General features: G+C 47.0%; 112 protein-coding genes (1 of these 112 only partly in view). 101 read left to right on the plus strand and 11 right to left on the minus strand.

Annotation, left to right across the window (positions count from 1 at the left end):
* The 3 genes from ACDE64_RS08405 to ACDE64_RS08415 all read left to right on the plus strand — a co-directional run.
* On the plus strand, positions 1 to 431 hold the 3' portion of the coding sequence (locus ACDE64_RS08405; protein WP_411349672.1) for an ATP-binding protein. It extends 1,324 nt beyond the left edge of the window; 431 of the gene's 1,755 nt are visible here — the last part of the coding sequence; the start codon falls outside the window, past its left edge; the stop codon is at positions 429 to 431.
* A 243-nt stretch (positions 432 to 674) separates the two neighbouring features.
* Positions 675 to 1,430 (plus strand): class I SAM-dependent methyltransferase, encoded by a 756-nt coding sequence (locus tag ACDE64_RS08410; protein WP_411349673.1) that lies wholly within the window; start codon positions 675 to 677, stop codon positions 1,428 to 1,430.
* A gap of 37 nt (positions 1,431 to 1,467) precedes the next feature.
* On the plus strand, positions 1,468 to 1,911 hold the full coding sequence (locus ACDE64_RS08415) for a GNAT family N-acetyltransferase (protein ID WP_411349674.1): 444 nt from the start codon (positions 1,468 to 1,470) through the stop codon (positions 1,909 to 1,911).
* Between the two features lie 156 nt (positions 1,912 to 2,067).
* On the opposite strand, the gene ACDE64_RS08420 is transcribed toward ACDE64_RS08415, so the two are convergent.
* A complete protein-coding gene (locus ACDE64_RS08420; protein ID WP_411349675.1) occupies positions 2,068 to 3,333 on the minus strand; it encodes an MFS transporter in 1,266 nt (421 codons plus the stop codon).
* A 279-nt stretch (positions 3,334 to 3,612) separates the two neighbouring features.
* On the opposite strand from ACDE64_RS08420, the gene ACDE64_RS08425 reads away from it, so the two are divergent.
* From ACDE64_RS08425 to ACDE64_RS08495, 15 genes are all read left to right on the plus strand, one after another.
* Positions 3,613 to 4,338: a TetR/AcrR family transcriptional regulator gene (locus ACDE64_RS08425; RefSeq protein ID WP_411349676.1), complete on the plus strand. Its 726-nt coding sequence runs from the start codon at positions 3,613 to 3,615 to the stop codon at positions 4,336 to 4,338.
* A 316-nt stretch (positions 4,339 to 4,654) separates the two neighbouring features.
* Positions 4,655 to 6,247, plus strand: coding sequence for a PucR family transcriptional regulator (locus ACDE64_RS08430; RefSeq protein ID WP_411346031.1), 1,593 nt, complete (start codon positions 4,655 to 4,657; stop codon positions 6,245 to 6,247).
* A gap of 365 nt (positions 6,248 to 6,612) precedes the next feature.
* Positions 6,613 to 7,128, plus strand: a complete 516-nt coding sequence (gene uraD, locus ACDE64_RS08435) for a 2-oxo-4-hydroxy-4-carboxy-5-ureidoimidazoline decarboxylase (protein ID WP_411349677.1) — start codon at positions 6,613 to 6,615, stop codon at positions 7,126 to 7,128.
* Entirely contained in the window at positions 7,125 to 7,475 is a 351-nt protein-coding gene (uraH, locus tag ACDE64_RS08440) for a hydroxyisourate hydrolase (protein WP_411349678.1), read from the plus strand. The genes uraD and uraH overlap by 4 nt, the downstream gene beginning before the upstream one ends.
* 78 nt (positions 7,476 to 7,553) lie before the next feature.
* Complete coding sequence (allB, locus tag ACDE64_RS08445; protein ID WP_411349679.1) at positions 7,554 to 8,945, plus strand: allantoinase AllB; 1,392 nt, start codon at positions 7,554 to 7,556, stop codon at positions 8,943 to 8,945.
* Positions 8,938 to 10,188, plus strand: a complete 1,251-nt coding sequence (gene allC / locus ACDE64_RS08450; RefSeq protein WP_411349680.1) for an allantoate deiminase — start codon at positions 8,938 to 8,940, stop codon at positions 10,186 to 10,188. Before allB ends, allC begins: the two co-directional genes overlap by 8 nt.
* A gap of 10 nt (positions 10,189 to 10,198) precedes the next feature.
* On the plus strand, positions 10,199 to 11,437 hold the full coding sequence (locus ACDE64_RS08455) for a pyridoxal-phosphate-dependent aminotransferase family protein (protein ID WP_411346036.1): 1,239 nt from the start codon (positions 10,199 to 10,201) through the stop codon (positions 11,435 to 11,437).
* On the plus strand, positions 11,437 to 13,026 hold the full coding sequence (ggt, locus tag ACDE64_RS08460) for a gamma-glutamyltransferase (RefSeq protein WP_411350255.1): 1,590 nt from the start codon (positions 11,437 to 11,439) through the stop codon (positions 13,024 to 13,026). The genes ACDE64_RS08455 and ggt overlap by 1 nt, the downstream gene beginning before the upstream one ends.
* A gap of 279 nt (positions 13,027 to 13,305) precedes the next feature.
* Positions 13,306 to 14,631 (plus strand): 5'-deoxyadenosine deaminase, encoded by a 1,326-nt coding sequence (locus tag ACDE64_RS08465; RefSeq protein ID WP_411349681.1) that lies wholly within the window; start codon positions 13,306 to 13,308, stop codon positions 14,629 to 14,631.
* Positions 14,632 to 14,669: 38 nt separating this feature from the next.
* A complete protein-coding gene (locus tag ACDE64_RS08470; RefSeq protein WP_411349682.1) occupies positions 14,670 to 15,809 on the plus strand; it encodes an XdhC family protein in 1,140 nt (379 codons plus the stop codon).
* A complete protein-coding gene (locus ACDE64_RS08475; protein ID WP_411349683.1) occupies positions 15,775 to 16,548 on the plus strand; it encodes an NTP transferase domain-containing protein in 774 nt (257 codons plus the stop codon). The genes ACDE64_RS08470 and ACDE64_RS08475 overlap by 35 nt, the downstream gene beginning before the upstream one ends.
* A 358-nt stretch (positions 16,549 to 16,906) precedes the next feature.
* Entirely contained in the window at positions 16,907 to 18,091 is a 1,185-nt protein-coding gene (locus ACDE64_RS08480; RefSeq protein WP_411349684.1) for an FAD binding domain-containing protein, read from the plus strand.
* Positions 18,092 to 18,097: 6 nt separating this feature from the next.
* On the plus strand, positions 18,098 to 20,431 hold the full coding sequence (pucD, locus tag ACDE64_RS08485) for a xanthine dehydrogenase subunit D (RefSeq protein ID WP_411349685.1): 2,334 nt from the start codon (positions 18,098 to 18,100) through the stop codon (positions 20,429 to 20,431).
* Positions 20,428 to 20,961, plus strand: a complete 534-nt coding sequence (locus ACDE64_RS08490; protein WP_411349686.1) for a (2Fe-2S)-binding protein — start codon at positions 20,428 to 20,430, stop codon at positions 20,959 to 20,961. The genes pucD and ACDE64_RS08490 overlap by 4 nt, the downstream gene beginning before the upstream one ends.
* A 754-nt stretch (positions 20,962 to 21,715) precedes the next feature.
* The gene (locus ACDE64_RS08495) at positions 21,716 to 22,777 is read left to right on the plus strand and encodes a phosphotransferase (RefSeq protein ID WP_411349687.1); all 1,062 of its coding nucleotides are present in this window, start codon (positions 21,716 to 21,718) and stop codon (positions 22,775 to 22,777) included.
* Between the two features lie 32 nt (positions 22,778 to 22,809).
* Here ACDE64_RS08495 and ACDE64_RS08500 read toward each other — a convergent pair whose 3' ends face one another.
* On the minus strand, positions 22,810 to 23,481 hold the full coding sequence (locus ACDE64_RS08500; protein ID WP_411349688.1) for a tetratricopeptide repeat protein: 672 nt from the start codon (positions 23,479 to 23,481) through the stop codon (positions 22,810 to 22,812).
* A gap of 297 nt (positions 23,482 to 23,778) precedes the next feature.
* On the opposite strand from ACDE64_RS08500, the gene ACDE64_RS08505 reads away from it, so the two are divergent.
* The 3 genes from ACDE64_RS08505 to ACDE64_RS08515 all read left to right on the plus strand — a co-directional run bounded on the left by ACDE64_RS08505 (position 23,779) and on the right by ACDE64_RS08515 (position 27,996).
* The gene (locus ACDE64_RS08505; RefSeq protein WP_411349689.1) at positions 23,779 to 25,314 is read left to right on the plus strand and encodes a tagaturonate reductase; all 1,536 of its coding nucleotides are present in this window, start codon (positions 23,779 to 23,781) and stop codon (positions 25,312 to 25,314) included.
* On the plus strand, positions 25,311 to 26,819 hold the full coding sequence (locus ACDE64_RS08510) for a UxaA family hydrolase (protein ID WP_411349690.1): 1,509 nt from the start codon (positions 25,311 to 25,313) through the stop codon (positions 26,817 to 26,819). Before ACDE64_RS08505 ends, ACDE64_RS08510 begins: the two co-directional genes overlap by 4 nt.
* A 178-nt stretch (positions 26,820 to 26,997) precedes the next feature.
* Entirely contained in the window at positions 26,998 to 27,996 is a 999-nt protein-coding gene (locus tag ACDE64_RS08515) for an aldo/keto reductase (RefSeq protein ID WP_411349691.1), read from the plus strand.
* A gap of 186 nt (positions 27,997 to 28,182) precedes the next feature.
* On the opposite strand, the gene ACDE64_RS08520 is transcribed toward ACDE64_RS08515, so the two are convergent.
* Positions 28,183 to 30,210 (minus strand): beta-galactosidase, encoded by a 2,028-nt coding sequence (locus ACDE64_RS08520; protein ID WP_411349692.1) that lies wholly within the window; start codon positions 30,208 to 30,210, stop codon positions 28,183 to 28,185.
* Between the two features lie 112 nt (positions 30,211 to 30,322).
* On the opposite strand from ACDE64_RS08520, the gene ACDE64_RS08525 reads away from it, so the two are divergent.
* The 8 genes from ACDE64_RS08525 to ACDE64_RS08560 all read left to right on the plus strand — a co-directional run bounded on the left by ACDE64_RS08525 (position 30,323) and on the right by ACDE64_RS08560 (position 37,158).
* Entirely contained in the window at positions 30,323 to 31,156 is an 834-nt protein-coding gene (locus ACDE64_RS08525; RefSeq protein ID WP_411346049.1) for a helix-turn-helix domain-containing protein, read from the plus strand.
* A 159-nt stretch (positions 31,157 to 31,315) separates the two neighbouring features.
* Entirely contained in the window at positions 31,316 to 32,092 is a 777-nt protein-coding gene (locus tag ACDE64_RS08530) for an alpha/beta hydrolase (RefSeq protein WP_411349693.1), read from the plus strand.
* Between the two features lie 227 nt (positions 32,093 to 32,319).
* A complete protein-coding gene (locus ACDE64_RS08535; RefSeq protein WP_411349694.1) occupies positions 32,320 to 32,979 on the plus strand; it encodes an SGNH/GDSL hydrolase family protein in 660 nt (219 codons plus the stop codon).
* A gap of 87 nt (positions 32,980 to 33,066) precedes the next feature.
* The gene (locus tag ACDE64_RS08540) at positions 33,067 to 33,963 is read left to right on the plus strand and encodes an SMP-30/gluconolactonase/LRE family protein (RefSeq protein ID WP_411349695.1); all 897 of its coding nucleotides are present in this window, start codon (positions 33,067 to 33,069) and stop codon (positions 33,961 to 33,963) included.
* Between the two features lie 293 nt (positions 33,964 to 34,256).
* Positions 34,257 to 34,688, plus strand: a complete 432-nt coding sequence (locus tag ACDE64_RS08545) for an SMI1/KNR4 family protein (protein WP_411349696.1) — start codon at positions 34,257 to 34,259, stop codon at positions 34,686 to 34,688.
* Between the two features lie 22 nt (positions 34,689 to 34,710).
* On the plus strand, positions 34,711 to 35,379 hold the full coding sequence (locus ACDE64_RS08550) for an SGNH/GDSL hydrolase family protein (protein WP_411349697.1): 669 nt from the start codon (positions 34,711 to 34,713) through the stop codon (positions 35,377 to 35,379).
* A 46-nt stretch (positions 35,380 to 35,425) separates the two neighbouring features.
* Complete coding sequence (locus ACDE64_RS08555) at positions 35,426 to 36,622, plus strand: acyl-CoA dehydrogenase family protein (protein WP_411349698.1); 1,197 nt, start codon at positions 35,426 to 35,428, stop codon at positions 36,620 to 36,622.
* A gap of 56 nt (positions 36,623 to 36,678) precedes the next feature.
* Positions 36,679 to 37,158 (plus strand): hypothetical protein, encoded by a 480-nt coding sequence (locus tag ACDE64_RS08560; RefSeq protein WP_411349699.1) that lies wholly within the window; start codon positions 36,679 to 36,681, stop codon positions 37,156 to 37,158.
* Positions 37,159 to 37,376: 218 nt separating this feature from the next.
* On the opposite strand, the gene ACDE64_RS08565 is transcribed toward ACDE64_RS08560, so the two are convergent.
* Positions 37,377 to 37,553 carry a YjfB family protein gene (locus tag ACDE64_RS08565; RefSeq protein ID WP_411346057.1) on the minus strand — a complete coding sequence of 59 codons (177 nt, stop codon included), beginning with the start codon at positions 37,551 to 37,553 and terminating at the stop codon, positions 37,377 to 37,379.
* A gap of 673 nt (positions 37,554 to 38,226) precedes the next feature.
* Here ACDE64_RS08565 and ACDE64_RS08570 point away from each other — a divergent pair.
* Positions 38,227 to 38,655 carry a sporulation protein gene (locus ACDE64_RS08570; protein WP_411346739.1) on the plus strand — a complete coding sequence of 143 codons (429 nt, stop codon included), beginning with the start codon at positions 38,227 to 38,229 and terminating at the stop codon, positions 38,653 to 38,655.
* Positions 38,656 to 38,768: 113 nt separating this feature from the next.
* On the opposite strand, the gene ACDE64_RS08575 is transcribed toward ACDE64_RS08570, so the two are convergent.
* Positions 38,769 to 39,212, minus strand: a complete 444-nt coding sequence (locus tag ACDE64_RS08575; RefSeq protein WP_411346740.1) for a VOC family protein — start codon at positions 39,210 to 39,212, stop codon at positions 38,769 to 38,771.
* A 256-nt stretch (positions 39,213 to 39,468) separates the two neighbouring features.
* Between ACDE64_RS08575 and ACDE64_RS08580 the strand changes: the two genes are divergently transcribed.
* On the plus strand, positions 39,469 to 40,413 hold the full coding sequence (locus tag ACDE64_RS08580; RefSeq protein ID WP_411349700.1) for a helix-turn-helix transcriptional regulator: 945 nt from the start codon (positions 39,469 to 39,471) through the stop codon (positions 40,411 to 40,413).
* Positions 40,414 to 40,743: 330 nt separating this feature from the next.
* On the opposite strand, the gene ACDE64_RS08585 is transcribed toward ACDE64_RS08580, so the two are convergent.
* Together ACDE64_RS08585 and ACDE64_RS08590 are read right to left on the minus strand one after the other, a co-directional pair.
* Complete coding sequence (locus tag ACDE64_RS08585) at positions 40,744 to 41,946, minus strand: MFS transporter (RefSeq protein ID WP_411349701.1); 1,203 nt, start codon at positions 41,944 to 41,946, stop codon at positions 40,744 to 40,746.
* A 145-nt stretch (positions 41,947 to 42,091) separates the two neighbouring features.
* On the minus strand, positions 42,092 to 42,691 hold the full coding sequence (locus tag ACDE64_RS08590; protein ID WP_411349702.1) for a TetR/AcrR family transcriptional regulator: 600 nt from the start codon (positions 42,689 to 42,691) through the stop codon (positions 42,092 to 42,094).
* Positions 42,692 to 42,867: 176 nt separating this feature from the next.
* On the opposite strand from ACDE64_RS08590, the gene rsmD reads away from it, so the two are divergent.
* From rsmD to ACDE64_RS08605, 3 genes are all read left to right on the plus strand, one after another.
* Positions 42,868 to 43,461, plus strand: a complete 594-nt coding sequence (rsmD, locus tag ACDE64_RS08595) for a 16S rRNA (guanine(966)-N(2))-methyltransferase RsmD (RefSeq protein WP_411349703.1) — start codon at positions 42,868 to 42,870, stop codon at positions 43,459 to 43,461.
* Positions 43,451 to 43,960 carry a pantetheine-phosphate adenylyltransferase gene (gene coaD, locus ACDE64_RS08600; RefSeq protein ID WP_411346062.1) on the plus strand — a complete coding sequence of 170 codons (510 nt, stop codon included), beginning with the start codon at positions 43,451 to 43,453 and terminating at the stop codon, positions 43,958 to 43,960. Before rsmD ends, coaD begins: the two co-directional genes overlap by 11 nt.
* A 264-nt stretch (positions 43,961 to 44,224) precedes the next feature.
* Positions 44,225 to 45,256, plus strand: a complete 1,032-nt coding sequence (locus tag ACDE64_RS08605) for a PDZ domain-containing protein (RefSeq protein ID WP_411349704.1) — start codon at positions 44,225 to 44,227, stop codon at positions 45,254 to 45,256.
* A gap of 345 nt (positions 45,257 to 45,601) precedes the next feature.
* On the opposite strand, the gene ACDE64_RS08610 is transcribed toward ACDE64_RS08605, so the two are convergent.
* Positions 45,602 to 46,822 carry a nucleotidyltransferase gene (locus ACDE64_RS08610; RefSeq protein WP_411349705.1) on the minus strand — a complete coding sequence of 407 codons (1,221 nt, stop codon included), beginning with the start codon at positions 46,820 to 46,822 and terminating at the stop codon, positions 45,602 to 45,604.
* A 330-nt stretch (positions 46,823 to 47,152) separates the two neighbouring features.
* On the opposite strand from ACDE64_RS08610, the gene ACDE64_RS08615 reads away from it, so the two are divergent.
* The 30 genes from ACDE64_RS08615 (at position 47,153) to ACDE64_RS08760 (ending at position 74,685) form a co-directional block, all read left to right on the plus strand.
* Positions 47,153 to 47,659, plus strand: coding sequence for a YceD family protein (locus ACDE64_RS08615; protein WP_411346065.1), 507 nt, complete (start codon positions 47,153 to 47,155; stop codon positions 47,657 to 47,659).
* Positions 47,660 to 47,725: 66 nt separating this feature from the next.
* A complete protein-coding gene (gene rpmF / locus ACDE64_RS08620) occupies positions 47,726 to 47,899 on the plus strand; it encodes a 50S ribosomal protein L32 (RefSeq protein WP_367056283.1) in 174 nt (57 codons plus the stop codon).
* A gap of 440 nt (positions 47,900 to 48,339) precedes the next feature.
* Positions 48,340 to 48,936, plus strand: coding sequence for a transcription factor FapR (gene fapR, locus ACDE64_RS08625; protein ID WP_411346741.1), 597 nt, complete (start codon positions 48,340 to 48,342; stop codon positions 48,934 to 48,936).
* Positions 48,920 to 49,903, plus strand: a complete 984-nt coding sequence (gene plsX, locus ACDE64_RS08630) for a phosphate acyltransferase PlsX (RefSeq protein WP_411346066.1) — start codon at positions 48,920 to 48,922, stop codon at positions 49,901 to 49,903. The genes fapR and plsX overlap by 17 nt, the downstream gene beginning before the upstream one ends.
* A gap of 72 nt (positions 49,904 to 49,975) precedes the next feature.
* Complete coding sequence (locus ACDE64_RS08635) at positions 49,976 to 50,962, plus strand: beta-ketoacyl-ACP synthase III (protein WP_411349706.1); 987 nt, start codon at positions 49,976 to 49,978, stop codon at positions 50,960 to 50,962.
* A gap of 33 nt (positions 50,963 to 50,995) precedes the next feature.
* Positions 50,996 to 51,922, plus strand: coding sequence for an ACP S-malonyltransferase (fabD, locus tag ACDE64_RS08640; protein ID WP_411349707.1), 927 nt, complete (start codon positions 50,996 to 50,998; stop codon positions 51,920 to 51,922).
* Positions 51,923 to 51,987: 65 nt separating this feature from the next.
* Positions 51,988 to 52,737 (plus strand): 3-oxoacyl-[acyl-carrier-protein] reductase, encoded by a 750-nt coding sequence (gene fabG / locus ACDE64_RS08645; RefSeq protein WP_411346069.1) that lies wholly within the window; start codon positions 51,988 to 51,990, stop codon positions 52,735 to 52,737.
* A gap of 82 nt (positions 52,738 to 52,819) precedes the next feature.
* Positions 52,820 to 53,053 (plus strand): acyl carrier protein, encoded by a 234-nt coding sequence (acpP, locus tag ACDE64_RS08650; RefSeq protein WP_411346070.1) that lies wholly within the window; start codon positions 52,820 to 52,822, stop codon positions 53,051 to 53,053.
* A gap of 119 nt (positions 53,054 to 53,172) precedes the next feature.
* Complete coding sequence (gene fabF, locus ACDE64_RS08655) at positions 53,173 to 54,411, plus strand: beta-ketoacyl-ACP synthase II (RefSeq protein WP_411346071.1); 1,239 nt, start codon at positions 53,173 to 53,175, stop codon at positions 54,409 to 54,411.
* A gap of 12 nt (positions 54,412 to 54,423) precedes the next feature.
* Positions 54,424 to 55,116: a ribonuclease III gene (gene rnc / locus ACDE64_RS08660; RefSeq protein ID WP_411346072.1), complete on the plus strand. Its 693-nt coding sequence runs from the start codon at positions 54,424 to 54,426 to the stop codon at positions 55,114 to 55,116.
* Positions 55,117 to 55,276: 160 nt separating this feature from the next.
* Positions 55,277 to 58,822: a chromosome segregation protein SMC gene (gene smc, locus ACDE64_RS08665; protein ID WP_411349708.1), complete on the plus strand. Its 3,546-nt coding sequence runs from the start codon at positions 55,277 to 55,279 to the stop codon at positions 58,820 to 58,822.
* Between the two features lie 237 nt (positions 58,823 to 59,059).
* The gene (gene ftsY, locus ACDE64_RS08670) at positions 59,060 to 60,064 is read left to right on the plus strand and encodes a signal recognition particle-docking protein FtsY (protein WP_411346074.1); all 1,005 of its coding nucleotides are present in this window, start codon (positions 59,060 to 59,062) and stop codon (positions 60,062 to 60,064) included.
* Positions 60,065 to 60,398: 334 nt separating this feature from the next.
* A complete protein-coding gene (gene trhA, locus ACDE64_RS08675) occupies positions 60,399 to 61,049 on the plus strand; it encodes a PAQR family membrane homeostasis protein TrhA (RefSeq protein ID WP_411346075.1) in 651 nt (216 codons plus the stop codon).
* A 261-nt stretch (positions 61,050 to 61,310) separates the two neighbouring features.
* Positions 61,311 to 61,676: a YlxM family DNA-binding protein gene (ylxM, locus tag ACDE64_RS08680; protein ID WP_411346076.1), complete on the plus strand. Its 366-nt coding sequence runs from the start codon at positions 61,311 to 61,313 to the stop codon at positions 61,674 to 61,676.
* A gap of 164 nt (positions 61,677 to 61,840) precedes the next feature.
* The gene (gene ffh, locus ACDE64_RS08685) at positions 61,841 to 63,244 is read left to right on the plus strand and encodes a signal recognition particle protein (protein WP_411346077.1); all 1,404 of its coding nucleotides are present in this window, start codon (positions 61,841 to 61,843) and stop codon (positions 63,242 to 63,244) included.
* A gap of 51 nt (positions 63,245 to 63,295) precedes the next feature.
* Positions 63,296 to 63,568 (plus strand): 30S ribosomal protein S16, encoded by a 273-nt coding sequence (gene rpsP / locus ACDE64_RS08690; RefSeq protein ID WP_367056319.1) that lies wholly within the window; start codon positions 63,296 to 63,298, stop codon positions 63,566 to 63,568.
* 193 nt (positions 63,569 to 63,761) lie between these two features.
* Positions 63,762 to 63,992, plus strand: a complete 231-nt coding sequence (locus ACDE64_RS08695) for a KH domain-containing protein (RefSeq protein WP_367056322.1) — start codon at positions 63,762 to 63,764, stop codon at positions 63,990 to 63,992.
* 91 nt (positions 63,993 to 64,083) lie between these two features.
* Positions 64,084 to 64,605 carry a ribosome maturation factor RimM gene (gene rimM, locus ACDE64_RS08700; protein ID WP_411346078.1) on the plus strand — a complete coding sequence of 174 codons (522 nt, stop codon included), beginning with the start codon at positions 64,084 to 64,086 and terminating at the stop codon, positions 64,603 to 64,605.
* Positions 64,605 to 65,387: a tRNA (guanosine(37)-N1)-methyltransferase TrmD gene (gene trmD / locus ACDE64_RS08705; protein WP_411350256.1), complete on the plus strand. Its 783-nt coding sequence runs from the start codon at positions 64,605 to 64,607 to the stop codon at positions 65,385 to 65,387. Before rimM ends, trmD begins: the two co-directional genes overlap by 1 nt.
* Positions 65,388 to 65,421: 34 nt before the next feature.
* Entirely contained in the window at positions 65,422 to 65,799 is a 378-nt protein-coding gene (locus ACDE64_RS08710) for a hypothetical protein (RefSeq protein WP_411349709.1), read from the plus strand.
* A 167-nt stretch (positions 65,800 to 65,966) separates the two neighbouring features.
* Complete coding sequence (rplS, locus tag ACDE64_RS08715; protein WP_322903850.1) at positions 65,967 to 66,311, plus strand: 50S ribosomal protein L19; 345 nt, start codon at positions 65,967 to 65,969, stop codon at positions 66,309 to 66,311.
* Positions 66,312 to 66,781: 470 nt separating this feature from the next.
* The gene (gene lepB, locus ACDE64_RS08720) at positions 66,782 to 67,450 is read left to right on the plus strand and encodes a signal peptidase I (protein WP_411346080.1); all 669 of its coding nucleotides are present in this window, start codon (positions 66,782 to 66,784) and stop codon (positions 67,448 to 67,450) included.
* A 37-nt stretch (positions 67,451 to 67,487) separates the two neighbouring features.
* Complete coding sequence (ylqF, locus tag ACDE64_RS08725; protein WP_411346081.1) at positions 67,488 to 68,348, plus strand: ribosome biogenesis GTPase YlqF; 861 nt, start codon at positions 67,488 to 67,490, stop codon at positions 68,346 to 68,348.
* Positions 68,349 to 68,375: 27 nt separating this feature from the next.
* Complete coding sequence (locus ACDE64_RS08730; RefSeq protein WP_411349711.1) at positions 68,376 to 68,996, plus strand: ribonuclease HII; 621 nt, start codon at positions 68,376 to 68,378, stop codon at positions 68,994 to 68,996.
* Between the two features lie 428 nt (positions 68,997 to 69,424).
* Entirely contained in the window at positions 69,425 to 71,521 is a 2,097-nt protein-coding gene (locus ACDE64_RS08735) for a hypothetical protein (protein WP_411349712.1), read from the plus strand.
* Positions 71,518 to 71,835, plus strand: a complete 318-nt coding sequence (locus tag ACDE64_RS08740; RefSeq protein ID WP_411346084.1) for an EscU/YscU/HrcU family type III secretion system export apparatus switch protein — start codon at positions 71,518 to 71,520, stop codon at positions 71,833 to 71,835. The genes ACDE64_RS08735 and ACDE64_RS08740 overlap by 4 nt, the downstream gene beginning before the upstream one ends.
* The gene (locus ACDE64_RS08745) at positions 71,829 to 72,230 is read left to right on the plus strand and encodes a YraN family protein (RefSeq protein ID WP_411349713.1); all 402 of its coding nucleotides are present in this window, start codon (positions 71,829 to 71,831) and stop codon (positions 72,228 to 72,230) included. Before ACDE64_RS08740 ends, ACDE64_RS08745 begins: the two co-directional genes overlap by 7 nt.
* 206 nt (positions 72,231 to 72,436) lie before the next feature.
* The gene (locus ACDE64_RS08750; protein ID WP_411349714.1) at positions 72,437 to 74,104 is read left to right on the plus strand and encodes a YifB family Mg chelatase-like AAA ATPase; all 1,668 of its coding nucleotides are present in this window, start codon (positions 72,437 to 72,439) and stop codon (positions 74,102 to 74,104) included.
* Between the two features lie 14 nt (positions 74,105 to 74,118).
* Entirely contained in the window at positions 74,119 to 74,304 is a 186-nt protein-coding gene (locus tag ACDE64_RS08755; protein WP_411349715.1) for a hypothetical protein, read from the plus strand.
* Positions 74,305 to 74,364: 60 nt separating this feature from the next.
* Complete coding sequence (locus tag ACDE64_RS08760) at positions 74,365 to 74,685, plus strand: hypothetical protein (protein WP_411349716.1); 321 nt, start codon at positions 74,365 to 74,367, stop codon at positions 74,683 to 74,685.
* A 281-nt stretch (positions 74,686 to 74,966) separates the two neighbouring features.
* On the opposite strand, the gene ACDE64_RS08765 is transcribed toward ACDE64_RS08760, so the two are convergent.
* Positions 74,967 to 76,154 (minus strand): macrolide family glycosyltransferase, encoded by a 1,188-nt coding sequence (locus ACDE64_RS08765; RefSeq protein ID WP_411349717.1) that lies wholly within the window; start codon positions 76,152 to 76,154, stop codon positions 74,967 to 74,969.
* A 654-nt stretch (positions 76,155 to 76,808) separates the two neighbouring features.
* On the opposite strand from ACDE64_RS08765, the gene ACDE64_RS08770 reads away from it, so the two are divergent.
* Positions 76,809 to 77,204 carry a RidA family protein gene (locus tag ACDE64_RS08770; protein ID WP_411350257.1) on the plus strand — a complete coding sequence of 132 codons (396 nt, stop codon included), beginning with the start codon at positions 76,809 to 76,811 and terminating at the stop codon, positions 77,202 to 77,204.
* Between the two features lie 56 nt (positions 77,205 to 77,260).
* Entirely contained in the window at positions 77,261 to 77,935 is a 675-nt protein-coding gene (locus ACDE64_RS08775; protein WP_411346090.1) for a sulfite oxidase-like oxidoreductase, read from the plus strand.
* Between the two features lie 119 nt (positions 77,936 to 78,054).
* On the opposite strand, the gene ACDE64_RS08780 is transcribed toward ACDE64_RS08775, so the two are convergent.
* The gene (locus ACDE64_RS08780; RefSeq protein WP_411349718.1) at positions 78,055 to 78,675 is read right to left on the minus strand and encodes a hypothetical protein; all 621 of its coding nucleotides are present in this window, start codon (positions 78,673 to 78,675) and stop codon (positions 78,055 to 78,057) included.
* Positions 78,676 to 78,934: 259 nt separating this feature from the next.
* Positions 78,935 to 79,363 (minus strand): organic hydroperoxide resistance protein, encoded by a 429-nt coding sequence (locus ACDE64_RS08785; protein ID WP_411346092.1) that lies wholly within the window; start codon positions 79,361 to 79,363, stop codon positions 78,935 to 78,937.
* A 397-nt stretch (positions 79,364 to 79,760) separates the two neighbouring features.
* On the opposite strand from ACDE64_RS08785, the gene ACDE64_RS08790 reads away from it, so the two are divergent.
* From ACDE64_RS08790 to cheB, 35 genes are all read left to right on the plus strand, one after another.
* Positions 79,761 to 80,234: a MarR family winged helix-turn-helix transcriptional regulator gene (locus tag ACDE64_RS08790; protein ID WP_411346093.1), complete on the plus strand. Its 474-nt coding sequence runs from the start codon at positions 79,761 to 79,763 to the stop codon at positions 80,232 to 80,234.
* 380 nt (positions 80,235 to 80,614) lie between these two features.
* Positions 80,615 to 81,772, plus strand: coding sequence for an ADP-forming succinate--CoA ligase subunit beta (gene sucC / locus ACDE64_RS08795; RefSeq protein ID WP_411346094.1), 1,158 nt, complete (start codon positions 80,615 to 80,617; stop codon positions 81,770 to 81,772).
* Positions 81,773 to 81,813: 41 nt separating this feature from the next.
* A complete protein-coding gene (gene sucD / locus ACDE64_RS08800) occupies positions 81,814 to 82,743 on the plus strand; it encodes a succinate--CoA ligase subunit alpha (protein WP_411346095.1) in 930 nt (309 codons plus the stop codon).
* A gap of 315 nt (positions 82,744 to 83,058) precedes the next feature.
* Positions 83,059 to 84,204 carry a DNA-processing protein DprA gene (gene dprA / locus ACDE64_RS08805; protein ID WP_411349719.1) on the plus strand — a complete coding sequence of 382 codons (1,146 nt, stop codon included), beginning with the start codon at positions 83,059 to 83,061 and terminating at the stop codon, positions 84,202 to 84,204.
* Between the two features lie 41 nt (positions 84,205 to 84,245).
* Positions 84,246 to 86,351 carry a type I DNA topoisomerase gene (gene topA / locus ACDE64_RS08810; RefSeq protein WP_411349720.1) on the plus strand — a complete coding sequence of 702 codons (2,106 nt, stop codon included), beginning with the start codon at positions 84,246 to 84,248 and terminating at the stop codon, positions 86,349 to 86,351.
* 237 nt (positions 86,352 to 86,588) lie between these two features.
* Positions 86,589 to 87,950 (plus strand): FADH(2)-oxidizing methylenetetrahydrofolate--tRNA-(uracil(54)-C(5))-methyltransferase TrmFO, encoded by a 1,362-nt coding sequence (gene trmFO / locus ACDE64_RS08815; RefSeq protein ID WP_411349721.1) that lies wholly within the window; start codon positions 86,589 to 86,591, stop codon positions 87,948 to 87,950.
* A gap of 237 nt (positions 87,951 to 88,187) precedes the next feature.
* Positions 88,188 to 88,730 (plus strand): ATP-dependent protease subunit HslV, encoded by a 543-nt coding sequence (gene hslV, locus ACDE64_RS08820; RefSeq protein WP_411346099.1) that lies wholly within the window; start codon positions 88,188 to 88,190, stop codon positions 88,728 to 88,730.
* Between the two features lie 84 nt (positions 88,731 to 88,814).
* Positions 88,815 to 90,233 (plus strand): ATP-dependent protease ATPase subunit HslU, encoded by a 1,419-nt coding sequence (hslU, locus tag ACDE64_RS08825; RefSeq protein ID WP_411349722.1) that lies wholly within the window; start codon positions 88,815 to 88,817, stop codon positions 90,231 to 90,233.
* A gap of 861 nt (positions 90,234 to 91,094) precedes the next feature.
* Entirely contained in the window at positions 91,095 to 91,511 is a 417-nt protein-coding gene (gene flgB / locus ACDE64_RS08830; RefSeq protein WP_411349723.1) for a flagellar basal body rod protein FlgB, read from the plus strand.
* Between the two features lie 3 nt (positions 91,512 to 91,514).
* Positions 91,515 to 91,967: a flagellar basal body rod protein FlgC gene (gene flgC / locus ACDE64_RS08835; protein WP_411346102.1), complete on the plus strand. Its 453-nt coding sequence runs from the start codon at positions 91,515 to 91,517 to the stop codon at positions 91,965 to 91,967.
* Positions 91,968 to 91,997: 30 nt separating this feature from the next.
* Entirely contained in the window at positions 91,998 to 92,315 is a 318-nt protein-coding gene (gene fliE, locus ACDE64_RS08840) for a flagellar hook-basal body complex protein FliE (RefSeq protein WP_411349724.1), read from the plus strand.
* 46 nt (positions 92,316 to 92,361) lie between these two features.
* A complete protein-coding gene (gene fliF / locus ACDE64_RS08845; protein ID WP_411349725.1) occupies positions 92,362 to 93,954 on the plus strand; it encodes a flagellar basal-body MS-ring/collar protein FliF in 1,593 nt (530 codons plus the stop codon).
* Between the two features lie 13 nt (positions 93,955 to 93,967).
* A complete protein-coding gene (gene fliG, locus ACDE64_RS08850) occupies positions 93,968 to 94,978 on the plus strand; it encodes a flagellar motor switch protein FliG (protein WP_411346105.1) in 1,011 nt (336 codons plus the stop codon).
* A complete protein-coding gene (locus ACDE64_RS08855) occupies positions 94,971 to 95,822 on the plus strand; it encodes a FliH/SctL family protein (RefSeq protein ID WP_411349726.1) in 852 nt (283 codons plus the stop codon). Before fliG ends, ACDE64_RS08855 begins: the two co-directional genes overlap by 8 nt.
* Positions 95,809 to 97,128 (plus strand): flagellar protein export ATPase FliI, encoded by a 1,320-nt coding sequence (fliI, locus tag ACDE64_RS08860; RefSeq protein ID WP_367056409.1) that lies wholly within the window; start codon positions 95,809 to 95,811, stop codon positions 97,126 to 97,128. The genes ACDE64_RS08855 and fliI overlap by 14 nt, the downstream gene beginning before the upstream one ends.
* A gap of 6 nt (positions 97,129 to 97,134) precedes the next feature.
* Positions 97,135 to 97,578: a flagellar export protein FliJ gene (fliJ, locus tag ACDE64_RS08865; RefSeq protein ID WP_411346108.1), complete on the plus strand. Its 444-nt coding sequence runs from the start codon at positions 97,135 to 97,137 to the stop codon at positions 97,576 to 97,578.
* A 103-nt stretch (positions 97,579 to 97,681) separates the two neighbouring features.
* A complete protein-coding gene (locus tag ACDE64_RS08870) occupies positions 97,682 to 98,635 on the plus strand; it encodes a MotE family protein (protein ID WP_411349727.1) in 954 nt (317 codons plus the stop codon).
* A gap of 97 nt (positions 98,636 to 98,732) precedes the next feature.
* Positions 98,733 to 100,184 carry a flagellar hook-length control protein FliK gene (locus tag ACDE64_RS08875; protein WP_411349728.1) on the plus strand — a complete coding sequence of 484 codons (1,452 nt, stop codon included), beginning with the start codon at positions 98,733 to 98,735 and terminating at the stop codon, positions 100,182 to 100,184.
* A gap of 22 nt (positions 100,185 to 100,206) precedes the next feature.
* Complete coding sequence (locus ACDE64_RS08880; protein WP_411349729.1) at positions 100,207 to 101,070, plus strand: flagellar hook assembly protein FlgD; 864 nt, start codon at positions 100,207 to 100,209, stop codon at positions 101,068 to 101,070.
* Positions 101,067 to 101,447, plus strand: a complete 381-nt coding sequence (locus tag ACDE64_RS08885) for a TIGR02530 family flagellar biosynthesis protein (RefSeq protein ID WP_411349730.1) — start codon at positions 101,067 to 101,069, stop codon at positions 101,445 to 101,447. The genes ACDE64_RS08880 and ACDE64_RS08885 overlap by 4 nt, the downstream gene beginning before the upstream one ends.
* A 92-nt stretch (positions 101,448 to 101,539) precedes the next feature.
* Complete coding sequence (gene flgG, locus ACDE64_RS08890) at positions 101,540 to 102,358, plus strand: flagellar basal body rod protein FlgG (RefSeq protein ID WP_411349731.1); 819 nt, start codon at positions 101,540 to 101,542, stop codon at positions 102,356 to 102,358.
* Between the two features lie 78 nt (positions 102,359 to 102,436).
* On the plus strand, positions 102,437 to 102,661 hold the full coding sequence (locus tag ACDE64_RS08895) for a flagellar FlbD family protein (RefSeq protein WP_411346114.1): 225 nt from the start codon (positions 102,437 to 102,439) through the stop codon (positions 102,659 to 102,661).
* Complete coding sequence (locus ACDE64_RS08900; RefSeq protein WP_411346115.1) at positions 102,658 to 103,140, plus strand: flagellar basal body-associated FliL family protein; 483 nt, start codon at positions 102,658 to 102,660, stop codon at positions 103,138 to 103,140. Before ACDE64_RS08895 ends, ACDE64_RS08900 begins: the two co-directional genes overlap by 4 nt.
* A gap of 105 nt (positions 103,141 to 103,245) precedes the next feature.
* Positions 103,246 to 104,244, plus strand: coding sequence for a flagellar motor switch protein FliM (fliM, locus tag ACDE64_RS08905; RefSeq protein WP_411346116.1), 999 nt, complete (start codon positions 103,246 to 103,248; stop codon positions 104,242 to 104,244).
* The gene (fliY, locus tag ACDE64_RS08910; protein ID WP_411346117.1) at positions 104,234 to 105,538 is read left to right on the plus strand and encodes a flagellar motor switch phosphatase FliY; all 1,305 of its coding nucleotides are present in this window, start codon (positions 104,234 to 104,236) and stop codon (positions 105,536 to 105,538) included. Before fliM ends, fliY begins: the two co-directional genes overlap by 11 nt.
* Positions 105,539 to 105,565: 27 nt before the next feature.
* Positions 105,566 to 105,931, plus strand: coding sequence for a response regulator (locus ACDE64_RS08915; RefSeq protein ID WP_367056437.1), 366 nt, complete (start codon positions 105,566 to 105,568; stop codon positions 105,929 to 105,931).
* 12 nt (positions 105,932 to 105,943) lie between these two features.
* Entirely contained in the window at positions 105,944 to 106,474 is a 531-nt protein-coding gene (locus ACDE64_RS08920) for a FliO/MopB family protein (protein ID WP_411349732.1), read from the plus strand.
* Positions 106,471 to 107,241, plus strand: a complete 771-nt coding sequence (gene fliP, locus ACDE64_RS08925; protein WP_411349733.1) for a flagellar type III secretion system pore protein FliP — start codon at positions 106,471 to 106,473, stop codon at positions 107,239 to 107,241. Before ACDE64_RS08920 ends, fliP begins: the two co-directional genes overlap by 4 nt.
* A 58-nt stretch (positions 107,242 to 107,299) precedes the next feature.
* Entirely contained in the window at positions 107,300 to 107,569 is a 270-nt protein-coding gene (gene fliQ, locus ACDE64_RS08930; protein ID WP_411346120.1) for a flagellar biosynthesis protein FliQ, read from the plus strand.
* An 11-nt stretch (positions 107,570 to 107,580) separates the two neighbouring features.
* A complete protein-coding gene (fliR, locus tag ACDE64_RS08935) occupies positions 107,581 to 108,384 on the plus strand; it encodes a flagellar biosynthetic protein FliR (protein ID WP_411349734.1) in 804 nt (267 codons plus the stop codon).
* Between the two features lie 28 nt (positions 108,385 to 108,412).
* Positions 108,413 to 109,501, plus strand: coding sequence for a flagellar biosynthesis protein FlhB (flhB, locus tag ACDE64_RS08940; protein WP_411349735.1), 1,089 nt, complete (start codon positions 108,413 to 108,415; stop codon positions 109,499 to 109,501).
* Between the two features lie 22 nt (positions 109,502 to 109,523).
* On the plus strand, positions 109,524 to 111,557 hold the full coding sequence (flhA, locus tag ACDE64_RS08945) for a flagellar biosynthesis protein FlhA (RefSeq protein WP_411346123.1): 2,034 nt from the start codon (positions 109,524 to 109,526) through the stop codon (positions 111,555 to 111,557).
* Positions 111,554 to 112,948, plus strand: a complete 1,395-nt coding sequence (flhF, locus tag ACDE64_RS08950; RefSeq protein WP_411349736.1) for a flagellar biosynthesis protein FlhF — start codon at positions 111,554 to 111,556, stop codon at positions 112,946 to 112,948. The genes flhA and flhF overlap by 4 nt, the downstream gene beginning before the upstream one ends.
* Complete coding sequence (locus tag ACDE64_RS08955) at positions 112,945 to 113,835, plus strand: MinD/ParA family protein (RefSeq protein WP_411346125.1); 891 nt, start codon at positions 112,945 to 112,947, stop codon at positions 113,833 to 113,835. The genes flhF and ACDE64_RS08955 overlap by 4 nt, the downstream gene beginning before the upstream one ends.
* Positions 113,836 to 113,863: 28 nt before the next feature.
* A complete protein-coding gene (cheB, locus tag ACDE64_RS08960; protein ID WP_411349737.1) occupies positions 113,864 to 115,324 on the plus strand; it encodes a chemotaxis-specific protein-glutamate methyltransferase CheB in 1,461 nt (486 codons plus the stop codon).
* Positions 115,325 to 115,343: the final 19 nt, after the last annotated feature.

Raw genomic sequence — 115,343 nt, forward strand, 5'->3', positions numbered from 1 at the left:
TGGATGATATTTTGACCAAACCGGTTAATCTGGAAAGTCTCACCAAAATCATGCATAAATGGCTGCCAGCGACTAGCATAACCGAAATGGTTCTGGATATGAAAGTGATTCAAGAGATTATTGAGCTGAATGACGAGGGTGACCCAGAAGTACTGCGTACACTGGTAGAGATGTTCCAAACGGAAACACCAGCCAAGCTGGAGCGATTGCAAACATTATGCATAGAGCAAAATGCGCAAGTATTGGCCGAAGCTGCACATGAACTCAAATCGGGTAGTCTCAGTATTGGCATCAATCATCTATCTCAGTTATTGTCTGAAATTGAACGCAAAGCGCTTAACGGCGATCTGAATGGTGTATCAGCGATTGTAGAATCACTGTTTCCCGCATATGAACGCGCGCGTCTGGAACTTCAACAATTGGTAACTTGAAACGATACCACAACATAGGATCTATATATCGGATACATGTGAACCTGTATGCATGAACATTGCATACAGGTTTTTTGTTTGCGTAATGGTAAGTAACTTGCTGCACATAGTGAGAAGAACATGATGTCGCCAAGTGCTACTTCTGAAGTCAACGGTAGTTGTGTGCCAGATTGGGTAATGGATATCATACAAATTTGCAAGGTGGCATGATCCAGAGTAGCTGCCGAAAGGATGGAACAGAAGATGTGTGCATCATTTGATACAGCGAGAGAATCCGAAAACCAGTACCATCAACAATTTTATAAAGATAATAAGCTGTTTGAAGATGGTAGCTGGATGTCTCGTCCAACGCCGCTCGTGATGGAATTGCTGGAACGATTGCAGCAGTATACCCCCGCACCTCATGTGCTTGATCTTGCTTGTGGGGTTGGTCGCCATGCGATACCCGTTGCTCAGAAGCTGGAACATGGTGGTAAAGTGACAGGGGTGGATCTTTTGGAAGATGCCATTCAGCAGTTGCAGCAATATGCGGATGAATATCAGGTAGCAGATCGCATCGAAGGCGTTATGAACGATGTGGAACATTACCATATTGAACAGCAGCAGTTTGATTATATGATCGCTACAGGCTGTCTGGAGCATCTGTCATCTGAGCAGGCACTGCGAGATACGCTGGAGAATATGCAGGAAGGTACGCGTACTGGGGGCATTCATTTTATCTCTATGACATCGTCGGTACAGCAACTGGATCAGCAGAGTGGAGCAGCGGAAGAAGGTAATATTGAGCTGAATCTGAGTACGGAGCGCCTGCTGGAAGTGTTGGATACAGTATATGCAGATTGGAATATCCTTGCCCGCAAAGCAGTTGCACAGGCGATTGAAGAGAATAAGGATGAGAAAGAAATTGAGCTACAGGGCAACTGGGTTACCTTTGCTGCGAGCAAAGAACCGCTTCAACAGGAACCAGCATTGTTGCGACAAGTGGCACAAACAGAGTAAACTAGTCTGGTATACCTGATAAACGGGAGGAACTGTTGTGCTTGAATTAGTAAATATTGAAATGGAAGATGAACAGCTGCGTGAATTGTTATCCTATGCTGTTTTTCCAGATGATGAAGTGCTGGATAACGTATTGGAGCAGTATCGCAGCAATCCGCAGCAACGATTGTACCAATATATCGAAGATGGCGAAGCGATTGGTATTATCGGCTGTGCAGATGATCAGGAGATGCCAGATGCGTTGCGAATTCGTCATATGGCGATTGCACCGGAAGAACGCGGATTGGGCTATGGACGAGGAATTATTTTGTTGCTGTTAGAAAAGGAAAAGCCTGCGCTGCTGATGGCGGAAACGGATGCGGAAGGTGTAGAATTTTACCGCAATATCGGATTTTCGGTGATGAGCACAGAGCTGGATGAAGAAACAGCAGATTCATTTCTTTGTGTATTCCATGCGGACGAGGAAGCCGAAGAGGAATAATCTGATTATGCTAAGCAACGTATAGACGGACATACTATATAAATATGCTGACCTAGATTATTTCATTAGAAGCGTGTCATCTGAATGGAGCAACAAGACCGTCATACTTCGATATGGCGGTCTTGTTGCTGTTACATTATGTTCTGTTCAATTGCTCTATACTGTACCGCTATATATCCGTGTCCAACTCCAATATAGTAATGCTGCCAGACTATAACCAAAACCAAGCCAGCATACTCCATTCCATCCATACGCTGCATACACCCATGTTGATGTTAACGACCCCGTAGCACTGCCAATAGAATAAAAGATCATATAGCCACCCGTCAATCGACTCCCCGCTTCAGGGCGTGCAGCCAGAATCATGCTCTGGCTAGTTACATGTACCGCTTGAACTGCCAGATCCAGTATAACGATGCCAGCAATCAGCCACCAGACATGATCATACAATTGCCACATGAACAACCACGATAATACCAGCAGCGCCAGAGCGATACCGCTTGTCCGGTGCATCCAGCCACGATCTGCCCAGCGACCTGCGCGTGAAGCCGCTAGTGCCCCTGCCAATCCAGCAATATCAAGCATCCCAATTGCGCTATGTGACCATATAAAAGGTGCTGCACTAAGTGGAAAAACAAGCGTTGTCCACAACGTACTGAACGCAGCAAAGATCAACATAGCCAATATTGCACGATTTCGCAAAATAGGCAGATCGCGAAACAGCTGCAATGTTGATAGCACGAGTTTGCCATACGACAGCTGAGCAGACGATGTAGCAGCTGATCGTTCTTTTGCCGGGAAATAGTAGTAAATCAAGATAGCGACAACAAGCATCATGATCGCTGAGCATACATACACCGAACGCCAACCACTCCAATCGGTCAACAATCCGGCGATAACGCGCGCTAGCAAAATGCCAATCACAATACCACTTGTCACCACACCAACGGTACGCCCGCGCTGCGCTGGTGAGGATAACGATGCCGCTGCGGCTACGATGGTCTGAGCAACGACTGCCAGCCCACCGATCATGCCGATGCCGATCCAGAAGGTCAACGTTCCTGAAGCCATAGCGGTGCACAACAGACAGATTACCGACAACAGCATTTGTCCGGTTATGAGTAATCGTCGTGGTAACATATCGCCGAGCGGCACGAGCAAAAGCAAACCTAGCGCATAACAAAGCTGAGTGACTGTAATCATCGACCCGGATAAGGCGGCATCCATATGCAGATCAGCTGCAATTATATTAAGCATCGGATGAATATAATAAATATTAGCAACAGACAATCCACAAGCGACTGCAAATAACAGCATTAGCGGTGCCGGAAGACCGGGTGATGTAGGTTGAATAGGCGTAGTGGAATCCTGTGTGTAAGTAGTATGAGCAGAGCGAGTATGTATATCTGTTTGCCGAATCATCGTGTAAACCTTCTTTCTGTACCGATTGGTATTTAATTGAATGTAACTATAATATGTCAAATAATAGATGTCAACAGGAAGGATATCATTCGTATACTTGTGTAGGTGTAGGTGTAGGTGTAGGTGTAGGTGTAGGTGTAGGTGTAGGTGTAGGTGTAGGTGTAAACACAGATATAGGTAATCTACTTACAACCGATCAGCCAACGATGTATTGCATCACGCGTATCAACAGATTAGAATAAAATAAATTACTAATCGGTACAAAAAGAGGTGGAGACTATGGCGAGAAAACGCGAGTTTGACGAACAACAGGTGTTGGAGCAGGTGATGCAGCTGTTCTGGCAACAGGGATATGAAGCGACATCTATGAGCGATCTTACAGCAGCCACCGGTTTGCAAAAACCGAGTCTATACGCCGCATACGGTGACAAAAGATCGTTATTTGAACAAGCATTGCGTCGATACAATGAACAGCATTTAATACAGATACAGCAGCTTTTGCATACTGGCAAAACGGCAAAACAATCCTTTACGCAACTATTTCAGCATGTACTGAATATGACTCTTGAAAATAAATACCAAAATGCAGTTCAAGATCAGTGTAAAGTTCACAGTACGAATGAGAATTACAGCGAACATAATAATGACAATAACGAACATTACAGTAAGAATGAAGAGCATAGTGACAATAAAGATTATGATAACGCTCAACGTATCCCCGACTATGGATGTTACTGTCTCAATACGCTGGTGGAGCTGGCTCCACATGATCAAACCTTTGCAGCCTTGACCCGTGAACATCAGATGAAGCTGGCAGATGTATTTACACAGCGCTTGCAGCAGGCAGTTGAGCAGGGCGAATATGCCCCAACATATGACGTATCCGGCAATGCACATATATTGCTAGTAAACATGATCGGTCTGACTGTATTGCTAAAAGCGAATCCTGATCCCGCATTCGTCCAGCATTCGGCAGCATTGTTACTATCTTCGTTGCTAGGCTGATTGGTTGCTATAACCTGCTATAACAACGCTCATCTATATTGCCAACAATGACCAAACAATATCCATCCATCACCTAATGCAAATAAAAATCCAATGCGTGCAAACTAGCAATATACGGCATACTTTTATCCAATTTGCAAGATAGTGCTTCCAACAAATTCTGTGTTATAATACATGACAACAATTTGAGTTTTGCGGCTGAAAGACTGCTTGTCACTGCGATGTGGTCGATTGGAAACTGCATGCCATACTGTACTGTCATTTCTATACAAACAGAAGCTGTTCACAGAAAGAATTGGGGAGGAAGGGTGCTCGTATGCAATTGACTGTCAAAGAAGCGCTGGCTGTATATCCGTTATCGGAGGCGCGTCTTGTTGCGGGTGCCGGGGGGACTTCCCGGCTCATGAAGTCGGTAAATGTGATGGATGCACCGGATATTGCCGATTGGATCAAAAGTGGAGAAATGCTGTTTACGACCGCTTTTCTGATGAAGGATGATCAGGAGGAAGCGATCAAACTGATGCGGCGGTTAAATGAACGCGGTTGTGCCGGAATGGGTGTGAAGTTGGGGAGATTTTGGGATGTGATTCCGCAGGCAATTATCGAGGAAGCAGACCGTCTGCAATTTCCACTGTTGGAGCTGCCGTTTGAATTTACCTTTTCCGATCAGATGAATGCGTTGTTTCAGGTAGAGCATGAGCGCAGTACGAAGCTGCTGCAATCGGTACTGCACAAGCAAAAGCAGCTGATGCAGTTTGCCCTGAATAAAGACTCGCAAAGCAATGTGTTCTCGGCGCTGGAAGGAATTATAAAGTACCCGGTAGCGATTATTGGCTCGCGTGGTCATGTACTGTACAATAGCGGCGAAGGCAAGGAAGATGGATTGCTGCAAGGCTGGCCGTGGAAAATGGCATTGACCCGGGTAAAATGGAATCAGGGTAGCTGTTATCGGGTGCCAGTGATGCAGCGAGATGAGCATTATGGCTTTTTGCTTGTGTTTACCGATACGGCGATTCAACTGCGCGAGGAAGAGGAATTGTTCCAGCAGGCAGCGGAAGTACTAGCTTTTCATATGGATACCACGTATCGGGAGCATATTAACCCGGGATTGCAGGATAAAATGCGTGCGTTGGTGGCGGAGCATCTGTCTCGCCGTATTTCGATTGTCGATCTGGCGCAGGGTGCGGAGAAGCTTGGTATTAGTCTGTTCAACGGGCCGTATCAATGTGTGCTGACCACACTAGAGCCGCAGGCATTTTCATCGGAAAAACGATTGGCTCAGATTCATCAGGAGCTGCAATACAATCCGCTGATGCAATTGTTTCCATCTCAGCATTTTCGGGTGGAAGAGGGCATATTGTCCATCTATACATGCCCGTCGGAACGCGATTATGGCGAGGAATTGTCTGCGTTTCTGATGAATCGTTTCGAGGATATGGCGGAGCTGGCAAGCGATGGCGGAAGTCCACGCTTCTGGATTAGCAATATCAAGCTCAAGCCGGATTCCTTCCGCGAAGCGTATCAGGAGACAGTGGAGACGCGCAAGCTCGCCCGCCGATTCGGGATGTCGCATATGGCACTACAGTTCCATACGCTGGAATTTGCTTATGTGTTCCAGCATGTGCCAGAGCATATTATGGAGACATATTGTAACAAAGTGCTGGAGCCGCTTATGATCCGTGACAGCGATCCGAATCAGGTGCTGATGTCTACGCTGGAAGCTTTTGTTGAAAATGATGGGCTGATCAACGAAGCTGCCAAGCAGTTATATGTGCATCGCAATACGGTAACGTACCGAATGGACAAGATCGGCAGTTTGCTGCAAATGGATTTTAAAAAGACGAATGATCTGTTGAAGCTGAAAATGGTGTTCACGTTCCGTAAGTTTTTGAAGCATAAGCAGCAGTAACCCATATCCAAGCGATATCCCCATGCAATCGCTCCTGATCAAACTACTACGTTGACAGGAGTTCATAGTGTTAGAGGAAACACAGCTGTCCATATCAGTTATGGCAGCTGTGTTTTTGTATAGATGCACAAAAGCATGTTATCGCATAGACCAGTATATCAAGATACGCGCATTCCCCTCTATAGCAGTATATCCGCATTACACGGCTAGTTTTACATACAAATAAACACAATAAAAGTTAAGGCATAATTCACAAATCATAAGTACAATGTTATTTTATATAACAAAAAAATAGACCTCTGGTTGATATGTACAATAACCTGACGTACAATGACAAAAATAACAATTATAATGAGGCGATCAAAATGGCACAGCATACGCAACCATGGACGTCATGGACAAAAGAGCAATATATCGCACAATTTGGTGGACTATATGAACATTCGCCGTGGGTAGCAGAGCAGACTTGGGCACAGGCTCCGTTCGCGAACTTACAGGATGTGTTAGATAAAATGAAAGCTGTTGTGGATGCAGCTGGAAAAGATAAGCAGTTGGAACTGCTGCGACAGCATCCAGATCTCGGTACACGTATCCAGATGACGGAGCATTCGCAATCCGAGCAGGCAGGTGCAGGACTTAACAATCTGACACCGGAGCAATATGAGAAGCTGTCACGTCTGAATCGCGAGTATACGGCGTCATATCAGTTTCCTTTTATACTGGCGGTCAAAGGGCGTAATGCGCAGCAAATTCTCGATATCATGGAGCAGCGGAACGGTCAACCAGCGGAACAGGAGTTTGCGACAGCATTGGAGCAGGTACACATCATCGTCGGATTGCGGATGCGTGACTGGGCAGCGCAGCAGGGGCTTACAGTATGAGCGGCAAACTGACGACTCATGTGCTGGATCTGGGGCAGGGCTGTCCCGCCGTCGGTGTACGAATCAAACTGTATCGGCATGGTGAAGCTCAGCCGCTACGAAGCGCTGTAACGAACAGCGATGGTCGGGTAGATCAGCCGTTGTTGAGTGGGGCTGAACTGGTAGCAGGTACGTATGAATTGCATTTTTACGCAGGCGACTATCATCGTCAATTAGGCGTACCGGCTGCGGAAGCTTCGATCTGGGATGTGATTCCACTTCGTTTTGTTATTCAGGATATCAATAGTAATTATCATATTCCGCTGCTTGTCTCGCCGGGCGGTTATAGTACATACCGCGGCAGCTAATATTATTGTTCTGAAACATAGATAACTAGTATGGAGAAATGACTTCATCAGATGATTGAATCAGAGGAGGGAACCGCTGTGACGCAGGCGCTCGATTGTATCATTACAGGCGGAACGGTGGTACTGCCGGATCGTACGGAAAAGCTGGATATCGGCATTCGTGATGGAATCATCGTAGAGATTGCTCCTTCGCTGAAGGAACGACCATCGTCCCGTCTTATTCAGGCTGATGGACTGCACATATTGGCTGGTGTTGTGGACATTCATGTGCATTTTAATGAGCCGGGATTGGATGCTTGGGAAGGATTTGCGACTGGATCGGCAGCGCTCGCTGCGGGCGGAATTACAACGTATGTGGATATGCCGCTAAATGGCGTGCCGCCAACGACCAATGCAGAGCGGTTGATGCTGAAACAGCAGGCAGCCGATGGCAATTCGCATGTTGATTATGCGCTATGGGGCGGTCTGGTGGAAGGCAATACGGCAGAGCTGGAAGGTCTTGCACAGGGCGGTGTCCCGGGCTTCAAGGCATTTATGTCTGAACCGGGCGGTGATGGGGAAGAAATCTTCACCCGTGCTGACGACCAGACACTGCTGGACGGTATGAAAGAATTAGCAAGGCTTGGTTATGTGCTGGCGTTACATGCGGAGGATGAGCAGATCGTATCTGAGCTGGCTGCACAGGCGCAAGCGGAAGGACGTACTGGCGAACTGGATTATGCACATTCCCGCCCTATAGCTGCTGAAGTAAAAGCTGTACAACATGCACTCCATCTGGCGCGGAAAACGGGCTGTGCCTTGCATTTTGTGCATATTAGTAGTAGGGAAGCGGTAGATGTTATTACTGCCACCAAAGCAGAAGGCATGAATGTCACAGTAGAAACATGCCCTCATTATCTCGTACTGAATGAGCAGGACTTGGTAGATAAAGGCGTTGTCGCCAAATGTGCTCCGCCACTGCGTAGTGCTGATGAGCAGGCACAATTATGGCAGGCGGTAGAGCTAGGTTTGATCGATATGATCGCTTCTGATCACTCGCCGTGTCCGCCCGACATGAAGCAGCAAGCGAACTTTTTCAACGTATGGGGTGGTATCTCTGGTGCACAGAGCACGTTACTGCTTATGCTGGAAGAAGGATTTCATCGCCGCGGCATTGCGTTGCCCAAGCTGATGAATATGCTATCGGTTGCTCCGGCAGAGCGACTTGGACTCCATTATCGCAAAGGTCGCATCGCCGCAAGGTATGATGCCGATCTAGTGCTGGTGGATCTGAATCGCGGTGCTGTGCTGGAACAGGAGCATTTGCTGGATAAACATCGTCAGAGCCCTTATATCGGATATGACTTTTCATCGACGGTTGTCGAGACGTTAGTACGTGGACAATCTGTCTATCGCGAACAAGACGGATTGATACCGGAAAAGATTGGACAATTCGTGGCGTATCAGCCGGGAGGTGTAACATATGGCTAAACAGACGGCAACGCTGCTGGAGCAATATTGTGAACGACTGAATCCGATGCTGGAATGGCTCGCTCAGCATGGTGCTGATGCACAGGGCGGCGTCACACGCCTGTTGTATACACCGGAATGGGTGGACGCACAACAAGCACTTTCAGCTTATATGAAGGAACATGGACTGGATGCCTTTTATGATCAGGTGGGAAATCTGACCGGGCGGCTGGAAGGAACACAGCCGGAATTACCAACAGTGGCAACCGGATCGCATATTGATACCGTTATTATGGGTGGTAAATATGACGGTGCTTATGGCGTTGTTGCCGGGGTGCTGGCGTTATCGTACTTGCGCGAAGCTTACGGGCAACCGAAGCGTACACTGGAAGTATTGTCGCTCGCGGAAGAAGAAGGCAGTCGGTTTCCATTAACATACTGGGGATCAGGCAATATCGCTGGCAAATATAATGTAAATGAATTACCAAATGTACATGATCGCGATGGTGTATCGTTATCGCAGGCAATTCGTGAAGCCGGATTTGGAGCGGAATCACCGTATGCTCTGGCACAACGTGAGCATGGTTCGTATATCGAATTGCATATTGAGCAGGGCTGTGTATTAGAACGCAGTCAACAGCAGATCGGTGTTGTAACTGGTATTGTCGGTCAACGCCGCATTGAGGTGCGTGTAACAGGTGAGAGCAATCATGCGGGAACGACACCGATGGGCTGGCGTAGCGATTCGCTTGCTTGTGCGGCAGAGATGATCACGATTGTTCGACGTACAGCGCTAGAAGTTGGCGATCCGCTCGTAGCGACGGTTGGTAATATTCAGCCATTTCCGGGCGTGTCCAATGTGATCGCGGGGGAAACGATGTTCACGCTGGATATTCGTCATCTGGATAGCATGGTGCTGGACGAATATACAGAGCAACTGCGCAGTCAGTTGGTGAATATTGCTGCTCGTGATGGAATGACGCTGTTCTGGCAGGAGAATCTTCGTGCCGAACCGGTGCTGATGAATAGCGATATGATTGATGAGTTACAGCACATTTGTGAACAGGACGGCATTACTAGTCGTCAGATGCCGAGTGGAGCGGGACACGATGCCCAGATTTTCGGCAATGTCTGTCCGTCAGCAATGATCTTCGTACCGAGCCGGGATGGCATTAGCCACAACCCGCTGGAATATACAGCACCGGATGATCTGATTCAAGGATTCCGCGTACTGACACAATGGTTATATCAAACTGCTTATTGAGGTGATCGTGATGAAACAATACAAAGAATTGTCCCCGCCGCCGCGCACGATTATGACGCCGGGACCGGTAGAAGTCGATCCGCGTGTACTGCGGGCGTTATCTTATCCTATACTGGGTCAATTTGATCCTGCGTTTACCGGATTGATGAATGAAACGATGGAGATGCTGCGCGGACTGTTCGTAACGGACAACCAGTGGTGTTATCCGGTAGATGGTACGTCTCGCTCTGGTCTAGAAGCCGTTATGGTCAGTCTGGTGGAGCCGGGTGATCGAGTGCTGGTGCCGATCTATGGACGATTTGGTCATTTGCTAACCGAGATTGCTGAGCGTTGCGGTGCCGAAGTGATTACGTTGGAGACGGAATGGGGCACTGTATTTGAACCTGAACAGGTGAAAGCAGCCATTCGTGAGCATCGTCCAGCAATCGTAGCGATGGTACATGGCGAGACATCGACCGGCTGTATGCAGCCGCTGCGCGAGATTGGTCACTTTTGCCGTGAGATGGATGTACTGTTCGTTGTCGATGCAGTAGCGACGATCGGTGGGGTACCGGTATATGCGGATGATTGGAAGATCGATGCCGTCATTGGCGGCACACAGAAATGTCTGTCCGTCCCGTCAGGCATGGCGCCTATTACGTACAATGAGCGCGCCGAGCGCAAGATTCTGGCTCGGAAAAGTATCGAGCGCGGTCTACGTACACCGGGCGATGAGGTGAATACACGTCGCATTCACAGCAATTATTTTGATCTGGCACAGTTGCAGGACTACTGGAGTCCTGCACGACTGAATCATCATACAGAAGCGACATCCATGCTGTACGGATTGCGCGAAGGATTGCGCATTTTGCATGACGAAGGCTTGGAAGCACGCTTTGTTCGTCATCGTCAAAATGGTGCCGCCATTGTTGCTGGTGTAAAAGCGATGGGTCTGCAACTGTTCGGCGGCGATGAGCATCGCTTGCCAGTTGTAACCTGCATCGAGATTCCAGCAGGCATTGATGGCGAAAGTGTACGTTCGATGCTGTTGGACGATTTTGGTATCGAGATTGCCAGTTCGTTTGGTCCGCTAAAAGGTCGAATCTGGCGGATTGGCAGCATGGGATACAGTAGTAGTCGGAAAAATGTACTGCATGTGCTAGGCGCACTGGAAGCGGCGCTCATCCATCATGGATTCAAGTTACCCGCCGGTGAAGGCGTTCAAGCTGCTCTACAAATCTACGCGAATAAGGAGGAAGTGCCGTGCTGATGAACATCATGCCGCAATCGCGCAAAGGGATGGTTGCCGCGCCTCATTATCTGGCAAGCCAGACGGGCGCATTTATATTGCAATCCGGTGGCAATGCTATTGATGCCGCTGTCGCCGTTAGCGCTGTGCTCGGCGTTGTTTATCCGCATATGACCGGAACCGGTGGCGATGCTTTCTTTTTAATTTATGATCAACAAACGGGTACGGTGAACGGCTATAACGGTAGCGGGCGCTCTGCTGCCGCAGCTACAACGTCTCATTATCTGGATAAAGGATTTACGTCCATTCCGCAGCGTGGTCCGCTTGCCGCAGTAACGGTACCCGGCATGGTGGACGCATGGGAAGCAGTATGGAAACGATTTGGTAAGCTATCGTGGGAGCAGGTGATTGCACCAGCTGTCCGGTATGCGGAGGAAGGCTTTCCAGCATCGCCGAGTCTGGCGCGCTGGACTATGCGTGATCTGGAATGGCTGACCGCAGACGATTATTTGCGTGAAACCTTTCTGCGTGATGGCGAACCACTGCAAGAAGGCGAAATGGTGTATCAGCCGCGACTGGCGGAAGTGCTGCGCGGCATTGTAGCGGACGGTCGAGATTATTTTTATACAGGTGCATTGGGACAGCGTCTTGGACAGGCGGCAGAGCGTGATGGCAGTGTGCTGACGGCGGATGACTTTGCCGCTCATTGCGGGGAATGGGTGGAGCCTATCTCTACGTCATATCGCGGACATGAGGTATACCAGATGCCGCCGAATACGCAGGGCTTCTCACTGCTCATGATGCTCAATATGCTGGAGCATACAGATGTATCGAATATCGCTCGCTTCTCGCCGGAATTTTATCATCTAATGGCAGAAACGGTGAAAAAGGCGTTCCGTGATCGCGACCGGTATTTGACCGATCCGAACTTCCGCGATATTCCGCTAGATCGTCTGCTTTCCAAGACGTATGCGTCGGAGCTGTGGCATGAGATGCAGTCACGTCCGCAAGCGGCTGAGCATCTGTCGGCGGCGATGGGTCAGGATACGGCTTATGCGGCAATTGTAGACGAGGATGGTAATGCTGTTTCGTTTATCCAGAGTTTGTACTTTGACTTTGGTTCAGCATATGTGCCGGACGGGAGCGGAGTGATTTTGCAAAATCGTGGATCGTTCTTCTCGCTGGATGATCGGCTGCCGAATGTACTGGAGCCGCGCAAGCGTACATTCCATACATTGATGCCGGGCATGGTACTAAAAAATAGCAAGCCGTATCTGCTACTCGGTACGCAAGGTGGGGAAGGTCAGCCGCAAACGCAGCTGTCCATTTTAACCGGTGTCATCGACTACGGACTCAATGTGCAGCAGGCAATTGCACTGCCGCGCTGGTTGTACGGTCGCACATGGGGCGATGTCAGCGATACGCTCAAAATTGAGAATCGCTCGTACAGCGATATTTCGTCCAGACTGGAAGCTTATGGGCATAGCGTTGAGTCGGTGCGCGATTATGACGCGCTGATGGGCGAGGCACAGGGAATTCATATCGCTGACAATGGTGTATTAAGCGGTGCTGCTGATCCACGTAGCGACGGGATTGCGATTGGCATTTGAGCCGTTTCATGAAGGCAATTAGGTTTGAACATATGGTTTGAAGGTATCCACATCATTGCAATGAGAAGCCGGACAGTGTTCGGGCAAAGAATCAGATGTTAGCGCATCTGCCTATTCTTTCCCGACTGTCCGGCTTTGCTGCAAATGTCGTCATGTTACTTTGCCGTTAGGTATATCGGTTGAGCGATAATATGACCGGGAGCAATGCAGAGTTACATGACAATCATTACAACGATACGTAAGCTCAGCAGCATGTACAGATCAGAGGGGGAAATGAAAGTGGGAAGCATCTTAATCCGTCAGGCACAAATTGTAACGATGAACGAAAGTGAAGAAGTATTGATCGGGGATGTACTCGTTGAACATAACAAAATCGTCAAAATCGCTCCGCATCTGGACGATGTGGCGGATCGCGAGATTGATGCACGTGGCAAGACGTTGTTGCCAGGCTTTATCCAAACGCATATTCATCTGTGTCAGACGATCTTCCGAGGCAGAGCAGATGATATGGAGCTGATGGACTGGCTGCGTAAGCGCATCTGGCCGCTGGAAGCTGCACATGATGAAGAATCGATCTATTATTCCGCATTGCTTGGCATCGGCGAACTGATCTCTAGCGGTACGACGACCATTTGCGATATGGAGACGGTTAACCATACAGACTCCGCTTTTCAGGCAATGGCGCAGAGCGGGCTGCGGGTCATTTCCGGTAAAGTCATGATGGATCATGGTGACGATGTGCCTCTTCCATTACAGGAAAATACCGAAGAATCGCTGCAAAAAAGTGTCGATTTGCTGGAAAAATGGAATGGCTTCGGTGGCGGACGTATTCAGTATGCGTTTTGCCCACGCTTTGTCGTTTCCTGTACGGAAAAGCTGTTAACCGAAGTACGTGACTTGTCCGCGCAATATCATGTAAAAGTCCATACCCACGCTTCCGAAAATCGCGGTGAGATCGCGCTTGTGGAACAGGAACGCGGGATGCGCAATATCGTCTATCTCGATCATATCGGACTCGCGAATCCACGTCTCATTCTTGCCCACTGTGTCTGGCTCAGTGAGGAGGAGAAGCAAATTTTGCACAAGCGTGGTGTCAAAGTAACGCACTGCCCGGGTTCCAATATGAAGCTCTCTTCCGGTATAGCCGAGATTCCTGATCTGATGAATCGTCATATTCATGTCGGTATTGGGGCAGACGGCGCACCATGCAATAACAATCTGGATATGTTTCAGGAGATGCGTATGACTGCCTTGATCCAAAAGGTGCCGCATGGTCCAACCGTGATGGATGCGCGTACCGTACTGCGGATGGCAACGATGGGCGGTGCCGAAGTGCTAGGACTGGCAAAGGAAATCGGCAGCATCGAAGTGGGCAAAAAAGCCGATCTCGTTCTGCTCGATCTGGAAGATTATCATACATTCCCCTCGCATGATGTGGATGTATATTCGCGAGTCGTATATTCCGCTGGGCGCAGCAACGTGGATACCGTGCTAATCGACGGACAGATCGTATTGGACAATCGTCAGGTGCGTACGATTGATCGCAGCATCGTCCTGCGCGAAGCTGATCGTTCGATCAAACGTCTGATCACTCGCATCGGCTAATAAAAGAGACAACGATAACAGGAAAGGGGTTGGAGACGATGGATATGAAAGACCTGTGTACAGCGGCAATGAGTGAGGAGCAACGCCATATCCGAACTGTTCTTGCAACGGTAGTACATGTGGAAGGGCATGCATACCGCAAGGAAGGCGTCTCCATGATCCTGACCGAGGACGGTCGCCATTACGGTACGATCAGTCCGGGCTGTTTGGAAGAAGATCTGTGTGCGCGCGTGGAGCAAGCTTGGAATCATGAAGGTGTCTGCATGGTAGAGTATGATATGCGTCCCAAAGATGATCTATCTTGGGGCGAAAATATCGGCTGCGGCGGACTGCTGCATATTTTACTAGAGCCAGTACGAGGCATATTGAGAGATACGTTGCTATCTATGAATGATCATTTAGGACGCGGCGAAGTCGTGATGCTGACTCGCAGCTTTGACAGGAATGGTGCAGAGGTGAATTATCAGTTGCTGTCAGAGGGACATAGCATAAACAATGGAGAACCTAACCGGAGTGAGCATGAATCGGAAGCAGTGGGATCTTCATTACCGTTATCTCCAACCCCGCTAGTACTGGCGCATGGGTATTCCACACCTGATCCTGATCCAAAGTCTAAAGGACAATCGGCACAGAGTGATCCTTCCACTGGTAACTATGTGTTTGTACGTACGTATCGTCCTAAGCCGCGTTTGGTACTGATCGGCGCAGGTGATGATTCGCGTATGGTTAGCATGCTGGCACAATCGTCTGGATTTGATGTGGTCATTGGCGATTGGCGGGAGACACTGTGTACGCCGGTGCGTTTTCCCGGAGCGCAGTGTGTGATCGGATTCCCGCAACGTTTGTTAGAGCAGATCAAGCCGGGACAGGGTGATTATCTGTTGCTGATGAGTCACAATTTTCCGCGTGAGCGAGAGTGGATCGAACTGCTAGAAGGTTGCCCCTATGCGTATCTCGGTATTATGGGTTCATCGGAACGAACACGCCGGTTATTCGAAGGATTGCCGAACTATCCGCATGTGCATTCGCCAGTCGGTTTGTCTATCGGTGCTGACGGACCAGACGAGATTGCAATCAGCATTGCTGCTGAGCTGATTGCTGTGAAGCGTGGTAAACAGAGTCGCAGCAAGGAGGTTACCGTTCATGAACATCGCCGCACTCGTGCTGGCAGCCGGTAACAGTAGTCGCATGGGCAGGGACAAACTTTCCCTGCCTTTGTCATTGCCCAGTCATTCGCCATCTGCTCTGGTCACACTTGATGAGACAGAATCGTGCGATAGTTCCGATTCGTATTCTGAATCTGCTACCCGTTCTGACTCACATGCCGAACCCATTCCTATGCAAATGTCCACGCATTTCCATCCAGCACACCCAATCACTATCGGTGGTAACGTATTATCAGCAGTTATGGCAGCACAATCGTTGCAATCCGTTGTTGTTGTTCGTTCTCCACATTCGTCAGCAGCATGGGTCGCTGAATGTGATCAATGGCAGCAACAGAGCGACGGACGTTTGCAAACGATCGTTTGCGAACAGGCAGATCAAGGCATGTCATATTCGATTCGTACTGGTATGCGACAGATCGTTGCCTCGGGAGCTTCGCATGTATTGATTGTGCTGGCAGATCAGCCACTAATTGAAACCAAGCATCTGCAACAACTAACGCAGTATGCGCTAGATAATCCGCAACTGGATTATGTAGCGGCTTCATACAAAGAAACCGCAATGCCGCCGATTGTATTTTCACAATCCGTGTGGCAGCAGTTGACGCAATTGCAAGGTGATCAGGGAGCGCGCAAGTTATTGTCCTCAGATCAGTTGCATGGCGCTGTAATACCGATGCCAGCTCATATATTCTACGATGCCGATACACCGGAAGCACTAGCAACCATCCGCCGTCATCTGAGCGAGAACTAGATGCAGACGGAATGCCACTACATGAAGCGTACTGGAAATAAGTATAGTGATAGGGAAGGGAAGCTAATGGATAACATACGTTCGATTGAGTCGAACAATCGGACGTATGTTATTAAATATTACATATATTCTGATAGAAATCGAATTTCTATATCGATACAGAGAATACATACGTATAATTAGCAATAAAAAAGTAACAATCCATATCTTCATAAGCTCCAAAATAGGATATAAGAACAAAAACAATCACTCATATTTATATTTACCACAAAACAAAGTCAATTTAGTTGACATGAAAAACACTCTCCGATACTATAAGTTCAATATTCAAAAATCGGAGCTATATGGAGGTGTCATCATGAGCATACAGCAGAGTGAAGAAACGGTAGAGCAAGGACCTATCGTGTGGGAGCCGGAAGATGCAGAGGAAGCTGTACGTCTGAAGCGGCAGTATGGAGCGGAAGCCGCATTCGTTGCAGGTGGCACTTTGCTACGGACACAATGGGAAAATGGAGTTGCTGCTTTTCCACAACATATGATTCGGCTGGATACTATTCCCGGCATCACTAACATTCAGGAGCACGCAGATAGCTTGCTGATCGGAGCGCTATCATCGCTAAAGCAAGTTGGTATTGATAAACAGGTCGAGCAATATGCGGCTGTATTGTATAGCGCCTGCAAGCATATTGCTGCTCCATCGATCCGCCATCTGGCAACGATCGGCGGCAATATCACTTCCGCGGTCGGCGATGCTCTGCCTGCACTGCTTGTGCATCATGCTCGTCTGGTATGGGCAGATTCAGACCGAACCGACAGTATATATGAACAGCCAGTCGTCGATTGGATGGATCAGCTACGGCAGGGACAGAAGAATATACAGGCTGTCCTGCTCGGTATTCATTTTCCAAAAGAACCTGTAGATGCAGTGGCACATATTGCTATGGATCCGACGTCAGCGTCGCACGATCTGGAAGGACTCGCTACGGCCAACACGCAGTCTGATCAAGTGCAGTCTAATTATGATAAGCAGCACCATGCAGATAACGATACCATTTTGAGATTGAAGCGCGATGATAGACATATTGTAGCCAATGATATGCATACTCTATCCAATGAGAGACATATGCTATCTTCTGGCGGTATGCAGGATAGCGCAAGTGTACAGCTATGGAGCGATCAGCATGGAGAGACGTGGCGGGAGCTAGGATTTTTCCGCAAGCTTGGACGGCGCGAAGCTTTTACACCGTCACTCGTAACGGTAGCATTTCGGGCATGGATAGCGGAGGATGGACGTTTGTTGCATGTGCGTATAGCAGCAGGTGGCGGCTCTGGTCTTGGTATGCGACTGTACAATTGTGAGCAATGGCTGGAAGGGCAAATATACGATCCGTCGATTACGACGCAACTGGCGGAGCTGGTAACCGCAGAGTTTATCAGCTATAGCGATCCATTTGCAACAGATACGTACCGTCAGCGCAGCGCTGGCAATCTGTTGGCAGCAGGATTGTGGGAAAGTATTCAAGCAATGGGGAAAAGGGGGTGACCGTTCATGCTGCTTACTCGTGAGAATAGTGGAGAACGCTGGCGCAAACGCCGGGATGGCAAGGAAAAAGTGACTGGCGAGTTACGTTATCTGACCGACATGACCGCTGAACATATGCTGTACGGACGCGTTCTGCGCAGCGAGCATCCACATGCACGTATTGTATCGCTGGATACATCGGCAGCGGAACAGTATCCGGGTGTAATTGCTGTCATTACGCATCATGACGTGCCGGGCTTAAATCGTTTTGGCATCGCTACACCGGATCAGCCTGCGCTATGTGAAGACCGGGTGCGTTATATCGGCGATGCAATTGCAGCGGTGGCAGCGGAATCACCGGATATTGCCGAACATGCTTTATCCTTGATCGCTGTTGAATACGAAGTGCTAGAGACGCTCACCGATCCGCTACGTGCTTTGGAAGATTCGGCACCGCGTCTACATCCGCAGGGCAATGTACTGCACCGCACCGCTGTCAAATATGGCGATACCGATACTACATTGAAGCGCTGCGCTTATGTGGTCAAACAGGAATACAGCACACCGCGCCAGATGCACGCTTATATGGAAACGGAAGGTGGTCTGTTTATCCCGGAAGCGGATGGCAGATTGACTGTCTACGCGCCAACTCAGCACGGGTATAAAGATCGGATGCAGATTGCTCGCATTCTGGATTGGGAGGAAGAGCGCATTCGTGTCATTTCCAGTCCGATCGGCGGTTCATTTGGCGGCAAGGATGAGCTGAATGTACAACCATACGGTTCATTGCTTGCACTGAAAAGTGGTCGTCCAGTCAAAATGCACAATTCGCGCAAGGAATCGGTACGTGCAGGCTTGAAGCGCCATCCGATGAAGATTGAGATGGAAACAGGCATGGACGAACATGGTCATGTACTGGCACATCGGGTGCGCATCGTTGCTGATACTGGCGCGTATGCCACATTGGGAGCGCCAGTGCTGAATTTTGCAACTGAGCATTGTATGGGACCTTATCGCATTGAGCATATTGATGTGGAAGGTGTATCTGTATATACGAATAATGGCGTTTCTGGTGAATTTCGTGGCTTTGGCGGCAATCAGGCGATCTTTGCAATGGAAGGTCAGATGGATCGATTGGCAGAGCTGATTCAGATGGACCCATGGGAATTTCGATTGTTAAACCGTCGTCACTCTACCGATCCCGGACCCCTGCAACAGCAAATCTGGGAAACGAATGGATTGGAGCAGGTGATGGAGACGTTAGAGCATTCCAAGCTGTGGCAACGACGTAGTCAAATACAATCGCACAATGAACAGCAGCCACCATGGATCAAGCGCGGAATTGGGGCAGCACTGGCGATGCATGGAGCTGGACTAGGGTATGGTATTGATGATCCGGCAGGTGGACGATTATGCTTGAATGCACATGGGCAGATCGAAGTTGCTTTTAGTTACGAAGAATTTGGACAAGGCTTGATTGCGACGATGGAGATGATGCTGATTGATCTGTTCCAGTGTCATCCGTCCGATATTCATATCGTCATCGGTGATACGGACAAAGTGCCGCATAGCGGTTCCAGTACAGCGTCTCGCTCCACTACGATGGCATGGATGGCGTTACAGCGTTTGAAGGTGCCATTTCTGGAAAGTATCTTGCACAAAGCACATCAACTTACCGGCATTCCCCTAGAGCAATTAACGACCGGTCCGCAGGGAATCTGGCAGCAAGCCGCAGGGCATGTGTCTGCGAAGTATAAAGGTGTAGCTTTATCGCCAGATGCACAATTTGTGCTGAATTATCGTGACATTGTAGCGGCAAGCGAAGCAGAAGAATTGATGTTTGATACGGAGTTTTCGTATCCGACTACACCGGATGAAGTAGTAGGCGGGCATTTTCTGTATACGTATGCAGCGGTTGCTGCCGAAGTGGAAGTGAATACGCTGACTGGTAATGTCAAGCTGCTGGATACGTATCATACGGTCGCTGCTGGTCCGGTTATCAATCCGATGGGTTTTATCGGGCAGATCGAAGGCGGTAGCGTGATGGCGCTTGGATTTACCTTAACCGAGGATGCGCTGATGCAAGATGGACATTATATGACGAAAAATATGGATACGTACATCATCCCGACGATTCAGGATATGCACCGTTCACTAGAAGTAGAAGTCATTGAAGATTTGCCGAATAACGATCCATTCGGTCCACGCGGGATCGGCGAGATTGGCTCGGTTGCACTAGCGCCGGCAATGACATCAGCCATTCGGCAGGCGGTGGGCATCTGGGTCAATCATTTGCCAGTACCGCGCGATCAATTGATCCAACCAGTCAGTATGCGGCAGCAGGAAGGAGTTAGCACATGACGAGAACAACGGATAGCAATTGGACAGCAGTCATTAATGGAGAAACACGACAATTGGCGGTGAATCCGTCGCGTCGTCTGCTAGACATTCTGCGTGCCGATCTGAATCTGACCGGTACGAAAGTGTCCTGCGAGATCGGGCGCTGTGGTGCCTGTATGGTACTGATCGACGGCGAGCCGGTTAACTCCTGTCTGACGATGGCATATCAGTGCAGCGGAACAGAGATAACGACCATTGAAGGATTGCATGGACAATCGCCGCAGGAACTGCATCCGGTACAGGAGGCTTTTCTGGAGGAGGGCGGATTTCAATGTGGCTACTGCACACCCGGAATGATTATTTCGACTACAGCATTATTGAATCGCTGTCCGAACCCGGATGAGCAGCAGGTAAAAGAAGGGTTGTGCGGCAATCTGTGTCGCTGTACCGGATACGGCGGCATTCTACGTGCAGTAGAGAGCGCAGCTGACAAATGCAGTCGTCAGGCAGTATCCCCAGCAACGAGTCCACTGCCGTCTGTACACAAATAAGTACAGCTACTGCATATATATCATCTGCCTGCCAGATACATTGTACCTTCTAGATAGATTCGGCGGTATGAAACGCATCTATTCGTGATGTTTGATCATGGAATAGAGGAAACGAATCTACACACTACAATACAAGCACCGGGAAGCACTTCTGACGATGGAACGATCAACTTGTCAATCCATAGTCCGAATAGTGCATCCAGCGGTGCTTTTTTGTTCGTGCTTTATCGTTTGGCAGCTTGTACGTATGAAGACGCACATAGAGAGATTATTATGAACATAGTATCCTATATTCCGTCTGTTTCCTTGATCTTTTCTACTTCACTACGAAAAAGTGTTCACAGCCGCCTGTTCGTGTTATCATATAGCTTTGGTGCCGACTGATTCTTCTGTTTAACGTATCGACAGCCACAATCAGTACGAGGGCGCATGACCGGATTTTGCATGCAAGGCAGGAAGCGGCGGTGCTTTCGGCGAATACGTACCGGAACAGGCTGAATAGCCGCGTGAAGGCAAAGGGGAACGTCCTTTTGATTGGAATATTCATATAGGACGTACAATGAACGATACAGATTGGACATACAATCTGTTACCATACAAGCGGCTGGGGGAGCACGAGCAGGCTGCTGGAACCATGGCATATGATTGAAATCTGACCTGTCACCTCACCGGATGGCGCAGGCAGTACCTCGCTATGCCGGCATTTCCCTTCCCTATACCCGCGCAACATGAAAGGCAACAAGGAGGGGAATCTTTGGAACGCGAAGCAATGAATGATATGGAACAACTGGCAGATCACTATTTCCCGTCCGGGAATTGGCATATGGTAGAAGGCAAAGGCGGCATGAACAACACGACCATGTTTATTGATCATGCCTCACAGCGTTATGTGCTGCGCCGCTATGAAACGCATCGTGAACCAGACAAGGTACGTTATGAGCACGAAGTGTTATTTATGCTACCGAAAGTGTTGACCGATCTGGCGATTCCGAAGCCTGTTCGCGATCAGCATGGTGATACGATCTATGTAACGGAAGCAACACCACAGCGTGGTGAAGAAGGCGGTCGTCTGGCAGCATTATTTCATTATATGGATGGCAGTAACCCGGAACTGGTAACGGATGAGCAGCTGTTCCAATTTGGACGTACCGCAGGACGATTGTCAGCGGCGCTGGCGCAGATTGATATTGATCTGCATCCGGTATATCCGCCGTATTATCGTCTCGGTCAATCGTATCCATTATGTAGCCCGGGGAGATTGGAAGCATTTTGCGCCAATCCGCCGGAGGACTTTGCTGGTATTCGTGAGACGCTGAATCGGATCGGTGAGCGTCTCGGCGAGCAGCTCGTACGGATTGCACGGCTTGCTTCTTTGCCGCATCAGTTGATTCATGGTGATCTTAATGCATCGAATATGCTGCAAGCGGAGGATGGACAGATTACGGCGATTCTTGATTTTGAATTTGTTACCCGTGATCTGCGTGCGATGGAGCCAGCGGTATGTCTATCCGATATGTTAACCAGTATGGAATGGAGCACTGGCGATGAACGTCGCTGCACTGCTTTTCTAAAAGGATACGCTTCGGTCGTTAAGCTGACGGAAGCAGAGGCGGTACGATTGCCGCTACTTATTTTACTGCGGCGGATGGATGTATTTATGCATTTCCTAAGCCGATATTTTGAAGGTATCGATCAGGCGGATGTAGTCATTTCGCAGGCGAAGCGACTGGATGAAGGCTTGAATTGGTACAAACAAAGCGGCCCCCTGCTCAAAGCAGTCAGCCGCCAGATTTTTGGATATGAGGATACAAACTAATATAGCAAGCTTGAACAGCTATCGAACATATACTACACCAGACTGCGTAGCCAGCTGCGGATTGCCCATCCGCGCTCGCTGCGTTTTTTGTATTTTGGCAGCGAACGGTAGACGTTGACCGCTTCACGGAACGATTGCTTGGCTTCCTGCTGATGACCAAGTGCGCGCTCCAGTTGACCGAGCATATAGTAGGCGCGGCACGAGGACGATTGAATCTCGCGGAATCGTTCTAGTACTTGCAGTGCCTTTTGCTGATCGTGACGGGCATAATAACTTGCCAGCCGCAGATAAGGCTCGCCATACTTTACCCGTGGATTCCATTCTAATGCTTTTAAAATATATTGCTCTCCCGTTGCGGGCTCTCCGGTATGCAGCAGTGTTGTGCCGAGATCATCCCAATATTCAGCAGAATCCTCATAAGCATGACCAATCTGCTCTAGCCATTGCCGCGCTTCACCATAACGACGACGCTCCAGCAGCAGACGCGCCAGATCGTACCGAGCCGACATATCGCTCGGACTGTTAGCTGCCTGCCGACGCAAGGCACGAATCCGACTCATACGCTTGAGTGGCTTCACAAAGCTTGGGAAAATACCGACAAATCGGCGATCTAGCACATAGATGATGGCAAGCATCACAAGCAGCGCCAGAAATGGATTGCCCAGCAGCCACCATAATATTGAAAAAATGAAAATTTTACTCATGATACGCCTCCATGTTAACATTCACTTTCGTTTACGTTCTAGTTTGATTGCATTCGTACAAGCGTGCTCCTTCCTGATAAAGCTACAACATAACAAGCCTGATGATGAAACATTCCCATTCTCCAATCTTCCATTTCTAAATTATGTAGTTTTTTTACACCATTTTAGTCTAAATGATGTTACAATATGTGGCAAGAAATGCTTTTGTAATAAAATGTTCACGTTAACATTAAATAAAATCACATTTATCCTTGCGAATATGAGAATGCTTTATTTTGAATTGACGGAGGTTTATCCATGACAACAAGCAAAACACAGCCGCTATTGCGTCCACATCTGACCAGCGAGAATGAGCGGCGTCAGCATGAAGTAATTCGACAGCAACCGCTGAAAATATTGCAGATCGGCGATGGTAATTTTCTGCGCGGGTTTGTCGATTGGATGATTCACGAAATGAATGCCAGCGGCAAATACCATGGTAGCGTCGTACTGACACCTGCAACCCCGCGCGGCGCACATCGACTGGAGAAAATGGCGAATCAGGAAGGGCTGTATACGCTGCTACAGCAAGGATTGCAGCACGGCAAAAAAGTGGAACAGCGCCAGCTGATCTCCGTATTCTGCGATTATGTAAATCCGTATGGAGAATGGGAACGCTTTTTACAGCTGGCAGAACTGGAATCGCTGGATGTAATCGTGTCCAATACGACGGAATCTGGACTTACCTATGTCGAGCTGGACTATGTACCTGGGGAGCCGATTGTGAATTTCCCGGCGCGATTAGCGGTCTTTTTACACCGACGGTTTGAGACGTTTGGTGCTGATCCGAAGCGAGGATTGATGATTCTGCCGTGTGAACTGGTGGAGAACAATGGTGATCTGCTCAAAACTTATGTGCTACGCTATGCCAGAGCATTTGGCTTTGGTGATGACTTCTGTGAGTGGGTAGAGCAGCATCAGCTCTTCTTGAACAATCTGGTGGATCGGATTGTGACCGGGATGCCAGAGCCAGGCGAATACGCGCGTCTAACGAATAGTTGGGGATATGAGGATCAGTTTCTGACGTCGGCGGAGCCGTATTATATCTGGGTCATTCAGGGCGATTCATCATTCGATCGACGTCTACCGTTAGTACGATCCGGTCTACATGTCAAATGGGTGCCTGATCTCGCGCCATATCGTCAACGTAAAGTGCATATTCTGAATGGCGCACATACGCTGATGATGCCAGTTGGTCTGTTATATGGAAAAAGCACCGTGCGTCAATTGATGGAAGACGAGCAGCTAGGCAATTGGGTCAAGCAGAGCATCGCTGACGAAGTGATTCCATCACTTGGATTGCCACCGGAAGAACTACAACGTTATGCGGACGAGACGTTTGAGCGCTTTTACAATCCGTACCTGGAGCATCGGTTGCTGGGTATCGCGATGAATAGCTTGAGCAAATGGCAGGCACGTTTGTTGCCTGTACTGAAAGCGTATACAGCTAAACAGCAGCAGTTGCCGCAGCAGCTAGTTCGCAGTCTATCGGCATTACTATTGCTGTACAAGGTAGAGCCTGTAGAGCAAGGCGAACAGCTATGTTTTCGCAGCTTAACAATGGATGGTCAGCCGTTGGAGATTCGCGATAACACCGAATGGCTGCAACGATTATATTCCCACTGGCAGCAGAGTGGTACGTCAGCAGGGCAGGATGGTCAGGTGGATTACGAGCGGGCAGTTTTACAGATTTTGAGCGATACGACGATTTGGCAGGAGGATTTGACACAGATTCCGGGTTTGGCGGAACAGGTTACATTCAATTTGAATCATATGGGGGCGCAATGGTCATGAATACGATGATTCGCGATTATATTACTATTCAAAAGCAGGATGATGTAGTGATCGCACTACGAGATATGGAGCCGGGCGATACGCTATTGCTGGATGGCGGACAGGTGTTAACGGTAACAGATCAAGTGCCACGTGGTCACAAAGTAGCTGTGCATCATATTCCGTCTGGGCAGGATGTGATCAAATACGGCTTTTCCATCGGCAAAGCAACGAGCGATATTCAACCGGGACAATGGATTCACAGCCACAATCTGCATACGGGATTGTCCGGTACACTGGATTATGAATACCAACCCGATCATAGTTGGCAGCCACGTAGCATTCCTGCGCATTTGCAGCAATTTGATGGTTATTTGCGACCGAATGGAGAAGCAGGGATTCGCAACGAAATCTGGATCATCAACACCGTCGGCTGTATTAACAAAATTTGCGAAGCGCTTGCTCGTACCGCTCATATGGAGATGGCAGGTCGTGTGGACGGTGTGTATCATTTTCCACATCCATTCGGTTGCTCACAATTGGGCGATGATCTGGAATATACGCGTCAACTGCTCACCTCGCTCGTGCTGCATCCTAACGCTGCTGGTGTACTGGTCATCGGTCTCGGTTGTGAAAATAACCAGATCGAACAATTTGCTGCTGGGATTCCAGCGGAATATGCTGGCAAAATCCGCTATCTAAAAGCACAGGAGGAAGACGACGAGATCGAAGCAGGCATGGTCTATCTGGAAGAATTGGTATCTCAGGCAGAGCAGGAGAAGCGTCAACCATTGCCATTATCCAAGCTGAAGATCGGTCTGAAATGCGGTGGTTCAGATGGACTGTCTGGTATTACTGCCAATCCGCTAGTTGGTCAGGTCGCCGATCTGCTCGTCTCCGCAGGCGGCACTGCCATACTGACTGAGGTGCCAGAGATGTTCGGTGCAGAGACGATTCTGATGAATCGCTCGTCAGACGACCATATTTTCGGACAAATGGTAGAGCTGATCAACGGGTTCAAGCAGTATTTTGTGAATCATGGGCAAAATATTTATGAGAATCCATCACCCGGCAACAAGGCTGGTGGCATCACTACACTAGAAGAAAAGTCACTTGGCTGCACACAAAAGGGCGGTCATTCGCAAGTTGTCGATGTACTACGCTACGGTCAGCGTGTGCATCGTCCGGGACTCAATATTGTGGAAGCGCCGGGTAATGATCTCGTATCTGTTACTGCTCTATCCGCAGCAGGTGCACATATCGTACTGTTCACAACCGGACGTGGTACCCCATTTGGCGGTCCAGTTCCAACTGTGAAGATTGCCACACAATCCGATCTCGCCAATCGCAAAAAGCACTGGATCGACTATAACGCTGGACAATTGTTAGAAGGGCGTGAGATGGAACAGGTCGCACTGGATCTGCTGGAACAGATTGTGGAACTGGCTTCCGGTCGTCGTCAGACGAATAGCGAGCGTCATGGCTTCCGCGAAATTGCGATTTTTAAAGACGGCGTCATATTGTAAAATTCAAGAGTTCATTTTAAAATATGGAAGTGAAGGCAGAAGATATGAACATGGACGGAAATGGAAAATAATGCTCTATCTCTGTTCGGCAATCCACGATCCATGACTAGCTACGCAAGGAATAAAGCGAAATTCGCAAGTAGAATCTCACAGGAAACGAACCGAAGGGAGCAGATGCATGTCGGTTGAAGCAATGATGAGACGGCGTCCACTAGGCAGAACCGAATTGAAGATTGCACCACTTAGTCTTGGTGCGGCTCCGCTCGGACAAGTATATGGACAGGTGGATGAGCAGCAGGGGATCAGAATGGTACATGAAGCATTGGATCAAGGCATGAATCTGATCGATACTTCGCCATATTATGGCATCACTCGCTCGGAGCAGATGCTGGGACAAGCGCTGGATGGTGTTGCGCGCGACCGTTATGTACTGTGTACCAAAGCAGGACGCTACGGTGATCAGGAATTTGACTTTTCCCGTGAGCGGATTCTCAGTAGTGTGCATGAAAGCTTGCAACGTCTCGGCACTGATTACGCTGATATTGTACTGCTACATGATATTGAATTTGGCGACCTGCGTACCGTACTAGATGAAGGGATTCCGGCATTGCAACAGCTAAAAGAGCAAGGAACGATCCGCTATTATGGTGTGTCGTGCCTACCACTGGACGGATATCGTATCGTGCTAGAGCATACGGATCTGGATGTGATTTTGTCGTATTGTCATTACACGCTGAATGATTCCACACTGGTAGACTTGTTGCCGATGTTGGAACAGCGTGGGGTAGGCATTATGAATGCCGCTCCGCTATCGATGGGTCTGCTATCTGATCAAGGACCAGCATCGTGGCATCCTGCTTCTTCACAGATGCGCCAATTGAGTTTGCAGGCGGCAGTTCTCTGTGCAGAGCATGGCACTAGTTTGCCAAAGCTGGCTGTGCAATATGCGTTGTCCAATCCAGCGCTGACAACGACGATTGTCGGCACATCCAGTGTGGAAGAACTGACTGCCAATCTGACCTACGCGTCGGAACCTATCAACGAAGTATTATTAACGAAGGTGCTGAATTTACTACGACCGATTCAAGGTCAAAGTTGGGCGACAGGGCATTGGACAGAAGAAGTATTGAATGGCAGTCACTCGTTACGATGGGAAGGTAGCCCATTTCACAAATAAGCCTTATCAATGAACTGTATGAAGAAAAGGGATATGAGAATCCCGCACTCGACATCATTTCGATAAATGTCACGAAATCATGCTTTATTTGCGCAAATTCGACAAAAATAGCGATACGTAAAATGTGTTTTTCTACATTTACGTATCGCTATTTTCATGTTACAATAAGTGTAGTGATGGATGGCATTATTTTACAGCTAAAATAACCGTTCCATGACCTGGGATTTCGATGGAAGAATCCACTGGCTGATCATCCAACATATTGACGGTTGTTAGGGAGTTCAACTCCACAGTAGCTGCTTCAGCGTTGTGATTCAGCAGGAAGATGAATGCCTGTCCGTCCTTGATTCGACGTCCAGCTTCCACGCCCACTGGTGTATCCAATACTGGCTGAATGTGCTTCTGTTCTGACAGATGTTCCATCAGACCAGCGACAAAGGATGCTTCGCCGTCAGAAGCGATATACCATGCTTCACCTTGACCAAATGTGTTGCGCGTCAGCACTGGCATGCCTTTATAAAAGTCATCGCCGTACTCTGCCAACACCTCAGCGCCTTCGGTGTGCAGCAGATCGCACAGCATGCCGCAGGAATAGCTACCTTGCAGCGAACCAAGCTGATCCTTCATTACGATGGAATTGTGCATCGTCGGTAGAAGTGCATCAATCTCTTCAACCCAGATGCCCAGCAGCTTGCGTAGCTCGCCCGGATAGCCGCCAAGTGTCACGAGATCGTTCTCGTTGACAATACCGCTAAAGAAGGTGGTGACAAAGGTGCCGCCCTGTTCCGTAAATTGCTCCAGCTTGGCTGCAAGTCCCGGCTTGACCATGTACAGCACAGGGGCGATAACCAGTTCATACCGGCTCAGATCGGCATCGACGCCGATAATATCTACCTGCACATTGCGGTTATAAAACGCTTGATAATACTTATGAATTTGCTCGACATAATTTAGGGCAACGGTCGGGCCGCTGGACTTCTCAACCGCCCACCAGTTTTCCCAGTCGAACAGAATCGCCACTTTGGCTTCGATACGCGAATCCAGCAGTTGTTCGCCGAGATGTTGCAACTCGTGACCAAGTGAACTTGTTTCGCGAAACACGCGGGTATTGCCATGTCCGACATGTTCAATGACAGCGCCGTGGAATTTCTCACATGCTCCGACTGAGCGACGCAGCTGGAAGAACATGACCGTATCGGCGCCATGGGCAACGGCTTGATAACTCCACAATCTCATCACGCCCGGCCGCTTGAGTGAGTTGTACGGCTGCCAGTTTTGCTGGCTTGGCGTCTGCTCCATCAGCATGAATGGCTCACCGTTCTTAATGCCGCGCATCAGATCATGTGCAAGTGCTGTGAAGCTGATCGGCGTGTTCAGACCCGGATAGTTATCCCAAGAGACGATGTCCATATACTTAGCCCATTTGAAATAATCGAGCGGCTTGTAAAAGCCCATCAGATTGGTCGTAATCAGCGCATCTGGAATGAGGGAGCGAATTGCATCGTATTCCAGACGATAACAGTCTAACATGCTGTCGGAGTTGAAGCGCGCATAATCAAGTGAAATCCCTTGAAAGCTGGAATTGTTATCGCCCCATTCCTCACTACGATTGTCCGGTACGACAATCTCGTCCCAATCGTAAAAGGTATGACCCCAGAAGCCGGTATTCCATGCTTGATTGACCGCTTCGATCGTACCGTAACGCTGCTTCAGCCAGACGCGGAATGCTTTCTCGCAATTGTCGCAGTAGCATTCGCCGCCGTATTCGTTGGAAATATGCCAGACGATGACTGCTGGATGTTCGCGGTAACGCTCCGCCAGACGACGGGCGATCTCTACCGAATATTTGCGATAGGTCGGGCTGTTCGGACAGGAATTGTGACGCCCGCCGAATTTGCGCTTGCGTCCATCTTTGTCGGTACGCAGTACATCGGGATAACGAGTCGCCATCCATGCTGGATGTGCACCGGTACTAGTTGCGAGACAGGTGAAGATACCGTTTTCATAAAGGCTATCAATCATCTCGTCCAGCCACTCAAACTGGTATGTAAGCTCATCCGGCTGATTACGTGCCCATGAGAATACGTTTAACGTTGCAATGTCGATTCCGGCCTGCTGAAACAGTTCCAAGTCTTCAAGATGAGTCTGGTGATCCCATTGCTCGGGGTTGTAGTCGCCGCCATAAAAGATTTTGGGAAGTTTGCTGCTGATCAATGTTGTCACTCCTTGTATAAGAATAATTCTATGTTAAACGATAATAAAACCTTGTAAAATATAAGATAATGCTTCTACGATATAAAAATACGGATATAGGATGTGAATGTTCATGTACGTAACCAACCCGCATCGTCGCTTTTTTAGCGAGTTGAAGGACCTGCAACTGCCGATTCATATGGAGAGCATTGGCGAGAACAACGATCAAGAGGCGATCGATCGTCCAGACGGTTATCCATGTTATCATTGGCTGCAAACGGTACATGGTGAAGGCGAATTTGCATTTGGTGGTGCACGGTATAATGTACGTGCTGGTTCGGGAGTATTGCTGGCTCCGCGCGACGCACACAGCTATCGCCCGATCAGTGGTGTCTGGGAGACGACGTATGTGACATTCGGCGGTCCGCAATCGCTGGCGCTGCTATCCACATTCGGTTTATCCCATTCCGCATATTATGAGTGGGATCGGGATTGCGAACTGGAGTTTTTTGCTGACAATTTGTTAGGTCAAATTCGCAGCAATCGCGATCTGTCCGGTCTGGATACGAGTGCTGATCTGTATCGTTTTCTGACATTACTCAAAAAGCATGGTCGTGTGAACAACCTGCCCTCGTTGTCGCATACGGTAGAACGTCTGGCGCCGCTGATGAGCTTTATGGAAGCACATTATGACGATCCGAATATCGGACTGGAAGATATGGCGCTACAAGTCGGCGTAAGTGCGCGTCATCTGAATACGCTGTTCCGTCAAACATTTGGCATGACTGCGTATGCCTACTTTATTCTGCTACGTCTACGCAAAGCCAAAGAACTGATGACTCTCTATCCGCGTATGACGATCAAGGAAGTATCCGGTCAAGTCGGATTCCGCGACTCCAGTCACTTTGTCGCGACATTTCGTCGTTTGGAAGGAGTAACACCGGAGCAGTTCCGCAATCTCTATTGACGGTTGCTGCTTCCGTCTTATCCGTCTTCTGCACATTTATTATTGAATCCATTCTCTAAAGCGCTTACAATGTAAACGTTTGGAGAATACGGCTGCCCCGACTCCTATGTCGGGGCTTGTCCTGTTGTACAGAAATTGAGGAGTGGAGGTATACATATAATGGAGAACATCTGGATTCATGATTCATCTGTCGTGGATGATCAAGGGGAACGTCCGTATTTGGAGCCGTATCTGGTGCCAGATGCACGCAGTGCCGTAATTGTGCTGCCGGGTGGAGGGTATGAATTTCGCGCTGATCATGAAGGCGAACCGGTTGCCAAATGGCTGAATGACAACCAAATCTCGGCATTTGTGCTGCAATATCGGTTATCTCCGCGTCATCGCAGTACCCCGCTGGAAGATGGTCAAGCAGCGATTCGGCATGTGCGCGCGAATGCTGCTGAATATGGGCTAGATCCTTCACGTATCGGGATTCTTGGCTTTTCCGCAGGGGGACATCTGGCGGCGATGACAGGAACGGTATTTGCCAATCGCGAGACAGAGTTGCTAAATGGACTGCATCGCGAGATTAGTTCGCGTCCCGATCTGATGATCCTGTGCTATCCAGTCATTACGATGAACGATTACGGTCATGAAGGATCACGATTGTCATTGATCGGTTCAGATGCACCGCTGGAGATCGTTACCGGTGCAAGTGCAGAGCAGCAGGTTACGCCATTGACACCGCCGACCTTTATCTGGCACGCATCTGACGATGATCTGGTGCCAGTACAGAACAGTCTGCGCATGGCAATGGCATTGGAAGAACATGGTGTGCCGTTTGAACTGCATGTGTACGAGCATGGTGGTCACGGAGCAGGGCTGGCACTCGATCATCCGGTAATGGGCGATTGGACAAAGCGCTGTATCGCATGGCTGCATCGACAAGGTTGGTAAGCATTCAAGCATCCGCACATCCAAGAAGATCATATGCCAATGATGAAATGACACTATAGCGTAAAACATGGATGATCAAAATGATGGATTGTTGAAATGAATAAAAGTTCCAAATGAATAAACTTCAAAATGAATCGTGATCTATCATTTCAATACAATACAAACATGACAATACAAACACGCTGCTTCATTCCGAAGCAGTGATATACCCAAAGGAGCTGGAAGAGATGAAAATTGAGAAAAATGACGTACTGTTAATGATTGGTGATTCCGTTACAGACTGTGGACGCGCCCGTCCGGTTGGCGAACATTGGGCGATTGGAGACGGTTATGTCGGTCTTGTGGATGCTTTGCTGTTAACAGCATACCCCGACTACAATTTGCGTGTACTGAATACCGGTACAAGTGGTGATAGAGTGCGTGATCTGGAAGCGCGCTGGGAAGAGGACGTGTTTGCACATTCCCCGGACTGGGTATCCATTATGATCGGTATTAACGATGTATGGCGGCAATTTGACCGTCCTGCCAATCCGTCGGAGCATGTATATCTGGAAGAATACGAGCAAACGTTACGCAGACTGGTAGAACAAACTGTACCGAAAGTCAAAGGGCTGGTATTGCTCACACCATACTATCTGAGCACTACGGTAGAAGATCCGATGCGTGCCACGATGGATGTATACGGTGAAGCTGTCAAACGTATTGGCGCTGAAACTGGTGTACCGGTTGTAGATACGCAGGCTGCATTTGACACAGTTGGTCAGCACATTTACCCGGCATCTCTATCGCACGGCTGGGATCATGTACATCCAAATACAAAAGGGCATATGATTCTGGCACGCGCCTTTTTGAAAGCTGTCGACTACGACTGGAACCGCGGTCAATAAATATATGCGCTGAATCACAATAGCAAATTGCAAAATCAAATCACATACGTACGATTCATATACGATCTATTATTAGGGAGGAATGGCATGAAGACATATCAAGCGGAACTTGTACTGGATGCACGCGCCAAGCTAGGCGAAGGTCCATCTTGGGATGCTCAGAGCGGCAAGCTGCTGTGGGTTGATATTGAAGGCTTTATGTTGCATCAATACGATCCTATTACAGGCAATGACGATGTATTGGATGTCGGAGAACATATCGGCGCGGTCGTGCCGTATATTCCCGGCGAAGTCATCGCTGCACTGGAAAGTGGATTGTACCGGATTGAACTGGCTTCTGGCACCAAAACGCTCATTCATGATCCTGAAGAAGGACGACCGGGCAATCGATTCAACGATGGCAAATGCGATCCGAACGGTCGGCTGCTGGCAGGCACGATGAGTCTGCATGGTGAGGACAAGCAAGGAGCGTTCTACAGTATGGATCAGCAGGGTAATGTGCGCCTGCTGCTGGACGAGGTATCCACATCCAATGGATTGGCATGGAGCAGCGATGGTCGCACGTTATATTATATTGATACGCCGACATTGACGATCACTGCATTTGACTATGATCTGGATAGTGGTGATATTGCGGATGGGCGTGCTGTCGTGCAGCTGGACGATAGCGAGGGCTTTCCCGACGGTATGACGATTGATGCTGAAGGGATGCTGTGGGTCGCCCGCTGGGGTGGAAATCGGGTGACACGGATTAATCCGTCGAATGGCGAGATCATCGGTGAAGTAAACGTACCAGCATCCTGTGTAACCTCATGCGTGTTTGGCGGTCCAGAGCTGGATACGCTGTACATCACAACGGCACGCGGAGACGGCAATCCTGATGAGCCACATGCTGGTAGCTTGTTCCAGGTGAAGCCTGATGTACGTGGGACAGCAACGATACCCTACAATCAGGTTCAACAGGCATCATGGTCTGATCAGTAATGTGTTTCATTCGTAACATGTTTCAGTGTGAATGAAATACAATGGTTGCTGACATGAGTGTTGATCTGAGAACATTCGGCAGGCAACTTCATTGCAATCATTTTCAGCGATGTTTTTATAAAATGAGATAGAATTTCACACAATGATGACCGCAGGGCTGAATTTTCAGTGCTGCGGTTTCTGTATGTGCTAGTATTGCCATGAGGCATACCGAAGCTGATATAATAAGCATACTAAGTGTTAATAGGCTGTAGAGAACCGTAAGTACATAGCAAAAGGAGAGTCGTTTTATTATGATCTTTACTGTAGAGCAATGTGAGCAAGCATTAACCGAGCACGATCTGGATATGTTGGAGCAGCAGCTAGGAAAAGTATTCCCGCCTGCTTATCGTGAGCACTTTTTACAATATAACGGCGGCTATTTATCGGAAGAATGGATGGAGCGAGGACGGCTTGGCTTTGGCGGATTTAATGAGATTCGATATGGGAAAGTACCGGCTGAACAATTGTATGCCGATCTGCTGGAATGTTTTCCAGAGCTAGAGTATTTGTTTCCATTTGCTTATGATCAGGGAGGGAATAGCTTTTTGATCTCACTGCGGGAAGGCACGGATTATGGTGAGATTTATATCTGGATGATGGATGAAAAGGAATTGGCGCCAGTTGCTGATTCATTTGAGCACTTCTGGTGGCGATTGAAGACGGAAATTGATGATTCGGAATAATGCAAAGAAAAGAGGAAGACCGATGAGCAAAGATTTTTATATAGGCAAAAAAGCAGCCTTTCTTGGCGATAGCATTACGTTTGGTTATGGTTTACAAGCTGGAGAACGCGTATTTCCAGAAATAGTCGGAGATCTGTTAGGGCTGGCGCGGGTCGACAATCATGGCATTTCAGGCAGTAGTGTCGCTAGCGGTGGATATGAGCCGATGTGCGAGCGTCTGGATCAGCTGGATGCTGATGTTGATATTTTATTTTTCATGGGAGGACGTAATGACTTTTCTATGGGAACTGGCGTCTTTGGTAATATAAATACTGATCCGCAACAAAAGAATACATTTTATGGAGCGTTGAAATACATTGCAGAGACTTTGATTACCCTTTATCCGAGTAAACTGATCGTTTTTGTAACTCCACCACACGGCTCCAGCGATGAAGTACCAGAGCATCTGCCTAATCAGGTTACAGGAAACGTATATGGCGATTATGTAGAAGCGATTCGCGAAGTGGCATCGCATTATTCGTTGCCTTGCTGTGATCTGTGGAACATCGCAGGGATTCAGCCTTTGTTGCCTGTGCATCGTCAGATGTACTTTACGGGCGAAGATGGCATACCGGATGGATTGCATCCGAATCAGGCAGGTCATCAACGATTGGCAGAACGTTTAAGTGGATTTTTAAAAACACTGGTTTAATAATGGGTATAAACAAGAGTGGATAGGGATGAGGGAGGAAGACAAGATGACTGGGAAAGCAATTGATACATTTATTCGCAATGAACGCGAAGCCTACTTGGCAGCATGGGCAGATCAGCTGGCGGCAAAATTTGCACAACGCGCCGCCAAGCACGATGCAGAAGGTTCATTTCCATTTGAGAACTTTGATGATCTCAAACAAGCAGGTTATCCCAAATTAACGGTCAGCCGTGATTATGGTGGTGAGGGATTGTCGCTATATGAGTGGCTGATCGTACAGGAGCGTCTTGCACGCGGCGACGGTTCCACCGCGCTCAGTGCAGGCTGGCATGGTCATATGATGCTGCATTTCCGTGAAGCGTGTGATTGGCCGGAGCCGACGTTCTCTGAATTTTGCCGCGATGTGGTATCGCATGGCAATATGATCAACAAATTCGCCAGTGAACGGGCAACTGGTAGCCCGACACGCGGCGGTCGCCCAGAGACAACAGCAGTACGCACAGAAGGCGGCTGGATTCTCAATGGTCGCAAAACGTACAGCACACTGAGTCCGCTGCTGACCGATTGTATCGTTAGTGCTGGTATCGACGGACAACCGGAGCTAGGTGATTTTCTTATCCGTTCACGCGATGGAATTACTGTGGATGAGACGTGGAATACGCTCGGCATGCGGGCAACAGGCAGTCATGATGTCGTACTGCAAGATGTATTTGTACCGGATCGCCAATTGTTGACAACGTATATTCCCGGTGTATCCAAAAAAGTCAACGATGACGGCGATGGCACGATGCTGCATATTCCGGCATGTTATCTCGGCATCGCTTATGCTGCACGCGATTTTGCATTACAATATGCTGCTAACTATACGCCGAACAGTCTGAACGAGCCGATTGCGACGTTGCCGCATATTCGTCAGTGGATCGGTCAGATTGAGAGCGAACTCCGTCTGGCACGAACACTGCTGTACGATGTAGCCGACCGCTGGGATCGTGAACCAGAACAGCGCCGTAATCTGCGCCCGGATGTCGGACTGGTCAAATACAATGCCGTACATCTGGCTAATCAGGTCGTAGATAAGGCGATGAAGATCGTTGGCGGTGCCGCTCTGTCGAAAGATCTGCCGCTCGAACGACTGTACCGCGATGTGCGTGCAGGTCTGCATAATCCGCCAATGGAAGATGCAGTTATCCAAACGATGGCACGTACAGCATTAGCTGAACTGAATTTGGGTAATCAATCATAAGCCAATCGCAACCAGATGTATAGAATCATCCAATCCATGTACGGAAGGTGATGCATATGCCACAATATTTACAGAACTGGTCGGAATTAAATACAGATGAGCGTTTGCAGACATTGCTACGTATTGATTCTTCGCTACCATCGGAAGAGATAGAACAGCTGCTGCGTACTGCACAAGATACCCAGAATGATGATATTTTGCGGATTGAGATTTGGAAAGTACTTGGTCTGTACAGCGATGAACAGTATAAATCAACTATTCGCAAGGCGGTACATGAACATTGGCAGCATGAGCAGGACGAAGAATATGTACAGATTGCGATGCTGGAAGCGCTAAGTGCACTTGGGGCGGAGCAGAATGATATTCAGTTGGCATCGTCCATCGCGCAGCAGGATGAATATATTCTCGTACGCTCGGCGGCGTTTGCACTGCTGCGTCATCATCGTCATATCTCACACGCCAAACAGGCGCTGGAGCAGCTGCAAAATGATCCTGATTTTGGTCAATCGGCAACACAGGCGTTACAAGAACAATAAGTGCACCAAGTTTCCTTTTACCAGCGCACTAACGTAGCAGTCGTCAATCAGATCAGCGTAGCAGTTACCACTATACAAACGAAACAGCCCCACTCCTGCGAGTAGGGCTGTTTCGTTTGTTCCCGATCTACGAGGCACATCACAATAGATGCTGTCTGTGACACCATCCAAGAAGAGGGCAGAAGCAGCTTCTATCATCATGTCGGTTATCGCACTATTTACGCGCGAAGATCCAATGAGCCTCCCAGTGTCGGATGAGGAGCCTGTTTAATCATGTCGGCCATCTGCTGACCTTGCTGCTCCGCCATGTCTTTGGACAGGGACAATACTTTAAGACCGACTGCCTGCGACACGGAACTCTGGCTGAGCGCTGTGGACAAAGAAGCGATATCCATGAGTGCATTCCTCCTTTCCTGCCTTTGAACAGGGCATACGATTGTTATCGGCAACCCTCTCGTAAATGATTAACCGCTCATCCGTCAAATACGATCAATATCTTTAAAAAAAATCGTCTTTTTAAGCAAATTTTTAGGTAAACATCAGCTTCATTTCAGCTAGCCCGGTTAAGATACGTACATACCCCTTTTGAATATAAATATTGCCTACACCCCGCCCCTATCCCAGGCGGGGTCCTTTTTTGTGCACATCTTCTGTTGCAGTTGTTGGATAGCTGTTGAGAAGGGGGCTTACGTTCCAAATAGGTGAAGATGTGTAGAATGGATCATATAAAAATTGTATGCAATTTCCATGTTAAATGTGAAGAAGTAGCTATAACTTTTGGGAAACGACAGCAGTCATAAACGTGTAATCGTATCGCAAAACGGAAGGATTATTCCTTTTCGAGCAGAAATATATATTGCGATTTCTGCGTCTTTCCTTATTTTTATACACTTTTTAACACTAGAAGTTGGACATTTTTACATAAAAAGATTTAAATTTGAAATTCCATCGTTTAAAATGGGAACAGATTCCAGATGAAGTGCAGCAGAATGTACGATCATGACTTTTGCATCCGTTTGTGCCGCTTGGAACAATTCCCATAGAGAGCGAGCTGATCATGTGCAACGAATGAAGAAAATGGTAATGATGGTGATGATGCTGGTCGTGTTTATCACAACACCAGCGCTGTTGCAGGGGACGAATGATGTACATAAGGCAAGTGCGGCTGCGGCGTATGATTATACGTTGAATTTTCCATCTACGCGTTATCCAGAAACTGCGGATCATATCCGCGATGCGATCGCAGATGGACATTCCGCCATTTGCACGATTGACCGTCCGGGTGCCGACGCGCGTCGTGCCGATTCGTTAAAAGGCATACCGACCAAATCTGGGTATGATCGCGATGAATGGCCAATGGCGATGTGTTTGGAAGGTGGAACAGGCGCAGATATTCGCTATGTTACGCCTTCAGATAATCGTGGTGCTGGTTCGTGGGTTGGTAATCAGCTGGATGATTATCCAGATGGTACACGCGTTAAATTTATCGTGCAATAACAGTGATATAGCAGCATACCGTAGGCAATTCCTATCCAAACACACCTGTGAACGCAGTTGCGGTCGCAGGTGTGTTTTGCTGAATAGGGTAATGCAATGAAACGAGAATAGAACTAGAAATCATGCCGGGTAACAGTAAACTGAAATACGACACCAAACGGATCGCGCACAATGGCATATCCACTGCTGAACACATTCGGCGCAAATGGTACAATGATCGTACAGCGTTCATCGCTGATCAGCCGATGATACAATTGCTCCATATCCTCATGCTGCTTGGACTGCAAACAAAGGGAAAAGTGATTGCCGTCCAGCCACGGGCGAGTATTGTCCATTGCTTCTTCGGCAATCATCCATTTGCCGCTGCCAAGCTGTAAGACGGAGTGCGCCACATACTGCTCCTGCCCCGGTTGTACGGGAAATGCACGATCCATCTTTGCCAGCTGTTCATACGTTACATGCAGCAATACATTCGCACCCAGCACCTGTTGGTAAAAGTCGATCGCGTCTGCCGCCTTGCCATTGAGCGATAAAAAAGGGATAATTTCTGCGTTCATTATGATTGCCTCCTTCATAATAGATGAATCCGACTACACACTCTACGATACAGCTAAAAGGTATCGAAATATGAAACCTTTAAATGAAATCATCATAGAAATAGTTACAGAGCAATATTGTTATACCAACTCAGCCTGTGTGATGTCGTGGCAACCCATGAATAACAGCAAAAGCAAGACAAACAAGGCACCATTCATGCAACATATCTCTACATAGTTAACAGTAGATTGATCATGAACAGTAGAAAGGAATAAGATGATGAGAAAATCGGAACGGCTGCAATTGATGCAGCGGTATGTTCATCGTCGTCAGCGTTTCACGCTACGGCAGTTAATGGAAGAATTCAGCATTTCACGCAGTACGGCGCTACGGGATATAGAGTCATTGGAAGAAATCGGGTTGCCAATCTATGCAGAGCATGGACGACATGGTGGATACAGACTGCTTGATACTGCGACACTACCACCTGTCTCCTTTACTGCGAATGAAGTGCTGGCGTTATACTTTTCGATGCAAGCGCTCCAAAGCTTTTCGGGTGATGCGTTTGGCGTATCGTTTCATTCAATCCATGCCCGATTTCTGGATATTGTGACACCGCATCAACGGCAGCAAATTGAGCAGTTTCACAATCGAATTTCGTTTTATCATGGGGAGCAGGCGAGAACAGGGGAGTATTTGGAGCAAATGTTGCTAGCAGCGGTGAAGCAGCAGATTGTACACATCGATTACAGCTCGGCGCGAGGGACAGGGCAACGCCGCATTCAGCCGTTTGCCGTATATGTAATGCAAGGGTATTGGTATTGTCAGTCGTATGATCTGGATAAAGAGGCGTATCGCGTATTTCGCTGTGACCGCATTACGGGGGTGATGTTGTCAGATGAGGCGCCACGGGAGCAATTGAGCCACTTTGATCTACATAATGCGCGCAGTCTGCGGCAGCCATCTGTCAGAGCGGTGCAATTTCAATGTGCAGTGGATGAGCTTAGTGAAAGTGATCTGCAAGCACGATTATTGCCTTCTATGACGTTGATCGACAAAGGGCATGATGGTTGGAGTGTACACGGTAGCTACGAACCGGAGGAGCAGGAATTTATCCTGTCGTATTTGAGCGGATTTGGCATCAAATTGAAGCAGGTTGAGCCGCAGCAGCTTCGAGAGCAATTGAAGCAGTATTATCAGCGTTTGCTGGAGCAATTGTAAATATGGAGCTTGCAAGGCGGTAACAGGTAAGATCACCATATACAAGCACAAAACATGCAAGAACAGCATAGGTAGAAATACAATATACAGGAGCAGACTATTCAGAAGTAGAACCTTCAGAAGCAGAATATTGAATCGTATAACTTTGTAGAAGCAGAACACTCAACAGTAGAGCATGAATAAACGAATAGTATAAAAAACGGCGAGTGCATTCCCCATTATGTAAGGGGTATGCACTCGCCGTTGTGTTTATCTCATATGGATTGCATGTAGTATCATTTCAGCTTGTTCCAATTTCAGTAGAAAATAATACCGCTAATGTACCGCCCCTTATTTGGCGGAAGAAAAGATAGGTCGATCTGGCTTCACTCGCAAGGACAACAGGAAGCAGAGACACAGAATCAGCGTCGCCATCATATACGGATAATTGATATTCCAATCAAACAGCGCACCTGCTACAATCGGTCCAGCGATATTACCGAGACTTGTATACGCGGAGTTCAGACCTGCCACATATCCTTGCTCATCGCCAGCAATTTGCGATAGCTGCGTACCGATAGCGGGACGCAAGATGTCCATCGCAAGAAATACCGCAAAAGTTACAACGAAGATCAAGAAGTACGTATGCACAAACAGCGTCAGTAAAATAAATACCGCAGATGCCAGCAAACAGATAATAATCAGCTTTTGCCCGCCAAATCGGTTCATCATCCAGCCGAAGATCGTCGCCTGTACGACTGCTCCAGCAATCGAGCCAAAGGTAATGATGATCGCAATATCCCGAGCGGTAAAGCCGAATTTATGATCGACAAACAAGGAGAATACCGTTTCGTAATTCGCCAATCCGAAGGCAGCTACAAACACGATGATCAGGCTGAGAAAGTACGGCTTACGGTAAGAATACAGCAATTGCCGAATTAGACTTTCCCCACTATTGTTCTGCGCTGCTAATTGAGCACGACGTTCTGGCAGCAGCGATTCAGGTAATAGTACGAGCGTAGCGATAGCAGCAATCAGCCCGGCAATCGCTGCCGCGTAAAAAGGAACCCGAATGCCATATTCCGCCAGCAATCCGCCAATACCCGGACCGATAATAAAGCCGGTCGTAATCGCCGCATTGATAAAGCCCATTGCCGAACCACGTTCTTCATTGGACGTCATATCCGCCGCATACGCCATTACCGATGGCATAATCAGCGCCGCCCCCAACCCGCCAATTGCCCGCGAGATAAATAGCAGTGTCGGCGCATAAGCGATAGCAAATAGCCATTCGGATATGGCGAAGATCAACATCCCGGCAATGATCAGCTTTTTACGTCCAATTCGGTCGGATAATCGTCCGCTGAAGGGAGAGAAGATCAACTGACTGATCGAGAAAGCCGCAACCATAAAGCCTAGAATGCTACCGCCAATATGCAGCTCGTTCATATAGGTCGGCATAATGGGCACGACGAGTCCAATACCAGTAAACACGAGAAAAATATTAAACATGAGCAGCAATAGTGCCGCCCGATTACGCATAAGAAGTGACATGATTTCCTCCGAGGTATAAGCTGCGCATGATTATGGCAGCCGATTCAAAGCTGTATTTGCAAATGATATCTTACATACTGAACATTCGGTCTATATTATGATGAAACAATACCAGAACGTCCAAACCGGCATTCATATACTATGCCTAGACTTCCGTTCTGGCAATTCCGTACAAAAAGGTCTGTACCGCAAAGCGATAATGCTCCAGCACTATTTCCGCGGACTGCTTACGGCACACTTGATTGAGTCCAGCAAGCAGACATTCCAGCACCACTGCTTTTTTATCGACATCGCCGATATGAAATTCGCCGCTATCGATGCCTTCCTGAATGAGCTGACGGTTGAATTGCAAATGTTCCTCTATCATGGATTCCATTTTTTCCGCAACTTCACCCTTGTGTTCATCATTGCTAAAAAATTCATCTGCCGCGCGAGTTAACGGATGATTGAGATCCTCCTGCACAATTTGCTGTGCCAGACCATAGATTTTGGCAGTCACGGTCGGATAACCGGGCAACGACTCATGCCATTTTTCATACCATTCGCGATCCCATTCATTCAGCAGATACAGAAACAGACCTTCTTTGCTTTTGAAATGGTAATAAATATTGCCTTTACTGCTGTCCGTGGCAGCTACAATATCCTCGATCGAAGTCGCTTTATAGCCCTTTTGTACAAATAGACTGCGAGCGGCATCGCTAATTTTTTTGCGGGTCAGTTCACTCTGAACCTGCTTTTTATTCACCTTATCACCCCGATACTGAACGTTTGTTCAGTATTGTAGCAAAGATCGCTGAGAAAAGGCAAGCACAAACGCATATCATTTTGCAACAGAGGTGGAATATGATACGATAGCGTCGTATATTTGCGTGCGGACATGTACCTTGTCCGAGAACATAATAGAACGGGTGAATGAGTAGAATGAGAGTCATTTCTGGCAGTGCAAAAGGAAGACCATTGAAGGCGGTACCGGGCAACAGTACACGTCCTACAACAGATAAAGTGAAAGAATCGCTATTTAGCATTATCGGTCCGTATTTTGACGGCGGTCATGTATTGGATTTGTTTGCAGGCACTGGCGGACTGGGGATCGAGGCGCTGAGCCGCGGCATGGAGCACGGTGTATTTATTGATATGGAGCATAAAAGTATTGAAGTCGTGAAGAGTAATTTGCAGGCAGCTGCTTTGATTGATCAAGCCGAAGTATATCGCAATGAAGCTGGTCGTGCATTGAAAGTACTGGCAAAGCGCGAGTCGTCCTTTGACCTTGTCTTTCTGGACCCACCGTATCGGATGAAAAACGGCATTGCCTTGATGCAGGAAATGCATGAACGCGGACTGCTGCGCGACGATGCGACGATTGTATTGGAATTTGAGAGCGGTTATGATTATCCGACGGAAGAAGAGCATTTTGTCGGCGTTCGCCAAGCGGTGTATGGCGATACTACGATCCATGTATATCGATATGAATCTGAGTCGCAATCTGAACAGGAGGAGTCTAACGATGAGCAGTAATTCCGGCAGTACGAGACGCATCGCTGTATATCCCGGCAGCTTTGATCCAGTTACGATGGGACATCTGGATATTATTCACCGGGCAGCGCTTCAATTTGACACACTGGTCGTAGCCGTGCTGAACAATGTTAGCAAAAAACCACTGTTCACCGTTGAAGAGCGAGTGGAGCAGCTCAAGCAGGTAACTGCCGATCTGCCCAATGTGGAGATTGATAGCTTCCGCGACCTGCTGGCAAATTATATCCGCCAGCGTGATGCCCATACGATTGTACGTGGTATTCGTTCAGTAACTGATTTTGAATACGAATTGCAAATGGCATCAATTAATCGCGAATTGAATCCAGATGCGGATACGATCTTTATGATGACCAATCCGCGGTATTCGTACCTCAGCTCCAGTATGGTCAAGGAGATTGCGCGCTTTCATGGTTCGGTGTCTGATTTTGTGCCGCCATTGATTGAGCACGAACTACGCATCAAATTTAATACGGCAGAATAAGATAGAGTATCTCGGAATACAGTTTGATTTATATTCTGCTTGTGATGGATTGTTTTTAGTTCAGAGCAGAAGTGGATTTACAGCTTCCGGCATGGCATAATAAACGGGCAGAATATTCAGCGTAGCAGAGAGTTCTGCCCATTATATTAGAACGCTTGCAGCACGTCCGGACAGAGATACTATATCCGGTTTGGCGAAGATATGACTGTAGCGATGGTCGTATGCACTACTTCGTCAGGCAGCAGAGCCGAAGGAGAGAACAGCATGTCCGGCAGACCTTTGACTTCCCCGTTTTCGTCCAAACGAATATGGGCTTATTTGATTTGTTTGCTTATTCTGGTGTACGTGCTTGTCTATATGCCGACACCTTATGTGATCAATGCACCGGGCACTGCCAATGAGCTGAAACCGATCGTAAGCGTATCGGATGGCGATGCTGATGAGAAGGGTACTTTTATGTTAACGACCGTCTCGGTTAGTTATGCGAATATGGCGATGCTGATCGGCAGTGTGTTCGATTCAAATGAGGAGATAGGACCGAAGCCTGCACAGAGTGACCGCAAGGAATACGCAGCTGAGCAGCTGTATTATATGAACAGCTCGCAGTCCAACGCGATTGCCGCCGCTTATACCAAAGCAAAGATTGCTTACAAAGTAGAGCCGCAATACGTGTTCGTGGTGAACGTACCAGAAGGCAATACATGGATTCATGCAGGCGACAAATTCGTGCAGGTGGATGGGCAAAATATCGCTTCTTTTGAGCAATTGGAACGCGTATTGAACAGCAAAAAAGCCGGAGATATAGTCAAAACCGTCATCGACCGCGCAGGCACAACCGTCAACCAGAATATCACGTTAACCCAGTTCCAAAATGCAGATGGTAAAACTCGTGTCGGCTTCGGCGTATCCATCGGTGAAGTGCAGAAGATTATCCCTGATGATCCCGCGCATGAAGTGAAATTTGCCAATACAAGTATCGGTGGTCCATCTGCCGGGCTGATGTTTACACTGGAAATTTACAATCAACTGACTTCAGGTGATCTCACCAGAGGATATCGCGTTGCCGGAACGGGAACGATTGATGCCAACGGTCAAGTGGGCATGATCGGCGGTGTACAGCACAAAGTCGTAGCTGCTCAGAACAACGGCGCGACCATTTTCCTTGTACCGCAAGGCAATTACAATGATGCCAAAGCCCAACTGGATAAAATGCACTCAACGCTAAAGCTAATTCCCGTGAACACGCTGGATGATGCACTACAAGCATTAAGCGAGTTGCCTGCCAAATCTTCATAGATGATACATCAAGAGATGATACATCAAGTCAAACTCGTCAACACATAAAAGGAATAGCGGAAGTAGCATAAAGAAAATACTCGCCCTTTCATTACTTATCAATGAGGGAGCGAGTATTTTCTTTATTTGTAAGCCTACGTACTCTCACAAAAGTTAACGTTGTATCTCGTAGATATTGATTTTGCTAGCCCGAATGTTGATGTCGTTCTTGCACTCGCAAATGTTCATTTCACCTTGCCGAATGATGATTGCCCCTCTTGAATGCGGGTCTTCTTCACTATCAACATCAACAAAAAAACGCTCGACTACAAATTGTGATTCTCCGCCGCAAATGGTCACCCGTTGCTACACTCGCATAGGCGGATGATAATAATCCGAATATAGATCTTTTATCTGCTGAGGCTGAAACCCGGCTGCCTGCATAACAGTCGCGCGAATATCCAGATCCATCTGTATATGCTTCATATCAACCGCACGCATAACAATCGGCAAAGAAGAGGTTTGCTTCATTCTTTTTAACAGCTCCTGCCCGGTTGCCGTAAAGCCAAGCACGCGCAAATATGCAGGTCCCTGTGAGAGCATAGACTCATGCAAAAGATCACGGCGATGTCCAAGCAACAGGTGAGCCAGTAAACGCTGCAAGCGTGCGTACGTATAACGTTTCGTTTTCAAAGAACTGATCAGTTGATGAACAGAACTCTCCGGCAAGGATGGAAGTAGCTTTTTCAGGCGATATTCAATGCCTTCATTCATATCGTAATACTGCTCCAATTCGCTAACCGTAGAAGTTGTGAGAATTTGCAGCAATGGTAACCACAGCTGATTCATATGTACAGGTCCACGTCCGGCATTGCTCTCACGCTGGATAATGTCCATCACGGCAGGTGGAACGTACTGAGCTACCTTTTCCGGTTCATTAAGCAGCATTTGCCGAATGGCGGTAGCGCTGGCAATACGGTCATGCGACGGCTGCATATCATGATACCCGGATTGCTCACGCTGAATAGTGAGCGGAGCGATATTGCTTTGTAGTCGTCGCAAAGCGATCATATATTGCAATCCAAGCGTATTGTTCGGCTGACCAAGCAAGGCGGCGCTTTCTGCTGATAGCAGGTCAGATGCTGTCGCAGCGCGCCCCAGTGCCGCCGGATAGCTCATTCCCTGATCAAGATACTGTCGGATGGATTGTTGCAACTGCGGCGATTCGTCAGTCAGCAGATCCGCCAGCGGACGCAATGCCTCCAATGAGCCGGATTCGCTACCGAACACCAGACTGTCCGTAATGCCTGTAGCGTGAAGCATCGCCACAGCTCCATAAGCAAACCATTCGGCAGGCTGTACAGCATACGCGGACGGAAGCTCCAGCACGAGGTCACAGCCCGCAGACAATGCCATTTCTGCACGCGCCCATTTGCTGAATATCGCAGGCTCGCCGCGTTGGGTGAAACCGCCGCTCATCACCGCAATGATGGCGTCGCAGCCACTCACCTGTCGCGTACGCTCCAGATGCAGCTGATGCCCGTAATGCAGCGGATTGTATTCTACGATCACGCCAGTAACTTTCATAAGGGACAATCTCCTTTTCGTGCCAGATATATGGTAAAATAAAAGGTATGTGCACAAGCGCAATCATGCCTATTACAGAATTCGATCTGCTCGTCGCTCTATTATAACGCATGATCCTTTGCAAGGGTGGTTGCCCCCATTTTGGACGGGAACGTACCGACCGGTTTTGACCTGCTCTTTTTGACCCCAAATGCGAAAAAAGCTAGAAAAACCGCCAGCCCGCGCCAGTAAAGGGAAATACCCTGACAGGCACAAAAATATCTAAAACTTTGATTGACAAAAACAACAATTCGTCGGTATAATAATTTTTGTTTGTTTGGAGTGATGTATATGCAATTCCAATTTCGAAAAATGGCGCAAAGCGATCAGCCGATAGAGTTTCACGAGACGCTTGATACCGGATTTCTAAAATCCGATCGTAATGACATTCTTTCTGCGGAGCCAATGCAGGTTGACCTGCACGCGAAGTACAGAGTGGATCAGGTTGTTGAAGTGAACGCAACGTTGAAGCTTGACCTGCAGGTGGCATGTGCCCGATGCCTGACCCCCGTTAATCTGAATCGAGCATTCAGCGTTCATGAGGAGTTTCGGCACGGTGAAGAACCGGAGAACGTAGCGGAAGAAGACGATACCGTGTTCGTGAATAGCGACACTGTTGATCTTCGACCTTATCTGGAAGAAGCTGCTTTAGTGGATTTGCCGGCAGTGGTTCTGTGCAAGGACGATTGCAAAGGACTTTGCCCGACATGTGGAGTCAACCTGAACGAACAGGATTGTGATTGCGATAACCGACCGATTGATCCTCGGTTGGCAGGGCTCAAAGATTTATTCAAATGATTTGATAACCCTGAGTCAAACCAGGGTGTTAAATGGCACTCAATTAGATGAAGGAGGTGTTTAACGATGGCAGTACCTCAACGGAGAACTTCCAAGACACGTCGTGACAAACGTCGTACACACTTTAAATTGGCAGTACCAGGTATGGTGAAATGCGAAAACTGTGGCGAACTCAAATTGTCCCACCGCGTATGTAAAGTATGCGGAACGTACAAACAAAGAGAAATCGTACAACAGTAATCGTTGGAAAAGGCAGCGCCTCGTCGCTTGATGAGGTGCTGTTTTTTTATGGATTTTGAGCGGTATAGATTCGCCGTATACGTAGCGCTTGAACGATATATACTCTCTAGCATTCTGACCAGATCCATGCGCAAGAAGCCCGTCAGACCGCCATCTGACACCAAAATTACATAATAAGGCGGCACTGCCCCTTTTCTTTTACGAAAATATGCTTTATACTACATTCTTAGTACCAGGTTCTAAAACTAACATTTAAACGTGATCTACTCCAATATCCGGTGTAGCAGCTGTACGCTGCTTGCATGCCGGACCTTTGATGCGCACAATGATATAGAGCAGATAGATGCAATAAATAGATGCCTGAACAACAGTACGGACGTCCGCATAGCCGGACAAACACCATCATGAAAGTGGGGGGAGGCTTCGTGACCATCGAACGATTGCCCAAGCGCCAGCGTCAGCAGCAGCTTGTGAAGATGATAGAGGATAACCCGTTTGTAACCGATCAGGAATTGACCCGCCAGCTAAAAGTCAGTATTCAGACGATTCGTTTGGACCGGATGGAGCTGGGGATTCCTGAGCTGCGTGAACGAATGAAGCTGATGGCTGAGCGATCCTACGATCAGGTCCGATCCCTGCCGCTGGATGAAGTTATCGGTGAGATTGTCGATTTGCAATTGGATCGAAGTGGAATTTCGATCTTTGAGATTCGGGATGAACATGTATTTTCACGTACGCATATCGCCCGTGGTCATCATATTTTTGCCCAGGCGAACTCGCTGGCAGTGGCGGTTATCAACGATGCGATTGCTTTGACTGCTTCGGCGGATCTGCGGTTCGTACGACCGGTCAACCTCGGTGAGAAATGTATCGCCAAAGCCTATGTGCAGTCCAACCCGGCGCGCAAGGGCAAGGCGAAAGTGGAAGTGCTAACTTACGTTGGCGAAGAAATGGTATTTCAAGGCAACTTTGTGATTTACCGATCAGACGGGGGAGAACACGATGAAGGAGGACTTGATCATGCGAATCGCGATTGACGCGATGGGGGGAGATCATGCTCCAGACAGCAATGTCTTAGGCGGATTAGAAGCAGCCAAGGAATGGAAGGATGCGGAGATCATTCTCGTAGGGGACGAGGAACGGATGAAGGCATTGCTGCCGGAGATTCCATCCAACCTGAAGCTGGTACATGCTTCTGAAGTGATTGAACCCGATGACGAACCAGTCAAATCGGTACGACGTAAAAAGGATGCTTCGATGGTCGTTGCTGGTCGAATGGTTAAGGACGGACTGGCAGATGCGATGATCTCGGCAGGGAATACAGGCGCGCTCATGACGACCGGGTTACTCGTCGTTGGACGTATCAAGGGGATTGAACGTCCGGCGCTTGCTCCGATCATTCCAACGATTGACGGAAAAGGCGTACTGGCGCTTGATCTGGGCGCCAATATGGACGCGAAGCCGGAACATCTGGCACAATATGCATTGATGGGTAGCATTTACCGCGAGAAGGTTCAGGGAGTGTCCAATCCGCGTGTAGGTCTACTCAATGTCGGCACCGAAGCCAAAAAGGGTAACGAGCTCGTCAAAGAAGCCTTCCCACTGCTGGAAGCACAGCCGATCAATTTTGTCGGCAATGTGGAATCGCGGGATGTGCTTAACGGCGTGTGCGATGTGCTCGTCTGCGACGGCTTTGCCGGTAATATTTTGCTGAAAGCGATGGAAGGAACGGCAAGTACGATCTTTTCCTTGCTCAAGCAGCAATTTTCCAAATCATTAAAAACCAAGCTGGCAGCAGCGCTTGTGATGCCGGAGCTGCGCGGATTGCGTGATTCGTTTGACTACAAAGAACATGGTGGCGCACCATTGCTCGGTCTGAATGGGCTTGTACTGAAAGGGCACGGTTCTTCCGACGCAAGTGCGATCAAACACGCTGTACGTCAGGCACGGATTGCTATTAGCAATAATTTGGTATCCAGTATTTCGCAGGAAGTAACGGAGTAATGTAATATGCATCATCATAGATCCTTACCAGTCTGATAAGGAAATTCGTATCGATAGAAAAGAGTGACAACGATGAGTGTTTTGCCAATCGGAATTATCGGCACAGGCAAATACGTGCCGGAAAAAATATTGAGCAATGCCGACCTGGAGAAAATGGTCGACACGAATGATGAATGGATCGTTAGCCGTACCGGTATACGCGAGCGTCATATCGCCGCGCCAGACCAGGCGACATCCGATCTGGCGTATGAAGCAGCAATCAAAGCGATCGAAACCGCAGGTTTGACTGCTGCCGATCTCGATCTGATCGTCGTAGCAACCATTACGCCGGATATGTCCTTCCCATCCACCGCTTGCATTTTGCAGGATAAACTAGGTGCCAAAAAAGCAGCTGCCTTCGATCTGTCTGCTGCTTGCTCCGGTTTTGTCTATGCACTCGGTGCAGCGACAAGCATGCTGCAAATGGGCATGTACAAAAACGCACTGGTAATCGGTGCGGATACACTGTCCCGCATTACTGACTACACTGACCGTAACACTTGCGTATTGTTCGGCGATGGTGCTGGTGCAGTAGTCATCGGTGAAGTTGGCGAAGGTCGCGGCTTCAAAGCATTTGACCTCGGTGCCGAAGGCGCTGGTGGCGAACTGCTGAAACTGCCTGCTGGTGGCTCCAGAACACCGGCTTCTGTCGACACACTGGAAGCGAAGCAGCACTTTATCCAAATGAGCGGTCGCGAAGTATTTAAATTCGCAGTGAAAGTGATGAATAAGGCAACTGAGGATGTGCTGAACAAAGCAGGCATTTCCAAAGACGATATCGACCTGTTTATTCCGCATCAGGCGAATGTGCGTATTATCAACTCGGCGATGGAACGTTTGAATTTGACCGAAGACCGGGTTATGATCAATGTGCAAAAGTATGCGAACACATCTGCTGCTTCTATTCCGCTGGCACTTGTTGAAGCGGTAGAAGAAGGACGCATCCAAGAAGGCGACAAAGTGGTTATGGTCGGCTTCGGCGGTGGTCTCACATGGGGCGCATCCGTTATCATCTGGTAATTACGGCAACTGCAATTCAGGAGGTTATTCCGAATGGGTAAAATAGCATTTGTATTCCCTGGACAGGGCGCGCAAAAAGCCGGGATGGCAAAAGACGTCTACGACGCATCCCCGGCAGCAGCGCAGTATTTTGATCAAGCGGACGACGTGCTTGGCTTTGCAATTAGCAAGCTGGCATTTGAAGGTCCAGAAGATGAACTAAAACAAACAGCCAATACACAACCTGCACTGCTGACCGCTAGCATCACCCTGCTGGAAGCACTCAAAGAGCGCAACATCCAGCCAGATTATGTAGCAGGTCATAGCTTGGGCGAGTATAGCGCGCTAGTAGCTGCGGGTGCACTCTCGTTTGCAGACGCGGTTGCGATTGTACGTGCACGCGGACAGTTTATGGAACAAGCGGTTCCTGCTGGTCAGGGCGCAATGGCTGCTGTACTCGGTGCAGAGCGTGAAGCGTTGGCTCAGCTGTGTGCCTCTGTTACAGCGGATGGTCATGCGGTAGAATTGGCTAACGTCAACTGCCCCGGACAGATCGTTGTTTCCGGTACACAGGCTGGTGTGGAAGCCGTATCTGCCCGTGTCAAAGAAATCGGCGGCAAACGTGCGATTGCGCTGGAAGTGAGTGGACCGTTCCACTCTTCTCTGATGGAGCCTGCGGCTCAGCGTCTTGCCGAGCGTTTGCAGGATGTTACGTTCCACAATGCAACCGTACCGGTTGTTGCCAATGTGAATGCAGAGGCAGTATCCAGCGGCGACCAGATTGGCGAGCTGCTGGTGAAACAGGTATACTCTCCTGTATTATGGGAAGACAGCGTGCGTTATATGGTAGAGCAGGGCGTCGATACATTTATCGAGATTGGTCCCGGCAACGTGCTTACTGGTCTGATCAAAAAGATCGACAAAAATGTACGTCTGTTCAATATCAACAGCCTCGAAAGTTTGGAAGCACTGGAAGTATAATGACTGTTCATGTTTGGCAACAGCCATACGTGCAATGAACTTGGTGAAAAGGAGGTGCGTATGATATGAGTAAACCGTTAGAGGGGCAAGTTGCCCTCGTAACAGGCGCTTCGCGCGGCATCGGTCGCAGCATCGCGCTGGCACTAGCATCTGCTGGAGCTGACGTAGCTGTCAACTATGCAGGCAGTGAAGCCGCCGCTCAGGAAACCGTCAAGCAAATTGAGGAACTGGGCGTCAAAGCGATTGCGATTCAAGCAAACGTAGGTATCGTTTCCGAAGCGGATAACCTGGTTAAACAGGTAAGTGAAGCGTTTGGTAAGATCGATATTCTGATTAACAACGCTGGCATCACGCGGGACAATCTGATCATGCGAATGAAAGAGGAAGAGTTTGATCAGGTGATCGAAACGAATCTGAAAGGCGTGTTCAACTGTCTCAAAGCGGTCACGCGTCCGATGATGAAGCAACGTTACGGTCGCATCGTCAACATTTCGTCCGTAGTCGGTGTACTCGGGAATCCGGGTCAAGCCAACTATGTCGCTGCCAAAGCAGGCGTTATTGGTCTGACGAAGGCATCGGCACAAGAGCTAGCTTCGCGTGGCATCACAGTCAACTGTGTAGCACCTGGTTTTATCGCTACCGATATGACGGATGAGTTGAACGAAGAGCAGCGCGGTCGTATTCTCGGTCAGATTCCGCTTGCTCGTCTTGGCAATCCGGATGAAGTCGCTCAGGTGGTATCATTCCTGGTGTCGCCAGCTGCTTCTTACATGACGGGTCAAACGTTACACGTCGATGGCGGCATGTACATGTAAGATTCAGGATGTGCTTACAGATGCCTGTATGGATTTTTAAGTATAATTTCCGTATAATAACTTGGAAGAGGAGGTGAAACGGATGTCCGATGTTTTGGAACGTGTAAAACGCATCGTCATTGACCGCTTAGGTGCTGACGAAGCTGATATTAAATTGGAGTCTTCTTTCAAAGACGACCTTGGCGCAGATTCCCTTGATGTAGTGGAACTCGTTATGGAACTTGAAGAAGAATTTGATATTGAAATTTCTGATGAAGACGCGGAGAAAATTACGACCGTAGGTGAAGTTGTGAACTACATACAATCTCATACCTAAGGCTCAAAAGTCCCGTTACCTGCAAATTGATTTTGCGGGTCGGGACTTCTCCTCATTCATGGCGTCTCTTGGATCTGAATACAAAATATACACATGCAGTCGATATGAGGTGAATGTGTTTGAAGCATAGAGTGGTAATTACAGGTCTCGGAGTCACAACAGCTCTGGGCAAAGACAAAGATACATTCTGGAACAATCTGATGGCAGGTAAGTCTGGAATCACTCCAGTAGAGGGATTCGATGTTAGTAACTACACGACCCGCATTGCTGGTCAGGTACATGACTTTAATCCCGAAGATTATCTGGAACGCAAAGAAGCACGCAAACTGGATCGATTTGTTCAATTTGCAGTCGCTGCTACAGCGGAAGCACTGAAGGACAGCAAACTGAATGTACGCGAAGATACAGATACAGAACGAGTTGGTGTTATTATCGGCTCCGGTATCGGCGGTCTGGGTACATTTGAAGATCAGCACAGCGTATTATTGGAAAAAGGTCCAAAACGCGTAAGTCCGTTCTTTATTCCGATGATGATTGCCAATATGGCTTCTGGTCAAGTGTCGATCATTCACGGAGCAAAAGGTCCAAACGTAGCACCGGTAACGGCATGCGCGAGCGGTAGCCATGCGATTGGCGATGCGTTCAAGTATATTCAATCCGGCGAAGCGGATGTGATGATCACAGGCGGTGCCGAAGCGACGATTCGTCCAACCGGTATGGCGGGCTTCTGCTCCATGCGAGCGATGTCCACACGCAATGATGACTACACAACAGCAAGCCGTCCATTTGATACTGGACGTGACGGATTCGTTATGGCGGAAGGATCAGGCGTACTGATTCTGGAATCACTGGAGCATGCCCAGAAGCGCGGTGCGCACATCTATGCCGAAGTGATCGGTTACGGTCTGAGTGCAGATGCGTTCCATATGACAGAACCGAACCCAGATGGTCCGGCGCGTTGTATGAAGATGGCACTGCGTACAGCTGGCATCCAGCCGGAAGACGTTCAATACATCAATGCACATGGTACATCGACTCCAGTCGGCGACAAATCCGAGACGAAAGCGATCAAAATGGCGATGGGCGACCACGCGTACAAGATGGCAGTTAGCTCGACCAAATCGATGACAGGTCACCTGCTCGGCGCAGCCGGCGGTGTGGAAGCGGTTATCTGTGCACTGTCTCTGGAAAATCAGATTATCGCACCAACGATCAATCTGCATGACCAGGACCCTGAGTGCGATCTGGATTATGTTCCAAATGAGGCACGTAAAGCTGATTTGAATGTGGTTATGTCCAACTCTTTTGGATTCGGGGGACACAATGCCTCGATCGTCCTGAAGAAATTTGAAGCGTAAGGGGTCAGTTTCTTGAACGGAGATGTGAAACAGCTACAGCAACAAATTCAAATTCAGTTCCATAACCGCCAGCTGCTCAAACAGGCGTTCACACATGCTTCGTATGTGAATGAACATCGCTTCAGTCAGCATCAGGATAATGAGCGTCTGGAGTTTCTAGGCGATGCGGTTCTGGAACTGACGGTGTCGGAGTATCTGTATAATGAGTATCCAGATCGGCCAGAGGGCGAGCTAACGAAGCTGCGTGCAGCAATCGTTTGCGAGCCTTCGCTGGTCAAGTTCGCGGAAGCACTTGATTTTGGACGTTATGTTTTGCTTGGCAAAGGGGAAGAACTGACCGGTGGACGTCAACGTCCGGCGCTGCTGGCAGACGTATTTGAATCCTTTATCGGTGCGCTGTATTTGGATCAAGGTCTGGATGCAGTGAAATCTTTTCTGGAAAAGTACGTATTTTCAAGCATTTCGCCTGGCGGACAACTTCAGATGATGGACTTCAAAACCGAATTACAGGAATTCACCCAGCATCATAATATGGGTGTATTGGAGTACCGGATCATCGAGGAAAAAGGCCCTGCCCATGAGCGGGAGTTTGTCTCGGAAGTCTACATGGGAGATGAAAGCCTTGGCCAGGGCTCAGGACGTTCCAAAAAGGAAGCGGAGCAACGCGCAGCAGCAGCTGCACTGACCCGGTTAAAGCTGAAATAACATCTCTTTCTTTTCTGGCGATTACAGGACAAACAAAGAGCAAAGAGCAGTCACCGCCACCTTGCAACAAAGGCAAGAGGCACGACCGCTTTTTGCTCTTTTTCCATTGATGGCAAAGCAGGTAATTATGCTACAATAGCAATAGAGGTGAACACGAACTATGTTCCTGAAACGAATTGAATTAGCCGGCTTCAAATCATTTGCCGATAAAACGGAATTGGAGTTTGTCCAAGGAATTACTGCTGTTGTAGGACCAAACGGCAGCGGTAAAAGTAATATCTCCGATGGCATCCGCTGGGTGCTAGGTGAGCAGTCTGCCAAGTCACTCCGTGGTGGTAAGATGGAGGATATTATTTTTGCAGGTAGCGATTCACGTAAACCAGTCAGCTATTCCGAAGTATCGCTGACACTGGATAACGAAGATGAAGCGTTGCCGCTCGATTTTAACGAAGTGACCATTACCCGGCGCGTACACCGTAGCGGGGATAGCGAGTATATGATCAATAAGCAAGCGTGCCGGCTCAAGGATATTACCGAACTGTTTATGGATACCGGGATCGGTAAAGAAGCGTACTCGATCATTGGGCAAGGTCGCATTGAGGAGATTCTCAGTACGCGCTCGGAAGATCGACGCGGTATTTTTGAAGAAGCGTCAGGTATTGTGAAATACAAATCCCGTAAAAAGGATGCCGTGCGCAAGCTGGATGATACCGAGCAGAACCTGCTGCGCATCTTCGACTTGGTGAATGAGCTGGAAGACCAGATCGGTCCGCTGAAGGAGCAGTCCGAAAAGGCAATTCATTTTAAACAATTAAAAGAACAGTTAAAGCATAAAGAAATCTCACTGTATGTGCATGATATCGAACGTATTCACGGTTCGTGGACGACTGCAGGCGAGAAGCTCAAAGAATTAGAAGCTGTACAGCAAAAGCTGGCTAACGTTGTAGCCGGACACGATGCCAAGCTGGAAGATGAGCGGAATGCGCTGCGTGAAGCCGAGCAGATGGTGGAGCGGATGCAGGAACTGCTGCTGCAATATAGCGAGCAGGCAGAGAAGGCAGAAGGTCAGGTGGAGCTGCTCAAAGAACGCCGCCAAAATTTAGAGCAAAATCGTAAGCAGCTTGGTGTCGCTCTGGAACGCAGCGAAGAACGCACAAGTCAACGTACAGGCGAAACCCAGCAATTGCAAGATAAGCTGGCTGAGTTACAGCGTCAGTTGACCGAATTGAAGCAGACGCTTGCGACTGAAGAAGCGCAGCTAAACGATATCAATGGTGGCATTAGCCAGAATCGCGAGGAAAGTCTCAAAGGCGATCTGCTGCAATTGATGAATGATATGGCGAATATGCGTAATGAGATTCGCTACGCTGATCAGGAGACGGAAGCGACGCAGCGCCGAATGGTGCGAGCCGAGACCGAATCTGGTAAATGGCGCGACGAGAAAAAGCGACTGGAGCAGAGCAAAACTGCATTTACCGTTCAGTTAGAGAAGTTTGCCAAAGAAATCGCGACAGTACGCACAGACTATATCAAGCAAAGTGAGCAACTCAATGCGCTGCAAAAATCCGCCGAAGATATGCAGACCTCGATTCGTAAATGGGAACAGCGCCGCGAAGCGCTTATTTCTCGCCGTGATACGATGCAGGAGATGCAGGAGGACTTTGAAGGCTTCATGCTAGGTGTCAAAGAAGTGCTCAAGGCGTCTCGCAACAATCAGCTGCCAGGTGTACATGGTGCTGTCGCTGAATTGATCCGTGTGCCAGAGCATTTGGAGCAAGCGATGGAAACGGCACTTGGTGCATCCGTTCAGCATGTCGTTATGGAAAATGAAGAAATGTCCCGCCGCGCGATTGCTTTTCTGAAACAGCGTCAACTCGGTCGTGCAACATTTTTGCCGCTGGACGTTATTCGTCCACGTCGAATTCAAGATAGCGACAAACGACTAGCAGAAGGTGCCGAAGGCTTTGTTGGTATCGGTGCGGAACTTGTGCAATACGATGAGCGTTACGCGTCTATCGTGGGCAGTCTGATCGGTAGCGTAGTCATTGCCGAGACATTGGAACAGGCGAACAAAATCGCTGCCAGACTGAATTATCGCTACCGCGTGGTCACATTGGAAGGCGATGTAGTCAATGCTGGTGGTTCCATGACCGGTGGTAGCCAGCACAAAAAGAACAACAACCTGCTTGGACGCAAACGCCAGCTGGATCAGCTTGGTGAGCAAATTATCGAAAGCGAAGATCAGATCAAACGTCTGAGCGCTGAGATTATTACCGTGCGTGATCGACTGCAAAGTACCGAGAATCGTTTGGATCAATTGCGTGCTGCCGGTGACCGAAAACGTACCGAGGAGCAGCAAACGGCGGGTGAACTGAAGCAACTGGATCACGAATTCCGGCATGTGAACGAACAGTACGAGCTGTATGGGCAGGAGAAAACGGCGTATACAAGCGAGCTGGAAGGCATAGCCAAAAAGCGCAAAGAAGCAGAGCAAAAGCTGGCTGAATTGCAACAGCAGGAAGAGCGTATCCAATCTGCGATCCAGTCCGCCGAGCAACAGCGCAAATCGAACGAATCGGTCAAAGAGCAATTACAGGAAAAAGTGACCGATCTCAAAATTCGTGAGGGCAAGATCAGCCAGGAGATCTTTTCACTAGAGGAGCAAATGTCCCGCACTCACGAAGAATCTCAGGACTACGGTCGTGAGCTGGAAAGTAATCGTGAGCAACTGTCTATTCTTGTCCGCGATCTGGATAAAAACAGCAATGATCAAAAGCGCCAGCAAGAGCAGCTGGATCGTCTGCGCCGTCAACGCAGCGAAACGAGTGAGCAGCTGGAACAGAAGCGCGCACAGCGTCTTGCTTTACAGCAAAAGCTAGAGCAAGAAGAAGACAAAACTCGTCAGCAGCGCAACGAACTGAAGGCGATTGAAGATGAACTGCGTAAAACCGAAATTCAGGTCAATCGTCTAGATGTGGAACTCGAAAACATTCTTGCCAAGCTGCAAGATGATTATGAGCTAACCTACGAAATGGCGAAGCAGCGTTACGACTTGCCAGAGAATGTGGAGCAGACTGGTCGCGAAGTTCGCGAGCTGAAGCTGCAAATCGCCGATCTGGGTGAAGTCAATCTAGGTGCGATTGAGGAATATCAGCGTGTTAACGAACGCTACGAATTCCTGAGTGAACAGCAAAACGATCTGATCGAAGCCAAAACAGCATTGTATCAGGTCATCAAGGAAATGGACGACGAGATGTCCAAACGCTTCAAGCATACATTTGAAGCGATTCGCGGACAATTCGGTATGGTCTTTTCCAAACTATTCGGCGGTGGTCGCGCCGATCTGATTCTGGCAGATCCTGAGCGAATGCTGGAAACAGGCATCGATATCGTCGCCCAACCACCAGGGAAAAAGCTGCAAAATCTGCAATTGTTGTCCGGCGGCGAACGTGCATTGACCGCGATGGCATTATTGTTTGCTATTTTGCAGGTGAAGCCAGTGCCGTTCTGTGTGCTGGATGAAGTCGAAGCGGCATTGGATGAATCGAATGTGACGCGTTTTGCCCAATATCTGCGCGAATTCTCTGGTCAGACGCAGTTTATCGTCGTGACACACCGCAAAGGTACGATGGAAGAAGCCGATGTGCTGTATGGTGTGACGATGGAAGAAGGCGGCGTTTCGAAGCTGGTTTCCGTTCGTCTGTAAGAGGTGGACGGCGCGGAGATCGCTTAATCCGTACGTGATAGTCTATACGTTATTATGATGGCAATGTATTGAATGAATTATATATTGCCATTGTACGTATTATCATCCAACATGCAATCTTGTTTAGTTATTCCCGAATATACGGCAGCATTCTATCCACGAATCATGAATGTCTGCATCCTATCGGATCAATAAGGTACGTCTGTACTCACTAACTTATGTCGACGGAGGAATCCCATGAGCTTTTTTAAAAAATTGCGAGAGAGCATTTCGCAACGTACCGAAGCGGTAACTCAGCAGTTCCGTGATGGTCTGGAAAAAACACGCAAAGGTCTGGTCGATGCAGTGACCGATCTGGTTGTGCGTCGTAAGAAAATCGACGAAGAGTTTTACGAAGAACTGGAAGAAATTCTAATCAGCGCCGACGTAGGTGTAAATACCGTAATGGAATTGATCGATGATCTAAGAGTCGAAGTGAAAAAGCGCCGACTGGAAGATGCCGCTGATCTGCAACCTGTGCTGTCAGAGAAATTGACTGAATTGCTGCGCGGCGACGAGAACCCGGGTCTGAACATGAACCCAGACGGAATTACCGTTATTTTGTTTGTCGGTGTGAACGGTGTCGGTAAAACGACTACCATTGGCAAAATGGCGCATCGCTTCAAACAGGAAGGCAAAAAAGTACTGCTGGCAGCAGGCGATACGTTCCGTGCCGGGGCAATCGAGCAATTGGAAGTATGGGGACAGCGTGCAGGCGTAGATGTGATCAAACAGCAATCAGGTTCCGATCCGGCAGCTGTTATGTACGATGCTGTACGTGCTGCCAAACAGCGTAATGTGGATGTATTGTTGTGTGATACAGCAGGACGTCTGCAAAATAAAGCGAATCTGATGGATGAGCTGAACAAAATCTTCCGTGTGATTCAGCGCGAGATTCCAGATGCACCGCATGAAGTATTGATGGTGCTTGATGCAACAACCGGTCAAAATGCACTCAGCCAAGCAAAGCTATTTGGCGAAAAGAGCGGTGTTACCGGTCTCGTATTGACCAAGCTGGATGGTACAGCCAAGGGTGGTATTGTTATCGCTATCCGTCAAGAATTGAATTTACCAGTCAAATTTATCGGTTTGGGCGAAAAAGTCGGCGATTTGCAGCCGTTTGACAGCGAGCAATTCGTACACGCATTGTTTACCGGTCTCATTCAAGCAGAACTCGACGCTGAAGAAGGCAAAACCGAGTAATTGATTTCATTTCACTCTGTCATAATATAGAAACCACAATAAAGCCTGCTTTTCGCTGATACACCAATCGCTGACTAAACAGATGCGATGGTTGCTTTTCAGCGAAAGGCAGGCTTTTCTAATTAGGTAGAAGTATATTTCGCTACTACATCGTTCTATAACATAATGGATTAGAAAGAATAGACGTATTGAGCAAATGTACATACCATGTACACGACTACGCTGGAAATATCATGCACTTCCGGGTTACAATAATAACAACATATCACACCAGACACAGAAAACTGCTGGGCATCCAGCAGATCAGGATTGGAACCATGAGAGGAAGTGTACGATGGCGGATACACATATCTATACCCGGCGCGAAGAAGTTGCCAACGCGATTACGCACGGTATTGGCGCAGCATTAAGTGTGGCTGCACTTGTACTGTTGATTGTTTTCGCTAGTTTGAAAGGGACGCCTTGGCATATTGTGAGCTTTACTATATACGGCATTACGATGCTTCTACTTTATCTAAGCTCTACACTGGTGCATAGCTTTAACGAAGGTAAAGTCAAAGACCTGTTCGAGATTTTTGATCATTCGGCGATCTATTTGTTTATTGCCGGTACGTATACACCGTTTATGCTGCTTGCAGTGAAAGGTGCACTAGGTTGGTCGATTTTCGGTACTGTATGGGGCATGGCGCTGCTTGGTTGCGCGTTTAAAGCCTTTTTCGCGAAACGGTTTCTGTTTATGTCCACGATTTTCTATGTGTTAATGGGCTGGTTGATCGTGCTAGCATGGGGACCACTGACTGCATCGATTGCAACGGGCGGTATTATCTTGCTCGTTGCGGGCGGCATTATGTATACGCTCGGTACCGTATTTTATGTATGGAGAGGATTTCCGTTCCATCATGCGGTCTGGCATATATTTGTACTGGCAGGCAGTGTACTACATTTCTTCGCTGTTCTGTTTTACTTACTGCCATGGCAGTCGTAATATGATAGAAGCCAAACAAAAACAAAGTGTATACATCCTTTATCTACCTGTAATTTTCGGGTAGGATGAAGGATGTATTTTTATGGATTGGCTATGTTGGATAGACTAATTATTGCTTGCTATTCTCATTTGAAAATGAACTCTTTATCCAGTGCGAATATGTTAAGGGAAAATGCTTGACATCATCCTGTATTTTAGCTATGATATAAAACGTTGAACATCACTGTAAAGTGTTTTTCCTTGACGGAGGGAGTGCCCCGTATGAGTCAAGAGAATCGGCTCGAAAAGACGAACCGAATTAATTTATTATTCGACTTCTATGAACTGCTGCTGACCGAAAAACAGCAAATGTTCCTTAAATATTATTTTCACGATGACTATTCCCTCGGCGAGATCGCTGCGGAGTTTGATATTAGCCGTCAGGCGGTTTACGAACATATCAAGCGTGCCGAACAGGTGCTGGAGATGTACGAAAACAAGCTGGGACTGATGGACAAGCATTACCGCCGCTCGCGACATTTGGAACAGCTCAGAGTCATTCTGGAGCAGGACGGTTGGAACGAAGCACAACGAACCGAAGCGTTACAGCTGATGTCGGAGCTTGAACAAGTGGACGATATGTCCTAAATACGAACCTGTGCGCCGCAATCCGGATTAGAACTGTAACGCCGGATACGGTATAATATATAGATACTGACACTTTGAACCAAAGTACAGTACACGAAGCTGCATATAATGGAAACCATGCTTACGGCATGATGGCATAGAACAGGAAGCGAGGTGAAGACAATATGGCATTTGAAGGATTGACGACACGACTGCAAAACGTGTTCAGCAAGCTGCGCGGCAAAGGCAAAGTATCCGAAGAGGATGTAGGCGAAGCGTTGCGTGAGGTACGACTGGCATTGCTCGAAGCGGACGTTAACTTCAAGGTGGTAAAAGAATTTATCGCCAAAGTGAAGGAAAAAGCTGTCGGTCAGGACGTGATGGAAAGCTTCACTCCTGGCATGGTCATCATCGATATCGTAAACAAAGAGCTGACGGAGCTGATGGGCGGAACGCAGGCGAAGCTTGCGAAGGCAACCAAGCCACCAACCGTCATTATGATGGTCGGTTTGCAAGGTGCTGGTAAAACGACCACCTCTGGCAAGCTGGCACGAATGCTGCAAAAGCAGAACCATCGTCCATTGCTCGTTGCAGGCGATATTTATCGTCCGGCTGCGATCAAGCAATTGCAGGTTCTCGGTGAACAGATCAAGGTGCCGGTCTTCACACTGGGCGACCAAACAAGCCCGGTAGAGATTGCTCGTCAGGCATTGCAAGAAGCCAAAACGAACAATAACGACTACGTAATCATCGATACCGCAGGTCGTCTGCATATTGATGAAGAACTGATGGATGAACTTCGTCAGATCCACGAATTGACCAATCCAGATGAAGTACTGCTCGTCGTTGATGCGATGACCGGTCAGGATGCGGTCAACGTAGCGGATAACTTTAACAAACAACTGCAATTGACCGGGGTCGTATTGACCAAGCTCGATGGCGACACTCGTGGTGGTGCAGCGCTATCGGTCAAAGCCGTTACGGGCTGTCCGATCAAGTTTGCTACCCTCGGTGAGAAGCTGGATGCGCTGGAAGTGTTCCACCCGGAACGTATGGCTTCCCGTATTCTCGGTATGGGCGATATGCTCTCCCTGATCGAGAAGGCGCAGCTGAATATCGATGAATCAAAGGCGAAGGAAATGGAGCGCAAAATGCGCAACGCCGAATTTACCTTTGAAGACTTTTTGGAACAGATGGATCAAGTGAAAAAGCTTGGCCCGCTCGACCAAATCATGGATATGCTGCCCGGCATGGGTAAAATGAAACAAACGCAAAATCTTCAGGTGGATGATAAGCAGGTTGGTCGGATCGAAGCGATTGTACATTCGATGACGATTCAAGAGAAGCAGCATCCAGAAGTGATCAACAATAGCCGTCGCAAGCGTATTGCAGCAGGTAGCGGAACTTCCGTAGCCGAGGTGAATCGTCTGATCAAGCAATTTGATGAAATGCGCCGCATGATGAAACAGTTTTCGGATATGATGGACCCGAAAGCAATGAAGGGCGGCGGCAAGAATAAAATGATGAAACAAATGCAAAAGTTGAGCAAAGGCGGTGGGGGCGGCGGTTTCAAGTTCCCATTCCGTTAAAACTCACTTTACAGATACCAGTTATGAATTAGTTTAAGGAGGTGAATTCTCTTGGCAGTACGCATTCGTCTGAAACGTATCGGTGCTCACAAAGCGCCTTTCTATCGTATCGTTGTTTCCGATTCCCGTTCTCCTCGTGATGGACGTTTTATCGAAGAAATCGGTACTTACAATCCAGTTGCAGAACCATCTGTAACTAAAATTGATGAAGAAAAAGCTCTGAAATGGCTTCAAAACGGCGCACAAGCTTCTGACACTGTTCGCAACTTGCTCAGCAAAGCTGGCGTTATGAAAAAATTCCATGAGCTGAAACAGCAAAAATAATTGCTGAATATGCTTGGCCCTATGAAGCGTTAGCTAACAGCTAGCGATTTGACGTGAAGCGCGATTTTATACAAAATTGCGCTTTTGTCAGGTCTGCTGCTGATGGCGGCGCTTTGGGCTGCTATTGCAGCCTGTTTTGACGACAACTGATTTTGCACCGCAACATATTTTGTCTACTCCGGAGGATGAAACGATGGAACAATTAGTAATGGTTATTGCTAAAGCTCTGGTGGATCATCCGGAAGATGTGTCTGTGAACGTGGTGGAGAAGGAGAACCTCATCGTATACGAACTAAGCGTCCACCCGGACGATGCTGGCAAAGTAATTGGCAAGCAGGGACGTATCGCGAAGGCTCTTCGCACCGTTGTCACATCAGCCGCGGTAAAGACACATAAACGGGTTACGGTTGATATCATGTCTTAAAAATGTATGCCAAAGGGCTAGGAGGATTCCTAGCTTTTTTGCGTACATTTTTATCATTATTATAGTATAAAGATCATTAAAGGAGCGTTTTATGGCACAGCAATGGTTAATGGTGGGCAAAATCGTCAATACACATGGTATTCGCGGTGAACTGAAAATTTATCCGAATACCGATTTTCCGGAAGTGCGTTTTGCACCAGGCAACAAACTGATGATGTTTAATGAAGAAAACGGAAATCAGCAACAAGTGGAGATCCAATCATCCCGTTTGCAAAAAAATATGTATGTCGTGCGCTTCAAAGGCTTTGGCAATATTAACGAAGTGGAACAATACAAAGGTTGGGCGCTGCGCGTAAGTAAGGATGAAGCGGTCGAGCTGGAAGAAGACGAATACTATTTCCACGAGATCATTGGCTGCGAAGTTGTAACTGAAGAAGGTGAGTCACTCGGTATTATCAAAGAAATTCTGACACCGGGAGCGAATGATGTCTGGGTTGTGAAACCTGCCAAAGGTAAAGATATTTTGATTCCATATATTCATAATGTCGTGCAGGAGATCAATATTGAAGACAAGAAGATCATCGTGCATATTATGGAAGGCTTGCTGGAATGATGAAGATCGATGTATTGACCCTTTTCCCGGAAATGTTCACCGGTGTATTTGGTTCGAGTATTCTCGGTAAAGCTGCTGCCAAGGGCATTGTTGAGCTACATGCGGTCAATTTTCGTACCTATTCCACTAGTAAGCATGGCACGGTTGACGATACGCCGTATGGCGGTGGTGGAGGTATGGTGTTGAAGCCAGACCCGATCTTTGCAGCAGTAGAAGATCTGTTGTCTAGCCCAAAGCCGGACCTGTCTGAACAGTCCGCTGAGGCAGAAGTAGGTGTGAAGCCGCGTATCATTTTGATGTGTCCACAAGGTGAGACGTTTACACAGCAGAAGGCGGAAGAATTGTCTCGCGAACAGCACTTGATCTTCATTTGTGGTCATTATGAAGGGTATGATGAGCGCATACGAGAGCATCTGGTGACCGATGAGTTGTCAATCGGTGATTATGTGCTGACAGGTGGTGAACTGCCCGCAATGACCGTTGTAGACAGCGTGGTACGTCTATTGCCCGGTGTGCTTGGTAACGAAACCAGTGCAGTGACTGACTCATTCAGTACCGGCTTGCTGGAATATCCGCATTATACGCGTCCAGCTGAATTTCGCGGCATGAAAGTGCCTGAAGTATTGCTGTCCGGTCATCACGCCAATGTAGAGAAATGGCGGCGTGAGCAATCACTGCTGCGTACATGGGAGCGTCGTCCCGATCTGCTGGAACAGGCAGATTTGACAGATAAGGAACGGCAATGGTTGAAATCAAAAGATTCTGAGCGAAAAGGCAACTAACGCGGGTAAGGTTACAAAGATAGGAGTCTGGAACATGTCAAATTCTAACGAAGTCACCAAACCTGCGATTGGTTGGGTACAGCGGTTAAGCAGTGATCTGCGCAGTCAGGGCTATGCTTCCATACTGAACATTACCTTTTCGGAGCAGGAAGCGGATTCCGTTATTGGTCAGCTCTTACCGGAGTTTAAGTATTTGTTGTATATCGATGCTGATGAGCGTAAGAAATATTTTATCGCCGACTATGCTGGACGTAATACGGTAATCAAATTGCTGGATCGAATGATAGACCAAAAGAAAAGCGCCCGTCTGAATATCGACGAGCATGATCGTGTTGGGTATAACCGCTATAGTGGCGAGATCCAGCACTTGGATGAACTCAAAAAAATGCTGCTACAGGAGCGTTTTGGTTGATCTGAAAATAAAGTGAATGATCCTTCAAAAAAGTATTGTCAGCTTCTATAAAAGTATGATATGATTCGAATGTTGTGTAAATACGATGGTCCTCTGCAGACAATGATGAGAAGACGTAAGGTCTTCCTGAGTCGCAAGAACATCTGTGCGGAAGGAGGGAGTCATAGATGAATATCATTCAGGCGATTACTCAAGATCAACTGCGTAAAGATATCCCTAATTTCCGTGCCGGTGACACTTTGAAAGTGCACGTTAAGGTAATTGAGGGAACTCGTGAGCGCGTTCAGTTGTTCGAAGGTGTTGTAATCAAACGTCAAGGTGGAGGCATTGGTGAGACTTTTACAGTTCGTAAAATCTCTTACGGTGTAGGTGTGGAAAGAACTTTCCCAGTACACTCCCCTAAGATTGATAAACTCGAAGTGGCTCGCCGTGGTAAAGTGCGTCGTGCGAAGCTGTACTATCTTCGTGAACTTCGCGGTAAAGCAGCGAGAATTAAAGAATTGCGCCGTTAATCCCATTTGGGACAATGGTTGGAAAGGGCTTGGTCATACAAGCCCTTTTCTTTATGTTAAAGCTTACTTAATTGCATAGGCAGGTTGTCATTCCGCCATACAGTTTTACGGAAATGTCGTTTTTCATCCAAATGGACCGCTGTGTACACCAGATCTTGATTGGTATACGTGCTGTTGCGTCTGTCGCATTACGCGTCAGAACGACGTAAACGGTTTATTTTTATGGTAAAATGACCCGCAGCTGCAGACGGAATTTTTTGTATCATGATCTATGTATGTATTGTCATGAAGAGGTTCATATCAAACTTGACAATCATAATCCTTCAAAATTTGGTTTTTACAAAATTGTGTGTAAAATAGATTAAGGAATCGTATAGGTACTTGGTAACATTGACACTGGGGATGTTGCCTGATGGTTCAGACCGGTACATATACAAAGCGCCAATTCAACCAGGAAAGAAGGCATAGTTATGGAGCAAGATAAACAAAATAATCATGTAGCAGAGACAGCTGAGCCTGTCGTGGTACAGGACACGGATACCGTACACACTTCTGAATCCGAAACTGTTCCACCCAAAAAGAAAAAAAGCGAAGCGAAAGAATGGATCAAGGCGATTGTAGTAGCATTGCTGCTCGTTATCGTAATCCGTGGCTTCCTGTTTGAACCATTTATTGTAGATGGACCATCCATGCAGCCGAATTTCCATACAGATGAGCGTGTGATCGTTAACAAAATTCTGTATGATATTCGTGATCCACATCCAGGCGAAGTGGTTGTATTGAAAGTCCCTTCACAAAATCGGGATTTCATTAAACGGGTGATCGCTGTTGGTGGCGATACAGTCAAGGTAGAAGGCGATACTGTCACAGTAAACGGTAAAGCCATTAGTGAACCATATATTCAAGCTGCCATTGATAAAGCACATGCACAAGGCAGTGATTACAATATTAACAATTTCCCAACCGAACAGATTCCAGATGGCAAAGTGCCAGCAGGTTATGTGTTCGTGATGGGTGACAACCGCTCCAATAGCCAGGACAGCCGGATGATCGGATATGTGCCTCTGGGCGATATCATCGGGCGTGCCGATGTTATTTTCTGGCCATTGAGCGATGCGCAGTGGATTGATCATTATTAATCCCTGACTCTATTTTAGGATGTAAGGGGGAAAACCTGTGACCATTCAATGGTTTCCCGGACATATGACCAGAGCGAGACGCCAGATCGAAGATAAGCTGAAGCTGATCGATATGGTAATCGAGCTGTTGGACGCGCGTTTGCCGCTGTCCAGCCGTAATCCGATGATTGATGAAATTTTGCAAAATAAACCAAGATTGATTGTTCTGAATAAATCCGATCTCGCTGATCCAGTGACGACAGCAGGCTGGGTAGATTATTTCAAGCGTGAAGGTCATGAAGTACTCACGCTGGATGCTGCAAGTGGACATGGGATCAAAGAAATTCCAGAGCGTGCCAAGGTATTACTGAAGGAACAGCGCGATAAACGTGCGGCAAAAGGCATGAATCAGCGCCCTATCCGTGCGCTAATCGTCGGCATTCCCAATGTCGGCAAATCTACATTGATCAACCGTCTTGCCGGTAAAAGCATTGCTGCTACCGGTGATCGTCCCGGCGTAACGAAGGGACAACAGTGGATCAAAGTTGGTACGGAAATGGAATTGCTTGATACACCAGGTATTCTATGGCCGAAGTTTGAAGATCAAGGTGTAGGTTATCGACTCGCTGTAACGGGAGCGATTCGTGAAGAAATTCTGAACGTAGAAGATATCGCTTACTACGGGATGAAATACATTTGCGAATATTACTGGGACAATATTGCTGAGCGCTTTGATCTGGATGAGCGACCACAAGATCTCGATAATCCGAATGATATCGTGGAGATTATGGAAGGGATCGGTCGCAAGCGTGGCTGTTTAATGAGCGGCGGTCGCGTCGATCTGGAGAAAGCGTCCAAAGTAATTTTGCGCGAATTGCGTGCAGGGAAATTAGGTCGCATTTCGATGGAAACACCGTAAAAAGGAAATGAATATGGAGGGACTGCCGTGTCTGAACTGCTGAATTATGAGCGGGAATGCTGGGCTGCCGGATATGAACATGTAGCTGGCGTGGACGAGGTTGGTCGTGGTTGCCTATTTGGGGATGTGGTCGCAGCTGCGGTCATTATGCCGCAGGAGATACTCATCGAAGGCGTCACCGACTCCAAAAAATTAAGCGACAAAAAGCGTGAGCAACTATATACGCAGATTATGGATCAGGCGCTTGCTGTCGGTATCGGTCACATTAGTGCTGCCATTGTGGATGAGATCAATATCAAGCAAGCAGCACGATTAGCGATGAAGATTGCCCTTGAGCAATTGACGGTAAGTCCTAATTATATTCTGGTCGATGCAGAAAAGGTCGATCTGCCACAACCGCAACGTAGCATTATAAAAGGTGATGCCAACAGTCACAGTATTGCTGCTGCTTCTATCATTGCCAAGGTGACCCGTGATCGTCTTTGTGCAGGGGAATGGGAAGAGCAGTATCCGGGCTACGGCATTGCTGGACATAAAGGCTATGCGACCAAGCTGCACCGCGAACGTATTTTGGAGCTTGGGGTTACACCGCTGCATCGTCGTAGTTTCCTTGGAAATTTGCTGCTGGAACAACCGACATTGTTTTGATGTGATGAGGCAGTGATCAGGTAGGATGCAGTAAGTAGGGATTTACTATTGCTTGATGCACTATGTATGGTGATCGTAAGTGCAACAGCTGCGTAACCACTGCATAAAAATGCAATTGCGCTTCTATGCGGAATGCGTTACGATATGAGGTATACAAGACCTGCATACAGAGAAGTATGCGAACGTCATGGGAAGAACCCGAATCTTTGACCAAAGATCGGGTTCTTTTTGTATCTTGTCTACTGTAACCAATGATAAAGATGCAAGCCGCTACGAGGCGAAGGCTTATTTTGTACGGTTATGACATTTATAACTCATCATAACAGGCGAATAAACCGATAAATAAACCATATATTCTGGTGCGCACGGTATACATACATTGTGTTACAAGCACCATGTGAACAAGCATGAAGATAGGGGGAGAAGTTATGAATATCGGTTCACTGTTCCGTGGAATCATGGGCGATAGCAAACCCGGCGAAGCCAAACAAATGGAATTGAAAGAAGGTCAGGTTGTCCGCGGAGTAGTGACCAGTGTATCTGAAGATGGTCAGGAAGCAGTCGTTCAGATTCAAGGTGTCAAAGTACGTGCCAAGCTGGAAACACCACTTCAGCAGGGAGCGACAACACTACTGCAAGTTCAGCCGCCCGGCAAGGATGGTATGCCTGTACTCAAACCGGTAACCGCCAATACGACAGGTCAGCAACCCGCTGCTTCGATGAATGATTTGCTGGAATCGATGAGTTTACCAGATACGAAAGACAATCGCGAAATGATTACTCAGATGCGTTCTGCCGGTATTCCGTTAACCGCTGAGAACGCTAAAAATATCCAAGCCTCACTCACACAAAAGCCTTCGTCTGTACCGCTCGGCGAATGGGTACAATCAGCGGCGGTTGCTATTCAGCGTGGTCTACCTGTTACCGGACAAAGTGTTGCTGGTTTACAGCAGGCGATCTTTGGACCGCCACTACACGAAAGTTTGGATAACTTAAATAATCTGCTGCGTACAGTAGCTACGCAAACGCTGGGCAATGCTGCTTTGGCAGATCAAGCTGTACCAGAGGGAACATTACCAACGAATACGGCTACAGCTCAGAACAATACCACAGCTACCAGCGGAAACACTACATCCGCAGTCAACAGTCAACATACAGCATCAACAGCGAATACTGCTGCTAATGCCAATACAGCAACTACCGCTGGGCTAAGCACTGGAACTGCCCAGTTGCTTGATAAGCTGCAACATGTCATTCGCCAGTTAAATAGTCTTGTTCCACAAGCGGAACCTAACGAAACTGCTCCACAGCAGAGCAATGCTACAGTGAATAATCAAAGTCAATCGCCGACAGCGGAAGGTCAGCAGGCAAGCGCCACTGCCAATACAACAACACCAACAACTACACAAGGCAGTACCAATAGCTCGCCATGGTTAGGGCAGGTGATGAAGCTGCTGGGTGCTGAGTATGAGCAGCAGACGGTACGTGCGGCACTGACGCTTACTTCGACACCAGCTTCCACAGAGCAATCCAATGGTCAGCCAGCGGCGAACGCCAATCCTGCGAATGGCAATGCGTCATTGAGTGGGAATCATGCAGCAGAGCAGGCGGCACGCAACATAACAGGCAATACACCGCCGCCTGTCAACAATCCGCTCGCCAGCAGTCCAATTCCGAATCCATCTGCACCGGTACCACCGCAGGCTCCAAAAGTGCCGAATGGAGCGCAAACAGCTTCGGCTACCGCTTCTTTGGCAGATGTAGAAGTACCAGATGCTCCACAGACACCGCTTGCGCCTAGTACAGCCAATCCAGCTGCAACGAATAACGAGCAAACGACTGCTCAGCCAAGCAATAACAATACTGCTAATCCATTGTTACGTGGAACGGCGGATAGTACGGATGCACAACCTGACCCGGCTAATCTCATTCCTGCATCCCATGCGTCTGCTGAAGAAACGATAGCCAAAGCACAGGATACATTGAAAGGATTACTGTTACAGCTCAGCAGTGCAGATGATGCGCCGCCGGCTTTAAAAGATGCTGCTCAGCAACTCGTTCAACAGCTGACTGGGCAACAGCTACTGTTAAATACCGATCGTACGGCCCCTTTTGCTCAAGTTACGATGTTTGTGCCGTTTAATGGACCAGATGGGCAGGAAACAGCTTCGGTTCAGATTCAGTCTCAGCGTGGTGGGAAAGGAGAGCTGGATGCGTCCAATTGCCGCCTCTGGTTTGATTTGGATATGAAGACGCTTGGTCAGACGCTGCTGGATGTACAGGTCGTTGATCGCATCGTTACACTCAAAGTGCATAATGATCAGGAACAGTTGGCACCGTTTGTAGAAGGTAAAAAGCAGGATATTTCTGATGCTATCGGTAATCTTGGATATCAGTTGCTCTCGCTACAATTTGCGCCGCTACCTGTACGTTCCACTACCGATTCATTGTTAGGTACAACAAGTAGCGATATTACCGATCAATACGCACCACCTGAATACAAGGGAGTTGACATGAAAATATGAATACGCCCAAACGTCAACCGTCCAAAGCGAATACCATCAGTGCTAAACGCGCTGTTGCTCTTAAATATGATCCTGCTCAAAATGCCGCTCCAGTCGTCGTAGCCAAAGGACGCGGTAGAATTGCTGAAACGATTTTGGAAAAAGCACAGGAAGCTGGCGTAATTATTCAAGAAGATCCAGCGCTGGTCGAAGTCTTATCCAAGCTGGATCTGGATCAGCAAATTCCAGGTGAATTGTACGATCTGGTCGCTGAGATTTTATCGTTTATTTATCGCACTGATAAAAACTACTCGCCCGGTTTGGATATATGGTAAGTAGTCACGACAGACCGGACGATCGCAAACGAAAAGGAAACATTGCCGAAGATATTGCCGCGTACTATTTGGAACAACAAGGCTATACGATTGTACAGCGCAATTGGCGTTGCCGTAGCGGTGAGTTAGATATCATCGCTACAGAGCTAAACGAATGTACGACAGCTCCTGCTATTATTGTAGTGGAGGTTCGGAGCCGTGCCAGCGATACACATGGTACGGCAGCCGAATCGATAGATTGGCGTAAACGCAAACAGATTCGTGAAACGACCTCTGTCTATGCACACCAAAATGGATTGTCTGGTTACGCTTTTCGGTATGATGTGATTACGGTACAGTTGAATCGTCATTATCAGGCGATTCATATGGAGCATTGGATCAAAGCATTTGTATAAGTATCACGCTACATACGATGAACGTAGAAGTAACCGAATATGAGTTATTATGTTTTTGAAACGAATACTATTGTACTAAAAATACATTGTACGAGAAAATTGAGGAAGCACCCATTTTCGCAATGAATATGCGTTGCAGAACAGGAATCAGCAAAGGCTGTACATGATCTGTACTGCAACTAGCGAAAAGAGAGGGTGTTTTATTTATGTATGGAAAACTGTATAGTGCCTGCGTGCACGGAATTAATGGCGTTATGGTCGAAGTAGAAACGGATCTCTCCAATGGACTGCCCATGGTATCGATCATTGGCTTGCCGGATTCAGCAATCCGCGAATCGGTAGAACGTGTTCGTTCAGCGATCAAAAATTGCGGGTTTACGTTTCCGTCGCAACGTGTCACTATCAATCTCGCACCAGCGGATCTTCGTAAGGAAGGCTCGGCGTTTGATCTGGCGATTGCACTTGGCATACTTGTCACGAGTGATCAGATTGTATTTCCTCAGCAGGAGCAGATGCTATTGATCGGTGAATTGGCACTGGATGGAACATTGCGTCCGGTAACTGGTGTATTATCTATGGTCGATACGGCGCGTCAATATGGGCTGAAATCAGTTGTTTTACCGCTGCAAAATGCTGCTGAAGCTGCATTGGTCGAAGGTATTTCTGTATACGGAATTAGGCATATTAATGATCTGTTTGCAGCTGAACAGCAAGTTTCCGAAGTCGGCACGGAACAATTCCAATTCCATATTCCTGGTCAGCCTTCGGTACTGGTCAAAAAGATTGCGTCAGAACATGCCCATCCTTCATCTTATCCACAGAAACAGGTCAATATGAAGCCTTTATTATACGTACGTGAATCTGTGGATACACAGCAAACTCTTACCTATCATATGAAAGAAGATTATGCCGATGTATTCGGGCAGCAACATGTGAAGCGTGCACTGGTTATCGCTGCTGCTGGAATGCATAATATTTTGCTGCTGGGACCGCCCGGTACAGGCAAGACGATGTTAATCAAACGATTGCCGACCATTTTGCCGCCGCTGAGTGAAGAGGAAGCACTGGAAGTGACCAAAATTCTAAGTGTAGCCGGCAGATTCAAAGAGACTGGTGAAGGCTTGATCCGTGCACGTCCATTCCGCTCCCCTCATCATAGCATTACCGCTTCTGGTCTGATTGGCGGCGGAGCTATTCCTAAACCCGGTGAAGTGAGTTTGGCACATCAGGGCATATTGTTTTTGGACGAGTTCCCGGAGTTTCCAAGACCGATTCTGGAATTGCTACGTCAGCCGTTGGAAGATGGGGAAGTACATATTAGCCGTTCACGTGCTGTCTTTACGTTTCCAGCATCCATGCTGCTTGCTACAAGCATGAATCCGTGTCCATGCGGATTTTTGGGTAGCGATCATCCTTTGCAGCGCTGTACATGTACGGAGAATAGAATTGCACGCTATCGTGCCAAAATCTCCGGTCCATTGCTAGATCGAATTGATCTGCAAATCGAAGTGCCACGTCCAAGCGAACGCGATTTTCAGCAATCGGAGACTTCTCAGCCTGATGGCTATGATTCGACTACAATGCGCCAGATGGTATTGGATGCGCAGCATATTCAGCTAGAGCGCTATAAAGGGACCGGCATATACTGGAATAGCCAGTTGTCAGGTAAACTGCTGCGACAGCATACAGTGGCGACAACCGAAGCAACAATGCTGCTCAATGCTGCTTTTGAACAATTGGGCATGAGTATGCGTGCACGCGATCGGATTTTAAAATTAGCGCGTACGATTGCTGATCTGGAGCAGAAAGATCAGCTGGATGCGGTACATGTTGCAGAAGCAATTCAGTATCGGCAGTTGGATCGGAAGGTGTAAATCCTTTTAGGAGAATGGAAAAAGAAGGTGAGGCATTGTGCATCGATGCTCAGCGATTTTTTGGAGATTTACTTTGGAAATTAAATCATTTGCAGTTGGATATTCTTTACGATACAGAAGGATTTGATGACGTGGACAAAGCAGATTTGGAGAATTCGATTCAGTGTATGATTGAGAATTTAAATGAAGCTTTGCAGTGAAATTCAAGAACATAGAATGACAATGCTACCTACTCTGGAAAGAGGAAAGAGGAGATTGGAATGAATACCGATGAACTCAAAGACTGGATTCTCAGGCACGAGATTGAGAAAAGGACGATAGAATGTTTTTGGCTTAATTTTAGATGTTATGAGACAGAGGAACAGGAAGAATGCAAACATTTTTTTGGGAGTTTTGATGAAGCTGAATTGCAGGTGAAGATATCACAAATTGCTTTGATGTTAGGGAATTATCCAAAGTTCGATTATAATCATATCGTCTCGTACATTCCGATTATTTATAAAGGTAAGAACATTGGGCTATATCGTCTTTACTTTGAATATAGTGGGGCAATCAGCGATGATTACTTTACTTTGTATTAATGGATAGGTTTGAGAAGTACAATGAACGAAACGAAAGGAAAACTGTTGCGTTATTTCCGTTCAGTCTTAGCAAAATGAGAGAACATACGAAGAGTACATAAGAGAATAGGCTGCCTTATAAAAAAAGACAGCCTGTGTTTATCGCATTACATCAATTTTATGTGAGAGTTTATCATACCAGTTGAGATATCATTTATCACACAATCACACAATCACACAATCACACAATCACACAATCACACAATCACACAATCACACAATCACACAATCACACATCGAGCCTAAACGGATTTGATTTTTAAAAAGTTATCAATGCGCTCCAGTGCTTCGGCTGGACCGCCAGATTGATGGAAGCTGGCGTTGATTTTTTTGACATTTTCTTTATATGCCGGATTACATAATACTTCATCAACTGCTGTTCGCAGTGACTCCACATGGATCTGGTCTTTGGTAATACGATAACCAGCTTCTAGCTCTACCAGTCGCTGTGCGACCATCGGTTGGTCTTTATCCTGTGGCAATACAACCAGCGGAACATTAAAATGAACGGCTTCATTAACACTATTCATTCCACCATGCGTAATAATTACAGCTGTATGGTTCAACACTTTCAATTGAGGCACATACGACGAAATTATAAAGTGATCAGGTGCAGGATTCAGCTTGGAGAGATCTGCTTTTTCTCCCGCAGCGATAACAACGACACCTTTAAAATCAGCAAAGGCTTCAATACATGTGTTGAAAAATTGCTCCACTTGATCCAGTACTGTTCCCATAGAAATATACAGCACCTGTTGACCTTCCAGCCGCTCCAACGGGAAGTCAGAATTGTCCACGCGCTCTGGAAAGCTTGGACCGATAAAAATATTATTGTCGCCGAACAATTCGATCTTAGGTTGAAAATATTTACTTGTATAAACAACCGTTAGTTGTCCCACATTATTCATAAATTGAATCATACCTTTGGGCGAGACGCCATATTGCTGTTGCATCAAAGCCAGCGAATCGTTCATCTGTTGGTTCGGCTCAAAGGGTACAGGACCTTCATTACGGAAAATTTTATCTGCCATTGCATGATCCGGCATTAGAAACGAAGCGGAGGAACCGATAGCTGGCACATTCAGATACTCACTCACTAATTCACCAGCTCCGAATTTATCGAAAATAACAAAATCAAAATCAATCGTTTGCTTCAATTGACTGGCAATTTCCAGATTCGCGAGCGAGGTTTGAATGTGAATATTCAAAAAGTCGTTCAATCCTTCTGTTGTTTTGATATTCACTGCTGACATACGCATCCAGTCCGTATGCAAATGGACAGTTGCACCAACTGCTTCCACACGAGCTTTGTATTTTTCAGTCGTAATATAATGAACTTGATTGCCGCGCTCGGTAAATGCTTGTACCAATCCGAGTGTAGGATTCACATGACCTTCTGCCGGGAAATTGACGAATAAAATGTTAAGCATGACGTACCACTCCTATTCTCTATACTTGAAAATACATATTCGCCATGATCTTGGTCACATCGAATACGAAGTTACATGCACTTTCAGTTATACACGTTTACTGGTAGAAAAATCAACTTTGTACAAAAATTCTCTGTTTTGTTCACACATGCGATGTATACAAATATCATTGTTATTACATATAAATATTCGACATATTCTATATGTATTTATACATTTGATTTGCATCATGAAGATATGAATCAGAATATGTAATAATATATGTATTTTTATAATTATGAACAAGGGTATATGTAAATATATATGTAAAGGTATATGTAGTTGAGCATATTTATTTCAGTGTGTCTATTTTAGTACGGTATACTTGCTCTCTTGCAGGTATTACATGTATCCTATGATGAATTGATCTCTATACAATAAAATTTTTATACAATAAATTGTTTGTCATATCAACTCTCTATCACATCAACTCTTTGCAAAATGAATGGTATGTGTGACGAATTCAATATTCGCAAACATCTATTGTAGAGCCTGTATTCACTCAAGAATCCAATCAATACATCGAAAAGGAGCACAATAAAGATGAGCCAACAATCCTCTAATCAACATCATCAGAACCAATCGACAGCCGATCAGCCTGTACTTTCTAGCTCCATGCCTACGATTGCCTTTCATCAACCAGATACATTGCCAGCAGTTCCAGGCTATACACATATAGTCGAAGTTACAGGCGGCAGAACTCTCTATATCTCCGGTCAAGTTGCATTAGATGAGCAAGGACAGCTTATCGGCAAAGGCGATGTTATTGCCCAAGCAGAGCAGGTATTCCGTAATATACAATTAGCATTACAGACAGCGGGCGCGACGTTTGAGCATGTCATCAAATTAATATTTTTTATGACCGACATTACCGATTTACCGCGTATTCGCCCTGTTCGCGATCAATATATCAATACACTTCGTCCGCCTGCGAGTTCAGCTGTAGAGGTTCGTCGATTGGTGCAGGAAGATTGGTTGCTCGAAATTGAAGCGATTGCGGTTTGTCCATAAACGAACGGGTAATGAATGACAACTATAGTTAACATGATCCAAGGGAGGCATGCATCATGCTTGATAAAGCGGATCGTCTAAAAAAGGCACGTGTACCGCAAAAGCCGCAGCTGGAAGAGGAAAAGGCAAAACGTGTACCGCCGGGACAAACGCTGACCGATAGTTTTCCGATTTTGCATGAAGGTATGGTGCCGGAATACGATATGGCAACATGGGATTTGCGGATATTTGGAGCGGTAGAAGAAGAGCGGACGTTTACGTATGATCAGCTTCAGCAATTGCCGATTACACGCACGGTGAGTGATATTCATTGCGTCACGCGCTGGTCCAAATTAGATACGCCATGGGAAGGTGTACGTTTTGCCGATCTTGTCAAACAGTTAAAAATCAAACCGGAAGCTCAATATGTAATGCTGCACGCTGATCCAGATTATGAGACGAATATTGCTCTGGATGAACTGATGAAGGACGATGTGCTGCTTGCGTGGAATTACGATGATAAGCCATTGACTGCCAAGCATGGCGGACCACTGCGCATGGTTGTACCACAATTTTATTTTTGGAAAAGTGCCAAATGGCTGCGCGGAATTGAATTCATGACAGAAGATCGCCGGGGATTTTGGGAAGATCATGGATTTCATAATGTGGCTGATCCATTTAAGGAACAGCGCTTTTCTTCCGACGAATATGAAATGCCCGAAGACGAGTGGAAGTACTGCGAAGCAGATTGAATCAGCTCGTAATATAATATACAAAACGAAAACCAGCCCTTGTATCGCGGGCTGGTTTTCGTTTTGCGTTTTGTATTCCTATATTGTTCAAAACAATGCATATTACTAAAGAGAGAATATTACAGACTATCTACTGCTTTTTTCAGTTTAGCATCCAGTTTACCTTTTTCTGTGCTACCGTCATTGAGCGCTGGTTCGAACCAGTAAATGACTAGTACATTGCCTTTGGTATACTCGGTTTTGCGGAAAGGAACGCCGTTGACTTGCGTTTCCAGATCTTTCATACCTTTTTCCAGATCAGCGGAAGAATCGAATACATAAATGGAAACAGGTTCTGCTTGTTTAGCATCACTGCTCGTTACATAACGATCCGGTTTCACATTGTTCAGTACCCAGTCTTCTTTTGGTTGGGAAGTCAATTTGATTCCTTGTTTTTCGATGGCTTTGGCAACATCTTTGGTTGTCAGATCGCTAGCTGTTGTAGATTCACTGCTGCTAGTATCTGTAGATTCTGTGCTCTCATTGCTGCCTGTGTCTGTACCTGTTGCGGAATTATCCATGCTGCTTTCTTGACTGCCAGTTTCAGTAGAAGTGGTGCCGCTGTTATCGGCGCTTTGTTCACTAGTGGCTGGAGTCGTTGTGCTTTCTCCAGTAGTTTGGCTGTTGTTACTGGAATTGGAACAGCCGGTCGCCGCAACGACGGTCAGTGCGAGTAGTAGAGTGCTGATTTTGAGTTTCATACGTTGACCTCCTGTGAGTGCTCTGTTTTATTTGCAGAAAATAAATGCAACGCTTGATGCGGTTTACATTATAGTTCATACATAAACCACAGAGCAACTTTTGACACAATGCTTACATATTACGCAAGAGCATTATTGTCGAAATTATGATCCTATTGTTATGTATAACGACTGGATAGAGAGTAGGTAACGATATAAAAAAGACATAGAAAAGAAGCGATATATGCATCGCTTCTTTTCTACTACTTATCTATTTATATTACAGTACGTTCAGTTCCACCGCGATGTTACCGCGTGTTGCACGGGAATATGGGCATACATCATGTGCAGCTTTTACGAGTTGCTCTGCTGTTTCACGATCTACACCTTTTACAAGTACATCCATCGTTACAGCCAGCGCGAATCCGCCATCTTCGGCTTTACCGAAGCTTACTGTACCCGTTACTTCTGTACCTTCGTGTTTTACTTTTTGCATACGTGCGACCATATTCAGTGCGCTATCAAAACATGCAGAGTATCCAGCTGCAAACAGTTGCTCAGGGTTTGTTCCTGCACCACCAGCGCCACCCATTTCTTTCGGAGTAGATATATCGAGACGCAATTCCGGACTGGAAGATTCGATATAACCGTTACGACCGCCTACTGCTTTAACCGAAGTTTCGTACATTTTTTGTTGAATATTCAGCATATTATTACTCCACCTTTTCTATATGATATTTTAAATTATTTAACAAAATTAAATTTAGCACAATTAATATTAAAAGTAAAATATTTTTCGTAATCATACTGTCATGCAATTAAATGTGTGATATAATATACGTTAAGTAATATAGGTTTCCACATATTTATATGTTCATGCAATTATGTATACGCTAGTAATATTCGGTTGCGTAAGTACCTGTTCTCATTACTAGGTACGATATAGGTATAGTTAGTGGCAATCAGAGCACGATAAGCTCCATGAGTACAGAAGATGATTATTATAGATACGTTTGTATGATGTTTATCGCGGGCTGCAGGTTGATTACCAACAGGACAGCCGCATTTTGAATAATTATTATATTGAAAAAGTAGGTGATTGTATTATGGATACCTCTCAAGAATATCCTCATCCTCAATTGAAGCTGGACAATCAGTTATGTTTTGCCATTTATGCTTCTTCGCGCGAAATGACCAAAATGTATCAACCTTTATTAGAACATCTCGGTCTGACGTATTCGCAATATCTTGTGATGCTCGTATTGTGGGAACAGCAAGAATGTACAGTCAAAGAATTAGGTACAGCGTTATATCTGGACTCTGGAACATTGACTCCATTGCTGAAACGTCTGGAAGCTGCCGGTTTGATCATTCGCAAACGTTCAACGGAAGATGAGCGCAAAGTGCATATTACGCTAACTGATGCAGGTTGGGCATTGCAACAACAGGCGCTCTCGATTCCTGATGATTTGCGTAGTCGGACTTGTATGGATCTTGATAAACTGGATGAATTATTGCATGAATTCCGTCATTTACTGAAGACGGTACATGAAGTGAATGTGAGTGGTACTAGCAAATAAGTCATTGTTTTCATATGGTGTATATATCGTTTATCGTTATGACATATAGGATTAACGATGATATGTGCACGAAATCATTTGGATGATCCCCTTTGCCATACAGGTGAAGGGGATTTTATTTTTTTACTTTGTTAACGCATACATGGTATATTATTTATATCATCCATATCTTGGCTTTTAGGTGGCAGCCTCTAGTTGATGATGCGGAATACCGTAACATTGTGCAGCATTTTACTGCTGTTTTTGTTGAAATACGGTGTGGATTAAAATGGTAAAATTTTTAAGGAAAGCGTTTTAAAAACGTGGTACAATTACTAAGGTTGTTGATTTGCCGGGCAACATAGCCGGAATGCATTCATGCCGATAGGAGGATTTACCAGATGAATATCCATGAATATCAGGGAAAACAAGTACTCAAGCAGTATGGCGTGGCAGTACCAGAGGGGAAAGTTGCTTTTACAGTTGAAGAAGCTGTGGAAGCGGCTCAATCGCTCGGAAGTCCGGTAAGCGTCGTAAAAGCGCAAATCCATGCCGGTGGCCGCGGTAAAGCGGGCGGTGTCAAGGTAGCGAAAAGCGTTGACGAAGTGCGTGAATATGCACAGGAACTGCTCGGCAAAGTACTGGTCACACATCAGACCGGTCCTGAAGGCAAAGAAATCAAACGTCTGCTCATCGAAGAAGGCTGTGATATTCAAAAAGAATATTACATAGGGGTAGTTATCGACCGTGCCACTGGCCGCGTTGTCATAATGGCTTCCGAAGAGGGCGGTACCGAAATTGAAGAAGTAGCGGAGAAAACACCGGAGAAGATTTTCCGCGAAGTGGTTGACCCTGCTATTGGTTTGCAGCCGTTCCAAGCGCGCAAGCTGGCATACGCAATCAATATCCCAACCAAGCTGGTGAACAAAGCAGCTCAATTTATGGTGTCTCTGTACACTGCATTTGTGGATAAAGATTGCTCCATTGCTGAGATTAACCCGCTCGTCGTTACTGGCGACGGACAAGTACTGGCATTGGATGCCAAATTGAACTTTGACTCTAACGCTTTGTATCGTCATCCAGAAATTCTGGAGCTGCGCGATCTGGCAGAAGAAAATGAAAAAGAAATCGAAGCATCCAAATTCGATCTGAGCTATATTGCTCTCGACGGCAACATCGGCTGTATGGTCAATGGTGCGGGTCTGGCGATGGCAACGATGGATATTATTAAATATTACGGCGGCGAACCCGCTAACTTCCTCGACGTAGGGGGCGGTGCAACAACCGAGAAAGTTACCGAAGCGTTCAAGATCATCCTGTCGGATGAGAACGTAAAAGGGATCTTTATCAACATTTTCGGCGGTATTATGCGCTGTGATGTTATCGCCAACGGTGTGGTCGAAGCGGCAAAACAAGTCGGTCTGGATCGTCCGCTCGTTGTCCGTCTGGAAGGCACCAACGTGGAGATCGGCAAGAAAATTCTGGCTGAATCCGGCTTGAATATTGTTGCTGCGGATTCCATGGCGGATGGCGCACAGAAAATTGTCGCGCTGGTATAACATCTGAACCCAATTTAAGTGATAGGAGCTGTGACTGGACAATGAGTATTCTGGTAGATAAGCATACAAAAGTTATCACTCAGGGCATCACTGGTGCTACGGGACTGTTCCACACCAAAGGTGCGCTGGATTACGGCACACAGATGGTAGGCGGTGTTACACCAGGTAAAGGCGGCACTAACGTCGACATCACACTGGAAGACGGTTCCAATGTTAGCTTGCCGGTATTCAATACCGTGAAGGAAGCTAAGGAACAAACCGGCGCAACCGCCAGCGTTATTTATGTTCCACCTGCATTTGCTGCGGATTCGATTCTGGAAGCTGTCGATGCAGAACTGGATCTGGTCATCTGTATTACGGAAGGTATTCCAGTACTGGATATGGTAAAAGTGTCCCGTTATCTGGAAGGCAAAAAGACGGTTCTGATTGGACCGAACTGTCCGGGTGTTATCACACCAGGCGAGTGCAAAATCGGCATCATGCCAGGTTATATCCATAAACCGGGCTATGTAGGCGTTGTTTCCCGTAGTGGTACACTGACCTATGAAGCGGTTCATCAGCTGTCCACACGCGGTATCGGTCAATCCTCCGCAGTTGGTATCGGTGGTGACCCGGTAAAAGGCTCCGAGTTTATCGATATTTTGAAGCTGTTTAACGAAGATCCGAATACCCGTGCCGTCATTATGATCGGCGAAATTGGTGGTACAGCGGAAGAGGAAGCAGCGGAGTGGATTCAAGCGAATATGACCAAGCCGGTAGTCGGCTTTATCGGTGGTGCAACAGCGCCTCCAGGCAAACGTATGGGTCACGCTGGTGCGATCATTTCCGGTGGTAAAGGTACAGCTGCTGAGAAAATCGCCAAGCTGGAATCTTGCGGAATTAAAGTAGCGCCAACGCCTTCCGAAATGGGCTCCACACTAGTGGAAGTACTGGAAGAGCGCGGTCTGCTGAGCGAATGCACGACACACTAATTGCCTTTTGTAAGGCATGATTTGTTTTGCATTCGGCAATAGATGGGTAGCAGACCGTAACGTCCACCAGTAGTATAGGGATGGACTTTACGGTCTGTTTTGTTTATAATGACGTCAATATCATATGCTCATGAAATGAACGGGTAAGCAACCTTTGTCACTGATATCATCAGGCAAAGGTTGCTTTTTTGCGTTAATCATCCGTTTACAAATGACGCAAATGATAGTCTATGCAAGTAAACGCTTGCATTATCAAATAACTTACGATTAAATGGAGTAGATGATCTGATCTGGCTCCGCTAGGGAGACATACATATGCTGGATGAACGCTCAATCTTGATTGCACTGCATGGAACAACAGGTATTGGCTGGAAAAGAATCTATGATATACTACAACAGCATGCAGATCTGCGCGAACTGCCGACATGGAGTGCCGGACGCTGGCGTAGTTTGGGCATGCCTGAGAAAGTGGCACAGGCGCTGGTTGCTCATTTGCATGAGCAGCAGATCGAAGCGTTACTGAATAAGTATCGTCAACAACATATTCAAGTCGTCACAATTATGGACGAAGAGTATCCTGTATTAATGAAGGAAATTGCACAGCCGCCTTGGGTATTGTATATACGCGGACAGCAAAAGCTACTGAATTCTTTCTGTATCGGTATGGTCGGAACGAGAGTACTTACCGCTTATGGCAAGCGTGTCGGTGAATGGTTAGCTGGCGGTTTGGCAGAACGTGGCATTACAGTTGTAAGTGGTATGGCGCGCGGAATCGATAGCGTCTGTCATGAAGCAGCTTTGCAGGTGAATGGTTCTACGATTGCCGTGCTAGGTACAGGCATTGATGTCATTTATCCACCGGAAAATCGTTCGCTGTATGAGCGGTTGCATCAGAACGGATTGATCATATCGGAGTATCCACCCGGTACACGCCCATCGCCCGGAACGTTTCCACAACGTAATCGGATTATTGCTGGAATGTCGCACGGTTCGATTGTGGTGGAGGCGGATGAACGGAGCGGATCTTTGATTACAGCAGACTATGCGATGGATTGCAATCGTGACGTATTTGCCGTACCTGGTCCGATCACTTCACCCAAAAGCAAAGGCACATTGTCGCTGCTCAAACAGGGTGCTATTCTGGTCACCGATATTAGTGATATCACAGCGGAATATGATTCAAGTTTATACAAATGGTGTGATAAACCATACGACGAACAGGAAGAAAATGTATTGGTTTCCACCGATAATCAATCCTTATGTTCGGCACCCGCCAATATTTCTCATTTGACAGAACAGGAAAAGACGATATACCTTATATTGGAGCAGGGCGATGCAAGTATTGATGAAATCCAATCCCAATCGCAATTTGATTTTGGACTTTTGCATACTGTTCTGTTATCTTTAATCATAAAAAAACAGATCAGTCAGCGCGCTGGCGCAATATACACCCTCATATAATTTCAAATTATAGATAGAATACGAGAAAGGGGGACAAACCTGTGGCAGATTCACTCGTTATTGTAGAATCACCGGCAAAAGCGAAAACCATTGGCAAGTATCTTGGTAGCAAATTTATTGTGAAAGCATCAATGGGTCATGTCCGTGATTTGCCAAAAAGCCAGATTGGTGTTGATGTTGAAAATGACTTCGATCCCAAATACATTACTATTCGCGGTAAAGGTTCTGTTCTGAAAGAATTAAAAGATGCACGGAAAAAAGTGAAAAAAGTTTATCTAGCGGCTGACCCAGATCGCGAAGGAGAAGCTATTGCCTGGCATTTGGCGCATGCACTTGATGTAGCAGATGGCGAAGCATGCCGCGTAGTATTTAATGAAATTACCAAACAGGCGGTCAAAGATGCGTTCAAGACACCTCGTCAGATTAATATGGATCTGGTGAATGCGCAGCAGGCACGTCGTATTTTGGATCGGCTGGTCGGGTATAAGATCAGTCCTTTATTATGGAAAAAAGTGAAAAAAGGATTGTCCGCCGGACGTGTACAATCCGTCGCAGTCAAAATCATCATCGACCGCGAAAATGAAATTTCTGAATTCAAACCGGAAGAATACTGGAGCATTACCGCCAGACTGACGGTGAATGATACAACGTTTGAAGCCAAATTCACTCAGCTGAACGGCGAGAAAAAAGAGCTCCATAGCGAAGATGAAGTGAACGAAGTGTTGGCAGCGATTGCCGATGCGGCATTCGAAGTAACGGAGATCAAGGAACGCGAACGTCTGCGTCACCCAGCTGCTCCGTTTACAACTTCGTCTCTGCAACAGGAAGCGGCGCGCAAGCTGAACTTCCGTGCAGCCAAAACGATGTCTGTCGCGCAGCAATTATATGAAGGAATTGATCTTGGCAAAGAAGGTACGGTCGGTCTGATCACCTATATGCGTACCGACTCTACTCGGATTGCAGCTTCCGCACAAGAGGAAGTACGCGAATATCTGAGTGGCAAATACGGTCCTGATTTTATTCCAGAAGAGCCGCGCCAATATACGAAAAAGAATGCTAATGCGCAGGATGCGCATGAAGCAATTCGTCCAACCTCAGCTGTACGTGACCCTGAATCAGTCAAAGAATATATGAGCCGCGATCAGTTCCGTTTATACAAGCTTGTATGGGAACGCTTTGCTGCAAGCCAGATGGCATCGGCTGTACTGGATACGATGTCTGTCGATATCGCTGTAGGACCGGCTACATTCCGTGCCGTCGGTTCCAAAGTACGTTTTCAAGGTTTTATGAAAGTATATGTGGAAGGCAATGATGATGGAAAAGAAGAAAGCGAGAAGTTTCTGCCGCCATTGAAGAAAGGCGACAAGCTCAACAAAGAAGAGGTTGAGCCTAAGCAACATTTTACCCAGCCACCGCCACGTTATACAGAGGCACGTCTGGTGAAAACGCTGGAAGAACTCGGTATTGGTCGCCCAAGTACGTATGCGCCAACACTCGAAACGATTCAAAAGCGCGGATATGTAGCGATTGAAGAGAAGAAGTTCATGCCAACCGAGCTAGGTGATCTAGTTATTCAGCAAATGGAAGAGTTTTTCCCAGAGATTCTAAATGTCGAGTTTACCGCTAACATGGAACAGGATTTGGACCATGTTGGTGATGGGCAGGAAGACTGGGTACAGGTGCTGAATGAATTTTACGGATCATTTGAGAAGCGTCTGGAAGTAGCAGAAGAGGAAATGAAAGAAATCGAGATCGAGGATGAAGTGTCCGACGAGATTTGTGACAAGTGTGGACGCCATATGGTATACAAACTCGGTCGCTTCGGTAAATTCCTTGCCTGTTCCGGTTTCCCTGATTGTCGCAATACGAAACCAATTATCAAAGATATCGGTGTGGAGTGCCCAACTTGTCATGAAGGGCATGTTGTAGAGCGTCGTAGTAAAAAAGGTCGCATATTCTACGGCTGCAACCGTTATCCAGATTGTGACTTCGTATCATGGGATCGTCCATCGCCGAAGCCTTGTCCAGTATGTCAATCGATGATGGTTGAGAAGCGTAACAAACAAGGTGTCAAACTGCAATGTACAAGTTGTGATCATACCGAAATGGTCGAAGAAAACGACGATGCAGCGGTAGAATTAGATTGATATAATTCTCTCGCTGTAGCATTCATGTCAGCACAGGATCGTCATGACAGCTACGTTGCGGTATATTAGAATTTTAACTTCATTTAACGTATAATGTGTTTGTATACTTGCAATCACATTATAACCACAGACTTGTATTCAGCTTTGTTTCTGGATACAAGTCGTGTTGTTTTCATTCATGTTCTGTTTTGATTTTATTATTATCTATCGCAGGAAGATGCAGGGGGTTTTTACATCGTGTCAGAGATTCAAAAGGTAACCGTTATTGGCGCAGGGCTTGCTGGGAGTGAAGCCGCATGGCAGATTGCCAGTCAGGGAGTGCCTGTCACATTATACGAAATGCGTCCGGTGGTAAAGACACCGGCGCACCATACGAACCAGTTCGCTGAATTGGTATGCAGCAACTCACTTCGTTCCAATACGATGGCGAATGCTGTAGGTGTTATGAAGGAAGAAATGCGTATGCTGAACTCGCTTGTATTGAGTGCAGCGGATACTCATGCCGTACCGGCAGGTGGCGCATTGGCTGTAGACCGTGATGGATTTTCCGGTGAAATCACATCTACGTTGCACAATCATCCACTGGTGACTGTATTAAATGAAGAAGTGCAGGAGATTCCCAAGGATGGAATCGTCGTCATTGCGACCGGTCCATTAACTTCCCCAGCACTGTCCAAGCAGATTCAAGATCTATTGGGCGAGGAGTATTTCTACTTTTACGATGCAGCTGCACCGATTATTGAGAAAGATTCTATTGATATGAGCAAGGTGTATCTGGCTTCGCGTTATGACAAAGGTGAAGCGGCTTACCTGAACTGTCCGATGAATGAGCAGGAATTTGATGCGTTTTACGAAGCATTGATCGGAGCGGAAACAGCTCAACTGAAAGAATTTGAAAAAGAAATTTATTTTGAAGGCTGTATGCCGATCGAGATTATGATGAAGCGTGGTAAGCAAACCGCACTATTCGGTCCGATGAAGCCAGTCGGTCTGGTCAATCCACATACCGGTGAATTGCCGCATGCTGTCGTTCAACTTCGTCAAGATAATGCTGCTGGAACACTGTACAACATGGTTGGCTTCCAGACGCATTTAAAATGGGGTGAACAGCGCCGTGTGCTGTCCATAATCCCAGGTCTGGAACAGGCAGAGTTTGTACGCTATGGTGTAATGCACCGCAATACATTTATTAATTCGCCACGTCTCCTGGAACCAACGTATCAGCTGAAGCGTGACAATCGTATTTTCTTTGCCGGACAGATGACTGGTGTTGAAGGATACGTGGAATCTGCTGCTTCTGGTCTGATTGCAGGGATGAATGCCGCACGTCTGGCAAAAGGTGAAGAACTGCTGGAATTGCCGCAGGCAAGCACGCTCGGCAGCATGGCGCATTACATCACTCATGCTGATCCAGACCATTTCCAGCCGATGAATGCGAACTTTGGTCTGTTGCCTAAACCGGAGAAGAAGATCCGCAACAAAAAGGAAAAGAACGAGATGCTTGCCAATCAAGCATTGGATAGCATTCGTTCCTTCTTCAACCTGCCACAGCCTGAGCCGCAACCGGAAGTAGAACAAGAAGCTGAAGTTGTCGAATAAGAAAAATTCGTTATAGAATGTTCTGCTTTGACAAAGAATGATCCGTTATTGATTAACGAACAGATACCTATTCTCACGCTAGTTAACGTAATATAGCATGTATTTTTGTATTCTGCTGATCTTTGACCTGTTTTACAATGTTCTAATCCTATAATAAATGTGTAAATAATGCTGAATGTGCAACTTCTACACAGCTGAACCGTAGTACCGACAGACGATGAACGGGAGGGAAAATAGATGGAGCTTTCATTTCATGCAACAACAATCTGCGCCGTGCGTCATAACGGCAAAGCCGCAATCGCTGGTGATGGTCAGGTGACATTCGGTCAGAATGTAATCATGAAGCAACACGCCAAAAAGATCCGCCGTCTCTATCGCGGACAGGTACTGGCTGGATTTGCTGGTTCCGTTGCTGACGCTATTACTTTGTTTGAGAAATTCGAAGCCAAACTGGAAGAGCATCATGGGAATTTGCAGCGTGCTGCGGTGGAGCTTGCCAAGGAATGGCGTTCTGACCGTGTACTGCGTAAGTTGGAAGCTTTACTGATCGTAATGGACAAATCCGGTATGCTGCTTATTTCTGGCGGCGGTGAGATTATCGAACCAGATGACGATGTAATCGCCATTGGCTCGGGTGGCAACTTTGCCTTGTCTGCTGCGCGTGCGCTCAAACATCATGGCAAAGATCTAGAAGCTCGCGACATCGTCGAAGCGTCGCTCAACATTGCGGCAGACATTTGTGTGTATACGAATAAGAATATTATTGTAGAAGAATTGTAAGCCTGTCCGGTGATGGTCGTACTCCAGTAAGGTAGGCGGTCAGCACCGGTTTTTGTTTCTGAAATTAGGATGGAGGGACACAGGATGAGTAAAGATGCCCAGGCGTTAACACCAAGACAGATCGTAGCAGAGTTGGATAAATATATTGTCGGACAAAAAAAGGCGAAAAAATCAGTTGCTGTTGCCTTACGTAACCGCTATCGTCGCAGCCTGCTCCAGGATGATGTTCAGGACGAAATTGTACCCAAAAATATTTTGATGATCGGACCTACTGGTGTCGGTAAAACGGAAATTGCTCGTCGTCTAGCGAAGCTGGTGCATGCGCCATTCGTCAAAGTGGAAGCGACCAAGTTTACCGAAGTTGGTTATGTCGGACGTGATGTGGAATCAATGGTTCGCGATTTGGTAGAGACCGCGATTCGTGTCGTCAAAGCCGAACGTACAGAACAGGTCAAAGACAAAGCCGAAGAAGCTGCCAATGAACAAATTGTGAAGATTCTTGTTCCATCTGGCTTTAAGTCCAAGAATCAGCGTAATCCGTTCGAAATGCTGTTTGGTGGCAATAACAACAGCCAGCAAGAAGAACCGACTACACATGAGTACAACAGTGAAGACAACTCTATTCAAGATCGTCGCCGTCAAGTACGTTTTGATTTGTTGAACGGCAAGCTAGAAGAAGACATCATCGAGGTGGAAGTCGAAGATACAACACCGAACATGATGGATATGTTCATGGGTCAAGGGAATGACCAGATGGGCATGAATATGCAGGAGATGCTAGGTAATTTCTTGCCGAAGCGAATGAAGAAACGCAAACTGCCGATTAAGGAAGCACGCAAAGTGCTCACGCAGCAGGAAGCAAACAAATTGATGGATCTGGATGATGTAAATCAAGAGTCGCTACGCCGTGCAGAGCAAAGCGGTATCATTTTCATTGATGAGATTGATAAAGTAACAAGTTCCGGTCGCGGTACAGGTCCTGATGTATCACGTGAAGGCGTACAGCGCGATATTTTGCCTATCGTTGAAGGTTCAACGATTATGACCAAGTATGGTCCAGTCAAAACGGACTATATTCTTTTTATTGCTGCTGGTGCGTTCCATACGTCCAAGCCTTCGGACCTCATTCCAGAATTGCAAGGGCGCTTCCCGATTCGGGTAGAATTGGAAAGTTTAACAATGGAAGATTTTGTGAACATTTTAAAAGAACCGAAAAATGCGCTCACACAGCAATATACGTATCTGTTGCGAGCTGAGCAGATCGAATTGGAGTTTTCGGATGAAGCGATTCGTGAGATTGCTAGTATAGCCGCTTCGGTCAATGACAACACCGAGAATATCGGTGCACGTCGATTGCATACGATTATGGAGAAGCTGCTGGAGGATATCTCATTTGAAGCGCCTGAATTGACGCTGGACAAATTTTTGATCACGCCTCAGTATGTACAGGAGAAACTGAAAGATATCGCTCAGGATCGTGATTTGAGCCAGTATATTTTATAATTGCGTATAGATAAACTTGCTTCCCTATCACTATAGGAAGCCAACCAAATAGTCACTATGCATTTTAGGAAAAAGGTGGGGTACTTATTTTACAAGTTCCCCGCCTTTTTCCTATGTTTTCGTAACTGCGAAAATTGTATGATGAATATAACAAATTGATCTACATTATGTATTTCGGTAATCCGATAAACACATGTACACGTATCTATAGTATCCGGACAAAATTTAGCCACATTTTCAGATGGATTTTTAAAATGCTTTACGGTATGATAGTGGCGCTTGCGCAAATGCGCAAATCTAAATATAGACCTTCAATAAATTAAAAAATTCATTTCAAAGTGTTAACGCTTTGGAATAAATTGGTTAAAAGTTAACAAGCGCAATATGAGTTAACTCATCAATAAGTATTATGCCCTAGGATTTAGGACGTAAATAAATATCCTGATAATGGAAAAAGCCAGCATCAATATACTTTTTAGCTCAAGTATTACGTTCGAAAGTCATCTCTAGCCCCGGACATTTCAAACTATTTATTGGTTATAAATGTAAAATAAAAGGATTTTAACTAAATAATTGATGTTAATATCTGCTTTTAGTGTCATATTATTTATAATTACTGGAAAAAAATAATCAAAAGAAGACAAAAAACGATTATTTATGTCAAAAGATAGTCCTTTATTCTCATTGTGCAAAGATCGATTCTCTAGGAAACTTATGGTATCAGTTTTTTAGGAATAACGACGCAGTATGGAATGAAAAGTGTGAATTTGTGAAATGTTTGTCGAATGACAGCGTGAAATGAAAATGATGGAATTTACATTCTCCATTGAGATAAAACAGAATACGAAAGGAGTGACGTAAGTGAATTTGCTGAATGATGCCAGTTTTCGCCGTTTGGAAGGAGCCATTAGTGCTTCTAACCTCAGACAACAAGTGATTACAAACAACATTGCCAACGCAGATACACCTTACTTCAAACGTTCCGAAGTGTCCTTCGAGAACTTGCTGCAATCGCAGATGGATGGAAGTCAAAGCTCCATCAGCGGAATTACAACGAATCCTCGTCACTTTCAAATTGGATCAACGGCTGGCAGTATTCCTCAAGCAAGCGTTGTGACGGACAACAGTACGGTAATGAACAACAACCTCAATAACGTAGATATGGATGTAGAAATGTCCGATCTAGCTGAGAATCAACTTCGTTACAACACGTACATTGAGCAGGTTAACCATCAGATCAAAATGATGCGAACTGCAATCCAAGGTGGAGGAGCATAATAGATGAAAATCAGTAATGGATTTGATATCAGTGCCTCAGCGTTAACCGCACAGCGACTTCGCATGGACGTTGTATCCTCCAATATCGCGAATGCTGAGACAACTCGTGCAAAAGTTGTTAATGGCGAAGCAGTACCGTATCGCCGCAAAGAGGTCGTTCTTTCAACTAACAAACCATCGTTTGCAGATACGCTAGACTCCGCCATGAGCGGCAGCAATAGTGGCATCGACGGCGTCAAAGCTGTTCAGATCAAAGAAGACCAAGAACCTTTCAAACTCGTTTATAACCCAACACATCCCGACGCTGACAAAAATGGATATGTAAAAATGCCAAACGTCGATACTCTAAAAGAAATGGTGGACATGATATCAGCTTCGCGTTCTTATGAAGCTAACGTAACTGCACTCAATGCCTCCAAGGCGATGATTACAAAAGCCTTGCAAATTGGTAAGTGATGAATAGAACATTGGAAGGAGGGGTAATTAATGATTGAAAATACAATGTTTAACAGCAACTCTGTCACTTCACCACTGCAAATGACAACGGGGACTTCGTCAACAAAGCTTGCAACTCCTGGCGAAGCGGTTGATCAATTTGGTTCTTATCTCGCTGATGCTCTGAATCAAGTCAATGCTCAGGAACAAACGGTTCACCAGCTGAACGATAAATTCTTAGTAGGAAAAGCTGATGTGGATCAAGTAATGATCGCAGGTGAAAAGTCGATGCTGAGTCTGCAACTAACTGCTCAGATTCGGAATAAAGCAGTAGAGGCATACCAAGAAATTATGCGTATGCAAATGTAATGACAAGTATGATGCTTCATAGCACAGTTTCGAATGGGGTGACGTTGTGAATGAAAGAGTTGCCCAGTATAGAGATAAAATCGTCCAATACTGGAAAAATTTCAACAGAAATCAAAAGATTCTGCTGATTTCGACACTGGCATTTATCATCATTGCGATCGTCGTGCTGACTATTCAATTCTCCAAAACCGAATATGAAGTAGCATTCCAAAACTTGGATGCTACAGACTCTGCTGCGGTTATGGAATACTTGGATGGACAAGGTATTACTTACCAACTCAGCCAGGATGGAACCAGTATTTCGGTACCTGTTGGAGATGCTGCAAGAGCAAAAGTAGCAGTAGGCTCACAGGGATTGATTCAAAATGGTACGATCGGATTCAGTGAATTTAACACCAGTTCTTCAGCAATCGGTATGACTGACAATGAGTTTAATGTGAAATACAAAAACGCTCTCAACGGCGAGGTATCCCAATTGCTTCGTAATATGAATGGCGTTGAAAATGCAAAAGTTCTGATCAACCTTCCCGAAGAAAGCCTGTTCGCCACTGAGGAGAATCAGGACACAGGTAGCGCTTCGGTTGTTATGCAATTCAAACCAGGTTTCCGTGCTTCGCAAGAAGCAGTCGACGGTTACTTCAACCTGGTTCATACCGCAGTACCCCACCTTCCTATCGATAACATCACGATCACCAACGGCACAGACGGAAGCGAACTCGTAGCCACAGTCAAAGGTGGCGGCTCTGGTAACCTTACCGGCGCAGTTCAAGAAAATATGGCTTTACAGAAAAAATACGAAGCTGACGTTGAAAATAATATCAGACAATTCTTGTCTCGATTGTTAGGACCTGACAAAGTCAATGTACTCGTAACGTCTACGCTAAACTTTGATCAGCGCACAACGAAAGAAGAACGTGTAGAGCCTGTAGATGAAGAGAATATGCAAGGTATTCAGATCAGTGCGCAAAAAATCCAAGAATCTTATACAGGTACTTCCAGTCCTGATAGCGGTACGGCAGGTACAGGAGATACCGATACACCAACGTATCCAGGGGGTTCTTCTTCTGGCAATACTGAATCTGAAAAATCTCAAAGTACAATCAATTACGAAGTCAACCGCATTCAAAATGAAATTGCTGCAAGTCCATACCGTGTACAAGATTTGAGCATCAATGTCCTTGTTGATCCTACATTGGAAGAAGAAGCTCAGCGCGCTCTCAATCAACAAATTGCTACAATGCTGCAAAGTATTGTAAGAACATCTCTTGCTGAGAATGGTATCACCTACGATGCAACTGATCCGGTGCTTATTGGCAAAGTTAATGTAGCATCTCCACAAGCATTTGCAACAGACAATTCAACAAATGGCGGTTTCCTTGCTAACAACTGGCAGTGGATTGCTGCTGTAGCTGCTGCACTCGTTATCGCAATTGTCGGCTTTGTTATCTATCGCCGCCGCAAACAACAAAACGAACAATTGGAAGAAGATATTATGCTTCCTTCCGTTACCGAAATGCCTTCCATTAGTTTGGAAAACTTGACCAATGACAGTCAGGTACGTAAACAGCTTGAATCGCTGGCGAAAAAGAAACCAGACGAATTTGTCAATCTGCTGCGTACATGGCTTGCTGATGAATAAGAGGTGAAAGAGTTTGGCGAAGGCAGCTACATTGAACGGACGTCAAAAAGCGGCTATCCTGCTGATTTCGCTGGGACCTGAAGTATCCGCCCAGATTTTCAAGCATTTGCGCGATGAAGAGATTGAACAATTAACTCTCGAAATTGCCAATGTTCGCAAAGTAGATAGCAACGAAAAAGACTCCGTTGTTTCCGAGTTTCATCAAATTTGTCTGGCTCAGGAATATATCTCGCAAGGCGGTATCAATTACGCCAAAGAGATTTTGGAAAAAGCACTCGGTGAAAACAAGGCACTCGAAGTAATCAATCGCCTGACAGCAACATTGCAGGTACGACCTTTCGATTTTGCCCGCAAAGCCGATCCAAGCCAGATTTTAAACTTTATTCAGAACGAGAATCCGCAAACCATTGCGCTCGTCTTATCGTATTTGCAATTTGAGCAGGCGGCAGTCATTCTGTCGTCCTTGCCACAGGAAAAACAAGCCGAAGTTGCGCGCAGAGTCGCTGTCATGGACAGCACATCACCTGAGATTATCGCTCAGGTAGAGCGCGTACTGGAGCAAAAGTTATCCTCTACCGTAACGCAGGACTACACCAACGCTGGTGGTATCGAATCGATCGTTCAGATTTTGAACGGTGTCGATCGTGGTACAGAACGTACCATTCTGGATTCTCTGGAAATTCAAGACCCGGAACTGGCAGAAGAAATCAAAAAGCGGATGTTCGTATTCGAAGATATTGTCAACGTCGACAACCGCTCCATCCAGCGCATTATCCGCGATGTGGAAAATGCAGATCTACAGCTGGCACTCAAAGTGGCGAGCGAAGATGTACGCGAAGCGGTATTTTCCAATATGTCCAAACGTATGGCAGATACATTCAAAGAAGAAATGGAATTTATGGGTCCTGTGCGGCTTAAAGATGTCGAAGAGGCTCAAAGCCGTATCGTAGGTATTATCCGCAGACTCGAAGAGTCCGGTGAAATTATTATAGCCCGTGGCGGAGGAGATGATATCATTGTCTAATTTGATAAAATCATCCCAGTATATTCCGGTTGAAATTTTAAAAAAGTTAGATCTTGGTAAAGATTACTTCAAAGCTACCGATCTGGCAGGGAATGCCGATCATGTGCCTCATGTTATTTATGATCAACCTAGAGTGGATCAGCAGACCGTTTTAATGAAAGAACAGATGCTAACCGACGCTCGCGAGTTTGCGGAACGTCAGGTGCGCGAAGCAGCCGAGGAAGCCGAACGGCTGCTACAAAATGCGCAGGATATGATATCTTCCTGGTGGGAAGAACGTCGCGAGCAGGATGAGCATCTGATCGAAGCTGTCAAAGCACAAGCGTTTCAAGAAGGGTTTGAAGAAGGTAGAGAACGCGCTGAGCAGGAAATGCAGCAACGGATTCATGACATGATGACCGAAGCACAGCTTGTCCTGTCCCAAGCGTACGAAGCCAAAGACCAAATCATTCAAGAAGCAGAACCTTTTCTCGTTGATCTAAGCTGTGGTATTGCCGAGAAAGTTATTGACAAAGAACTTGGCGAACAGCCTGAACTCGTAATGTCATTGATCAAGAAAACTTTATCACGCAAGCGCGAACAGGGCGTGATTACCTTATGTGTAAGTCCAGCGCAGTTTGACTTTATCCATACAGCGCGCGAAGAACTAGTACTGTCGATTGACTCACAGGCAGAACTGCAAATTTTGCCCGATGCTACTGTACGTGATCGCGGCTGTGTCATTCGCTCTTCTTTTGGAAGTGTGGATGCACGTATCGATACACAATTAACCGAACTCAAAAAAGAATTGCTGCGACTGGCGCTGCATGACGAAGAGCGGGGGAATGGAAATGCAGGATCTTAATGCAGGACGTTACCTGGACTATCTGAAACAGTTGGACCCGATTCGAATCAATGGCAAGGTAACACAGGTTATCGGTCTGATGGTCGAATCCGAAGGACCAGACGCCAGTATCGGCGATGTTTGTTATATTTACCCGACCAAAGGGGCTGATCCGCTTCGTGCAGAGGTAGTCGGTTTCCGAGATAACAAAGTATTGCTCATGCCGCTTGGCGAATTGCAATCGATTGGTCCAGGTTGTGATGTCGTCGGCACAGGCAAACCGCTAACTGTACAGGTTGGCTCTGAACTACTCGGCAAAGTGCTGGATGGTTTGGGACAGCCGCTAGATGGTTCGCTACTGCCAGCGCGGATGACGCATTACTCTACGTTTAATTCTCCACCGAATCCAATGACACGCCCACGGGTGCAAGATCCGATGAGTGTGGGGGTACGAGCCATTGATGGACTATTGACTATCGGTAAAGGACAGCGTGTTGGTATTTTCGCCGGTTCCGGTGTTGGTAAGAGTACTCTGATGGGCATGATTGCCCGCAATACCGAAGCCGATGTGAACGTAATCGCCCTGATCGGCGAACGTGGACGCGAAGTGCGCGACTTTATTGAACGGGATTTGGGTCCTGAAGGGCTACAACGCTCCATAGTCATTGTTGCAACATCTGATCAGCCAGCGCTGATTCGTATCAAAGGGGCTTTGATTGCTACAACGATTGCTGAATATTTCCGTGATCGCGGTATGAATGTAATGTTTATGATGGACTCCGTTACCCGGTATGCGATGGCGCAGCGTGAAGTTGGGTTAGCTGTTGGCGAACCACCAGCGATGAGAGGGTATACGCCTTCTGTATTTGCTGGACTTCCCAAACTGCTAGAACGTGCAGGTACTGGACCTAATGGTTCGATTACCGCCTTTTACACCGTACTGGTAGATGGGGACGATATGAACGAACCGATTGCCGATGCGGTACGGGGTATACTGGATGGTCACATCGTACTCAACCGTTCGATTGCGAACAAGGGACAATTCCCGGCGATCGATGTGCTTGCAAGTATCAGCCGCGTAATGAAAGACATCGTTAGTGAAGATCAGAACGATGCAGCGAATAATATGAAGCGACTTATGTCGGTTTATAAGGAATCTGAAGATTTGATCAATATCGGCGCTTATCAACAAGGTTCCAGTCCAGATATTGACGAAGCCATTTCTCGTATCCGGGATGTATGGAATTTTACAAGACAGAAGGTACACGAAAAGACAACATTGCCTGAAGCACAGGAGCAGATGATTTCCGAATTTGTGAGGAGCTGATAGATCATGAATTTCCGATATAACTTCCAAAAAGTTGTCGATATCAAATCAAGTGCAAAAAACCAAGCTGAGTGGATGTTGTCCACTGCACTAGGCGAACTGCAAACAGAGGAGCAATCTCTTCAGCAATTACTGGAAGATCAGAACCGAACGCTGGAAGCTATCAATCAGGCGATCGAGCAACGCGCGCCGATCTCCGACCTTCAGGATATGCAGCGCTATGTCGTGTACTTGGATAAAGCTATTGCTGGTAAAATCAATGATGTACACAAAGCTCAATTAAATGTAGATCACAAAAAGCTTCATTTAACAGAGAAAATGGTCGATGAAAAAGTATGGCTGCAAGCGAAAGATAAAGCAAAAGCCAAATTTACGCAAGAGCAGATGCTTCGTGAGCAAAACGAACTGGACGAAATGGCGACCGTACGGTACGCAATGCAGTCCAGATAAACCATTGCATCTCAGTAGTGGTTAATGTAACAAACCGCTATAAGTAGATAACTGGTATGTATGACGAATGGCAGCGAAGCCAGGCAGCTCAAGGAGGTTTACCGTGGCGAAGAAAACACTGGATATGGAAGTGGAGAAGGAAGGCGGCGGTCTTGGACGGTTCCTATTCATTGCCACTCCAATTCTGTTTACCCTAGTACTAGTAGGAGCAATCATCATGTTGTTCAATGTTGATTTGCGCAATAGCATGTTCAGTACACTTGATAAAATTCCGATAGTGAAAAATTGGATTCCGTCTGCCGATAATAGTAGTACGACAGCAGCATCTACTCAGGATGAGAGCAATTCAGCTACCGTTGATCAATTGAAAAAAGACCTGGCTGCTTCTCAGAAAACGCAAACAGATCAAGCTCAGCAGATCAAAGACTTGCAATCTAAGCTTACCAGTCAGTCTAGTACTACAGGCAGTGGAACCGGTACAGGGGCAGCTACTGGCGGAACGACAGGTACAACGAACAGTACTGGTACGACAGGAGCGACAAGTGGAACAACCACATCGACTGTACAAACCGAGCAAGATAAACAATTGAAAAATCTGGCTAATGTTTACGCGGATATGAGTTCCTCGAAAGCAGCAGCCATTATGCAAAATATGACGACCGATGAACAAGTGCTTATTTTTAGCAAAATGAATTCCGAAGCACAAGCTGGTATTCTGCAAAAGATGGATGCAAAGGTAGCAGCGGAAACGTCGCTGGCACTGAAAAATGCAACAACAGCAAGCCTTGCGTTGCTGCAAAGCAAAACAAGTAATCCTCAGACACCGGCTACGCCGAGTACTAGCATGAGCGTGTCGGACATGGCACAGACTTTTACAACTATGCCTGCAAACAGTGCAGCTTCATTATTACTGCAAACTGCCAAAGTTAGTCAAACCAAAGTGCTTCAAGTATTAAACACGATGGATGATACTACTCGTGCAAGCGTATTGTCAGCAATGTCGACATCAGATCCTGCAACGACTGCCCAGATCGTCAACCGACTACTGGCAAACTAATTTGATGAGGTGATCGGAATCATTTCCTATTCTTATCATTATTCATTACTAGGGAACTCTTTCTCATTCATTTTTCATGCCAAGGAGGTGATAATAAATGAGTATGATACTACAAAACCTGACTACATCATCCACACCGACACCCGCCGCTAAAGTCTCGGGTAATGCTGGAACAACCGGCACCGGTTTTAACCAGACATTATCATACGTAATGAATACTGCTGGTGGTACGGCAGCGACCGCAACTACAGGCAATGCAGCAGCGGCAACAGCATCCGCCGCTGGAGGTCAATCGCTTTCCGGCTTGATGGGTAGTGCAGCTTCTCTTCTGGAAATGCTGCAAGCACTGATTTCCGGTGATCAGCAGGTAGATGATCAACAAGGCGATGGCAAAAGCGTTCAGAAAGTGGATAAGCTGATGGACGATCTGCTGAAAAAGCTGCAAGAGATGGATTCTTCCATTATGAATGATCCAGCGTTAATGCAATCCTTGCAAGCATGGCTTGTGCAAGTTCAACAAGTACTGAATGGCGGCTCCGCAGAACAGGGAACCACTGCTACAGATGCGGATGGACAAGCAGATCAAGCGACCGCTCAATCGATTACAGCAGCTTTACCGGTACTAGCACAGCAAGCGGACACGATCCGGTTTGCGGTAGCAGATGCAGTATCCCAAATCGTGGACAAACTGCAAGGTGTACAAAATGGTACCCAGCAAGCAGATCCGAAGCTGGAGCAACTGCTGACCAATCTGCAAAATGTTTTGCAGCAGGCAGGTAGTGGTTCATCGACATCATCGGATAGCGGACAGAGTAACCAGCAAAACCAAGCACCTGTCCAAATCGTAGTAAATAATGAAACCAAAGCAGCAGAAGCTACAACAACGGTTGCCGCAGCACAGGAAACGGCTGAGCCTGAAGCAACGACGGCAACACCAGCCAATCAGCAACAGCAACCGGTTATCGTGACCGCAGGGCAATTGGCAATGCGTGCAGAAGCAACACCGCTCACTAGCACACAGGCACCAGCAGCAAGCATAAACGTGAATGCTTTCCCAGATGAGATGAGCAAGTTCATCGTCAGCAAAATGGATATTCATCAGCTGAATGGCGTGTCTGAGGCACGAATCATACTGAACCCTGAAAATTTGGGTCAAGTCGATGTGAAAATCAGCATTCAGGATGGACAGGTTATGGCGCAATTCATCACCGAGAAACATGGTGCCAAAGATGCTTTGGAACAACAAATGTCTCAATTGCGTACAGCCCTTCAATCTCAAGGACTTCAGGTCGATAAATTAGAAGTAGCCCAAAGTTCTTCGCTCTTCTCCGATATGTACAACGGTGGACAAGGCTTCCAATCCAACGCAGGGCAGCAACAGTCTGGACGACGCTCCAAGTCAAAAGACGAACAGTCTGACGATGCGATGTTGACCGCCGAGATCGGTAACGAGTTGAAGGAATGGCGTGAAGAGCAACAAGCTTCTGGCAATACTGCGGGAGTAGCACATATGCTGAATTATGGTAGCACCTATGTAGCAAAAGCGTAAATTTGGATGGAGGTGAAATCATTTGGCAGATTTAGTTTCCACATCGGCAACATGGCCAAACTATTCGACAAGTAACGTGAAGACAGCTGCTTCCACGTCCAAAACGGAACTTGGTAAAGAACAGTTTCTGACCATTCTCGTTGCCCAGCTGAAAAACCAGGATCCATTGTCTCCCATGGATAACTCACAGTTCGTAGCCCAGATGGCACAGTTCTCCTCTCTGGAACAGCTGATGAACATTAATGAGAAGATGGACACTGTACAAACGTCCATGGATACATCGCTTGGCGGTGCTTCTCAATTGATCGGTAAAAAGATCACCTGGCTGAATGAGAGTACAGACAGTACTACGGGCGCAACTAGCTCTACGTACGAAACTGGCACAGTCGACTCGATCATCTTGAAAAATAAAGTGTTGTATGCACAAGTTGGAGAGAATGCCATTCCACTTTCGCTTGTTACCAAAGTTGAACCACTCTCGACTAGCTCGACAACAACTGTGGAAACATCAACAGCGGCAACGACGGATACGGCTGCAACAACTACAGCAACCGATACAACATCGACCGGTACGACAACAACGGATTCTACATCGTCCACATCGACAGGTACAACAACTGGTTCTACCAATACAACATCATCCGGTACAACAACTGATAGTACAACAGGAAGTACCACAACTGGGAATACAACAAGTAGCGGCACAACAACAGATTCTACCGCAACCGATACAACGTCAGATAGTACAGCCGCTTCGGATACTAGCAGCACAACGCCGGCAACCGACAGCAGTAGCAGTACGGACAGCACATCGACCGATAGCAGCACTTCCGAGACTGGTACAGACTCCGCTGCATCGTCATCGAATGCGGAGACGGCATCATGAATGGCCCAATCCAAGTAGGTCAGTTATACCCGTCCAAGCTCAATTCAAGCTTGCTGGGGCGGCCTAACAATACCGCTTCGGCGACGCAAAACAAAGATTTTCAAAATATTCTGGATCAGAACCTGCTAAAGTTTAGCAATCATGCATCCAAACGTTTGGAACAAAGGGGCATCGAATTTAGCACGGAGCAGATGACCAGTCTCAATCAAGCGATTGACAAGGCAGCTGCCAAAGGTTCCAAAGACTCGTTGATTCTGATGCAAAACAATGTCGCTCTTATCGTTAACGTACCCAATAGGACCGTAGTCACCGCCATGGATGGCAACTCAATCAAAGATAATGTGTTCACACAAATCGATAGTGCTGTGATTTTATAAGCTACTGGCTGGACCTTAACCGGAAAGCCAACGAACTGCCGACCGACTGAAGCGGTTCAAATTACACTACACATCCATTAGGAGGAAATTAAATGTTAAGATCCATGTATTCTGGTGTCTCGGGTATGAAAGGCTTTCAAACAAAACTGGACGTTATCGGTAACAACATCGCCAACGTCAATACAACAGGATTCAAAAGTTCACGCGTTATGTTCCAGGATATTTTGAGCCAAACGACCAAAGGCGTAACCGCTCCAGTTGAAGGAACAAGCGGCGGTGTTAACGCACAACAAGTTGGTCTGGGTAGTACAGTATCCTCGATTGATACCTTGCATCTGGCAGGTAGCGCGCAAACAACCAACAACCCGACAGACTTACGGATCGATGGTGATGGATTCTTCGCTGTTAAATTGTCTGAAGATCAAGAAACGCCATACCTGACGCGTGCTGGTGACTTCCACGTCGACGCTAGTCGTCAACTTGTTACTTCTGATGGTGCATTCGTAGTTGATAATGGTGGTGCTCCTATTCAAATCCAAGACGATGCTGTATCGTTCAGTATTCAACAAAACGGTACGCTATTATACACACTGGCTGATGGTACTACAGCAGATGGTCCACAGCTTGGTATCGCCAAAGTAACCAACCCGGAAGGTTTGGAGAAAATCGGTGGCAGTCTGTACCGCGTAACACCGAATGCGATCACTGACGGTGCTATCGAACTGACAACAGCTAATGATGCAGAAACAGGTACAGGCGCAATTGTAGCTGGTCAGCTGGAAATGTCCAACGTTGACCTGACAGGTGAGTTTACCGAGATGATCACAGCGCAGCGTGGTTTCCAAGCAAACTCCCGTATCATCACAACATCCGATGAGATTCTGCAAGAAGTTGTCAACCTGAAACGATAAGCTACATTGAAATAGAGGGAGATCTTATTCTGCTCCCTCTGTTTCTGCAGTATAGAAAGATATCCAAGGAGGGGTATTATGATCCCGGTCACGCGGCTCAACGGTTCTCCTATGTGGCTTAACGCCCTGCTGATAGAGATGGTGGAAGAAACGCCGGACACTTATATTACCTTAACGACAGGCAAGCGTATGATTGTGCTAGAAAAGGCAGATCAAATCACGCACCTGATCACGGAATACAACAAAAGTATAGGCACTCTTACGGGAACAATTAAGGTGCAGCAGATGGAGGAATTGGAATGAAGAAGTTATTGCCCTGGATTGTCAGCGGGGTACTCGCATTGGGACTTATTGGTGTTGTTGCTTATTTCCTGCTTGGGAATGTACTTGGTAACAAACAACCGATGACAGCAGCTGAAGCCGCGGCGGCCGAAAAAGCAAAGATTGCAAGCATGAGCGCTTCTGAAATTGCGGAAGTATCCTCAGATGTTACAGATCTGACAACGAATTTGGCAGATCCGAATTATGTTGTGAAAATTAGTTTTTCCTTCCAAATGGAAGATAAAGATGCCAAAACCAACTTTGATCTGATCAAAGACCTGAAAGTAAAACCGATCCTGGTACGTGTACTGGCAGATACAGAGCCTGCTGATCTGGGCAGCGCAGCTGGTATTCAAAAACTGGATGACAAAATCCTCAAGCTGGTGAACAGCTCACTGCCGGAAGATGGCGGCAAAGTAGTTGATGTCGAAGTTTCCGACAAGATTGTAAGTGGTATCTGATCCAACATATGTGCAATTCCGCATTCCCGACGCCATACGCCGGAGTGTATCCGGCGGCAAGCGGGCCTGCAAGCCAAACCTTTTAAATCGTAGGGGGGTGAGATTATGGTAGATGTATTATCCCAGGGGGAAATTGACGCCCTTCTGGCGGCATTATCCTCCGGCGAAATGGATGCGGAAGAACTCAAAAAAGAAGAGAGCGAGAAGAAAGTCCGGGTATATGATTTTAAACGGGCTGTTCGTTTTTCCAAGGATCATATTCGCAGTTTGACCCGGATTCACGAGAACTTCGCTCGTTACCTGACGACTTACTTTTCAGCGCAACTTCGCACCTTTGTACAAATTAGTGTTGTCCAGGTGGAGCAGCTTCCTTATGATGAATTTATACGTTCCATTCCCAAAATGACTATCCTGAACATCTTTGAAGCTGAACCGCTTGAAGGACGGATGGTATTGGAGGTTCACCCGAATATCGCTTTCGCCATGCTGGATCGCATGCTGGGAGGTACCGGAACGGCACCTGCCAAGATCAATGCCTTGACGGAAATCGAAACAACGATTATTGAGCGCATGTTCAGCCGAACGTTTGAAAGTCTTCAAGAAGCGTGGAAAACAGTAATTGATCTGTCACCGCGTATGGAAGCACTGGAGACGAATCCGCAGTTCATGTCGCTAGTATCTCCAAACGAAACGATTGCCCTGATCTCGCTTAGTACCAAAATCGGTGATACAACCGGTATGATCAACTTGTGTATCCCACATGTTGTAATTGAGCCGATTATGAGCAAGTTGTCTGCCAACCATCTCTTTTTCTCTCAGAAAAAAGAGCCAGCGGTTGAAGAGGTGCAGGCACTCAAAGAGCGCGTTCATCGCGCTCAATTGCCAGTTATCGCCGAATTGGGCGAATCGCGATTGTCCATTCAGGAGTTTCTCAGCCTGACAGTGGGCGATGTGATTTCACTGAATAAGCCGGTGCAAGAGGCGCTCTCGATCAGAGTAGGCAATCAACTGAAATTTATCGGAAGTCCCGGAACAGTCAAGGACCGGGTAGCGATCCAGATTAACGAAATCGTCAGTGAAGGAGTGGAAGATCTTGACGAGTAAAGATTATTTGTCACAGGAAGAAATTGATGCTTTGCTCAGACAGTCGTCAGGTGATGACGACAGCGCAGCAGCGGCGCCATCCGGCCAGACGGTCGACGATTTCCTGACTCCGCTGGAGCAGGATGCTCTCGGCGAAATCGGTAATATTACTTTTGGTAGCGCGGCTACTGCCCTGTCTACCCTGCTTGGGCAAAAAGTAGACATTACGACTCCACGCGTAGGGATCATTACACGTGCGGAATTCGAAGATGAGTTTCCCAAACCGCATGTGGCGGTACACGTCGAGTACGTCGATGGATTTCAGGGGATTAACTCGCTGGTCATCCAGACGCGCGATGCACAGATCATTGCAGATCTGATGCTTGGCGGTGAAGGGCAGCCGAAGGACGAGGAACTGAACGAAATTCATATCAGCGCCGTACAGGAAGCGATGAACCAGATGATGGGTTCGTCGGCAACCTCGATGTCCACCATCTTCAACCGGTTCGTCAACATTTCGCCACCGGGTATCGACATTCTGGATGTGAGCAATGATCAAGGTGTCAGCATGTTGCCGAACGACGAGACGCTGATCAAAATCTCGTTCCGTCTGTTGATCGGTGATCTGATCGATTCCACGATTATGCAATTGCTAACTGTAAAGTTTGCGAAATACATGGTCGATATACTCATTAATGGTGCGGAGGACACACCGGCTGAACCAGCCGCCGCAGCAAGTGCACCTGCACCGGAGCCAACACCGCCGCAAGCTTCACAACCGGCTGCAGCAGCTCCACAGCAAGCTCCAGATATGGCAGCAGCTCCTCCGGGGATGCCACCGCAAGGTATGCCTCCTTATGGGCAACCACCGCAATACGGTACACCAGAGCAGCCATATCCGCCGTATCCGCAATATGGATATCCTCCACCAGGCTATGGGTATCCGCCGGCACCACAGGCTCCACAGCATTACGGTGCTCCGGCAGGACGCGAAGTGAATGTGCAACCGGTTCAATTTTCTAACTTTGGGGCAGGCGCTGCGCCTAATCTGGATGAAAATAATTTGAACTTATTGATGGACATTCCACTCAAAGTCACCGTAGAATTAGGAAGGACCCAAAAGCAAATCAAGGATATCCTCGAATTGTCCCAGGGCGCAATTATTGAACTGGACAAATTGGCGGGCGAACCGGTCGACATCTTGGTCAACAACAAACTTATCGCCAAAGGAGAAGTAGTTGTTATCGATGAAAACTTTGGTGTTCGCGTAACGGATATCGTCAGCCAGTGGGACCGAATTCAAAAAATACAATAAAGATCACTTAGGGAGGATTTTAAATCAATGGCAAACCGAATTCTTATCGTGGATGATGCAGCTTTTATGAGAATGATGATCCGGGATATTTTAACTAAAAACGGGTATGAAGTAGTAGGGGAAGCGCAAGACGGATCCCAGGCAGTTGAGAAATTCAAAGAACTTCGCCCGGATCTGATTACGATGGATATCACAATGCCAGAGATGGACGGTATCGCCGCTCTGAAAGAAATCAAAAAACTCGATGGCGGAGCAAAAGTAATTATGTGTTCTGCGATGGGTCAACAGGCGATGGTTATCGATGCTATCCAAGCAGGAGCCAAAGATTTTATCGTTAAACCTTTCCAAGCGGATCGTGTTATTGAAGCGATCAGCAAAACGCTAGGCGTATAGGAGAATATTCCCATGTCAGCTCAAACAGCCACAATGGGAGGAACAGGCGATTATATCCTAAACCTCGTTTGGGTTATAATCGTCTTGGCTGTAATAATAGGGCTTATCGTATTGTTGCTTCGGTTTCTTGGTCGGAAAAATCAGACCTGGTTATCCCGCCGTGCCATACGTACCATAGGCGGTATGGCACTGGGACCGAACAAATCCATTCAGGTGATTGAGATTGGAAACACGGTCTACCTGATCGGAGTTGGGGATGATATTACGCTTGTGGATAAAATCTCTGATCCCGAGGAAGCGATGCTTGTTATTCAGTCTTTTCAATCCGAGGCGGCGGAACCAAACAATTTTTTGACTCCGCTCATCTCCAAGCTCAGCAATCGTTTTCGTCCGAAATCTGCCATCCAGGAAGAAGAAATTGGCGATACGGATGCTTTTCAGGAAGTTTTTGAAAGCAAACTGCGCCAGATTCCAAATCGCAGACAGAAGATGGAAGAACTGCTGAAGGAGGAAGATTCTACAGATCGGTCGAGGGATTCATGAAAAAAAAGCTGATTTTAACGTTTATGCTGCTTTTTGCTGTTAGTCTAATATCGGTTCATCCTATATTTGCAGCAGCCGATCCGATCCCGAATATCGACATTCAGATCGGCAATGATAACAACGGTAGCTCAGGCAATGAACCGGCGACCAGTTCGCTGACCATTTTGCTTTTGATAACTATCATCGGTATAGCTCCATCATTTCTGGTACTTATGACCAGTTTTACACGTATTGTGATTGTGCTCAGCTTTGTCCGGACTTCATTAGGGACTAACCAGATGCCTCCCAATCAGGTACTGGTAGGGCTGGCTTTATTTTTAACCTTGTTCATTATGTCGCCAACGTTGTCGCAGATGAACCAGGTGGCATTGCAGCCATATTTGCAAGGGCAGATCAATCAAACCCAAGCATTGCAGGCAGCAGAGAAGCCAATCAAGGAATTTATGTTCAAGCATACGCGCGAGAAGGATTTGCTGCTGTTTCTGGAATATACAGGTACAGCTAAGCCATCTAACATACAGGACATTCCATTGACTGTTATGGTTCCATCGTATGCAATTAGCGAGCTGAAAACAGCATTCCAGATGGGCTTTATGATCTTCATACCGTTCCTTGTCATTGATATCGTTGTTGCTAGCGTATTGATGGCGATGGGGATGATGATGCTACCACCTGTCATGATTTCACTTCCTTTCAAAATTTTGCTATTCGTTCTTGTAGATGGATGGTATCTTATCGTCAAGTCGCTTTTGATCAGTTTCAATTAGCGGGGCTTCCTCTGGAATCACCGCAGTATTATATTCACCTCGTTGAAGGAGGTTCATTATGAGTTCGGAGTTTATCATCGGTATGGCGGGGCAGGCGGTCTATACTGTGCTGAAAGTAAGCGCGCCGATGCTTATTCTGGGACTTGTAGTCGGTTTGCTGGTTAGTATTTTCCAGGCGACTACGCAGATTCAGGAACAAACTCTTGCCTTTGTGCCGAAAATCGTTGCTGTCATGCTGGCGCTGCTGCTTTTTGGCCCGTGGATCTTAACGGTTATGATTGAATATACAGCCGATATCCTCGGTAATCTGTACAAATATATCGGTTAGGCTGATGGCTTATGGAGACACTACTGCAAAGCTTTCCTGTTTTTTTGCTTGTTTTTTGTCGAATGACAGCTTTTTTTGTAGTTTCACCTGTCTTTTCATCCAGAGGGGTGCCAAGTCAGTTTAAGGTAGGCATTGCATTATTTGTTTCCCTTCTGATCTATTTGATAAAAGGTACGACAATCAAAATACCGGACGGCACAGAAATGTACATGCTGCTCGTTATACGTGAGGTCATGATCGGCCTGCTGCTTGGATATATCGCTTATCTGATGTTTATGGTAATCCAGACAGCAGGCTCGTTTATTGATATTCAGATCGGTCTTGGGATCGCGACTGTATTTGATCCGATGACCGGTGCTTCGGCTCCATTGATCGGTAACTTTAAATACATGTTCGCGATGCTCATCTTTCTGAGTATGAATGGTCATCATTATTTGTTGCAATCGGTATTGTATAGTTACGACTGGATTCCGATGAATAGTGATATAGCCAGTCAGATTTTGAATGGGTCGCTCAGCGACTTTTTGATCCGAGCATTCAGTAATTCCTTTTTAATCGCTTTCCAGATGTCAGCGCCGATTGTAGTCGCAATGTTTTTGACAGACGTGGGACTCGGTTTTCTGGCGCGTAGTGCGCCGCAATTTAATATTTTCGTTATTGGTGTACCGGTCAAAATTATCGTAGGTTTATTCCTGCTCATGTTGCTGGCTCCAAGCTTTGCTTTTATTTTCGAGCATTTGTTTGAAGAAATGTTTCAGGCGATGCAGGGCTTACTGCAAGTGTTAGGGAATCGCCCGACTTCATCATCACCGTAACCTCTCTGTAGAAAGGAGGCTGTAAGCAGTGGCATTCCGGTTACGCATGAATCTTCAGCTGTTCGCTGGAGAGAAAACGGAAGAAGCAACACCGCAGAAACGTAGGGAAGCGCGTAAAGAAGGTCAGGTTGCCAAAAGTATCGACATACCAGGTTCGGCAATTATGCTGGGCGGAATTGCGTGTCTGATGATTTTCGGCGGTTTTTTCCTGAAACGGATTACATGGCTGTTTACAGACGGCTTTCTACATCGGTTATCTACGGAGATTACAGTTGCGAATGTGATGCAGATGCTGGGACAGTATGCCATGGAGATTCTCATTATCGTATCTCCGGTATTCGTAACTGTATTTTTACTAGCAATCATTACAAACTATGCACAGGTCGGCTTTATGCTTACAGGTAAGCCGCTGATGCCCAAGCTAAGCAAGCTTGATCCTATCAAAGGATTTAAAAATATTGCTTCCATGCGCTCGGTTGTAGAATTTTTGAAGTCAGTTTTGAAAATGATAGTCATCGGTTATCTTGTCTACAGCACGCTGGCAGGCGTCAGTCATGATATTCCAAAAACGGCATATATGCCACCGGAATCAATCTTGCACTTTGCTGCTGGATTAACAGCCAGTCTTGGTTTGAAGGTTGGTGTTGGACTGTTTGTTCTCGCCATCTTGGACTATATGTATCAGCGTTTCGATCACAACAAAAAGCTGCGCATGTCCAAACAGGATATCAAAGACGAATACAAAAAGACGGAAGGGGACCCGTTGATAAAAGGGAAAATTCGCGAACGGCAACGCCGCATGGCGATGCAGCGGATGATGCAAGACGTTCCCAATGCTGACGTTATTATTACGAACCCGACGCACTTTGCTGTTGCTCTCAAATATGATAATTCACAGATGGCAGCACCCATGGTAGTTGCTAAAGGTCAAGATTTTGTCGCATTGCGAATCCGTGAAGTGGCCAAGCAGAATCGCGTGGTCATTATGGAAAATAAACCGCTGGCACGGGCGCTGTTCGCTCGAACAGAAATCGGCGAATCGATTCCCGGTGATCTGTTCCAAGCCGTAGCGGAAGTTCTAGCCTATGTATACAAGGTGAAAGGCAAAACGAAGTAAGGGATCGGAGGGCTGAATAACATTGAAGAAAAAAGATTTGGTTGTCCTTGTGGGTGTCATTGGAATCATTATGATGATGATACTTCCGATCCCAACATGGCTGCTCGACATATTGCTGATTATCAATATCTCACTCGCAATGATTATTTTGCTGATTGCGATGAACACCAGAGAAGCGCTAGAGTTCTCGATCTTTCCGGCGATGTTGCTCATAACGACATTGTTCCGGTTAGCACTTAATATTTCCACAACCAAGCTCATTCTCGGACAGGCGGATGCAGGCTCGGTCGTATCCACGTTCGGCAGCTGGGTAGCAGGCGGGCAAATTGCTGTTGGTTTTATCGTCTTCCTGATTCTCGTTATCGTGCAGTTTATCGTTATCACAAAAGGTTCAGAGCGTGTAGCTGAGGTTGGCGCACGGTTTACACTCGATGCGATGCCTGGTAAACAGATGAGTATCGATGCCGATCTGAATGCTGGTCTGATCAATGAACAGCAGGCGCGTGAACGTCGTAGCAAGATTGAGCGCGAAGCTGACTTCTACGGCGCAATGGACGGTGCGAGTAAGTTCGTTAAAGGGGATGCTATTGCAGGCATTATTATCCTCATGATCAACTTGATCGGTGGATTTATTATCGGGATAGCGATTCATGGAATGGCATTTGCTGATGCGCTCTCCACTTACTCTATACTGACCATTGGTGACGGTTTGGTCAGTCAGATTCCTGCACTGCTCATCTCCACCGCAGCTGGTTTGATCGTAACGAGAGCTTCCTCAGAAGGAAATCTGGCGGATGACATTACAAGCCAGTTATTCTCGTATCCAATGATGTTATACATCGTTGCAGCTGTTATTACATTGCTCGGTTTATTTACCCCTATTCATTTCATCACAACCTTCCCACTGGCTATTCTGCTCGTATTCGCAGCTCGCAAAATGCAAGCGAATCTCAATCAAAAGGTTGTAGATGCGGAACAGCAGCAGGAAGAACAACAGATCGAGGAAGTACGCAGTCCAGAAAGTGTCATCAATCTGCTGCAAATTGATCCGATTGAATTTGAATTTGGATATGGTCTGATCCCGTTGGCGGATACGCAACAAGGTGGCGATTTGCTGGATCGAATCATTATGATTCGTCGTCAATGTGCACTCGAACTGGGTCTTGTGGTCCCTGTCATTCGCATTCGCGATAATATTCAGTTGAAACCGAATGAATATGTTATCAAAATTAAAGGAAATGTAGTAGGTGGTGGTGAATTATTACTAAATCACTACCTGGCCATGAGTCCTGGGTTTGAAGATGACTCGATTACGGGTATAGAGACTTTAGAACCAGCTTTTGGGCTTCCTGCACTATGGATAGACGAGATTACGAAGGAACGCGCAGAACTATCCGGTTATACTGTGGTCGATCCACCATCCGTGGTGGCTACTCATTTGACCGAACTGATCAAAAAGCATTCTCACGAATTGCTTGGACGTCAAGAAGTTCGTTCGCTGGTCGACAATCTGCGTGAGAATTATCCTGTGCTGGTCGACGAACTCATTCCTTCCGTATTATCCATCGGTGATGTACAGAAAGTATTGGTTAAGTTGTTAAAAGAGAAGATCTCGATTCGCGACATGGTATCCATCTTTGAAACGCTTGCCGATTACGGAGCCTATACCAAAGATCCAGATGTGCTGACCGAATATGTACGCCAGGCACTATCCCGCCAGATTACGCAGCAATTTACAAGTCAGGGCGAGACGCTTCGCGTCATTACGGTTGGCCCGAATTTGGAAAAGAAAATTGCCGAAAGTGTCCAGCAATCTGAACAGGGCAGCTATCTGGCTTTGGACCCGGTTTCCACGCAATCGATGTATCAGAAAATCAACGAGCAGGTGAACCGTTTACTGCAAATGGGACAACAGCCAATCGTGCTAACCTCGCCAGCGATCCGCATGTACTTGCGCCAGCTGATTGAGCGTACGATGCAGGATATCCCGGTACTGTCTTACAGTGAGCTGGAACCTAACGTTGAAATTCAGAGTGTCGGAGTGGTGAACTTATGAGAGTAAAACGCTATATCGTAGACACAATGCCTGACGCCATGCTGAAGATTCGTACTGATCTTGGCAGCGATGCCGTCATTTTAAGTACGAAGGAATTGAAGACTGGCGGCTTTCTAGGCATGTTTCAAAAGAAAAAAATCGAAGTGATTGCAGCAGTCGAGAAGGAGCAGGCGGCAGAAAGTAAAGCCGCAACTGCTTCCACACAATCAGCTGCTCCACAGGAAAATGTTATTCCACCAATTGCACCGATTCCCAAAAAAGCGGTACCGGATGCGTATCGCAAATCAAGTCAGGCATTTGCCGAATCCATGCGCCAAGCGTTAGCTGTGGATGACCAGCCTGCACAGAATGTGCCAGCAGCATCGTTACCTTACAACCAGCCACAAAGCCATGCGCAAACACAAACTGCGACTGCTGAAGTTCCAACGGAACTGCCACCGCAGCATACGCCAGCTTCTGTATCGATTCAAGCATTACAGCAAGCGTTGCAGCAACAGGCAGGCGGTAGTGAGCAAATGACTGAAGAACGATTGTTTGAAGAACTGCGCCAGATGAAAAAAATGATGGCTGATCTTACACGAGATCGGGAACTGGCTGAGCTTCCTGAAACGCTGATGCAGATCGTACAGCATTTGAAGGTCCAGGGCGTCGATCAGAGCATGATTGACGGCTGGGTAGACCAGATTATGGACCAGCACCCTACAGGGCAGCAGATGAGCGCACAGGAAGCGAGAAAAGCAATGAAGACGCAGATTGAGCAGTTCACCGTGTCTCGTATTGGCGGTGGCATCGATCCGGGCACGAAAATTGTCTACATTGCCGGACCGACAGGAGTAGGCAAAACAACTACGATTGCCAAGCTTGCCGCAGAGCAGCTGTTCAAATACAAACGCAAAGTCGGCTTCATCACTTCCGATACGTACCGTATTTCCGCGGTTGAACAGCTTCGTACGTATGCTTCTATCCTCGGTGTTCCATTGGAGGTTGTGCAATCGCCTGGTGATTTGCAGCGATCGTTACAGCGCCTGGCAGATTGCGATTTGATCCTAATGGATACCGCTGGTCGCAACTACCGGAATGAATTGCTCGTTTCCGAACTGCAAAGTCTGCTGGCACCTCTGGAAGAGAGCGAGACGTATTTGGTACTTGCTTTAACATCCAAAACGGAAGATATGAGAACGATCACCGATCATTTCAGTAAGTATCCGCTGGATAAAGTGATTTTCACTAAAGCGGACGAAACCGGAAGTTATGGGGCGATGTTTAACCTTCTACAAGAACATCCACTGCGACTGTCTTATATGACCAATGGACAAAATGTGCCGGATGATCTGCTGATGCCAAGCCCTGATTTTCTGGCAAATGTATTACTTGGAGAGATCTTGCCATGATGGATCAAGCCCAATCGTTACGCAATCTGATGTCGACCAAAGCCAAAGCTCTTGAAACGCGTGATCCGGGCAATGGCGGTGCCAAATTCATTGCTGTGACAAGTGGCAAGGGAGGAGTTGGTAAATCCAACTTCACTTTGAATTTTGCACTCGCATTACAACGGCTCGGACGGAAGGTGCTCGTATTTGATGCCGATATCGGCATGGCAAATATTGATGTTCTGATGGGCGTTCGTTCGCAATACAATCTGTCACATCTGCTTAGCGGTGAAAAACAGATTGGCGAAATCATCGAAAAAGGTGCCGGATCATTGCCTTATATTGCAGGTGGTTCGGGATTAAGTTCACTATTTTCGTTGTCTGAGAAAGATTTAGTTTACTTTACTACTCAAATTCAAAAAATTGCTGCCGATATGGATTATATCCTGTTTGATACAGGAGCAGGACTGTCCAAGGAAACATTGCAGTTTATTATGTCCTCAGATGAGTGCATTGTCGTGACCACGCCAGAGCCAACGGCGATCACGGATGCATATGCACTGATCAAGGTGGTACATGGATTGGAAGACAGCACCGCTTTTAAATTGGTGGTTAATCGAGCGGAAAGCCAGCGTGAAGCCAACCAGACCGCTGATAAGATCGGTTTGGTCACCAGCCGGTTTCTAAATCTGGACATTCCGATGCTTGGTTTTGTAAGTGATGACTCTCATGTTAGCCAATCGGTGAAAAAGCAGGTTCCTTTTTCCATTCATGCTCCAGGGTGTCTTGCTTCAAAGGATATCCAGAACCTGGCTATGCAGTATGTCGTTTCACCGGATCTGCGCCAGGAAGGGACCTTATCAGGAATCAAGGGATTTATACAAAAATGGATGCGGCGTACTAAATGATTCTGTAAGGAACAGAGGTGCTATAGTTATGGCAACTTATAAAGTGCTGGTTGTAGATGATTCCCCATTCATGCGCAAGATCGTTTCGGATCTGATTCAGGCGGATTCGGAATTTCAAGTCATTGATACGGCAGGCAACGGTCTGGAAGCGACACAGAAGGTACTGGAATTAAAGCCGGATGTGGTGACGATGGACGTAGAAATGCCGGAAATGAACGGTCTGGAAGCACTGAAAATTATTATGTCTCAGCGTCCGCTGCCCGTTATTATGCTATCTGGTATTAACGAGCAAGGAATGCGAGAAACGATTATGGCGTTGGAGAGCGGAGCGTTCGACTTTATCCGTAAACCTTCTGTCAGCAATTCGCAGGACATTGAAGAGGTTGGTCAGCAGCTACTTCGTCAACTGCATACCGCCGTTCATGCTCTCGAAAGAAAACGCAAACGTAACGAACAAAAACATCTGGCAGTCGATCAGTCAGCGATGACTGTCCAGCCGGAAGCTGAAGCTCCACCTGTACAGCAGGCACCTACAGCTTCTCCGGCGCCACAGGAGCCGCCTACACGACCTGCGCCTGTTAGAGACGTCCCTAAACGTCCAACAACAAGCCCTGCGTCGTCAAGCTCAACTGCTGCGCCACTGAATGGCAGAGTTACACAGCCGGTGAAACCGAGTACCACCAAAAAGACGACGCTGGATAAACCGCTTGATTCACATCGCACCAGTGAGCGTCCGGCATCCTCGGCAACTCCGCTGAAGCCTGCCGATTCCAAAACAACCAGACCGCCGATCAGCCCTTCTCCGAGACCCGCACGCAAGGAACCGGAGAAACCTGCTGCATCGTCGGTGCCGGCATCAGCCTTTTCGACTCCACCGGCATCCAAGACAGCTCCGGGTGATCGTCCGGCAGCGGCGATCAGTAAGCTGGTCGCTGTAGGTTGTTCCACCGGCGGACCTCGAGCACTAAAAAGTTTCTTGGAAAAAATCCCGGCCAATTTCCCGGCACCGATCGTCATCGTGCAGCATATGCCGCCGAACTTTACACGATCGCTGGCGCAGCGCTTGAATAGCCTGAGCCAGATCAATGTTGTGGAGGGGGAGCACGGCATGCCGCTGCAACCTGGCACGGCCTATATCGCACCTGGGGGCTATCATATGACGGTAGTTCGCAGTCAAGGCGGTTATCGGCTTGAGCTTTCGCAGGACCCTCCACGCAATGGACACCGTCCTTCCGTGGATACGCTTTTTGCTTCAATCCGCTCGTTCAATGATTTGCAGCGTTATGCGGTGATCATGACGGGAATGGGAAGTGATGGCGCGCGGGAAATGAAAAATTTATACGACAGTGGTGTAATCCCTACCTTCGCAGAAAACGAAGATACTTGTGTAGTGTACGGAATGCCTCGCTCGGCTGTAGAGCTCGGATGTGTGAACCACCTCCTGCCATTACCTGATATTGCGCCAAAACTTGTACAAATCGTTAAATAGCTTACGAAAAGCACTATGT

Origin of the sequence: Paenibacillus sp. WLX2291 (genome assembly GCF_046603665.1) — a bacterium.
Classification (GTDB): domain Bacteria; phylum Bacillota; class Bacilli; order Paenibacillales; family Paenibacillaceae; genus Saccharibacillus.

What these genes read in the sequence shown, in the direction of transcription:
- ACDE64_RS08410 (WP_411349673.1), top strand. Translation starts at nt 675, where the DNA reads ATGTGTGCATCATTTGATACAGCGAGAGAATCCGAAAACCAGTACCAT.
- ACDE64_RS08420 (WP_411349675.1), bottom strand. Translation starts at nt 3,333, where the DNA reads ATGATTCGGCAAACAGATATACATACTCGCTCTGCTCATACTACTTAC.
- ACDE64_RS08425 (WP_411349676.1), top strand. Translation starts at nt 3,613, where the DNA reads ATGGCGAGAAAACGCGAGTTTGACGAACAACAGGTGTTGGAGCAGGTG.
- ACDE64_RS08430 (WP_411346031.1), top strand. Translation starts at nt 4,655, where the DNA reads ATGCAATTGACTGTCAAAGAAGCGCTGGCTGTATATCCGTTATCGGAG.
- uraD (WP_411349677.1), top strand. Translation starts at nt 6,613, where the DNA reads ATGGCACAGCATACGCAACCATGGACGTCATGGACAAAAGAGCAATAT.
- uraH (WP_411349678.1), top strand. Translation starts at nt 7,125, where the DNA reads ATGAGCGGCAAACTGACGACTCATGTGCTGGATCTGGGGCAGGGCTGT.
- allC (WP_411349680.1), top strand. Translation starts at nt 8,938, where the DNA reads ATGGCTAAACAGACGGCAACGCTGCTGGAGCAATATTGTGAACGACTG.
- ACDE64_RS08455 (WP_411346036.1), top strand. Translation starts at nt 10,199, where the DNA reads ATGAAACAATACAAAGAATTGTCCCCGCCGCCGCGCACGATTATGACG.
- ggt (WP_411350255.1), top strand. Translation starts at nt 11,437, where the DNA reads ATGAACATCATGCCGCAATCGCGCAAAGGGATGGTTGCCGCGCCTCAT.
- ACDE64_RS08470 (WP_411349682.1), top strand. Translation starts at nt 14,670, where the DNA reads ATGGATATGAAAGACCTGTGTACAGCGGCAATGAGTGAGGAGCAACGC.
- ACDE64_RS08475 (WP_411349683.1), top strand. Translation starts at nt 15,775, where the DNA reads ATGAACATCGCCGCACTCGTGCTGGCAGCCGGTAACAGTAGTCGCATG.
- ACDE64_RS08480 (WP_411349684.1), top strand. Translation starts at nt 16,907, where the DNA reads ATGAGCATACAGCAGAGTGAAGAAACGGTAGAGCAAGGACCTATCGTG.
- pucD (WP_411349685.1), top strand. Translation starts at nt 18,098, where the DNA reads ATGCTGCTTACTCGTGAGAATAGTGGAGAACGCTGGCGCAAACGCCGG.
- ACDE64_RS08490 (WP_411349686.1), top strand. Translation starts at nt 20,428, where the DNA reads ATGACGAGAACAACGGATAGCAATTGGACAGCAGTCATTAATGGAGAA.
- ACDE64_RS08500 (WP_411349688.1), bottom strand. Translation starts at nt 23,481, where the DNA reads ATGAGTAAAATTTTCATTTTTTCAATATTATGGTGGCTGCTGGGCAAT.
- ACDE64_RS08505 (WP_411349689.1), top strand. Translation starts at nt 23,779, where the DNA reads ATGACAACAAGCAAAACACAGCCGCTATTGCGTCCACATCTGACCAGC.
- ACDE64_RS08510 (WP_411349690.1), top strand. Translation starts at nt 25,311, where the DNA reads ATGAATACGATGATTCGCGATTATATTACTATTCAAAAGCAGGATGAT.
- ACDE64_RS08515 (WP_411349691.1), top strand. Translation starts at nt 26,998, where the DNA reads ATGTCGGTTGAAGCAATGATGAGACGGCGTCCACTAGGCAGAACCGAA.
- ACDE64_RS08525 (WP_411346049.1), top strand. Translation starts at nt 30,323, where the DNA reads ATGTACGTAACCAACCCGCATCGTCGCTTTTTTAGCGAGTTGAAGGAC.
- ACDE64_RS08530 (WP_411349693.1), top strand. Translation starts at nt 31,316, where the DNA reads ATGGAGAACATCTGGATTCATGATTCATCTGTCGTGGATGATCAAGGG.
- ACDE64_RS08535 (WP_411349694.1), top strand. Translation starts at nt 32,320, where the DNA reads ATGAAAATTGAGAAAAATGACGTACTGTTAATGATTGGTGATTCCGTT.
- ACDE64_RS08540 (WP_411349695.1), top strand. Translation starts at nt 33,067, where the DNA reads ATGAAGACATATCAAGCGGAACTTGTACTGGATGCACGCGCCAAGCTA.
- ACDE64_RS08545 (WP_411349696.1), top strand. Translation starts at nt 34,257, where the DNA reads ATGATCTTTACTGTAGAGCAATGTGAGCAAGCATTAACCGAGCACGAT.
- ACDE64_RS08550 (WP_411349697.1), top strand. Translation starts at nt 34,711, where the DNA reads ATGAGCAAAGATTTTTATATAGGCAAAAAAGCAGCCTTTCTTGGCGAT.
- ACDE64_RS08555 (WP_411349698.1), top strand. Translation starts at nt 35,426, where the DNA reads ATGACTGGGAAAGCAATTGATACATTTATTCGCAATGAACGCGAAGCC.
- ACDE64_RS08560 (WP_411349699.1), top strand. Translation starts at nt 36,679, where the DNA reads ATGCCACAATATTTACAGAACTGGTCGGAATTAAATACAGATGAGCGT.
- ACDE64_RS08565 (WP_411346057.1), bottom strand. Translation starts at nt 37,553, where the DNA reads ATGGATATCGCTTCTTTGTCCACAGCGCTCAGCCAGAGTTCCGTGTCG.
- ACDE64_RS08570 (WP_411346739.1), top strand. Translation starts at nt 38,227, where the DNA reads ATGAAGAAAATGGTAATGATGGTGATGATGCTGGTCGTGTTTATCACA.
- ACDE64_RS08575 (WP_411346740.1), bottom strand. Translation starts at nt 39,212, where the DNA reads ATGAACGCAGAAATTATCCCTTTTTTATCGCTCAATGGCAAGGCGGCA.
- ACDE64_RS08580 (WP_411349700.1), top strand. Translation starts at nt 39,469, where the DNA reads ATGATGAGAAAATCGGAACGGCTGCAATTGATGCAGCGGTATGTTCAT.
- ACDE64_RS08585 (WP_411349701.1), bottom strand. Translation starts at nt 41,946, where the DNA reads ATGTCACTTCTTATGCGTAATCGGGCGGCACTATTGCTGCTCATGTTT.
- rsmD (WP_411349703.1), top strand. Translation starts at nt 42,868, where the DNA reads ATGAGAGTCATTTCTGGCAGTGCAAAAGGAAGACCATTGAAGGCGGTA.
- coaD (WP_411346062.1), top strand. Translation starts at nt 43,451, where the DNA reads ATGAGCAGTAATTCCGGCAGTACGAGACGCATCGCTGTATATCCCGGC.
- ACDE64_RS08605 (WP_411349704.1), top strand. Translation starts at nt 44,225, where the DNA reads ATGTCCGGCAGACCTTTGACTTCCCCGTTTTCGTCCAAACGAATATGG.
- ACDE64_RS08610 (WP_411349705.1), bottom strand. Translation starts at nt 46,822, where the DNA reads ATGAAAGTTACTGGCGTGATCGTAGAATACAATCCGCTGCATTACGGG.
- ACDE64_RS08615 (WP_411346065.1), top strand. Translation starts at nt 47,153, where the DNA reads ATGCAATTCCAATTTCGAAAAATGGCGCAAAGCGATCAGCCGATAGAG.
- rpmF (WP_367056283.1), top strand. Translation starts at nt 47,726, where the DNA reads ATGGCAGTACCTCAACGGAGAACTTCCAAGACACGTCGTGACAAACGT.
- plsX (WP_411346066.1), top strand. Translation starts at nt 48,920, where the DNA reads ATGCGAATCGCGATTGACGCGATGGGGGGAGATCATGCTCCAGACAGC.
- ACDE64_RS08635 (WP_411349706.1), top strand. Translation starts at nt 49,976, where the DNA reads ATGAGTGTTTTGCCAATCGGAATTATCGGCACAGGCAAATACGTGCCG.
- fabD (WP_411349707.1), top strand. Translation starts at nt 50,996, where the DNA reads ATGGGTAAAATAGCATTTGTATTCCCTGGACAGGGCGCGCAAAAAGCC.
- fabG (WP_411346069.1), top strand. Translation starts at nt 51,988, where the DNA reads ATGAGTAAACCGTTAGAGGGGCAAGTTGCCCTCGTAACAGGCGCTTCG.
- acpP (WP_411346070.1), top strand. Translation starts at nt 52,820, where the DNA reads ATGTCCGATGTTTTGGAACGTGTAAAACGCATCGTCATTGACCGCTTA.
- smc (WP_411349708.1), top strand. Translation starts at nt 55,277, where the DNA reads ATGTTCCTGAAACGAATTGAATTAGCCGGCTTCAAATCATTTGCCGAT.
- ftsY (WP_411346074.1), top strand. Translation starts at nt 59,060, where the DNA reads ATGAGCTTTTTTAAAAAATTGCGAGAGAGCATTTCGCAACGTACCGAA.
- trhA (WP_411346075.1), top strand. Translation starts at nt 60,399, where the DNA reads ATGGCGGATACACATATCTATACCCGGCGCGAAGAAGTTGCCAACGCG.
- ylxM (WP_411346076.1), top strand. Translation starts at nt 61,311, where the DNA reads ATGAGTCAAGAGAATCGGCTCGAAAAGACGAACCGAATTAATTTATTA.
- ffh (WP_411346077.1), top strand. Translation starts at nt 61,841, where the DNA reads ATGGCATTTGAAGGATTGACGACACGACTGCAAAACGTGTTCAGCAAG.
- ACDE64_RS08695 (WP_367056322.1), top strand. Translation starts at nt 63,762, where the DNA reads ATGGAACAATTAGTAATGGTTATTGCTAAAGCTCTGGTGGATCATCCG.
- rimM (WP_411346078.1), top strand. Translation starts at nt 64,084, where the DNA reads ATGGCACAGCAATGGTTAATGGTGGGCAAAATCGTCAATACACATGGT.
- trmD (WP_411350256.1), top strand. Translation starts at nt 64,605, where the DNA reads ATGAAGATCGATGTATTGACCCTTTTCCCGGAAATGTTCACCGGTGTA.
- ACDE64_RS08710 (WP_411349709.1), top strand. Translation starts at nt 65,422, where the DNA reads ATGTCAAATTCTAACGAAGTCACCAAACCTGCGATTGGTTGGGTACAG.
- rplS (WP_322903850.1), top strand. Translation starts at nt 65,967, where the DNA reads ATGAATATCATTCAGGCGATTACTCAAGATCAACTGCGTAAAGATATC.
- lepB (WP_411346080.1), top strand. Translation starts at nt 66,782, where the DNA reads ATGGAGCAAGATAAACAAAATAATCATGTAGCAGAGACAGCTGAGCCT.
- ACDE64_RS08735 (WP_411349712.1), top strand. Translation starts at nt 69,425, where the DNA reads ATGAATATCGGTTCACTGTTCCGTGGAATCATGGGCGATAGCAAACCC.
- ACDE64_RS08740 (WP_411346084.1), top strand. Translation starts at nt 71,518, where the DNA reads ATGAATACGCCCAAACGTCAACCGTCCAAAGCGAATACCATCAGTGCT.
- ACDE64_RS08745 (WP_411349713.1), top strand. Translation starts at nt 71,829, where the DNA reads ATGGTAAGTAGTCACGACAGACCGGACGATCGCAAACGAAAAGGAAAC.
- ACDE64_RS08750 (WP_411349714.1), top strand. Translation starts at nt 72,437, where the DNA reads ATGTATGGAAAACTGTATAGTGCCTGCGTGCACGGAATTAATGGCGTT.
- ACDE64_RS08755 (WP_411349715.1), top strand. Translation starts at nt 74,119, where the DNA reads ATGGAAAAAGAAGGTGAGGCATTGTGCATCGATGCTCAGCGATTTTTT.
- ACDE64_RS08760 (WP_411349716.1), top strand. Translation starts at nt 74,365, where the DNA reads ATGAATACCGATGAACTCAAAGACTGGATTCTCAGGCACGAGATTGAG.
- ACDE64_RS08765 (WP_411349717.1), bottom strand. Translation starts at nt 76,154, where the DNA reads ATGCTTAACATTTTATTCGTCAATTTCCCGGCAGAAGGTCATGTGAAT.
- ACDE64_RS08770 (WP_411350257.1), top strand. Translation starts at nt 76,809, where the DNA reads ATGCCTACGATTGCCTTTCATCAACCAGATACATTGCCAGCAGTTCCA.
- ACDE64_RS08775 (WP_411346090.1), top strand. Translation starts at nt 77,261, where the DNA reads ATGCTTGATAAAGCGGATCGTCTAAAAAAGGCACGTGTACCGCAAAAG.
- ACDE64_RS08780 (WP_411349718.1), bottom strand. Translation starts at nt 78,675, where the DNA reads ATGAAACTCAAAATCAGCACTCTACTACTCGCACTGACCGTCGTTGCG.
- ACDE64_RS08785 (WP_411346092.1), bottom strand. Translation starts at nt 79,363, where the DNA reads ATGCTGAATATTCAACAAAAAATGTACGAAACTTCGGTTAAAGCAGTA.
- ACDE64_RS08790 (WP_411346093.1), top strand. Translation starts at nt 79,761, where the DNA reads ATGGATACCTCTCAAGAATATCCTCATCCTCAATTGAAGCTGGACAAT.
- sucC (WP_411346094.1), top strand. Translation starts at nt 80,615, where the DNA reads ATGAATATCCATGAATATCAGGGAAAACAAGTACTCAAGCAGTATGGC.
- sucD (WP_411346095.1), top strand. Translation starts at nt 81,814, where the DNA reads ATGAGTATTCTGGTAGATAAGCATACAAAAGTTATCACTCAGGGCATC.
- dprA (WP_411349719.1), top strand. Translation starts at nt 83,059, where the DNA reads ATGCTGGATGAACGCTCAATCTTGATTGCACTGCATGGAACAACAGGT.
- hslV (WP_411346099.1), top strand. Translation starts at nt 88,188, where the DNA reads ATGGAGCTTTCATTTCATGCAACAACAATCTGCGCCGTGCGTCATAAC.
- hslU (WP_411349722.1), top strand. Translation starts at nt 88,815, where the DNA reads ATGAGTAAAGATGCCCAGGCGTTAACACCAAGACAGATCGTAGCAGAG.
- flgC (WP_411346102.1), top strand. Translation starts at nt 91,515, where the DNA reads ATGAAAATCAGTAATGGATTTGATATCAGTGCCTCAGCGTTAACCGCA.
- fliE (WP_411349724.1), top strand. Translation starts at nt 91,998, where the DNA reads ATGATTGAAAATACAATGTTTAACAGCAACTCTGTCACTTCACCACTG.
- fliI (WP_367056409.1), top strand. Translation starts at nt 95,809, where the DNA reads ATGCAGGATCTTAATGCAGGACGTTACCTGGACTATCTGAAACAGTTG.
- fliJ (WP_411346108.1), top strand. Translation starts at nt 97,135, where the DNA reads ATGAATTTCCGATATAACTTCCAAAAAGTTGTCGATATCAAATCAAGT.
- ACDE64_RS08875 (WP_411349728.1), top strand. Translation starts at nt 98,733, where the DNA reads ATGAGTATGATACTACAAAACCTGACTACATCATCCACACCGACACCC.
- ACDE64_RS08885 (WP_411349730.1), top strand. Translation starts at nt 101,067, where the DNA reads ATGAATGGCCCAATCCAAGTAGGTCAGTTATACCCGTCCAAGCTCAAT.
- flgG (WP_411349731.1), top strand. Translation starts at nt 101,540, where the DNA reads ATGTTAAGATCCATGTATTCTGGTGTCTCGGGTATGAAAGGCTTTCAA.
- ACDE64_RS08895 (WP_411346114.1), top strand. Translation starts at nt 102,437, where the DNA reads ATGATCCCGGTCACGCGGCTCAACGGTTCTCCTATGTGGCTTAACGCC.
- ACDE64_RS08900 (WP_411346115.1), top strand. Translation starts at nt 102,658, where the DNA reads ATGAAGAAGTTATTGCCCTGGATTGTCAGCGGGGTACTCGCATTGGGA.
- fliM (WP_411346116.1), top strand. Translation starts at nt 103,246, where the DNA reads ATGGTAGATGTATTATCCCAGGGGGAAATTGACGCCCTTCTGGCGGCA.
- ACDE64_RS08915 (WP_367056437.1), top strand. Translation starts at nt 105,566, where the DNA reads ATGGCAAACCGAATTCTTATCGTGGATGATGCAGCTTTTATGAGAATG.
- ACDE64_RS08920 (WP_411349732.1), top strand. Translation starts at nt 105,944, where the DNA reads ATGTCAGCTCAAACAGCCACAATGGGAGGAACAGGCGATTATATCCTA.
- fliP (WP_411349733.1), top strand. Translation starts at nt 106,471, where the DNA reads ATGAAAAAAAAGCTGATTTTAACGTTTATGCTGCTTTTTGCTGTTAGT.
- fliQ (WP_411346120.1), top strand. Translation starts at nt 107,300, where the DNA reads ATGAGTTCGGAGTTTATCATCGGTATGGCGGGGCAGGCGGTCTATACT.
- fliR (WP_411349734.1), top strand. Translation starts at nt 107,581, where the DNA reads ATGGAGACACTACTGCAAAGCTTTCCTGTTTTTTTGCTTGTTTTTTGT.
- flhF (WP_411349736.1), top strand. Translation starts at nt 111,554, where the DNA reads ATGAGAGTAAAACGCTATATCGTAGACACAATGCCTGACGCCATGCTG.
- ACDE64_RS08955 (WP_411346125.1), top strand. Translation starts at nt 112,945, where the DNA reads ATGATGGATCAAGCCCAATCGTTACGCAATCTGATGTCGACCAAAGCC.
- cheB (WP_411349737.1), top strand. Translation starts at nt 113,864, where the DNA reads ATGGCAACTTATAAAGTGCTGGTTGTAGATGATTCCCCATTCATGCGC.